Here is a 115,343-nt window from a genome sequence, read left to right on the forward strand (position 1 = left end):
GGTGTACGGCGTCCCGAAGACCCGCCTCGGGCTGCCCATGGACGTCAAGCCGACGCCCGAGCTCAAGGTCGCCCAGCGCGAGTTCTTCGCCCTGCTCTACCACCTGCTCGTCGGCCGCGACACCGGCCCGCGCCTGCCCACCTTGCTCCTCGCCGTAGGCCCCGACCAGGTCCGCAAACTCCTCACTCCCTGACCGGACCCGCCACGCGGACCGCGAACGCCCACTCACCACTTCACATTTCATAGACGTTGGCCTATCTCATCGAGTTTTCGCGACTCGGATTCGATGAGATGGGCCAACGCCGATCAGAAGGCGGAACGTCAGGGCACGCGTCACGGCTCCAGGAGGTTGGCGCGCAGGCGGGTGATGTAGGCGTCGTCGATGCCGAGGCGCTGCTCGGCGTAGCCGCGCAGCGAGCCGTGGTGCTCACGAGCCCAGGCGAGGAACAGGGTCATCACCTCGGCCGGGGCGCGACCGTAACCGGGCCAGACCGGCGGGACGCCCATCTGCGCGGTGATGTCGGCGACCAGCCCCGGCGTGGCCAGCTCGGTCAACGCGAAATCCTCGGCGATGACCTCGTCGGGCACATCCAGCAGGGTGAGCACCAGGGCGGCGAGCACGCCGGTGCGGTCCTTGCCGGAGGCGCAGTGGAACACGACGGGCGCGTCCTCGGCCTCGGCGATCACGTCGAGCGCCTGCCGCAGCTCCACCACCCCGTCCTGCGCGACCTCGGCGTACTTGCCCGCGAGGAACGGTCCGACCGCCACCTCCGGGCCCAGTTCCGCCTGCCGGTACGGCCGGTGCTCCACGCTGAGGTTGTGGTACGCCAGCCCGTCGTGCTCACGCACCCGCCCGCGCCGGGCGATCTCGAACGGGTACCGCAGGTCGATCACGGTCCCGACACCCAGTTCGAGGAACCGTGCCCAGTCCTCGTCGTCCATCTTGGACAGCGCGTCGGACCGGTAGAGCCGCCCCCAGCGCACGGCTCTCCCCTCGTGTCCGGTGTATCCGCCGAGGTCGCGAAAGTTGCGCAGGTGGGTGAACGCGATGTGTCTCTTCACGTCCGATCACCCTACTTAAATCTCTGCGGACGGACCTCTCCGTTTCGCCCGAGCGACCGAATTCACCATCTACTCAAAACGGACGTATCCCTATAGAGTCGTGGCAGCCGCGGCCGGCACCTGCACGTCATCGCCAGGAACACGTCAGGAGACGGTGATGCAAGCGTTCGTCCTGCCCGACTTCTACCTCCCCCACCCGGCACGGCTGAACCCGCACGAGCAGCACGCCCGGGACCACTCGAACGCCTGGGCCAAGCAGATGGGGATGCTCGACGCCCCCGGCCCGTCCGGCGAACCGGTGTGGGACCTGGAGAAGCTGAACAAGCACGACTACGCGCTGATGTGCGCGTACACCCATCCGGACTGCGACGAGGCGGCGCTGGACCTGGTCACCGACTGGTACGTATGGGTCTTCTTCTTCGACGACCACTTCCTCGAGTCGTTCAAGTACGACCGCGACCTCGCTGGGGCGCAGGAGTACCTGGACCGGCTGGAACTGTTCATGACCGAGCCGGGCCAGACGCCGCCGGAACCGCTCAACCCGGCCGAGGCGGGGCTGGCGGACCTGTGGGCCCGCACCATCCCGCACATGTCCGACGGGTGGCGGCGGCGCTTCGTCGCCAGCACGCACAACCTGATGGTCGAGTCGATGTGGGAGCTGGACAACATCAACCGGCACCGCATCGCCAACCCGATCGAGTACATCGAGATGCGGCGGCGGGTCGGCGGCGCGCCCTGGTCGGCGAACCTGGTCGAGTACGCCTGCGGGGCCGAGGTGCCCGACCGGCTGGCCGGCCTGCGGCCGCTGCAGGTGCTGCGGGACACCTTCGCCGACGCGGTGCACCTGCGCAACGACCTGTTCTCGTACCAGCGGGAGGTCGCCGAGGAGGGCGAGAACTCCAACGCGGTGCTGGTGCTGGAGAGGTTCCTCGACGTGCCCACCCAGCGCGCCGGCGACCTGGTCGGCGAGCTGCTCACCTCGCGCCTGCACCAGTTCGAGCACACCGCGCTGACCGAGCTGCCGGTGCTGTACGCCGAGCACGCGGTCACGCCGCCGGAGCAGCTGGCGGTGGCCCTCTACGCGAAGGGGCTGCAGGACTGGCAGGCGGGCGGGCACGAGTGGCACGCCCGGTCCAGCCGGTACACGAAGATCACGCCGCGCGCGGAGGGCCCGGCCGCGGCGCTGGCCCCGGGGCTGCCGACGCTGTTCGGGCAGTACGTCCACGTGCCGCTCGGCCGGCAGCCGGGCCACCTGCCGATCCCGGCGCTGCACATGCCGTACCGCCCGCGGACCAGCCCGCACCTGTCCCGGGCCCGGCGGCAGACGGTGGCCTGGGGCCGCGAGATGGGCATGCTCGACCCGGTGCCGGGCACGGGCGTGCACGGGCTGTGGACCGAGCAGGCGCTGGCCGGGTTCGACTTCCCGCACTGCGCCGCGATGATCCACGCCGACGCGACGCCGGAGGAGCTGGAGGTCTCGTCGAACTGGCTCACCTGGGGCACCTACGGCGACGACCTGTTCCCGGTGCAGTTCGGCCGCACCCGGGACTTCCTCGGCGCGAAGGCCGCCAACGCCAGGCTGGCGCTGTTCATGCCGCTGACCGGCGAGCCGACACCGGAGCCGCTGACCCCGCTGGAACGCGGGCTGGCGGACCTGTGGCGGCGCACCGCCGGGCCGATGGCGCCCGGCGCGCGGGCGCGCTTCCGCCAGTCGGTCGAGGACATGACCGCGTCGTGGGTATGGGAGCTGGCCAACCAGATCCAGAACCGGGTGCCCGACCCGGTGGACTACGTGGAGATGCGCCGGGCCACGTTCGGCTCGGACATGACCATGAGCCTGTGCCGGCTCGCGCACGACGGGCTGGTGCCCGACGAGGTCTACGAGAACCGGGTGATCCAGCAGCTGGAGCACGCGGCACAGGACTACTCGTGCTTCACCAACGACCTGTTCTCCTACCAGAAGGAGATCGAGTACGAGGGCGAGGTCCACAACCTGGTGTTCGTGCTCGAACGTTTCCTCGGGTGCGACCGCTTCGAGGCCCGTGACCTGGTGGCGCGTCTGATGGCCGAGCGCATGCGGCAGTTCGAGCACATCGTGTCGGTGGAGCTGCCCGCCATGTGCGACCAGCTCGGGCTGGACGAGGAGGTCAAGCGGCGGCTGACGGTGTACGCCGACCAGCTCAAGGACTGGATGTCGGGCATCCTGCGCTGGCACGAGGAGTGCGTGCGCTACTCCCCCGCCAGCATGTCGCAACGCAGCCCGGGCATGTCCGAGCACGCCCCGGCGATCCTGCCACTGCCGTCGGGGCTGGGCACCTCGGCGGTACGGGTGCTCGCGCTGCTGGGCGTGCCCGGCGCGAGCTGAGCCACCCCCTGCGCACACCCGTGGCGCCGGCTCCGGATTGCTCCGGAGCCGGCGCCACGGTGCGCTCGGCCCCACCGGCGAGCGAGTGAGCTGCGCCCGAAGCACACAATGTATCGACGTTAATAGATTGTTTCAAGCCGTCGCAGCATATCGATATCTGACAGTGTATCGATCTATGGCCACGCTTAGTGTATCGGTGGTCGTCGAAGCGTGACTATCGGCGACCGTCCCGTCCCCTAGATCGGAGGCCCCTGGTGGTCCGACTCGTCCGTGTCGCGCTCACCGCGATGCTGGTGCTCGGCGGTGCCCTGTTCGCCGCCGCACCGGCGAACGCCGCGGTGCTCGACGTGCAGTGCACCTCGCCCAGCAGCACCAACACCATCACGTTCAGCCCCCCGCTGACGCTGGTGAACCAGCCCACCGTGGTGTCGCGCACCACGAACTACAAGCCGTGCCGCGCCCCGCGCTGGCCCAACCTGGTCTCCGGGTTCGAGACCAAGACGATCACCATGCTCGACGACTGCACCATGGTGCTCGGCTCGCTGAACGTGAACTTCACGATCACCTGGAACACCGGCCAGACCACCACGGTCAACGCCATCCGCACCGCGTCGCTGTCCGGCACGAACCTGGTGGTGACCTTCAACGGCACCGTCACCGCCGGTCTGTTCCTCGGTAGCAACGTCAACCAGGTGTTCGTCGGCTCCGGGGTCGACCTGATCAACTGCCTCGCCGGGCGCGGCTCGGTGAAGAGCATCGTGTCGCGGGTGAATCTGACCATCTCGCACTGACACCCGCGCCGGGGTCGTGGCGGCCGCAGCCCGAACCGCCGCCACGGCCCCACCACGACAGCGCGGAGACGGCGCGGTGACAGGACCGCGGGTGACCGTGGGTGCCGAGCAGCAGCCCACCGACCCGCAGACCTCAGGAGAGCACCGCCATGCCGACCTTCGACACTCCCGCGCCGATCTCGGCGACGGTCGACATCATCCTCGGAGACATCCGCTTCGTCGCCGACGACCGCGCCGACACCGTGGTCCGGGTCGAGCCGATCGACCCGACCCGGCAGTTGGACGTCGACGCCGCCGAACACGTGGAGATCACTTTCACCGACGGACGGCTGCTGGTCAGGCACCCGAAGCTGCGCGCGGTGTTCACCAAGCGGCACGGCTCGGTGAAGGTGCTGGTGCGGCTGCCGACCGGATCCGACGTACGCGGTGACACCACGCAGGGTGAGTGCGTCGTGCAGGGCGTGGTCGGCTCGTGCCGCTTGAAGACCGCGATCGGAGACCTCCGGGTGGGGCAGGCCGCGGACGTGCGGTTGAAGACCACCGGCGGCAAGGTGGTCGTGGACCACGTGACCGGCCGGTCCGACGTCGACGCCAACGGCGACATCCGGATGCGCAGCATCGGCGGCGGCGCGTCGATCAGAAGTATCGGCGGCGACATCCGCGTCGGCGAGCTCGGCGGCGGCCCGGCCGACCTCTATGCCGCCATCGGCAAGGTGGAGGTCGGCGTCGCCCAGGGCATCGCCGTCCGGCTCGACGCGCGCACCTCCACCGGCCAGGTGCGCAACCAGCTGGAGGCCCCCGGGCAGCCCGACCGGGCAGTGGACGTGCGCGCCCGCTGCCACGGCGGCGACATCACCGTCCGCCGCGCCGAAGTGGGCCTCGACAGGCCCCAGCGAGCGGCCCGGCTCGCCGGCTGAGGGCGGTCGGCCGGCGGCGAGCGCGTTCCGGTCACGCGGCGAGCGTGGCCTCGGCCAGCTCGCGCCAGTCCCGCCGCTGCCCGTCGCGGACCGCCTCGGCGAACACGCTTTCGCCGAGGCGGTGACGCGTGTCCTCGATGATCCGGGCGGCGTCGGGCAACGAGCGGTCCTGCGTGCCGCGCACGCCGTCGCTCGCCGCCAGCAGGCGTACGGCCTGCTCGGGATGTCCCAGGCGCAGCGCGAGATCGGCGATCCCGATCAGCACCTGCGCCAGCATCGGCCGGTGGCCGAGCTGCACCGCGGCCTGGAACGCGTCGGCCCGGTGGGCGCGGGCCTCGTCGAGGTCGTCGACGAGGTAGCCGTGCAGGTCCCGGGTCATCACATAGAGGCCGCCCCGCTCGACGTCGAACTTCGTGCGGATCGTCGTCAGGTGTTCGCGGGCCTGGTCCGGTTCGCCGCGCCACCGGGCCAGTTGCGCCTGCGCGAACGTCAACTCGGCCAGCGTGTCCGGCCAGGTGATCCCGTCGGCGCACCGCGACGCCTGGGCCATGGCGGCCGCGCTGGCTCGTTCGTCGCCGAGCAGCCAGTACTGCTGGGCCTGCTTCAGCCGTACGCCGACGACCTCCTCGGTCGCGCCCAGCTCGGTCAGCGCCCGGACCGCCTCCTCGTAGTGCACACCGGCGCGGGTGAACTCGCCGCGCGCGGCGAGCCGATCGGCCAGGAAGACCAGCGCCGACGAGGCACCCCAACGGTCGCCCAGCGCCCGGAACTCGGCCAGCGCGATCTCGATGTCGGTGTCGACGTCGGTCTCGTCACTGCCGAGCACGAGCCGGAACCGCCCGCGGGCGAGCCTGGCCTGCGCGCGCACCCAGGGGTCGTCGGCGACGATCAGCGGCTCGAACGCGGGCAGGAAGTCGGTCGGCTCCCGCAGCATCCGCTCCAGCGGCGCGGCGAACCCGAGGATGGGATGGCGGGACCCGCTGCGCTCGGTGAACCGGTGCGCTTTCTCGATCCACTCCTGGGCCTGGTACTGATCACCGGCGGCGCCGGAGGTCACGAACAGCGTCACGATCGTGTACGCCAGCGCCCGCGCCTCGTCGGACACCTCACCGTCCAGGGCGGCCGCCGCGATGCCCAGCTCGGTGCCCTCGGCCCGGTGCCCGCTCAGGAACCAGTACCAGCCCGCGGCCCCGACCAGACGCATCGCCTCTTGGGCCCAGCCCTGCTCGATCGCCCCGCGCAGGGCCGCGCTGATGTTGTCGTGCTCGGCCTCCAGCGTGGCCAGCCAGTCCAGCTGCTCGGCCCGGCGCAGGTGCGGATCGGCCGTCTCGGCCAGCTCGGTGACGTAGGCGAGGTGTGCCCGGCGGGCCGGCTCGTCCTGCCCGGCCTCGGCGAGCCGCTGCGCCGCGTACTCCCGGATGGTGTTGAGCATCCGGTAGCGCGGCGCGCCGTCACCGTCGGAGAGCAGCAGCGACTTCTCCGTCAGCGCGGTCAGCAGGTCGAGTGCCTGCTCTCCCTCCGCGCAGACCCGCTCGGCCGCCTCCAGGCTCACCCCGCCGGAGAACACCGACAGCCGCCGCAGCAGGTCACGCTCGGCCTCGCTCAGCAGGTCCCAGCTCCAGTCCACCACCGCGCGCAGCGTCCGGTGCCGGGCCAGCGCGGTGCGGCTGCCACCGGTCAGCAGGAGGAAGCGGTCGTCGAGGCGGTCCGCGAGCTGATCCACCGACATCGTGCGCAGCCGGGCCGCGGCCAGTTCGATCGCCAGCGGCATCCCGTCCAGCGCCCGGCAGATCCGGACCATGGTCGCCAGGGTCTGCTCGTCGGAGCCGACGTTGCGGCGTACCGCCTCGGCCCGGTCCCGCAGCAGCCGCACCGCGGGCGAGGACCCGGCCTGCGCCGGGCTCGCATCCGCGGCGGGCAGCGCGAGCGGCTCGACCTGCCACAGCGCCTCGCCCGTGATGCCGAGCGGCTCCCGGCTGGTGGCCACGATCCGCAACCGCCGGCACTCCCCCAGCAGCCGGTCCGCGAACGCGGAGACCTCCTCGATCATGTGCTCGCAGTTGTCCAGCACCAGCAGCATCACGCGCTCCCGGAGCGCGGCGACGAGCCGGTCCATCGCGTCGCCACCCGGTCCCCCGCCGATGGACTGGTCACGCAGCCCGAGCGCGGTCAGCGTGGCCTGCGCCGGCTCGCTGCCCGCCCGCAGCGGGGCCAACTCCACCAGCCACGCCCCGTCCGGCAGGTCGCCGAGCATCGTCCGGGCGGTCTCCGTGGCCAGTCGCGTCTTGCCGGAACCGCCCGCCCCGGTCAAGGTGACCAGCCGGTGCCTGGCCGCCAGCGCGGCCACCTCCGCGACGTCGTCCTCCTTGCCGACGAACGTGGTCAGCTCGGCGCGCAGGTTCGTCCTGCGGTTCTCCGCCCGGCCGCCGATCTCGCCGCGCAGCAGCGCGGTGTGCAGCGCCGACAGCTCAGCCGACGGGTCCACCCCCAGCTCGTCGGCGAGCCGCTCAGCCAGCTGCTGGTACGCCGTCAGCGCCTCCGCGCCCCGGCCCGCCTGGGCGAGCGCGCGCATCAACGCCGCGACCAGGCCCTCCCGCAGCGGGTATCGCGCCACCAGGTCGGTCAGCTCGGACACCAGATCCGCACCGCCGCCGAGACGGACCTCCAGGTCCACCCGGTCCCCGAGCACGGCGAGATGGCGCTCGACCAGCCCCGAGACCGCGGCGTCGAACGTCCTGCTGCCCTGCAGGGCGATGCCGTCCATGGGCGTCCCGCGCCACAGGGCCAGCGCCGAGCGCAGCAACTCCGCCCGCTCCGGGTCGTCGGCGGCGGTGCGGGCCGCGGCGACGAGGCGCTCGAACCGGCTCACGTCCACGGCATCCGGGTCGACGGTCAGCTGGTAACCGCCGGGCTTGGCCTCGACGACCCCGTCCGGCAGCACCTTGCGCAGCCGGGAGACCAGGACCTGCAGGGCGTTCACCGCGTCGGCCGGCGGCTCCTCGCCCCAGACCCAGTCGACCAGCCGCGCACGGGCGACGATCCGGCCGGGTTCGAGCGCGAGCGCCGCCAGCAGCGCGCGCAGCCGCGCGCCGGGCACCTCCACGGCGGTCCCGTCACCGGTCTGGACTTCGAACGACCCGAGCATCCCGATACGCACCGGGCAATCTTGCCGCATTTCCGGCTGTTGATCTATGCCGCGATTTCGGACTGACGTTGCTGCCACCCGCAAATCGACGTACAGTTTCTTGTACGTACTATTTCTTGTACAGGGGGCACACATGAGAACCATGACGTACTCCGAATCCCGTGCGCGGTACGCCGAAGTGCTCACCTCGGTCGTGGAAGACCGCGAGGAGGTCGTCGTGACCCGGGCCGGGCACGAGCCGGTGGTCATCGTCTCGCTGGACGACTACCAGTCCCTCAAAGAGACCGCTTACCTGCTGCGCAGTCCCGAGAACGCACGGCGGTTGCTGTCGGCCATCGACCGGCTGGAGACCGGCGGCGGCCAGGTGCGGGATCTCGTCGAATGAAGCTGGTCTGGGACGAGAACGCGTGGGAAGACTACGTCTGGTGGCAGGCCCAGGACCGCAAGCTCCTCAGGCGCATCAACCAGCTCATCCAGGACATCGCCCGCAACGGCAACGAGGGCATCGGCAAGCCCGAACCCCTGAAACACGGCTTCCAGGGGTACTGGTCACGACGGATCAACGACGAGCACCGGCTCGTCTACAAGATCGTGGACGACGAGATCCGCATTGCACAATGCCGCTACCGCTACCAGTGACGCCCGCCCGGGGGATCACCATCAGGCAAAGAGAAACGCCCAGGTCTTTCGACCTGGGCGTTTCTTCGGTGGAGCCGAGGGGACTCGAACCCCTGACCCCCACACTGCCAGTGTGGTGCGCTACCAGCTGCGCCACGGCCCCTTGTTCCTGGTAAGTCCCCGTTTGACGTTTCCGCCGCCCGGGCACCTGCGAAATATTACACGGCCCCGCCCCCCACGCAAAAACGGGTATCCCCGCGAGTTGACCAGGCGGTGTAGGCCACACCCAACGGTCGACCATGAATGCACATTCATGATCGACCGGAGCGCCGCCGCTGGTCAGTTGAGGGAGACGTCCGGGGGGAAGTTGGCCACCGCCGCCGTCATGCCGCCCTGGCGGCGCAGCACCAGCGGCCACAGCTCCTCGGGCTGGGTGCGGAACGGATCGCTGGGCAGGGCCTCGAACACCAGCCAGGCGTTCTCCTCGATCTCCTGCTCCAACTGCCCGGCACCCCAGCCGGCATAGCCGTGGTACACGCGGACGCACTCCAGCCGCTGGCCGACCCGCGCGGGGTCACGGCTGAGGTCCACCGTGCCGATCTGACCCATGACCCGGCTGAAGCCGACGAACCCCGCCACACCGGCGCGGGCACGGGCCACGCAGATCGCGGAGTCCGTGCCGACCGGGCCGCCCTCGAAGAGCACCCCCGGCTCGCGCAGCAGCGATTCCCAGCCGGGCAGGATGTCGCCGACCAGCGCTTCGGTGGGCCGGTTCAGCACCACCCCGAGCGCCCCGTCGGCCTCGTGGGCCAGGACGAAGACGACCGTACGTTCGAAGTTCGGGTCCCGGAGCGAGGGCATGGCAACCAGCAGGTGCCCGGTCAGTGACTCCACTGCGTGCCGCCCCGTGCCCTTTCCCGCATTGTCGTGCCGCGTGGTGTGCGGCTCTCCCGACGTCATGACTGGCACCCTATCCGTCCGGAGGCGGCGCGGTCAGGGTCTCGGCACGGCTTGTGCGGCAAACTTGCCCGACTCGGTGACAAGCCCGCCGGATACCAGTATCCCTTCTGCGATCTTCTGGCCGGCCAGGGTGATGGCATCAATGAACCCGAGGACATCGTGCGGCGCACCGAGGACGCGGCGGCCCTGATCGCGCCGCGCCGGTGGCCCAACAACCTCGGGCATGTGCTCGTCGTCCCGACCGGCCACTACGAGAACCTCTACGCCATCCCCACCGACGCCTATCGCGCCGTGGGTGATCTGGTGCACGAGGTGGCTGTCGCGATCCGGGAGACCTACGGCTGCGAGGGCGTCTCCACCCGGCAGCACAACGAGCCTGCCGGCCATCAGTCGGCAGCTGCGCAGAGGTGACCGACACGGCGCGGGGACGGTGCGAACCGTCACGGGCCGCGAGGCCCGCCGGTCCGCACCGTCCCCCGACGCCGTCAGGAAGGCGTCATGTGCGACGGCGCATCGCTGTCATCCGTGGAAGGCGACGGCGCGGACCTCCTCAAGGTCAGGGGCCCGGTCGCCGTCCGCCTCGCCGACCAGTCTCACGACGGCCAGGCACCTGTGCAGCAGTTCCACGCTGGGAGCGTCGTCCGCTGCCGAGTCCGAGTCCGCCAGCATGGTGACTGCCCGGGTCACCGAGCCGATGGCCGAATACAGGTAGATTCCGGTCTCCAGCTCGGCCATCAGGTCGCGCATGACCCACCAGAGATTGCCGGCACCCGGATCCACTGGCAGGTCGAAGGGCGGCGCCTCGTCGTCGTGGCCCTCCTCGCAGACGCCTGTCAGGGCGAACCACTCCAGCTTGAGGGGACGCGCGTCGGCCCTGACATCCTCCGGTGACCCGTCGACCGCCGTGCGCAGCAGTGTCAGCGACCGGCCCGCGAGGTCGACGCTATCGGGCGTGTTCCTGCTGCCGTACGCCTCCACCAGCTCGCTGGTGATGACCCACATGGCGGCGAGGTATCTCGGGTAGGCCAGCGCCCTGAGCGCCTGTTTGACAGACAGTGACAGATCCAGGATCTGCGCCTTCATGTGTCCCCTCCCTGCTCGGAGCCGCCGAGCGCCTGCACGCTCACCGACGACGGCCGTAGTTTATGCCGGTGATCACCAGATTCCGCAGGCCGAAGCCCCTGCGGATCGCCCGGGACAGCGCCGGGATCGCCCTGCCGAGCCCTGTCTGCTTCTTGATCGTGTTCATCCGCTCGATGGTCAGGTCCTGCCCGTCCCAGTTGCCGTGGGATTCGTTGGTGACGGAGCCGGGCTTGCGCATGAACGCGCTGCCGTCCACGTTGCAGCCCTTCTTGCACGTCCGGTTGGTGGAGATGTAGCCGTTCACCCGTTTGATGACACCGCCGAGCACGGATTTTTGCTTCTCGATGTCGTTGCCGAACGCTCTCGCGGCCGCCTCGGAGTGGCCGTCCTTCGTGGTCCCAGTGCCCGAGCCGGCTTGGAAGACCGGGACGCCGATATTGCCCAGCTTCTTGGTGAGCTCCTCGTCGACGCCGTTCTTGTTGACGAATCCGACGACCCGGTAGTACTCCTGGTCACCCTCCTGGACCGTGACCAGCGAGATCATGACGTTGAAGTCACCGCGCTTGTACTCGGGCAGCTTGTTCTTGTACGTCTCGACCTCGTCCAGTGCTCTGCGGAACCAGTTGACCGACTCGCTCGCACCGATGGCGATGGTGCGGTTGAAGTACTTCTCCCTCTTGGTGACCTGGTTGACCTGCTCGTAGTTCCACTTGTAGACCACGGCGGGCGGCGGGACGCCGTCGTGGTCGATGGGCTTCAAGCCGGTGGGGTCGCTGAAGGTTGTGGGGTTGTTGTTGCTGTAGGCGAACGCGCTCCACTGCTGCGGATCGTGGAGATCCATCACCGGGTCCACGCTGATGAAGCGGCCCAGCGACGGGTCGTACTCGCGCGCTCCGATGTGCACCAGGCCGGTCGGATCCTGGTCACCGCCGATGAACGCCTTCTGGTCGGGCCAGTAGGCGGGCGCGGTGACCTCGCGGCCGGCGCCGTACGGCGTGGTCCGCCGCCAGTGGATGGTGCCCGTTGCCGCGTTGATGGTGCAGGTGGCCGTGCCGTGGTGGTCCGCGGCCTGGAACCAGACCCCGGCGCTGTCGCGGACGGCCACCGTGGCGCCGCTGAAGCCGTACGACCGGATCGCGGTCACCGTGGTCCCGTCCGAGACCACCTCGGTCCCCGGCAGGTACAGGGTGGCCTTTCGGACACCACCCGGTCCCGAGGTCCACTCCTGCTGAGCAGAGCTCCGTTGCCGCTGCCGGAACAGCGTGAACGGAGCTCTGCTCACTGGCAGGAGGGTCAGGAGACGACCCAGTTCTGGTTGGACTGGACCGGGTTGCCACAGGTCCAGATGATCATCTGGGTGCCGTTGGCGGTGCCCCAGCCGTCGGCGTCCAGGCACTTGTCCGAGTTCGGGTTGACCAGCGAGCCGTCAACAAGGACCGTTCTGACCTGCACCCACCGGGTTACATGAGAGCTGTTCGACACGCCGCCTAGAATTCCCGGGTGACTCTTACCGGCACCGTGACCCCCGACCGGCCGCTGATCGTCGTCGCGCTGCCGGAGGAGGCCGCGCATCTGGACACCACGTTCCCGGTGCTGCTGACCGGGGTGGGCAAGGTCTGCGCCACGCTCGCGGTGTCGCGCGCGCTGGCCGGGGGCGTGCTGCCCAGCGAGATCGTCAACCTGGGCACCGCCGGCGCGCTGCGGCCGGGCCTGGCCGGCCTCCATGAGATCAGCCGGGTGGTGCAGCACGACTTCGACACCGTGACGATCCGGGCGGTGACCGGCCGCGACTTCGGCGGTCCGCTGGAGCTGCCGGGCACCGGGCCGGTGCTGGCGACCGGTGACGTGTTCGTCTCCGACCCGGCGCTGCGGGCCGCACTGGCCGAGCATGCGGACCTGGTCGACATGGAGGGTTATGCCGTCGCCGCGGCAGCGGCCGCGTACGGCGTGCCGGTGCGGATGGTCAAGCAGGTCAGCGACGAGGCCGACGGCGAGGCGGTCACCGGCTGGGCGGAGTCCGTCGACCGGTGCGCGCGCCTGCTCGCGGGCTGGCTGAACGACTGGCAGAACACCGCCGGGGTGCGCTGACCCGATTCGCTCCCGGTCAGGTTTCTCCGCCGAGGTCGACGCCGTACGCCTGGTGCAGCACGTCGGCCGTGCGCTGGCGGTAGGCCGTGAGTCGCTGGGCGAGCTGTTCCTCGGCGTGCCGGTCGGCCGCGGTGGACATCACGGCGTCGAGCAGCGCGCGGCGATCGGATTCCAGCGCGCGCACGCTGTGGGTCAGCCTCGGCGCGTCCGCGATCACGTCGCCGAGCCGGCCGGAGGGGCCGAGCACCGCGTTCGACAGCTCGTCCAGTGAATCGGTGGCCATACCTCACCCCCGGACCGCAGAAACGTCCTTGCGTTCGATGGTCACGCGGGTGCGGCCCGAAGTCCATACCTTTGCCCAGGTTTGAACGGCCGTTCAGCCGGTCATTCGAGCAGGTAGCGGGTCATATGCGGCGAACGGCCCCGGTCCTGGTGGACCGGGGCCGTTCATGGGTGGAGGTGCCGGGAATCGAACCCGGGTCCATCGCCGCATTGACAGGGCTTCTCCGAGCGCAGCTCACTATGCCTCTACTCGACCCCACCGATCACATGAGCGAGACGGTGTGACGGGCCCAGTCGCGATTGATCTCGCCTCAGCAGCCCCGCGACGGGACTGAATCGGCCAGCCTACTTACTGATGCCGGTACACGGGCCGTAGGCACTCCCGGACCGACAGACTTGCTACTCGCCTCAGGCGGCGAGAGCGAAGTCGCGCTTGACGTTAGTCTTGGCGCTTATAGTTTTCCGACGACGATTATCGAGACGACGTCGGCTTCCTCGGCTCGCTTCTCCTGCCGCAACGTACGATGTCGAAACCTGTCACCCCCTGGTCGTGCGTGTACGCACGCACGGTGACGATCACCGCGTTCGTCAACAATAACGCCCGGGCCGACCAAAGTCATTCCGGTATCGGTCAACTCCCCGTGCAGGCGATCCCGTCCACGGTGCAGGCGGTGACCGCCTGGCCGAGGGCCAGCAGCGCGGGAAACCGGATGATGAAGGTCACCGATCCGCCCGCGCTCACCGTACGGGCCGCGCCGACCGGGGTCACCGTCACCTTCGTGCCCTCCTGCGTGAAGTTCACCGCCGAGGTGGACCGGTTCTCCACCGCCCGGTCGGCCGGCATGGTCAGCACGACCGTCCAGCCCTCCCGCGGGGTCGTGCCCGGGTTGCGGACCGTCACCTCGGTGTCGAAGCCGCCGAGGCCGAGCAGCGCGATCGTGCGGTAGTTCGCGGTCACCGGCGGGCCCACCGGTGTGGCGGTCGCCTCCGGGAGGGGCGTGCCTCCCGGAGACCCGGACACCCCCGGCCGCGGCGTCTCCCCGGCCACACCCGGCAGCGGGGTGCCGGAGGCGGCCGCCGCGGGATCCGTCGCGACGACACCCGGCTGCACACCCGAGCCGAGCCCGTACACCGGCTCGGTGTCGACGTCGGGCGCGCCGCCGGGGCCGCCCCCGATCACCACCGCGACCGCGGTGCTGATCAGCACTACCAGCACCACCGCGCCGGCCAGGGACAGCAGCCGCAGCCGCTTCGAACCGCCCGGGGGCGGCGGCACCCGCGCCGGTTCGAGCGGGACCGTGTCCCGCCGCCGCGGGATCGCGGTGTGCAGGTCGGCCCGCACCCCGCCCAGGTCCACCTCGCCGGAGGCGAGCCGGTCCAGGGCCGCGGGCAGCTGGTCGCCGAACATGAACTGGTACGACCGGCGCAGCTCGCGCCGCCGCTGGGTGCCGTCCACCCCGAAGAACCCCGACTGCAGCACGGTCAACCGGCAGCCCGCCTCGTTGTCCGCCAGCGACCAGGTGACCTCGGTGTGCGTGTGGTCGTCGCGCCAGTGCATGCCGAGCCGTTCCTGCGCCGCCACCTCCACGACATCCAGATCGAACGGTGTCGCGAGCCCGGCGAGGCCCGGCGGTGGGAAGGCGCGGAAGGTCTCCCCGGCATTCGGCGTGAGGTCGGTGGGCACGAACCACTCGCGCAGCAGCCGCTGCTCGGTGAGCGCCCGCCAGACTCGCGCCCGGGGATGGGAGAGATCGACATCGAGTCGCAGCTCGGTCACGGTCCGACTATAGGGTCGCCCCACGGCTCGCGGCATCCCCGGAATCGACCACGGTCATGACACGGGGTGTCCGTCACCGGACAGCGACGCCTACAGCTCCGCGCAGCTCACGCCCTCGACCTCGCAGCTTCTGGGCCGCGCCGCACCGGACGGGTCGCCGACCTGGAAGGCGAAGACGAAGTCCTGTCCGGCAGGCAGCTCGCGGTGCACGGCCTGTGGCGTGAACGTCACCCTGAGGCCGGTCTGCCGGAAGTCCATCCGGTCCCACGCGCTGGTCACCTGGGCCTTCGCGGGAAGCATGATGACGGCAGACCAGCCGTCGACCGCGGCGGTCGGGCGGATGGTGATCTCTCCGATGTAGCCGCCGCTCCAAGTTTCGAGTGTCCGGTATGAGACGGCCGGAGCCACGCCGCCGACCTCCGTGGCGCCCGGACCGTCCGGCGGGGCTGCCGCGGGCGACGGAGAGGCCCGTCGGGAGGTCGTGACCGTCCCGCTCGGCGAAGCGGCCGGGCTCGCCGGGCCGGCCGTCGGCGGGAGCGTCCTGGACTCCCCCGCCTGCACGCCCGACCAGGGGCTCCGGTCACTGCCGAGCGGGTCGGCCCCGGGATCGGGCGAGCGCAGCACCAGCGTCGCCACCGCGGTGACCGCCAGCACGGTGAGCACCATCGCGCCGGCCGCCGACAGCAGCCGCAGCCGCCGGTCCACCGGCATGTGGGACACCCGGCTCACCAGGCCCGAGGTACGCGATGTGGGGCCGTCCTGAGCGGGGAGGTCCGCGTCAGGGTCCGCCGCGAGCCGTGTGCTCGGCTCGCGGTCGGCGGCCTCGACTCCTGGGCCGCCGTCCGCCGGGGGCGGCGTACGCGGGTCGAGGATCGCCGTGGAGCGGTTTTCGGGGTCGGCTGCCGCCGAGGGGAGCTCGGCCGGATCCGGCGGCGCCGTGGGGCTGTCCGCCGTGGATCCGGCGGGCTGACGGACGTGCTGCTCCGCCGTGAGCGCGGACGTCGTGGCCGTGGGGCGGCGCGGCATGTCGGCGGCATCGTAGATGTCCACGCTGCGCCGGCGGCGGACCGGCAACGCGGCCTGCTCCTGCCGGGCCAGCAGGGCGGGCAGCCGCTGCTCGAACATCGTCGCGTACGCCCGCTGCAGTTCGGCCCGGCGCACCTGGCCGCCGATGCCGAGGAAACCGGTCTGGCTGATCCGCAGGCGGCTGCCCCCGGCGACCGTGGACAGCTCCCAGACCACGTCGGCGTGCAGCTGCTCGCCGCGCCAGCGCAGCACCAGCCGGGTCGGGCCCACCACCTCGACCACGTCCACGTCGAACGGCGCCGTGAAGCCCGGCAGATCGGTGCCGGGAAAGGCCCGATACACCCCGCCCGCCACCGGCATCAGGTCGGTCTGCAGGAACCACTCGCCGAGCAGCCGACGATCGGTCAGCGCCTGCCACACCAGCTCCACCGGATAAGGGAGCTCCACATCGAGTCGCAGCACGGTCACGCGCCGAATATTAGAGCCGGTTTCGCCCACCTGCCGCGTGCTTTAGGGCGGAGTTAAGCCATCGCTCAGCCAGCCTGGCAGGCGACGCCGTTGACCGTGCAGGTGACCGGGAAGGGGCCCGGTCCGCGCCGGCCGATGAAACCGAAGCTCAACGACGCTCCGGGAGCGAGGTCGCCGCGTTCGGGGGTGAAGACCCACGCACCGTCCTGACCGGACCGGTCGGCCTCCCAGTCCCCGTCGACGGTGGCACCCGGCGGCAGCTGGATCCGCACCGTCCAGGCCAGCGGGGTGCCGCCCGTGTTGCGCACCTGCACGGAGATGACGTAGCCGCCACCCCAGCTGTCCACGTGGTACGTCGCACTCGCGGTGCCACCGGCAGGCGGCGGCGGCGGGGCAGCGGGCGGGCTCGGCGGGCGGGGTCCGCTGCTCCCCGGAGCGGGGCTCACCGCGGGCGAGACCGTGGCCGCCGCGGAAGCGGAGGCGGTCGGCCGGACAGGCGCGGCCCCGGATGAAGCCTCGGGGCTGGGCGTCATCACGCCGAAGCCGTCGGTGAAGCCCGCTCCGGTGGCGCTCGGCCCGCCGGTGGGCAGCACCAGCGACGGCTGCGGTGTCGGCTTGGCCAGCGCCCAGGCGGCCGCGCCCGACACGAGCAGGCACATGGTCGCCACGCCGATCACCAGCGGCTGCCGCCCGGACCTTCGCGGGGAGGACCCCTCCAGCGGCGGCAGATCGCGATCCGCCAGGTCGGGCTCCGCCACGGCCGATTGCCGCACGTGAACGGCCGGGTCAGGCTCGTCGGCCACGGGCCCCGCGACGACGCGGGGCAGCATGGTGGTCTCGTCGTCCTCGTGCAGCCGATGCTTGCTCACGACCCGCGAGGCTACCGTCCCCGCGCCCGCCTCCGCGATCGGCCATCCGACCCGTGCCGTGGCAACGGATGCGCGACCTCGTCAGCCGGCCCGGATCGGACCTACCTCATGCCCTTGGCACGGCGGCCGAGCTCGCGGCTGATCTCCCGGTCGGAATCACGCTTGGCGATGTCCTGGCGCTTGTCGTACGTCTTCTTACCCCGCGCCAGCCCGATCTCGACCTTGGCCCAGCCGTCCTTGAAGTACATCGACAGCGGCACCATGGTCAGGCCGCCCTCGCGGGTCTTGGTGATCAGGTGCACGATCTCCTTCTGCTTGAGCAGCAGCTTGCGGGTGCGCCGCGGCGCGTGGTTGGTCCACGTGCCCATGGCGTACTCGGGGATGTGCAGCGCGTGCAGGTAGAGCTCGCCGTCGCGCTCCTGGCCGAACGCGTCGACCAGCGACGCCCGCCCGGCCCGCAGCGACTTCACCTCGGTGCCCATCAGGGCGATGCCCGCCTCGAACGTCTCGAGGATGGTGTAGTCGTGGTACGCCTTGCGGTTCGACGCGATGACCTTGCGCCCCTTCTCCCGCGGCATGACGGCCCTCCTCTCCTCGATCACGGCAACCCGACAATGCTACCGATCAGCAAGACCGAACCGCGATCGAGATAGCTCCTCACCCTCAACAGAGGCAGCCGGGGAGCCAGTTCAAGGGTTGGATGGGGTTGCCGTTCTGGCGGACCTCGAAGTGGAGGTGGAAGCCGGTGGAGGCGCCGGTGGTGCCGACCTTGCCGATGAGCTGGCCGCCGCGGATCTTGTCGCCGACCTTCACCAGGATCTTGGACTGGTGGGCGTAGCAGGTGGAGATGACCTTGCCACCGGTCTTGCCGTGGGTGATGCAGGTGTAGTTGCCGTACCCGCCGAGCCAGCCGGCGCTGCTGACCGTGCCGCCCGCCGCCGCGAAGATGGGCTGGCCGCCGCCCGCGGCGATGTCGACGCCGGCGTGCAACTGCCAGACGCCGTAGTACGGGTCGAAGCGGTTGCCGAAGTCACTGGACTTCCAGCCCTTCGTCGGCATGAGGAACTTCGCCCCGGGGCGCAGGATCGGCACGAGCTTGCCGTACTGCCCCTCCCAGACCCGCAGTTCGTCGGCGATGCGCTCGCTCTGCTCCTTGACCTCCTGGTAGTGCCGCTGGGCCTCGGCCTTCTCGGCCTTGGTCGTCTCGATCGCCTTCTTCTGCCGAGCGGCCAGCGTGTCCAGGTCGCGCCGGGCCTGCTCGGCATCCTGACGGGCCTTCTCGGCCGCGAGAAGCGCCGCGCGGGCGATGCGGGCCGCGTCGGCGGCCTCCCGGCGCTTCAGCTCGGCGTCGCTGGTGATCTGCTTGGCGGCTCGGCGGGCGGCGACGTAATCGTCGATCGCGTCGCGCCGGATGCGGCCGATCTGGCTGATGAAGTTGCCGCGGTCCAGGAACTCCTGCGGCCGGGTCGCGGCCATGAGCACGTTGAACTCGGTGAGGTTGGAACCGTGCAGGGTGGCCACGGCGAACCGGGCGAACCGGTCCCGGCCCTCCTGGACCTGCCGTACCGATGCCTGGTAGGCCTGGTCGGTGACGGCCCAGGCGGCGGTGGCCTGGTCGGCACGCCGCTGGGCGGACGCGGCCTTGGTCTCGGCCACCACCACGGCAGCCCGGGTCGTGGCGATGCGCTCCTGCGCGGCGGGCATCGCGGCGTTGGCCTCGGCGAGTTCCGTCGCGGCGGTGCGCGCCTTCGCCGACAGCGCCTCCAGCAGGGCCCCGGTCCTGGCCAGCTCGGCGTCGACGCGCTTCTTGTCCTTCTTCAGGTCGTCGGGGGCGGCATGTGCCGGCAGGCCGACCGCCACAGCGGTCAGCAGGACGAACACCACCTGCACCAGTCGCCAGCGCACGGGACCTCCCTCGCCTGTCCCGATTACCCTACTGCCGACATATGCCCTGATACACGGCAAAACCGACATTCAACAGGAGTGGCGCAGAAAAGGTGACGGCCCACCCCCGAAGCCGGGGGCGGGCCGTCGACGTGCGTCGCCGCGACTAGACGCGGATGTAGAAGCGCAGGGTGACCCAGGCGGTGACGGCGCTGACCACCGAGCCGATGCCCGCCAGGATCGGCAGCATCAGGTTGACGTTGCCCCAGCTCACCGGTAGCAACAGGTCGGTCAGCGCGGCCAGCTTGCCGTCGATCAGCACGATCTTGCCGACGACCAGCATCACCCAGGCCAGGATCGAGCCCAGCAGCGCCGCGAAGACCGCCTCGAGCACGAACGGCGCCTGGATGAACCAGTTCGACGCGCCGACCAGCTTCATGACAGCGACCTCACGCCGCTTGCTGTACGCGGCGACCTGGATGGTGTTGGCGACCAGCAGCAGGGCGGCCAGCCCCATGAAGCCGGCGACGACCAGCGACAGGTTCTGGATCGAGCCCAGGATGTCGAAGATCTTCTGCAGCAGCTTCTGCTGGTCGACGACCGTGTCCACGCCCGCCAGACCGGCGTAGGTGGCGTTGATCTGGTCGAACTTCTGCGGGTCCTTCAGCGCGACCCGGAACGACTCGGGCAGCTCGTCCGCGCCGATCGCGTTGACCAGGTCGGGGGCGTCACGGAACTGCTGTTTGAAGTTCTCGTACGCCATCTCCTTGGTCTCCCAGAGCACGCTCTTGACCAGGGGGTCGCTGTCGAGCTTCGACTTGATCTCGGACCGCTGCGTGTCGTCGATGGTCTTCTCCAGGTAGATGGAGACCTCGACCTGCTCGTAGTAGTGGCCCTTCATCTCGTCGACCTGCATGTACATCAGCAGGCTGGCGCCGAGCATGGAGAGCGACACGATCATCGTAATGATCATGGCGATGGTCATCGTGACGTTGCGCCACAGCCCGACCAGCATTTCAGCCAGGACATACTTCGCACGCATCGGGGGAAATCCTCCGGGGGAGACGGTCAGGTCGTCAGGGACAGGGGCTCAGGGGGTGACGGCTCAGCCGTACACACCACGGGCCTGGTCGCGGACGATCCGGCCGCCCTCGATCTCGATGACGCGGCGGCGCATCTGGTTGACGATGTTCGAGTCGTGGGTGACCATCACGACGGTCGTGCCGGTCCGGTTGATCCGGTCCAGCAGGCGCATGATCTCGATGGAGGTGTCCGGGTCGAGGTTACCGGTGGGCTCGTCGGCCAGCAGGATCAGCGGCCGGTTCACGAACGCGCGCGCCACCGCGACACGCTGCTGCTCGCCACCGGAGAGCTCGTGCGGGTAGCGGTGCTCCTTGCCGCCGAGGCCGACCAGCTCCAGCACCTCGGGCACCACGCGGCGGGCGACCGCCTTGGACTTGCCGATGACCTCGAGCGCGAACGCGACGTTCTCGTAGGCCGTCTTGTTCGGCAGCAGCCGGAAGTCCTGGAAGACACAGCCGATCGAGCGGCGGAAGCTGGGGATCTTCCACGACCGCATGGAGCTGATCTCCTTGCCGTTCACGAAGACCTTGCCCTTGTTGGGCTTGATCTCGTGCAGCATCAGCTTGACGATGCTTGATTTGCCGGAGCCGGACGGACCGATGAAGAAGACGAAGTCACCCTTCTCGATCGAGACCGACACGTCGTCCAGTGAGGGCCGGGACGCCTTCGGGTAGGTCTTAGTCACGTGCTCAAGTCGAATCACGGCGGAGAGTCTACGCGGTGTCGCCGTTTCGCCAAGCCCGCAGGGGTTGAGATGCCGGTATTGCCGTGAATGTTCCCGGAAAATTCCGTGATCTAGCCGTGATCAACTGTCACCGACAGTAGTCGGGTCACCCGCGCGGGCGAAACGCCAGCGATGTCCATACATGAAAAAACTCCGCCCGGCTGCACGGACAGCCGGGCGGAGCGAGGCTCACTCAGCCGATCAGGCAGCGGCTTCAAGCTCGTTCTGCTTGCGCCAGCGGATGCCGGCCTCGACGAAGTTGTCGATCTCGCCGTCGAAGACCGCGGTCGGGTTGCCGGTCTCGAACTCGGTGCGCAGATCCTTGACCATCTGGTACGGGTGCAGCACGTACGAGCGCATCTGGTCGCCCCAGGAGCCCGCCGCGTCGGTCTTCAGGCCCTCCATCTTGGCCCGCTCCTCCTGGCGCTTGCGCTCCAGCAGGCGGGCCTGCAGCACGCGCAGCGCCGAGGCCTTGTTCTGCAGCTGGGACTTCTCGTTCTGGCAGGTCACCACGATGCCGGTCGGGATGTGCGTGATGCGCACCGCCGAGTCGGTGGTGTTGACGCTCTGCCCGCCGGGACCGCTGGAGCGGTAGACGTCGACCTTCATCTCGTTCTCGGGGATGTCGATGTGGTCCGTCTGCTCCACCACCGGCAGCACCTCGACCCCGGCGAAGCTGGTCTGGCGGCGGCCCTGGTTGTCGAACGGGCTGATCCGGACCAGGCGGTGGGTGCCCGACTCGACCGACAGCGTGCCGTACGCGTACGGCGCCTTCACCGCGAACGTGGCCGACTTCAGCCCCGCCTCCTCGGCGTACGAGGTGTCGTAGACCTCGGTCGCGTAGCCGTGGCGCTCGGCCCAGCGCAGATACATGCGCAACAGCATCTCGGCGAAGTCCGCCGCGTCCACGCCGCCCGCGCCGGCCCGGATGGCGACCAGCGCCTCACGCGAGTCGTACTCGCCGGAGAGCAGGGTGCGCACCTCCAGCTCCTCGACCGCCTTCGCCAGGGAGGTCAGCTCGGTGCCGACCTCGGCCATGGAGGACGCGTCGTTCTCGGCCTCGGCCAGTTCCATCAGCACCGCGACGTCGTCGATCCGCCCGCGCAGCTTCGTCAGCTTGTTGATCTCACCGGTGGCGTACGCCAGCTGCGAGGTGACCTCCTGCGCCTTGGCCTGGTCGTCCCACAGGTCCGGGGCCGAGGCCGCCTCCTCGAGCCGCTCCTTGTCCCGGCGCAGCCGGTTGATGTCGAGCACGGACTCGATGTTGCGCATGGTCGCGTCAAGGTTCTTGAGCTGATCGGCGTAGTCGGCAGTCACATCCACAAGACTAGTGGCACCCGCCGCACGGTTTTCCGGGGCGCACCCGCGACTTGACAGCGGCCACGGTCGCCGACAATAGTAAATCTACTTTCCTATTACGAGGAGGGCACGTGGCACGGCTCGCCGGTTCGTCCAAGCTGCTCCGGGCCATGAACGAGAGCGCGACCATGGCGCTGCTCATCGACCGGGGCACGCTCACCCGTGGGGAGCTGCGGGAACTGACCGGGCTGTCCAAGCCGACCACCTCCGACGTGCTGCGCACGCTCACCGAGGCGGGACTGGCGGTCGTCGTGGGCCACACCAGCGGCGGGCCCGGCCCCAACGCGGAGGTGTACGCGGTCAACCCGGCCGCCGCGACGGTGCTGGCGATCTCGGTACGGGACGTGAGCGAGACGTTACACGCCCCGTTCGAGGCGGCGCTGTGCGATCTCGGCGGGGCGGTGCTCGCCCGCGCGGCGTACCCGAGCGACCCGGCCGACGGAGACCCGGTCGGCACCGTCCGGGCGATCGCCGCCGACCTGTGCGCCCGCGCCGGCCGCGACCGCGTCACCCACCTGCAGCTGGGCGTGCCCGGCTCGTACGACCCGGGGACCGGCACGATCCGGCACATCGACGTCACCGGCTGGGGCCGCCCTGGGCTGGTCACCGAGCTGGCCGCCGCGCTGGACCTGACCGTGGACGCCGACAACGACGTGAACCTGGCCGCGATCGCCGAGCGCCACCGCGGCGCGGCCGCGGGCAGCGGCAGCTTCGCCCTGCTCTGGCTCGGCGCGGGCCTGGGCTGCGCGATCGACCTCGGCACCTCGCTGCTGCGCGGGGCCACCGGCGGGGCGGGCGAGATCGGCTACGTGCCGCTCGGCCTGGCCGCTCCCGGCCAGCCCCGCGACCTGCAGAGCCTGGCCGGCGGCCCGGCCGTCGCGGCGCTGGGCGCGGCGCACGGCTTCACCGGGGCCACCGCCGAGGAGATGGTCGCCGACGCCGCCCGCGCGGACTCCGACGCCGCGGCCGCCTTCCTCGGCGCGCTGGCCGACCGCATCGCCGTCGTGCTGGCCGTGGTCGCCGCGCTGGTCGATCCGCCGCTGGTGGTGCTGGCCGGCGAGGTCGCCCAGGCCGGCGGCGCGCGGCTGCGCGACCTGGTCACCGAGGCCTTCCACCGCAACACCCCGCTGCGCACCCCGGTCGAGGTCACCGCGCTGACCGACGACGCGGTGCTGCTCGGCGCCATGGACTCGGGCCTGCGCTCGGTGCGCGAGTCCCTGGTCGACTCCCTGAACGCCCGGCCGATCCCGGCCCGCTGATTAACCCACCCCTCATAACAAGGAGCCCGTCGGAGCGGCCGCTCGGTGTACGGCCGTAGCGCAGCGTAGGCCGGACGACCGATTAAGGCCGCGGAGCGGGCTCCGCATGACTCAGTAGCGGGCTCCGCATGAACAGAGAGAGCACCACATGAAGATCGCAGTCGTGGGTGGAGGGTCCACCTACACCCCCGAGCTGGTCGACGGGTTCGCCCGGCTGGCCGGCAGCCTCGACGTCACCGAGCTGTGCCTGATCGATCCGGCCGGGCCCAGGCTGGACGTCATCGGCCCGTACGCCCGCCGCCTGATGGCCCACCACGGCCACCCCGGCACGCTGACCTGGACCACCGACCTCGACGCGGGCCTGACCGACGCTGCCGTGGTCGTCGTGCAGCTGCGCGTCGGCGGGCAGGCCGCCCGGATCAGCGACGAGACCTTCCCGCTGGAATGCGGCTGCGTCGGGCAGGAGACCACCGGCGCGGGCGGCCTGGCCAAGGCGCTGCGCACGGTGCCGGTCGTGCTGGACGTGGCCGAGCGCGCGGCCCGGCTCGCCGCGCCCGGCGCGTGGATCGTCGACTTCACCAACCCGGTCGGCATCGTCACCAGGGCCCTGCTCGACGCTGGGCACAAGGCCGTCGGCCTGTGCAACGTGGCCATCGGCTTCCAGCGCCGGTTCGCCCAGCTGCTGGGCGTCGAGCCGGGTGCGGTCACCCTGGACCACGTCGGCCTGAACCACCTCACCTGGGAGCGCGCCGCCTACGTCAACGGCGTCGACCGGCTGCCCGAGCTGCTCGCGGGGCACCTGGACGAGCTGGCCCGGCCGGTGCAACTGCCGCCGTCGCTGCTGCGGCTGCTCGGCAACGTGCCGTCGTACTATCTGCGCTACTTCTACGCCCACGACGAGGTCGTGCGCGAGGAGCGCGGCGCGCCGACGCGCGGGCAGAAGGTCGCCGAGATGGAGACCGAGCTGCTGACGATGTACGCCGACCCGGCCCTGACCACCAAACCGGACCTGCTGTCCAAGCGGGGCGGGGCGTTCTACTCCGAGGCGGCCGTCGGCCTGATCACCTCGCTGCTCACCGGCGACGGCGCGGTGCACGCCGTGAACCTGCGCAACGGCGGCCACCTGCCGTTCCTGCCCGACAACGCGGTCATCGAGGTCAGCGCCCGGGTGGACCGCGACGGCGCGACCCCGGTCCCGGCCCCGCCGGTCGGCCCCGAGCTGTCCGGCCTCATCGCCGGCGTCGCCGCGTACGAGGAGCTGGCCGTGCGCGCCGCGGTCCACGGCGGCCGCGACCGCGTCTACGCCGCGCTGCTCGCGCACCCGCTGGTCGGCCAGCACGAGTACGCCGAGGCCCTCACCCAGGGCCTGCTCGCCGCCAACGCCGACCACCTGGCGTGGGCCCGATGAGCGCCCGGACCGCCCACGTGCGCAACCAGGAGCAGGCATGAACACTCCGGAACTGTTCCTGGCCGTCGACGGCGGGAACTCCAAAACCGACGTTGTGCTCGCCGACTCGGACGGGCGGGTGCACGGCTACGTCCGCGGGCCGGGATCGTGCCCGCAGGTCATCGGCCTGGACACGGCGGTCGCGCTGCTGGACCGGTTGGTCGGCGCGGCGCTGCGGGTGGCCGAGATGCCCCCGTCCGTGCCCATCACCCGCGCCGAGGTCTACCTGTCCGGTCTCGACCTGCCGGAGGAGGTGGAGGCGGCGGCGAAGGCGGTCGCGGTGACCGGCTGGGCGGAGTCATACCGGCTGGACAACGACACGTTCGCGCTGCTGCGGGCGGGCACCGACAGCCCGGACGCGATCGCGGTGGTCTGTGGGGCGGGAATCAACTGTGTGGGGCGCAGCGCCGACGGGCGCACCGCCCGGTTCCCGGCGCTGGGTCCGATCTCCGGTGACTGGGGCGGCGGGCTGCACCTGGCCTCGCTGGCGATGTGGCATGCGGCGCGGGCCGAGGACGGTCGCGGGCCGGCCACGGCGCTGGCCGGTGCGGTGGCCGCCCACTTCGGGCAGGCCTCCGTCAACGATGTGATCACCGGCCTGCACCTGGGCAGCCTCAGCCAGGACCGCCTGATCGAGCTGAGCGAGGTGCTGTTCGCCGTCGCCGGGCAGGGTGACGAGGTCGCCCGGCGCGTGGTGGCGCGTCAGGCGACCGAGATCACTTCATTGGTGACGGTTGCCGCGGACCGGCTCGGGCTGAGGGAGGAACCGTATGCCGTGGTCCTGGGCGGTGGTGTGCTGCGCGCCCGGCACTCACTGCTGCAGGATGCCGTGGACGCGGGGGTGAAGGCCCACTCGTCGAAGGCCCGGTTGACCGTGCTCGCACAGCCACCGGTGGTGGGAGCGGGCCTTTTCGCACTGGACGCGCTCGGGGCGTCGCCGGCCGCCGCTGCCGCGTTGCGTTCCGCACTGGAGGAGGGGCGACCGCACCTCGCCCAGCGCTGAGGCGCTACTTGGCGATGGCGGTCTTCAGCCAGTTCAGCGCGGCCTTGTGGTAGGCGACGGCGAACTCCAGCCCTGCCGCGGTGAAGTCGTCGCCCTCCTTCTTGGCCTCCTTGGCCTGCTCGCGAGCCTCCGCGAGGGCCTCGGTGTGGTGCGAGTTGGCACTGTTGAGCAGCGAGTCGAACTGGTTGGTCGCGTGCGTGGATCCGAACGCGACACGCAGTGCGTACGGGTTGCGCACCAGCTCGCGGCCGGGCTCCTCGTTCAGCCAGCGGGCGAAGGCGCGCTTGCCCGACGCGGTGATCGCGTAGGGCTGGCTCGCCCGCGGGCCGGGCTTGCCGAGCTTGACGTAGCCGAGCTCGGCGAGGACCGGCAGTTCGCGGTAGACCTGGGACCGGGTCATCGACCAGTACGGGCTGAGCCGGCGCTCGGCCGCGGCCATCAGCTGGCCACCGGTCATGGGTCCATCGTGCAGCAGGCCGAGCACGGCCGCCGCAGTAGCGTTGATTCCTACCTCTGCCATGACTCAACGCTGCCACTTTCCCAGCCTTCTGTCCAGGATATCGGCCCATCCACAGTGCACATTCCCCGCCGGACAGTCCCTTTCCGACTGTCTGATCAGACAGGAATATGTCCGTTTCCTGCCTCCGAAGTCCCGCCTGACGGGATAACACAAACCGCCCGATATCTCTCCCCTCGGCGTGTCGCCCCTTTTCGCCCCCGCCCACACCCACTCGATCTTGCCCAGCCCCTCCACCATCACCCCAAACCCGACATATCCACAGCCCGGTCCACAAGATCCTTGGCGAAGATCGCCGTTTCCGGTCAGAACCTCGGCCCACACCCCACTTCCTGACCCGAAACGACGATCTCCACATCCGGCGACCGGCCCCGACCGCATCCTCAAGATCGTCCAACTTGCCCGGCAGTCGTGCGCATCTTGATCAGCTATTCGCCCAGTTGCCCGGCAAATCGGACGATCTCGGACCATGCCCGGGCCGGCGGGCGGTCAGAGCGCGGCGCGCAGGGACCAGAGGGCGGGGTAGAAACGGGTGTCCAGGCGCGAGCGCAGGTAGGGACTGCCCGCGGAGCCGCCGGTGCCGGGTTTGCTGCCGATCTGGCGCTCGGCCATCAGCACGTGCCGGGCTCGCCACAGCGACCACGCCTGGTCGTGGGCGATCAGCGCCTCGGCCAGGTCCCAGAGCGCGCCGTGCCGCTCCCGGTCGCGCGCGATGGCGACCAGGGCGGCCAGCACCTCGCCGTCGGAGCCGACCGCGAAGCCGTGCGCGGCGAGCAGCGCCAGGTAGCCGTCCCAGAGCGTCGGCTCGGCCAGCCGGCGGCGCAGCCGCTCCTGCTCGGCCGGGGACAGTCCGCGCAGCCGCTCCAGGAAGCCCGGGTCCTTGAGGCCGGAGATGAACTCGATCTCGCGGAACTGAGCGGACTGGAACCCGGAGGCGGGCGCGAGCAGCGTGCGGAAGGCGAGGAAGTCCTGCGGGGTCATCGTGTCGATGACGTCGACCTGACCGACGAGCAGCACCTCGACCGCGTGGCAGCGCTCCAGGCGCACCCGCGGCAGGTAGCTCTCCCCCGCCAGCATCCGGTCCCGGGCGTCGGCCAGCTCGTGCAGCAGCAGCTGGAACCACAGCTCGTACGCCTGGTGGATGGTGATGAACAGCAGCTCGTCGTGGGCGGCGGGGGCGGACTGGGGCACCTGCTGGGACAGCAGCTCGGGCACACGCAGGTAGGCGCCGTAGGTCAGGCGTCCACCCTGCTCCCCGAAGCTCTGCACGCAGCCACGGTACTCGGACATATATGGAAGAAGGGGCTGTATCGCCTGGATACAGCCCCTTTCCCGGTCAACGGGTCACGGACGCGGGTGGTCGGTGTCCATGTGCGGGTAGCGGTGGTCGGTCGGCGGGACGAACGTCTCCTTGATCGTCCGCGGGGACATCCAGCGGATCAGGTTGTGCCAGGAGCCCGCCTTGTCGTTGGTGCCCGAGGCCCGGCCGCCGCCGAAGGGCTGCTGGCCGACGACCGCGCCGGTCGGCTTGTCGTTGAGGTAGAAGTTGCCCGCGGCGAAGCGCAGCTCGTGCGACAGCCACTCCAGCGCCCGCCGGTCCTGCGCGAAGATCGCGCCGGTCAGCGCGTACGGGGCGACGCTCTCCATCTGCTTGACGACCGAGGCGAAGTCCGCGTCGTCGTAGACGTAGACGGCCAGGATCGGCCCGAAGTACTCGGTGGTGAACACCTCGTTGGTCGGGTCGGTGCAGACGATCACGGTCGGCTGCACGAAGTAGCCGGTGCTGTCGTCGGCTTCGCCACCCGCGATGATGTCGCAGGACTCCGACGCCTTGGCCTTCTCCAGCGCCGCGGACAGCCGGGCGAACGAGCGCTCGTCGATCACCGCGCCGCCGAAGTTGCGGAAGTCGGTCACGTCGCCGTACGTCAGCGACTCGGTGTCGGCGACGAGCTGGTCGCGCACACCGGACTCCCACAGCGAGCGCGGCACGTACGCCCGCGACGCGGCCGAGCACTTCTGGCCCTGATACTCGAACGCGCCCCGGACCATCGCGGTGACCAGCGCGGCCGGGTCGGCCGACGGGTGCGCGACGATGAAGTCCTTGCCGCCGGTCTCGCCGACGATGCGCGGGTAGGAGCGGTAGCCGGCGATGTTGTCGCCGATCTGCTTCCACAGGTGCTGGAAGACGCGGGTGGAACCGGTGAAGTGGATGCCGGCCAGGTCCGGGTCGGCCAGGGCCACCTCGGAGACGGCCAGGCCGTCGCCGGTCACCATGTTGATGACGCCCGGGGGCAGGCCCGCCTCCTCGAACAGCCGCATCAGGAAGTGCGCCGAGAACTGCTGGGTGTGCGCCGGCTTCCAGACCACCGTGTTGCCCATCAGGGCCGGGGTCGCCGGCAGGTTGCCAGCGATGGCGGTGAAGTTGAACGGGGTGACCGCGTAGACGAAGCCCTCCAGCGGGCGGTGGTCGAAGCGGTTCCACACGCCGGGCGAGGAGACCGGCTGCTCGGCCAGCAGCTTGCGGCCGAAGTGCACGTTGAAGCGCAGGAAGTCGATCAGCTCGCAGGCCGAGTCGATCTCCGCCTGCTGGACGGTCTTCGACTGGCCGAGCATGGTGGCGCCGTTGAGGGTGTCGCGCCACGGTCCGGAGAGCAGATCGGCGGCCTTCAGGAAGATCGCGGCGCGATCGTCGAAGGACATATCACGCCAAAGAGGGGCGGCTTTCTTCGCGGCCGTCACCGCCGCCACCGCATCGGCGTTGGTGGCATTGTGGGTGACTCCCAGCACATGCGAGTGCTTGTGCGGCTGGACGACGTGGATCGCGTTGCCGCCACCCATACGTTGCTGCCCGTCGATGGTCATCGTCAGTTCGAGCTGCTCCGAGGCGAGCTCCCCGAGACGTTTGTGCAGGCGGGATCGCTCAGCGCTGCCCGGTGCGTAGGTGTGCACCGGCTCGTTGTGCGGCTCGGGCACCACGGATACGGCGTCCATCGATGGCTCCTCCGGTCGGAAGGTACGGCAACGTTCTTTGCATACTTGCACGCAAAGTACCGCCACAGCCCGGCCCGGCGGCAGACATGTGATCCGTTCGACCATGACGGGGTCGGCGACCACCGGGTCGGCCGCGTTCCGGTCCTGGTCACCGGGCCCGCCCTACCGCTCCAGCCTACCCACCCCTCCGGCCTGGCTAGGCTAGGTCGCCGGAGCATGGGACCCCGCCCGTCCACGCCTGCCGTCTCGTCGGCGGGCCGGTCGGCCGGACCGGTCCCACCGGCGGCCCCGAGCCAGCCGTCCAGGCCCTTCCGACACGGGGCCGCCACGGCGAGCACCATGCCGTCGGCAGGCCCACTGTCGTCCAACAGGAGACCACGATGACCGAGCCCGCGACCGCCACGTCCACCGAGCCCCCGCGCAAGGCCGGCGCGGAGCCGCCCGCCGCGCCGACCCCGCCGCGCGCGCCGTCCACGACCGGCTGGCTGGCCTTCTCCGCCCTGGCGTGGCTCCTGGTGACGCTGCTCTTCTACCGCACCGCGTTCACCGGTGAGGCGGGCGACTGGAGCCTGGTCATGGCGGCGATCCTGCTGCCGCAGGTCATCCAGGCCAACCTGCTCGCCGGGGCGGCGGTCGGGCTGTGGTCCACGCTCGCGCTGGGCCGCCGCAAGCCGTGGGCCGAGCGCGGCGTCGGCCGCTGGGCCGTGGGCACCGCGGCCGGCCTGCTGACCGGCACGCTGGCCAGCGGTGCCGTCCTGCTGGCGTACGGCATGTCGGCGCGCGCCGTGGGTGTGGTGGCCGTCGCCGTCGGGGTGGCCGGCGCGCTCGGCGGGGCGCTGGGCGCGATCCGCCCGGCCCGCATCATGGCGGCGGGCCTGTCCGCGGCGCTGCTGGTGCTGATCTTCCTCAACGTGGTGGCGCTGTTCTCCACACCGCTGCTGAACGCGTTCGGCAGCGGCGACACCGCGGCCGAGCGCTACTCCGCGAACGGGCTGCTGGCCGGCACCACCGCGATCATCGCGGGCCTGATCGCCGGACTCGCCGCGTACTGGCGCATCCGGCGCGCAGCCGCGCGCAGCGGGGACACCGCCAAGTGGCCGGTCTACCTCGCCGCGGGCGCGGCCGCCGGGCTGCTGCTGATCGTTGCCGAGTTCTGCACCCGCCTGGGCGTCGCCCAGCTGCTGTCCCTCGCCGAGGCGGACATCTCGGCGGACAGCGAGATCCTGTCCTTCATCGCGGCCTCGCGCCTGAACACCGGACTGGTCGTGCTGTTCGTCGGCGCGCTCACCACGACCATCGCGTACGGCCGGAGCCTGCCGAAGGCCGTCCGGGACTGAGCACCCTCACCGGAGGAGCTCGTCGAGCTCCTCCGGTGCGTACCAGAGCAGGTCCAGGTCCTCGGCGGAGTCGACGGTGAACTGCGCGTCCGGGTCGCCGCCCGCGGCGCGCTCGACCACCTCGGCGGCCTCGGCCACCACCGGCTCCGCCTCGGGCTCGTCCACGTGGAACGCGGCGATCGCAGTGCGGCGCACGGCGCCGTTCAGCCGGACCGAGCTGGTGCCCAGATCCCGGCTCTCGGTGATCACCTGGCTGGCGGGCACGTCGGCGGAGACCACCACGCGTCGCCGGGGCGCGGACGGGTCGTCACGCAGCAGGCGCAGCGCGTCCTGGGCGGCCCGCATGAAGGCGACGTACTCCAGCTCCTCCTCGTCGCCCTCGGCATACCACTCGCGCAGGGCCGGGGTCACCGCGTGCGCGATCGCGCCGGGCAGCTCGTCGGCGTCACGCAACGCCGCCACCAGCTTCACCGTCGCCGGTAGGTACACCCTCACGAGATCGTTCGCCACCGTCGGATCCTTCCGTCCCCGTTCGCCTGCGCACAGTCTCGCACGGCGGCACCGGACTCCCGCGTCACACCATCCGGTGGCAAACTGAGGCAACCGAAGGAATCAGACCCCATTCAGGAGATCCCCCGACATGACCCAGCCGTTGCCCCGGTTCCTCACCTTGGAGCAGGTCGCCGAGGAGCTCAGCACCTCCACGGCGCAGATCTACGCGCTGGTCCGGCGGGGCGAGCTCCCCGCCATCCGGCTGGGCGGGCGCGGCCAGTGGCGGGTGGAGCGGTCCCGGCTGGAGGAGTTCATCGCCCAGCTGTACGACGAGGCCCAGCAGTACGTGAAGGACAACCCGCTGACCGGCGGCGAGGACTGAGGCTCAGCCCGGCTCCCACCCGCACCAAGATCGCGAGATTGGCATTGACCGATGCCTCGTGCACCGGCTACAAATGTCAAACGGAGGCAAACTCAAGCAAACTCAAGATCAGAGGTGGTGGTCCCGATGACGGCACTCGCCGTACCGGCCGGATCCGTCCGCATCCATCGCGCGCCCCCGCTCGACCCGCCGTTCGACGACGAGCTGCGCCCCACCACCTACCGGCCGGCCCGGCCCGAGCCCAGCGAGGTCATCCCGCCGGAGGCCGTCGCCGGAGCCTCGCCTGAGTGCCACACCGCGGCGCTGCGCTTCCTGAACCTGTGCCTGGAGCTGTTCAACGGCTTCCGCTCCCCCGGCCAGCTGCGCCCGCTGCTGCGCGTCACCGAGGCCAATACCCTGCTCGACGAGCTGTCCCGCAGCCTGCGCCGGCTGGCCGCGCTCCGGCAAGCCGTGCCCGCCGGCTCCCCGCGCCGCCCCGTCCGCCGCCGCCAGCTGCGCACCTGCGAGCCCCGCCCGGGAATCGCCGAGGTCGCCGCGGTGCTCAGCGACGGCCGCACCACCTGGTCGGTCGCCTACCGCCTGGAACGCGACAGCACAACCTGGCGCTGCACCGCCCTCCTGGTGCTCCTCTGACCCCGGGGCGGGCGGCTGCACCCCATCGATCCGCGCCGCCCGTTCCGGGCTCCATACGAAGAAGGACCGGCCCGAGGGCCGGTCCTTCTTCGCTGTGCCGCAGTCGGTGGGTCAGGCAGCGCCGTGGCAGCGCTTGTACTTCTTGCCCGAGCCACAGGGGCAGGGGCTGTTGCGGGAGGCCGGAGCGGCCACCGCGCCGCGGCCACCGCTGCGCGGGGACGGCTTGCGGCCGCCGTCGCCGTTGCCGCCGATGCCGAGTGCCGGAGCCTGCTGCACCTGCGGCGAACCCGCGCCCGCCGCGCCGTCGATCGTCGGCGAGGTGTACTGCACACGCTGCGGCTGCTGCCGCTGACCCAGGCCCTTGGCCCGGACCTCGACGTGCGACTCGCCGTTGGGCAGCGGCACGCCCGGCGAGGAAGGCTCGGCCGGTGCCTGCTCGACCTGGACCTCCAGGTTGAACAGGAAGCCGACGGCCTCCTCCTTGATGCCCTCCATCATCTGGGCGAACATGTCGAAGCCCTCACGCTGGTACTCGACCAGCGGGTCACGCTGGGCGTACGCCCGCAGGCCGACACCCTCCTGGAGGTAGTCCATCTCGTAGAGGTGCTCGCGCCACTTGCGGTCGATGACGGCCAGCAGCACCTGACGCTCCAGCTCGCGCATCGCCTCCGGGCCGAGCTGCTGCTCGCGGCGGTCGTACGCGTCGTGCGCGTCCTGCTTCATCCGCTCGACGAGGAACTCGTGGTCGAAGGTGGTGCGCTCGGCGCCCGTCTCCTCCTCCAGCTCCTCCAGCGTGATGGTGACCGGGTACAGCTGCTTCAGGTTGGTCCACAGCTGGTCGAGATCCCAGTCCTCGGCGTACTCCTTGCCGGTGCCGACGGTGCCGCCGGTGACGTACGCCGCGACCACGTCGTCGATCATCGAGTCGACCTGGTCGTGCAGGTCCTCGCCGTCGAGCACGCGCTTGCGCTCGGCGTAGACCACCTGGCGCTGCTTGTTCATGACCTCGTCGTACTTGAGCACGTTCTTGCGGATCTCGGCGTTCTGGGCCTCGATCTGCGTCTGCGCGCCCCGGATCTGGCGGGTCACCATCTTCGACTCGATCGGCACGTCGTCCGGGATGTTGAAGCGGTCCATGACCGCCTCGACCGCGCCGGAGCGGAACCGGCGCATCAGGTCGTCCTGCAGCGACAGGTAGAACCGCGACTCGCCCGGGTCACCCTGCCGGCCGGCGCGACCGCGCAGCTGGTTGTCGATGCGGCGGGACTCGTGCCGCTCGGTGCCCAGCACGTAGAGGCCGCCCGCGCCGGTGACCTCCTCGGCCTCGGCCGCGCAGGCCTCCTCCCAGGTGGGGAGGATCTCCTCGAGCGCCTTGTAGTAGTCGTCGCCGTGCTCCTCCTCGGTGAGCCCCCGCTGGCGCAGCTCCGCCGCGGCGAGGAACTCGGGGTTGCCGCCGAGCAGGATGTCCGTGCCACGACCGGCCATGTTGGTGGCCACCGTGACGCCGCCCTTGCGGCCCGCCTGCGCGATGATCTCCGCCTCGCGGGCGTGGTACTTCGCGTTGAGGACCGCGTGCGGGATGCCCTTGCGGCGCAGCAGCTGCGACAGGATCTCGGAGTTCTCCACCGAGACCGTGCCGACCAGCACAGGCTGGCCGGTGGCGTGGCGCTCGGCGATGTCCTCGACGACCGCCTGGAACTTCGCCTTCTCGGTCTTGTAGATGACGTCCGACTTGTCCTGCCGGACCATCGGGCGGTGCGTCGGGATGGTCACCACGCCGACGTTGTAGACCTTGTTGAACTCGCCCGCCTCGGTCTGCGCCGTGCCGGTCATGCCGGAGAGCTTCTCGTACATGCGGAAGTAGTTCTGCAGGGTGACCGTCGCCAGGGTCTGGTTCTCCTGCTTGATCTCGACGCCTTCCTTGGCCTCGATCGCCTGGTGCATGCCCTCGTTGTAGCGGCGGCCGTGCAGGATGCGGCCGGTGAACTCGTCGACGATCAGGACCTCGCCGTCGGAGACGATGTAGTCCTTGTCCCGCTTGAACAGCTCCTTGGCCTTGATGGCGTTGTTCAGGTAGCCGACCAGCGGGGTGTTCACCGACTCGTAGAGGTTGTCGATGCCCAGCCGGTCCTCGACCCGGGAGACGCCCCGCTCGGTCACCGCGATGGTGCGCTTGGACTCGTCGACCTCGTAGTCGCCTGAACCGTCCTTGCCCCGCTCCAGCCGGGCCACCACCGCGGCGAACTCGCCGTACCACCGCTGCGACTGCTCGGCCGGGCCGGAGATGATCAGCGGCGTGCGGGCCTCGTCGATGAGGATCGAGTCGACCTCGTCGACGATCGCGAAGCCGTGGCCGCGCTGCACCATGTCCGCGGCCGACCAGGCCATGTTGTCGCGCAGGTAGTCGAAGCCGAATTCGTTGTTCGTGCCGTACGTGATGTCGCAGTCGTAGGCCGCGCGGTGCTCGTCGGCCGGGCGGTTGGGCAGCACCGTCCCGACGGTCAGGCCGAGGAAGCGGTGCACGCGCCCCATCCACTCGGCGTCACGCTGGGCCAGGTAGTCGTTGACCGTGATGACGTGCACGCCCTTGCCGGCCAGCGCGTTGAGATAGGCCGGCAGGGTGGACACCAGGGTCTTGCCCTCACCGGTCTTCATCTCGGCGATGTTGCCGAAGTGCAGCGCCGCACCGCCCATGATCTGCACGTCGTAGTGCCGCTTGTGCAGCACCCGCTTGGCGGCCTCGCGCACCGTGGCGAACGCCTCGGGGAGCAGGTCGTCCAGGGTCTCCCCGTCGGCGAGACGCTCGCGGTACTGGTCGGTCAGTGCCCGCAGCTCGTCATCGCTCAGATCGACGTAGTTCTCCTCGATGGAGTTGACGGCGTCGGCGATGGCCTTGAGCCGGCGGAGCATCCGCCCCTCACCGGCACGGAGGATCTTCTCGAAAATCGACACGGGTGTTCATCGCTCCCTAGACAGTCTGCCGACCCATCGTAGGCGCATCGCACGGCGAATCGTCACCCCCGGGGAAGCGAACCGGCAGAATCGGGCAGGAAGTCACAAACCTTCGAGCCGTCGTCCGGCCGTACGGGTCGTTCGCGGGCGCCCGGAACCGGCCGCCGGGGAGACGGCCGCCACGACGTCGGCACGCCGCGCCGGCCGCCCCCGTACCCCCTGACTCCGGGCCGGGCCGCTCCGCCAACGGTGACCATGGTGGCCACACCGACGGCCGCCGCGCTGCCGCTATGCTGCCGACTGCTGCGCTCCGGCTGCCGTGATCACGTCAGTCCAGGTCAACGCCGCTCGGGCAGGTGTCGCCCGCGCCAGCCGACAGGGGGGACCGTGACCGACCGACCGCTGCGCTTCGAACTGCTGGGCCCGCTGCGGGCGTGGCACGGCAGCACGGAACTCGACCTGGGACCCGGCAAGCAGCGGGCGGTGCTGGCGATGCTGGTGCTGCACGCCAACCGGCCGGTCGCCCCCGCCGCCATCATCGACGCGGTCTGGCAGTCCGAACCGCCCGAGAACGGGCCGAACGTGGTGCAGAAGTACGTCGCGGGCCTGCGCCGTGCGCTGGACCCCGAGCACTCGCCGCGCAACCCGGGCCGCCTGATCACGCTGACCCCGGCCGGTTACGTGCTGGCGGCGGCCGAGGGCAGCCTCGACACGGACGTCTTCGCCCGGCAGGTGTCCCGCGCGCACGACCTGCGCGCCGAGCGGCGGTTGCTCGAAGCCGTCGCGGTGCTGCGCGAAGCCACGGCGCTGTGGCGGGGCGAGCCGCTGGGCGGCCTGACCGGACCGGCCTTCGACGCGGCCCGGGAGCGGCTGCTGGAGAGCCGCGCCGCCGCCCTGGAGACCATGGTCGAGCTGGAACTCGAACTGGGCCGGCACGTGGACGCGGCGACCCGGCTGGTGGAGCTGGTGGCCGAGTTCCCGCTCCGGGAAGGGCTGCGCCACCTGCTGATCCTGGCGCTCTACCGGTGCGGCCGACAGGCGGAGGCGCTGGCCGCATACCGCGACGCCCGCGCGCTGCTGGCCGAGGAGTTCGGGGTGGAACCCGGCGAGCGGCTGCAGCAGCTGCACCGGGCCATCCTGCAAGGCGATCCGGCGCTGCTGCTCCCCGCCGCCGCGCCCGCAAGCCACCCGCACGCCGCGGCGCCGGTGCCCGGCCCGCGCCCGGGGCCGCCCCCCGGTTTCCCGCCGCCCTATCCGCAGCCGATCCCGCCCGGCCACGTCGGCCCGCCGGCGAGCGGCTGGACGCCGTACGGCATGCCGCTGTGGGCGCCGTACCCCGTCCCGGTGCGCGCCCCGGACTCCGACTCGGCCGGTGCCAAGCGCATCGTGCTCTCCGTGGTGGGTGCGGCGGTGCCCCTGCTCACCTGCGGCTTCGCCGCCTTCGCGGTGATGGGATTCTTCGCCGCGTACCGGCGCAGCTGGCGGATCGGGCTGTCCGCCGCCGCCTACCTGATCCTGGCCGTGGTCGCGTGGACGTCCGGGGACCCCAACGTCGAGGAGGTCACCACCGGCGACGACGTCTCGATCATGGCGGTGCTGGTGATGTGGGTCGGCGGCGTCGCGCAGGGCCTCTTCCTCGGCCTGGACAAGCCGCGCCACCAGCCCGCGGCCGCCACGGTGCAGGCCATCGAGCTGCGGGTGCGCCGGGAGCAGGCGCGCCGGCTGCTGACCCAGCACCCCGACATCGCCCGGCGGCTGCACATCGGCCGGCCCGACCTGGCGCCCTCCTTCGACGACGGCGGCCTCGTCGACGTGAACGGCGTGCCCGCCGAGGTGCTGGCCCGCGTACCCGGGATCAGCCTGGAGCAGGCACGGCGCATCGTCGACCACCGCACGGCCACCGGCCCGCTGCTGACCGTCGACCAGCTCGTCGACCACCGGCTGCTGCCCCGGCAGCTCGTCGACGAGCAGCGGGACATGCTGGTCGCGCTGACCTGAGCGGGGAATCTCCGATGCCGGATCCCAGGACCGTATGCCAGGGTGGGGCCATGACCGACCCGTACGACAACCCCCAACCGGTCCTGCGCACCGTCACCGACAAGGGTGCCCCGCTGACGCTGCGGCCCGCCGAGCTCGGCGACACGGCCGGCGTCCTGGCCGCGTGCCTCGACGAGGAGACGCTGCGCTGGACCACCGTTCCGCTCGGCTACGACCACGACAAGGCGGTCGGTTTCGTGACCGGCTACGCCCCCGGCTGGTGGGAACGCCGGCAGGGCGCCGCGTTCGTGCTCGCGGACGCCGACGACGCCTACGTGGGCCAGATCGACCTGCGCGTCTCCGGCGACCCGCAGGTCGCCGACGTCGGCTTCCTCACCGCACCGCACGCCCGCGGCCACGGCTACATGAGCGCCGCGCTGCGCGCCGTGGCCGAGTGGGGCATCCGCGAGCTCGGCCTGGCCCGGGTGGAGTGGAAGGCATACGTCGGCAACGACGGCTCGCGCCGGGTGGCCGAGAAGGCCGGCTTCCGCTACGAGGGTCTCCAGCGCAGCGGCTGCGCCCACCGCGGTGAGCGCCGCGACGCGTGGACCGCGGCCATGGTCCGCGAGGACCTCGACGAGGAGAAGGCGTGAGCGGGCCCCGGGAGCCGTTCACGCTGGACGGCGGGACGGTGCGGTTGCGGCCCTGGCGGCTGCGCGATGCCGAGCAGCTGCGCGAGGCCTGCGACGACCCGGTGACGGCGCACTTCATGGCGCAGATGCCCGCGCCGTACACGGCGGAGGACGCGCGCTGGTGGATCACCGAGGGGTCGCCCGCGACCTGGCAGCAGGGCGAGGCGACCTGGGCGGTGGTGGACCCGGTCACCGACGAGGTGCTCGGCGGGGCCGGGCTGAGCCACCTGCAGGCCGACCGCCGCCAGGCCGAGGTCGGCTACTGGGTCGCGCCGTGGGCGCGCCGCCGGGGTGTGGCCACCGCGGTGACCCGTGCCATCACCGACTGGGCGTTCGGCACGCTGGGTATGCACCGCGTGGAGCTGCTCACGGTGCCGGCGAACGCGGCCAGCCAGCGGGTCGCGCTGGCGGCGGGCTTCACCCGCGAGGGCGTACGGCGCGGCGCCGCCACCCGCCGCGACGGCTCCCCCGGCGACTACGTGGCCTTCGTCCGGCTGGCGACCGACCCGCCCGGCCCGGTGCCGCCCGGCCTGCCCGGGTTTCCGGACGGTGAGTTGAGTGACGGGCGGGTGCGGCTGCGCCGGATCGCCCCGGCCGACGCCGAGGACTACTTCGCGCTGGCCGAGCTGCCCGAGGTGGCCCGCAGCAACGTCGGCGGCCCGACCACCCTGGACGGGGTGCGTGAGCGCTGCGCCACCGCCGAGTCGGACTGGCTGGCCGGCACCCGGGCCACCTGCGTGATCCTGGACGCCGAGAGCGGCGCGTTCGCCGGTGAGATCGGCCTGTACTACCACGAGCGCTTCCTGCAGCAGGCGATCCTCGGCTACGCGCTGCGCCCCGAGTACCGCGGCCGGGGGTTCGCCACCGCGGCGGCCCGGCTGCTCAGCGACTGGGCGATGGAGCATGCGGACGTGGTGCGCGTGGTCGCCGGGACGTTCCCCTACAACGAGGCCTCGCGGCGGGTGCTGGAGCGGGCCGGTTTCGAGCTGGAGGGCACGCTCAAAGCCCGGCTGCCGGGGCGGGACGGCACCCGCATCGACGACATCCAGTACGTGCGGATCGCCGAGAAGCACCGCTGACACGAAGATCGGCCTGTCCCATCCGGCGGACGGGACAGGCCGAGACCTGCCTATCGGCTGTTCACCAGGCCAGCGTCAGCAGCCCGTAGTCGTACGCCTTGCGGCGGTAGACGACGCACGGCCGTCCGCTGTCCTTGTCGTGGAACAGGTAGAAGTCGTGCCCGACCAGCTCCATCTGGTACAGGGCGTCGTCGACTGTCATCGGCTCACCGGAGAACTCCTTCTCCCGCACGATGTGCCACGGCTGGTCCTGGTCCTCCAGGGCGTCCATCGGTCCGCCCGCGCCGTTGGCGGAGCGCGCGAGCGTGGCGGTGGCGGTGCCGCCCATGGGGGGTTCGAACAGGGCCAGGTTCGCGGTGGCCTCGGCGACGGAGACCGGGGCGCGACGGCCGCGGTGCACCCGGCGGCGGTCGGCGGCCTTGCGCAGGCGGCGGTCGAGCCGCTCAACGGCCTCGTCGAGTGCGGAGTAGAAGTCGCTGGCGGCACCGGTGGCGCGGATCACGGGGCCGCGGGTGACACAGGTGATCTCGATGTGCTGGCAGGAATCAGCTTGGCGCGGGTTGCGCTCGTGGATTAGCTCGACGTCGAATTCAATGATCTTCTGGTCGTAACGCTCAACTTTTTGCAGCTTGTCGGCCACATGAACCCGGAAATGATCCGGAACTTCGACATTACGACCCTTGACCTCGATGTCCACGCCTGACCTCCCACGGTCTGTCCGAGTGCGGAACACCCCGGCAACTGGTGTCCGGGGCGCACTTCTGTAAGCCCCTTCCGACGCTCTCGTTCACCGCTGAGCGGTGACCTCCATCAGGTGGTTGGCTTCTGACGCTAGCCTCTTGTCAGCCACTCGTCATCCCTTGTACCAAGACTGTTTTGACGAGATTCGCCCTTTCGGTACCGCGCGTCACGGAGCCGTCACCCAGCATCGATCAAGCCATTATCCGAAGATTACGGCCATATTGCGCGGTGCGGCAGGTACCGGCGTGTCGCGGCCAGCGTCACGCACGTGTCTACGCGTACGCCCACCCCCGCGAGCAGCGACGATGCGGCGGCCAGGGTCGCCCCGGTGGTCACGATGTCGTCCAGCAGCACGGTCACGGACCCGGGCACTGCCCGCCTCGCGTCCTCCAGCGGACCACGCCGCAACGTGAACGCCCCCGACGCACCAGCCGCCCGCTCGGCCGACGACAGGTGCGCCGAATCGGCCTTCGGCAGGGCTCGCAGCGGTGCGGCCAGCTCCACGCGCCGACCCGCCTCCCGCAGCCGCTCTGCCGCGCACCGGGCCAGCGCCCGCATGTGGTCACCGTGCCGGGCACGGGCCGCCTCGGCCGTGTCGGGGACGTAGAGCAGCAGCAACGGGCGACCCGGGGCGGCCGACGCGGCGACGGCCTCGGCCAGCAGCGCGCCCAGGGGCCGGGCCAGCCGGTGCCGACCGCGCTCCTTGAACGCGAGGATCAGCTCCCGCAGCCGCCCGTCGTACGCGCCCAGCGCCACGCAGGCGGGCAGCCCCGCTGGGGCCGGATCGGGGCGGGTCGGCGCCGCGCGCAGCGACTCGACCGCACGGGCGCAGTCGGCGCAGACCTCATGGCGAAGCGCCAGCCCGGACCCGCCACACCCGGCGCAGGACGTGGGCAGCACCAGATCGGCCAGTGCCTGCCAGAGCGCCCCGACCGGCACGGCTCAGCCCTCGTAGCAGGCGGCCGATGCGACGACTTTCGGCTTGGGTTCCGGCGAACCCGACGCGGCCGGCGAGGGCGTGGCGGTGGGCTCCGGTGCCGTGGGCAGCACGAGACCCCCGCTGAGAGGCAGCAGCGTGTCGTCCTCGAACGCCTGGTTGGCCTCGCCGTTGACGTCGAGGAGCACTTTGCCCGTCCGCGCCGGCTGCCGGGCGTCCACCACGTACCCCACCAGGTTGGAGACCTCGGCCTTGACGTTGGTGGTGATGACGTCTTCCATCACGCCGTCCACGGAGACGTGGGCGAGCTGGACCTTGACGTCCGGTCCGGCGCTGGCCACGACGAGGGTGTCCTCCCGCAGGAAGCCGACGCCGCGCAGTGCGGGCAGGCTCGTGTACAGCTCGCGCGGTTCGCCGATCACGAACGACCCCAGCGCGTTCTCCTGCCGCAGCAGCGGGGCGATGTGCAGCTTGTTGCCACTCACCAGGGCGATCCGCCGGCCGTCCGGCGCGACGGCGACAGCGGTGATGGCCCCCTTCACCGAGGAACTGTCGACCTGGACCGCCTTGCGATCCCCGACCTTGACGGCCCACAGGCGACCGTTGCCGAGCACCATCACGACCTCTGCAGACCGGTCCAGCCAGAAGGGCATGCCGAGCGACGGGTTCTTCAGGTCGCCGAAATCGACCTCTTGCAGCACGCTGTCGCGACGGCCGACCCACAGCCCTTCCCGGCCCTTGGCGTCGACGCGCACGAGCGCGAACGCTGCTTCGCGTGCGGCCACACCAGCCGACTTCACCCTGTTGTTGGACTCGGCGGCCAGCGGCAGCTGGCCCTTGTCATCCGGGCTGCTGATACGCCGGAGCACACCGGTGGCACGTTCCACCGCGTACCGGCCCGGCTCCCGGATCTCGCCGGTGCCCGCAGCCCGGTTGGCCGCCAGGAAGTTGCCCGACGTCGGATAGACCCGAGACTCGACCCGCAACTCCAACTGACCCTTGGGCAGCAGCGTCCAGTAGAGCTGGGCCGCGAGCGAGTCCCGCACGTCACCCTCGGCCATGTCGGCGATACCGGCGAGGCTGACAACCGTCTTCTGGTCGTCCGTGACGATGTTGTTCAAGCGCCTGGTGCCGCCCGGCAGACCGTTGACCTTTATCGCGGGGGCGAGCCAGGGCGACGGGCCTTTCAGCAGCCAGTCGAGCAGCCGGTTGTCCCGCTGCTCCAGTGCCTTCGGCACGTAGCGCAGATCCGGCACCAGCGAGGTGCCGTCCTTGTTCCAGAAGTAGATCGGCACCTGGTCGTAGTACCGCTTCAGACCATCCCTCGACAGGAGGAGTTCGCTCGGCAGCCTGGACGGCTGGCCGGTGATGAACAGACCCAGCGAGCCGACCTGCTCCACCTTGAACGTGAGCTTCGTCTGGCCGCTGCGCGGTTCGATACGGCCGTCGACGGTGAGCACGCCGAGGTAACGGACCTTCACCTCGACGGTGTGCTCAATGGAGTTCTCCGTCGGCTCCTCGGCCCAGTCGACGAGGGTCAGTTCGCCGTCACCGCTGGGCTTCCAGTCATCGCGCAGGTTCGGAGCCAGGTAGCTGCGCACGACGTTGCTCATGATGTCCTCGTGGGAGGCGGGCAGGCCGTGATCACCGGCTGCCGACTCGAGGAAGTTCTTGACGAGCTGGCTCGGGTTCGTCACGTTGACGTCGCGCGGCCGCGGACCCGACTTCCCCGAAGGCGCCTGCCCGGGAGCCGCCGTCGGGCCGGCGCCGTCGCGCACCACGCCGCTGTCGATCCCGATGCCGCAGCCGGCGACGGCGAGCCCGGCGAATGCCGCCACCAGTACACGCGCCAGCCAGCTTCTACCCGCCGCGCGGGCTCGTCCGGTCCGCTTGCTCATATCCGCTCCTCGTCACGCCGATCGGCGGCCCCGACCCGCACGACCGGCCTGGCCCGCGTCACGCCGGCACTCCCGGCTGTTCCGCGCGCTGACGCGCCACCGCCGGCTCGACCGGGATCAGCGGCAGCGGCGAGCCCGCCAGCCGGCCCCCGGCCCGGACCGGCAGCGTGAGCCGGAACTGAGCGCCGTTGCCCGGCGCGCCCCACGCCTCCAGCCAGCCGCCGTGCAGCCGGGCGTCCTCAAGGCTGATCGACAGCCCGAGTCCCGTGCCGCCGGTCTGCCGGGCGCGGGATGGGTCGGCCCGCCAGAACCGGTTGAACACCAGCTTCTCCTCGCCCGGCTTCAGGCCCACCCCGTGGTCCCGCACGGTGATGGCGACCGCACGCGCGTCCATGCCCAGAGTGATCGTCACCGGCTGCCCCTCGCCGTGGTCAACCGCGTTGCCCACCAGGTTGCGCAGAATCCGCTCCACCCGGCGCGGGTCGATCTCGGCGATGATCGGGGGATCTGGCGAGACCAGCTCCAGGCTCACCCCGACCCGCTCGGCCACGGATTCCAGCCGCTCGGTCACCCGGCGCACGACGGTGACCAGGTCGGTCGGCTCGGAGTCCAGCATCGCGAATCCGGCGTCGAACCGGCTGATCTCCAGCAGGTCGGTGAGCAGCTCCTCGAACCGGTCCAGCTCCGCCTGCAGCAGCTCGGCGCTGCGCGCCGAGGCCGGGTCGAAGTCCTCGCGCTGGGAGTAGAGCAGGTCGGCGGCCATCCGCACGGTGGTCAGCGGGGTGCGCAGTTCGTGCGAGACGTCCGAGGTGAACCGACGCTGCAGGCGCGACATCTCCTCCAGGCGCACGATCTGGCGCTGCAGGTTGGCTGCCATCTGGTTGAACGCGTCGGCGAGCAGCGCCATCTCGTCCTCGCCCTTGACGACCATCCGCTGGTCGAGCAGGCCGGCGGACAGCCGCTGGGCGGTGCGGGCCGCCACCCGTACCGGGCTGACCGTCGCCCGGGTCACCAGTGCGGTGACCATGCCGAGCAGCAGCACCAGCGCGACGCCTACGAAGCTCACCGTCGACTGGATATCCCCGGCGACCTCGACCTCGGTGTCCACCGGAAAGAGGTAGTAGAGCTCGACCGAGCCGCCCGACAGCTTCGGCGCGGGCACCGGGGAGCCGTAGACGAGGTACGTACGGGTCCTGCCGTGTCCGGTGGCCGCATCGCCGAGATTCGCCGAGACGTACTGGTGGTAGTAGTCAGGGGTGTTCCGGACCGACTCCTTCAGCTCCTGGGTGATCACCTGGGTGAGCTTCGGGCCCTGCGGCCAGGACAGCCCCTCGCTGCCACCGGGCACGTTCGAGGTGAGCTCCTTGCTGAACTGCATCGACACCACGACGCTGCCCTGGCCGGGGCCAGCCAGGGTGCCCAGCAGTCCGGTCACCTGGCGCGGCATGTCCGGGCTCTCCGCGCTCGGAATGGTCCCGAGCTGTTCGGTCGCGTCCTGTACACCCTTGAGGAACTGGCTCTCGGCGTCCTCTTCCGCCCCGCGCAGCAGGCTCTTGGTGCTGCTGTCGGCGATCAGGTAGCCGAAGCCGCCGACCAGCACGCTGGAGCAGAGCAGGGTGATGGTGACCATGCGCAGCTGCAGCGAGCGCCGCCAGATCCGCCGGGCCTGGCGCACGCCCGGGGCCAGCCGCCGCGCCGCGGGGCGCAGCGCGGGGACCCGGGCCGTCTTCTTCACCAGCCGCTTGAGCGCGGCATTCGCCTGAGCGGCGCGTCCGGGCACGCCCGCACGCTGCCCGTCGACCCCCGCCTCGCGGGGTTCGGGCAGCTCAACAGGGGTGGGGGTGGGGGTGGTCACGGTCGGACAAGGTTAGCTGGTGCCGGCTTTGTAGCCCACGCCGCGAACGGTCAAGATGATCTCCGGGCGCTCGGGATCCGGTTCGATCTTGGCCCGGAGCCGCTGCACGTGCACGTTCACCAGGCGGGTGTCCGCGGAGTGGCGGTAGCCCCACACCTGCTCCAGCAGCACCTCGCGGGTGAACACCTGGCGCGGCTTGCGGGCCAGCGCCACCAGCAGGTCGAACTCCAGCGGGGTCAGCTTCACCTCGGCCCCGTTGCGGGTCACCGTGTGCGCCGGCACGTCGATGATGATCTGGTTGTCCGGCGGCCCGATGGTCAGCAGCTCGGGGGTGACGTCCTCGCCCCGGCGCAGCCGGGCCCGCACCCGGGCCACCAGCTCCTTGGGCTTGAACGGCTTGACCACGTAGTCGTCGGCCCCGGACTCCAGGCCCAGCACCACGTCGACGGTGTCGCTCTTGGCGGTCAGCATCACGATCGGCACGCCGGACTCGGCCCGGATGGCACGGCAGACGTCCAGCCCGCTCATGCCGGGCAGCATCAGGTCCAGCAGCACCACGTCGGGGCGCGCCTCGCGGAACGCGGCCAGGGCCCGCTCGCCGTCGGCGACGAACGCCGGCACGAACCCCTCGCTGCGCAGCACGATGCCGAGCATCTCGGCGAGCGCGGGATCGTCGTCCACCACCAGGACACGGGCCCTCATGCGGTAAACCTCGGCATCATCGGCTCGCTCATGCCGTCCAATATCCCATCCCACCCGCCGAGACACGAACCCGCTTCACCGATCTCGTCCGATCGGCCAGGGTAGGGGCCACGTATGTGGCCACGCCGTGCCAGGATGGCGGCGGCCTCCGCCACCCCCGGAACATGGTCCGTCCCCGCCGCGCTCGCGCATCGTGCGGGGACTCCCCCACGGTCCGCCGACACCCCTCGGAGCGACGATTGGAACGCGCCGCGCCCTCGGCCGCGCGCCGGCTGCCGCGTGACGAAGCGCTGCCGCTGCGCCCGCTCACCCTGGGCGAGCTGCTGGACACCGCTTCCGAGCTGGTACGCCGCCGCGCCGCAGCGCTGCTGGTGACCGCCGCGGTGCTCGCCGCGCTGGAGCAGGCGGTGCTGGTGCCCGGACGGCTGAGCCTGGACATCCGCCTCAGCGAGGGCGTACCCGATCTCAGCGGCGGCTACTGGGTGCTGCTGGCCGCCGGGGCGGGCCTGGAGGCTCTGATCATCGCCTGGCTCGGCGGGCCGGCGGGCCGGGCCGCGGTCGCCGCCGTCACCGGCAAGCCGGTCCCCCGGAGCCGGTGGCAGGACCGCCGCCGGCAGGGCACGGCGATCGCGCTGGTGGGCCTGGTCGCGGCGGTGCCGTCGGCGCTCGGGGCGTTCCTCGGCCCGGTCTGGCTGCTCGGATACCCGCTGTTCGGGCTGGCCGCGGTCGCGGTGACGATCGAGCGGCGCGGGCCGTTCGGCGCGCTCAAGCGCGGGGCCGGGCTGGCCTTCCGCGGGGGCATGCGCGGGGCCGCGGTCCGGATCATCGGCTATGCCTCCTGGCTGCTCATCCGCTTCGCCTTCTTCCTGGGCCTGCTGGCCGGGCTGGAATACCTGCCGCTGTCCGCCGAGGCCGGGGAGTGGCTGCTGGTGCCGCTGATCGTCGCGGCCAACACGCTGGCGTACGCCAGCCTGGCGGCCCTGGACGCCGCGCTGCTGATCGAGTCGCGGGTCCGGCAGGAGGGCCTCGACCTGTGGCTGACCGGAGCCGCCCGGCACCGCGAGCCCGGCCCCGAGATGCTGGCGGCACGCTGATGCGCGGGTGGAACGAACTTGTCGCGCTCTTCGACGACGTCGTCCCGTTCGGGCTGGCGGCGCCGCTGCTCCTGCTGCTCGCGGCCATCGTCGCGGTGCTGTGGTTCACCTACCCGGGCTGGCTGCCCAAACGCTGGCGGATGCGGCGGGCGAAGCGGGCCGACGAGTCGGTGTCGTACACCGAGCCGACCGGCGACCGGCCCGATCCGGACGAGGACGAGACCGGGGTGGAGGAGCTGCCCGCGCTGGCACCGGAGGTCTACCTCTCCCAGGCCGACCGCTACGCGGCCGAGGGCCGCTGGGCCGAGGCGGTGCGCGAGCGGCTGCGGGCCATGGTCCGCGAACTCGTCGACCGGGGCGTCGTCGAGCACGTGCCCGGCTGGACGGTGACCGAGCTGGCGCGCGCCGCCGGCGGGGCCCGTCCGGAACTGGGACCTGCCCTGCAGAGCGCGACGGGTGTCTTCTCCGGCATCTGGTACGCCCAGCGCCCGGCGACCGCCGCGGACGACGAGCAGATGCGGGGCCACCTGGCCACCGTGCACGAACTGGTGCGAGGTGGACGATGACGACCCGGACCCGACGCCGCCGCTGGCGGCTGGTGCTGCCGTTCCTGCCGGTCGTGGCGCTGCTCGGCTTCTCGGTGATCGCGCACGAGGTCGAGGAGCCGTCGCCGTCCGACCCGGCGTACCTGTCGCCGGTCGGCGACGGCCCGGACAGCGCGGCCGGGCTGGCCGAGCAGCTGCGTGCCCGGGGCGTGACGATCCGCCGGGTCACCGGCAGCGACGAGGCCTTCGACGCGGTGGAGGCCGCCGATGGGGACGCGACGCTGTTCGTGCCCACCCCCGGCTACCCGTACCGGGGCCAGTTGAGCAGGCTGTCCTGGCTGCCCGACCGGACCCGCGTGGTGCTGGTGGAACCGGACGACAGCGAGACCGGGCAGGCCGTCGACACGCTCGGGGCGGCCCGGCGGCGCTGGGCGACCGGCGTGACCGGCCGCGGCGCGGACTGCAGGCTGACCGACGCCGGTCCGGCCGCCGTGGTGCGGACCCGCTACGCGCGGTGGGAGGACTCGGTCGCCACGGTCGAGAGCTGCTACGACGGCGGCGTGGTCCGGGTCTTCGAGTACGGCGTCGAGTTCGTGCTCGTCGGCAGCGCCGACCCGTTCCGGGCGGTCCGGGCCGCCGAGCACGACAACACCGGGCTCGCGCTCGACCTGCTCAGTGCGAAGAGCACCCTGGTCTGGCTCGACCTGCACGAGCGGGAGGCGGTCCCGCCGACGCCGCCGAGGCCGCGAACCGAGGTGAGCCCCCGGCCGCAGACCGAGCAGCCGGAGCGGCGGGAGGGCCCGAGCCCGTTCCCCGACTGGCTGTTCTGGGTGGTGGTGACACTGCTGGCGGCGACGCTGACGATCGTCCTGGCGCGCGGCCGCCGGCTGGGCCCGCCCGTGCCGGAGGCGCTGCCCGTCGAGGTGCCCGCTGCCGAGACCGCGGCCGGGCGAGGAAGGCTCTACCGGCGGGTCAAGGCCCGTGGCCCGGCGCTGGAGACGCTGCGGGCCGCCGCCCGGCGCAGGCTGGCCGTGGCGCTGGGCCTGCCCGCCACGGCGGAATCCGGCACGCTGCTGCCCGCGCTGCAGGCGCGCACCGGCGAGCACCCGCACCGGCTCGGCGAGATCCTCTACGGGCCGCCGCCGGAGACCGACGAAGAGCTGCACACCCGCGCCGTGGAGCTGCGGGACCTGGTCGAACACGTGACCGCACGACCTGTCGAAGAAGGAGAGCACCGGTGACCGAGCCGTTGACGACCGAGCACGCCGAACCCGCCCGCGAGGCGCTCGGCCGGCTGCGCGCGGAGGTGGCCAAGGCGGTGGTCGGCCAGGACGGCGTCGTCGCCGGCCTGGTCATCGCCCTGCTGTGCCGCGGGCACGTGCTGCTGGAGGGCCCGCCCGGGGTCGCCAAGACCCTGCTGGTACGCAGCCTCGGCGCGGCCCTGGACCTGGAGATGAAGCGCATCCAGTTCACGCCCGACCTGATGCCCGGTGACGTGACCGGCTCGGTGATCTACGACCCGCGCAGCGCGGAGTTCCAGTTCCGGCCCGGCCCGGTCTTCACCAACCTGCTGCTGGCCGACGAGATCAACCGGACGCCGCCGAAGACCCAGTCCTCGCTGCTGGAGGTCATGGAGGAGCGCCAGGTCTCCGCGGACGGCGTGACCCGGGCGCTGCCCGAGCCGTTCCTGGTCGCCGCGACGCAGAACCCGATCGAGCACGAGGGCACCTACCCGCTGCCCGAGGCGCAGGTGGACCGCTTCCTGCTGAAGCTGACCGTGCCGCTGCCCGCCCGCGAGGAGGAGCTGGGGGTGCTGCGCGCCCACCACGCCGGCTTCGACCCGCGCGACCTCGGCGCGGTCGGCATCAAGGCGGTCGCCGGGCCGGCGGAGCTGGCCGCGGCCAGGGAGGCGGTCGGCCGGGTCACCGTGACCGAGCCGGTGCTGGGATACATCGTGGACGTCTGCCGGGCCACCCGGGCCACCCCGTCGGTGGAGCTGGGAGCCTCGCCCCGTGGCGCGACGTCGCTGCTGGCCACCGCGAAGGCATGGGCGTGGCTGGGCGGCCGCGACCACGTGACGCCGGACGACGTGAAGGTGATGGCCCGGCCCACGCTGCGGCACCGGCTGCGGCTGACGCCCGAGGCGGAGCTGGAGGGGGTCACCGCCGAGTCGGTCCTCGACGCCGTGCTCGCCTCCGTGCCCACCCCGCGGTAGGGCGGCGTGCCCACCGCTCGTGCCGCCCTGCTGGCCGCGCTGTGCGCGCCGGTCGTCGGCGTGCTGTCGGCGCTGTACGGCGTCGCGCCGTGGGCGCTGTCCGGCGTGCTGCTGGCGCTCGTCGCGGCAGCCGTGCTCGCCGACTGGGCGCTGGCCGCCGACCCGCGCCGGATCACCGTGCGGCGCGAGACTCCGGGGGCCGTGGTGCGGCTCGGCGAGGACGTCGCCGCCGCGCTGACGGTGGCGAACCGCAGCGGCGTCGACGCCCGGCTGCTGGTGCGCGACGCCTGGGTGCCCTCGGCCGGGGCGGCGCCGTACGCCCACCCGCTGGTCCTGGCCGCGGGCGAGGCGGCGACGCTGACCACCACGCTGACTCCCACCCGCCGCGGCGACCGCGCCGCCGAGCAGGTCGTCGTGCGCAGCCACGGCCCGCTCGGGCTGGCCGTGCGCCAGGCCGCCCACCGGCCGCCGTGGACGCTGCGGGTGCTCCCCCGGTTCACGTCCCGCAAGCACCTGCCGGAAAAGCTGGCCCGGCTGCGCACCGTGGAGGGCGCGACCGCGATCCGGGGCCGCGGCCAGGGCACCGAGTTCGACGTGCTCCGCGAGTACGTGCCCGGCGACGACGTGCGCTCGATCGACTGGCGGGCCACCGCCCGGCGGCGCGACGTCATGGTGCGCACCTGGCGGCCCGAGCGCTCGCGGCGCATCGTGTGCGTGCTGGACACCGGCCGCACCAGCGCGGTCCGGGTCGGCGACGAGCCCCGCCTCGACGCCGCCATGGACGCCGCGCTGCTGCTGGCCGCGGTGGCGCAGGAGGCCGGCGACCAGGTCGACCTCATCGCGGCCGACCACCGGGTGCGCGCGGTGGTGGCCGGTTCGCACGGCCGCGCCACCCTGCCCCGCCTCATCAACGCGGTGGCCCCGCTGCACCCCGCGATGGTGGAGACCGACTTCGAGCTGATCACCAGCGAGGTGCTGCGCCGGGAACGCAAGCGTTCGCTGGTGGTGGTGTTCACCGCGCTGGAGCCGGGGGCCCTCGGCGAAGGGCTGCTGCCGGTGCTCCCGCGGCTGGCCGCGCGGCACAAGGTGCTCATCGCCGCCGTGCACGACCCGGCCCTGAACGCGCTCGCCACCACCCCGCTGCACGGCGCGAACGAGGTCTACGCCGCAGCGGCGGGCACCCGGGCGCTGGCCGACAGGGAGAAGCTCAGCACCGCGCTGGCCAAGTACGGCGTGGAGGTGCTGGACTTCCCGGCGGACACGTTCGCCGGCCAGGTCACCGACGTCTACCTCGCCTTGAAGGCCACCGGCAGGCTCTGACCGGCGCGGTCCGGGCCGTCGACGGCGAGCACGAGGTCGGCGCGCTCGGCGCGGCGGCCCAGCACGAAGACGTACGCCAGGAACAGGCTCCACACCAGCACACCGATCGCGTCCCGCACGATCAGTGGCAGGAACGACGGCGTCACGAACGCCTCCAGCAGGCCCGCCACGGCGAGCACGCCGACCAGGCCGACCGCGCCGGTGATGCCCTGCCGCGCGGCCGCGGCCAGCGACTGCCCCCGGGTCAGCAGCGGTCCGGGCACCACCCAGGCCCAGCCGACCCGCAAACCGACCCCGGCCGACACGAAGATCGCGGTCAGCTCCAGCAGGCCGTGCGGGGCGATCAGGCCGAAGAAGACGTCGCCGCGGCCGTTGCCGATCATCAGTCCGGCGACCATGCCGATGCTCAGCGCGTTCTGCCACAGGATGAACGCCACCGGCAGCAGCAGCACCCCGGCGGCCAGGCACTGCGCGGCGATCCAGGCGTTGTTGGTCCACACCAGCAGGCCGAAGTTCGGTGCGAAGTTCTCGCTGTAGTAGCTCTCGAAGTCGTGGTTCACCAGGCTGTCGATGTCCGCCTCGGACATGCCGAAGGCCCTCGGCAGGGTCGGGTCACCGATCACCCAGGCCGCCACCGCCGCCGCCACCAGCAGGAAGCACACCGCGGAAGCGATCCACCAGCGGCGGGCCTGGTAGAAGGCGAGCGGCAGGTCGTGGGCCAGGAACCGGGGCACCCGCCGCCAGTCCACCGGCTGCGCCCCGGTGATCGCCGCGCGGGCCGACAGCACCAGCCGGGACAGTTCGGCCACCAGCGCCGGATCCGGCGTGCGGCTGCGCACCACGGACAGGTGGGTGGCGACCCGCTGGTACAGCAGCACCATCTCGTCGGCCTCGGCCGCGGTGGGTTTGCGCCGACGGCTCAGCACCTCCAGGCGCCGCCACTCGCCGCGGTGCTCGGCCACGTACGCGTCCAGGTCCACCCGTTCGTCCTCTCCCCGGTCGTCCGCCGTGCAGCCTAGCGGGGGCAGTCGCGGCGCGCGGGCCTGTGATTCACTGTGCCGATGCGGCAGGGGCAGGACACGGTGGAGAGCACGGCGGGGCTGGTCAGCGGCGAGGCCGTACACCTGGAGGTCCGGCTTGCCCGCGCGGGTTCGCGGGTGCCCGCCCTGATGATCGACATCATGGCGCAGGCCGTCCTGTTCTTCGGGCTGGCGATCGCGCTGGTGGCCTTCTTCGGCCTCACCGGGCTCGCCGACGCGGCCAGCATGAACGCGTCTTACATCATCGCCCTGGTTTTGACGGCCGTGGGCTACCCCACCCTGCTGCTGGTGCTGACCCGGGGCCGGTCGCTGGGCAAGCTCGCGATGGGCCTGCGGGTGGTGCGCGACGACGGCGGCCCGATCACGCTGCGCCAGTCCTTCACCCGCGCGCTGGTCGGGGCGACCCTGGAGTGGCCCGGCATGCTGCTGATCGTGAACTGGGCGGTGAGCCTGGTGGTGCTGACCGGCTCGCCACGTGGCAAGCGCCTGGCCGACGTGGTCGCGGGCACCATCGTCATCCACGACCGCACCCCGGAGGGCTGGGGCTGGATCCCGACGACCCCGCCGCCGCTGGCCCGCTGGGCGTCGACCCTCGACCTGACCGGCCTCGACGACGAACTGGCGCTCGCGGCCCGGCACTTCCTGGCCCGCAGCCGCGGGCTGAGCGAGCCGTACCGCACCCGGCTCGGGCACGCCCTGGCCACCGAGATCGCCGCCTGCGTCACGCCCGGTCCCCCAGCGGACACCCCCGGCTGGGCCTATCTCGCGGCCGTGATCGGCGAGCGGCACAGCCGCGCGGCCCGCCGCCTGGCCCGCGACCGCGCCAGCCACGCCATGCTGTGGCCGGAGCTGTTCGCACCCGTGCCCACCCCGGTGCCCGCCGCCGTCCCCGGCGGAACCCCGCCCGGTGGCTCCACGCCGCTCATCCCCGGCCAGCCGACCGGCTCTGCGGCCGACCCGCGATCACTGCGCCCGGCCGCCCCGGCCTGACCGGGGTCGGACCCACGGACGCTCGCCGGCCGGTCGCCCCGGCCTGATGGGCGGGTCTGTCGAGACCACCCGACGGCACGTCCACCGACGGGCGAGGGTAGCCGGGTCCTCGGTTACATCTTTTTTGATGTGGCCACATCGAAAAAGATGTAACCCCTCGCCGCGATACCTTGCTGTGCCCGGTGCCTGCCCGCCGCCGCGGGCAGGTCAGGCGAAAAGCGCCCGGCCCCAGTGGTCGCCGTCGCCGGTGACGCCGGGCGGGCAGGCCCACAGGCCGCTGGAGACGTGCCGGATGTACTCGTTGAGGATGTCGGCGCGGGCCAGGCTGCGCTGCACAGGCACGAACTGCTTGCGCGGGTCGCGCTGGTACGCGATGAAGAACAGCCCCGCGTCCAGGCGGCCCAGCCCGTCGGAGCCGTCCACGAAGTTGTAACCGCGCCGCAGCAGGTGGGCCCCGCTGTTGAAGTCGGGGTGGGCCAGCCGGATGTGGGCTTCCTTCGCGATGACCGGTTCGCCGTCGGCGCCCTTGGCCGCGAAGTCCGGCTCGTCGAACTCCTTGGCCTGCCCGAGCGGCGCGCCCTCGCCCTTGTCCCGGCCGAAGATCGCCTCCTGCTCGGCCAGCGGGGTGCGGTCCCAGGTCTCGACGGTCATCCGGATACGCCGGGTGACCAGGTAGGAGCCGCCCGCCATCCACGCCGCGCCGTCCTCGGCCCGCGCCCACAGCTGCTCGCGCAGCAGCTCGGTGTCCTCCAGCTTCATGTTGCGGGTGCCGTCCTTGAAGCCCATCAGGTTGCGGGCGGTGGCCTGCTCACGCGACGTGCTGGAGGTGCGCCCGAACCCGAGCTGGGAGTAGCGGATGGAGACCACGCCGAAGCCGATCCGGGCCAGGTTGCGGATCGCGTGCACCGCCACCTGCGGGTCGTTGGCGCAGGCCTGTACGCACAGGTCGCCGTCGCTGATCTCGGGGCGCAGCGCGTCGCCCGGGAAGTGCGGCAGCGGCTCCAGCGCGGCGGGCATCCGGTCGGCGATGCCGAACCGGTCGGCGCCCGCCGCGTCGCGGAACAGGCTGCGGCCGAAGCCGATGGTGAGGGTCAGCCCGCTGGCCGGCAGCCCGAGGGCCTCGCCGGTGTCGTCCGGCGGGGCCTCGGCCTGGCCGCCGACCGCGCCGAGCAGGCCCGCGTCGCGGCCCTGGGTCATGCGCGCCGCCGCGGCGGTCCACTCGCGCAGCATCTCGGCCAGCTTCGCGCGGTCCTTCGTGATCACGTCGAACGCGGCGAAGTACAGCCGGTCCTGCGCGGGCGTGACGATGCCCGCCTGGTGCTCGCCGTAGAACGGCACCGCGTCGCCCGGCGACGCCGCTGCGGGCGACCGGTCGTCACCCATCATCGCGGCACCCACGGCCGCCGCACCGGCCACACCCGCGATGCCGACTCCGGCCGCGGTCAGGGCCACCCGTCGCGAAACCATCTGCTCCACCTCTTCCGGGATCCGGCGCCGGTCCGGGAGCTGTAGGAGCTCCCGGACCGGCGGACGGGTGACTACTTGGCGACGACCGCGGCGACCTTGCTGATCGGCTCGGCGAGCGCGTTGATCACGTCGCTGAGCTCCTTCAGCTCGGCCTGGCTGAGCTGGTTGTGCAGCTTCCAGCCGTCACCGGCGCGGTGCTTGCCCAGCGCGGTGTCCACGTTGGCGAACGCGGTGTCCAGGGCGGTGACCAGCTCCGGGGCGCGCTCCTCCAGGGTCGGGCGCAGCGCCTGCACGGCGGCCTTGGAGCCCTCGACGTTGGCGGCGAAGTCCCACAGGTCGGTGTGCGAGTAGCGGTCCTCCTCGCCGGTGATCTTGCCGGAGGCGACCTCGTCCAGCAGCTCCTTCGCGCCGTTTGCCAGCTGCAGCGGGGACAGCTTCTCCGCGTTGGCCTTGGCCACGATCTCCTTCACGTCGACCAGCAGCTGGTCGGCGATCGGGCCGGACTTGGAGATGTCCTTCTTCTCCCACAGGTCCTGCTCCAGGCGGTGGAAGCCGGTGAAGGCCATGCCTTCCTCGATCACCTCGGCCCGGCCGTCGATCTTCGGGTCCAGGTCGCCGAAGATCTCGGCCACCGGCTCGATGCGCTCCCAGTAGGTGCGCGCGATCGGGAACAGCGCCTTGGCCTTCTCGGCGTCCCCGGCCTTGATCGCGGCGACGAACTCCTCGGTCTTGGGCAGCAGCGCTGCGGTCTGGCTCTGGATGTAGCGCTGGTAGTTCGCGGTGGCCTCGGCGAGCTTGGCGTCGGCGGTCAGCGGCGCGGCCGAACCGGTGACCTTGAACGCGCCCCGGATGCCCTTGCCGATCATGCCCGGCTTGCAGGCGGTCTCGTACGTGCCGGCGGTCAGCTCGACCTTCAGCTCGCGGGTCAGCCCGGGGGCGATGTTCTCGACCTCGCCCATCACCCGGTCGCCGGCCGCGTACACGTAGAACTCGGTGACCTTGGCGCCGCCGTTGGCGATGGTGAAGGTGACCGTGCCGGCGGCGGTCTCGGCCCGGCCGACCTCGCAGGTCGAGTCGGTCGCCTTGACCGCGATCGGGCCGGTGGTGTCACCGGGGGCGGCCGGCTCGGGGTCGGTGGTGCAGGCGGACATGCCCAGGCCGAGCACGGCGGTCGCCGTGAGCACGGAGAGCTTGCGCATGGGTGGCTCCTGTGTTTCGAGGGTGGTTTCAGCGGTCGCCGCCGGTGGCGACCGGCGCGGGGGCGGGAGCAGGGGCGGCCGGCGGCGTCGCCGGACGGTGCGGCAGCAGGAAGAGCACGAGCACCGGCACCGCGTACGCGACCCAGGCGATGGTCTCCAGCACGGTCGGCGCGGGGGTGAAGTTCAACGTGCCGCGCAGCAGCTCCGCATACCAGGTCGTCGGCGGCAGCGCCGCGGAGATGTCGAACGCGAGGGTGTTCAGACCGGGCAGCACCCCCGCTTCGAGCAGGTCGTGCACGCCGTACTTGAGGATGCCCGCGGCGACCAGCACCAGCAGCACCCCGGTCCAGGTGAAGAACTTCGTCAGGTTGATCTTCAGGGCGCTGCGGTACATCAGGAAGCCCAGCGCGATCGAGGTGGCGATGCCGGTCAGGACCGCGACCACCGACCAGGTCGAGGTGGCGCCCTGCACGGTCGCGAAGAAGATGAGCGAGGTCTCCAGGCCTTCGCGCGCTACGGCGAGGAAGGCGGTGACGACCACGGCGAGCGGCCCGAGCGCGATGGCGGCGTCGAGCTTGGCGCGCAGCTCACCCGAGATGGAGCGGGCGGCCCGGCGCATCCAGAAAATCATCCACGTGACGAACACCACGGCGAGGATCGAGGTGACCGCCTCGAACAGCTCCTGCCGCTCGAACTCCAGGTGCGCACTGGTGTACTGCAGCACCGCCGCGAAGCCCACGGACAGCGCCGCGGCCACGGCCACGCCGAGCCAGACGAAGCGCAGCCGGTCCCGGCGATCGGTCTTGACCAGGAAAGCCACCAGGATGGTGACGACGAGCGTCGCCTCCAGGCCTTCCCGCAGCCCGATCAGGAACGTGGGGAGGAAGACGTTGGCATCCATGGCACCACCTCAGTTGATAGACCAGCCTTGCCTTACTAAGGCGAGGCGTACCTTAGCGTAGGTGTCCATCAGCTGAGAAGTCGATCCCCGTCGTTTCATTGGAGCGGGTCCAGAACATGGAAAAGGGCGCCCCAGCGGGACGCCCTTTTCTGGAGTACCGATATCAGTACCGGTAGTGGTCCGCCTTGTAGGGACCCTCGACAGCCACGCCGAGGTACTCGGCCTGCGACTTGGTCAGCTCGGTCAGCCGGACGCCGAGGGCGTCCAGGTGCAGCCGGGCCACCTTCTCGTCGAGCTGCTTGGACAGCGTGTAGACGCCCACCGGGTACTGGTCGAGCTTGGTGAACAGCTCGATCTGCGCGATGACCTGGTTGGTGAAGCTGTTGCTCATCACGAACGACGGGTGGCCGGTGGCGTTGCCCAGGTTCAGCAGCCGGCCCTCGGACAGCACGATGATCGAGTGGCCGTCGGCGAAGCGCCACTCGTCGACCTGCGGCTTGATGTTGATCCGCTCGACACCGGAGATCTTGCCCAGCCCGGCCATGTCGATCTCGTTGTCGAAGTGGCCGATGTTGCCCACGATGGCCTGGTGCTTCATCCGGCTCATCTGCTCGCCGGTGATGACGTCCTTGCAGCCGGTCGCGGTGATGAAGATGTCCGCGGTGGCGACCACGTCCTCCATGGTGGCGACCTGGTAGCCGTCCATCGCGGCCTGCAGCGCGCAGATCGGGTCGATCTCGGTGACGATGACCCGGGCGCCCTGGCCGCGCAGCGACTCGGCGCAGCCCTTGCCCACGTCGCCGTAGCCGGCCACGACCGCGACCTTGCCGCCGATCAGCACGTCGGTGGCCCGGTTGATGCCGTCGATGAGCGAGTGGCGGCAACCGTACTTGTTGTCGAACTTGCTCTTGGTGACCGAGTCGTTGACGTTGATCGCCGGAAAGAGCAGCGAGCCGGTCTGCTGCATCTCGTAGAGGCGGTGCACGCCGGTGGTGGTCTCCTCGGTGACGCCCTTGATGCCGGCCGCGATGGTGGTCCAGCGCTTGGCGTCCTCGACCAGCGAGCGCTGCAGCACGCCGAGGATGATCGCGTACTCCTCGGAGTCGGCGGTCTCGGGCGAGGGCACCGCGCCGGCCGCCTCGAACTCGACGCCCTTGTGCACGAGCAGGGTGGCGTCACCGCCGTCGTCGAGGATCATGTTCGGGCCCTCGCCACCGGGCCACTGCAGGATCTGCTCGGTGCACCACCAGTACTCCTCCAGCGTCTCGCCCTTCCAGGCGAAGACCGGCACACCGGCCGGCGCGTCGGGGGAGCCCTCGGGGCCGACCGCGATCGCGGCGGCGGCGTGGTCCTGGGTGGAGAAGATGTTGCAGCTGGCCCAGCGCACCTCGGCGCCCAGCGCGACCAGCGTCTCGATCAGCACCGCGGTCTGCACGGTCATGTGCAGCGAACCGGCGATGCGTGCCCCCGCCAGCGGCTGGGCGGCGGCGTACTCACGGCGGACCGCCATCAGGCCGGGCATCTCGTGCTCGGCGAGCTGGATCTCCTTGCGGCCGAACGCCGCGAGGGACAGATCGGCGACCTTGAAGTCGCCGGGGGCAAGGGTGCGGGCCATAGATGAACTCCCAATCGGTCGGCTGACCAGTGCGAGGTACAGCCTACTTCTCCCCGTCCCAGGGACCGAGAACCGGCCGGGACGGTGCGTCGGTCCGGGGCCATACGTGTGGCCCGGTCTCCGGACGGACCCTCCGCCTCGAAGACCGGGCCACACTCCCCCCGGTTTGGTTCCCCCGCGCGTGGCTCGGACTGAAATGATCCCGATAACGCTGCGTGAGTAAAAGGCTACACTCCGCACTTCCACTGTCAAGCAGAACCCTCAAGTCGCGCGCGTCGCCGTGTCGCGCCGGTCCCCGGGTACGCGAAAAGGCCTGCCCGGCTGAGAAATGGGGTTCATTTTCAACCAGGCAGGCCAACGTCTGTTGTGGAGCAGGAGGGCCCTCAGAGCGACCCCAGGAACACCTCTCCGGTGCCCGAAAAGATCATCTTTCCGCCGGCCGCGGCCCCGAACGCGGCCTCGCCGCCGCTCAGCGGCACCGAGCCCGAGCCGTCGGCGACGGTCACCGCCCCCGCCATGCACAGCGCGGTACGCGGACCCGCCGGGTCGAGCGCCGCCTCACCGCCGGCCACGCGGATGCGGTGCAGCCGGAAGTCCTCCACCGGCACCGACCAGGTGTCCACGCCCGGCGCGACCGGCTCCGGATCGCGCACCGGTGCGTACAGCGGCTCGAAACGCAGCACCCGCAGCAGCTCCGGCACGTTCACGTGCTTGGGGGTCAGCCCGCCGCGCAGCACGTTGTCGCTGGCCGCCATGATCTCGACCCCGGCCCCGCGCAGGTAGCCGTGCAGGTTGCCGGCGGGCATCCAGATGCCCTGCCCCGGAGCCAGCACCACGTGGTTGAGCAGCAGCGCGACCAGCACCCCGACGTCGCCGGGGTAGTCGTGGGCCAGCAGCCGCACCAGGCCCCGCGGACCGCCGCCGGCCGGCCCGTCGGGCAGGTCGCCGGACGCCGCCACCGCCTGGTCGACCAGGTCCGCGCGAGCGGCCGCGGGCCAGCTCAGCAGCGCCCGCACCGCCTCCCGCAGGTCGCCCACGGCCAGCGCGCCGACCACCGGCTTGAGCGCCATGACGCCGAGCGCGTCGACCAGGTCCGCCGACTCGGCCGCGGGCCGGAACCCGCAGAGCGCCTCGAACTCGGTGTACGCCACGAGCAGCTCGGGCTTGTGGTTGCCGTCGACGTAACTGCGGTGGGCGGCCCCGCGCGGCACGCCGGCCGCGTCCTCGGCCGCGTAGCCGTCGGCCGCCTGCCGCGCGTCGGGGTGCGCCTGCAGCGACAGCGAGCGCTCCGCCGCCAGCAGCTTGAGCAGGTACGGCAGGCGTACGCCGAAGCGGTCGAGCGCGTCGGCGCCGAGCAGGTCGCCCGGCGCCGACGCGATCACGTCGACCAGCGGAACGTCGTCCACCAGGGAGGAGCAGTCGGGATGTGCGCCGACCCACAGCTCGGCCTCGGGGCCCTCGCTGGGCACGGGCCGGCCCTGCACCCGCGCGATCACGTCGCGCGAGCCCCACGCGTAGGGCCGGATGCGGTTGTGGAGTCGGCGCACGCTCAGCCCTTCTGGTGGTAGATGTCCGGTTCGATGTAGATCAGCTTGGCGATCGGCACCGCCTCGCGGATCCTCCGCTCGGTGGCGTCGATGCCCCTGGCCACGTCGTCGGCCGTCTCGTCGTGCTTGACGGCGATCTTCGCGGCGACCAGCAGCTCCTCCGGGCCGAGGTGCATGGTGCGCATGTGGATCAGGCGCTCCACCTCGGGCCCGCTCTCGATCGCCGAGGCGATCGCCTTGACGTGCTCGTCGGTGGCCGACTCGCCGAGCAGCAGGCTCTTGGTCTCGATCGCCAGCACCACGGCGATGACGACGAGCAGGAGACCGATCATCATAGTGCCGAGGGCGTCCCACAGGCCGTTACCGGTGATCAGGGTCATGGACACGCCGAACAGGGCGAAGATCAGACCCACCAGCGCGCCGAGGTCCTCCAGCAGGATCACCGGCAGCTCCGGCGCCTTGGCCCGCCGGATGAACTCCTTCCAGGAGGCGTTGCCGCGCACCGCGTTGGACTCGACGATCGCGGTGCGGAAGGAGAACGACTCCAGGATGATCGCGACGATCAGCACCGTGACCGGCAGCCACTGCCAGCTGGTGATCGCGCCCTTGTTCTCGCTGTGGATGGCCTCGTGGTACTTGTGGTACGCCTCATACAGCGCGAACAGGCCACCCACGCTGAACAGGACGATCGACACGATGAACGCGTAGATGTACCGCTCCCGGCCGAAGCCGAACGGGTGCAGCGGGGTCGCCTGGCGCTGGGCCCGGCGGCCGCCGAACAGCAGCAGCACCTGGTTGCCCGAGTCGGCGACCGAGTGGATCGCCTCCGCCAGCATCGACGACGACCCGGACAGGGCCCACGCGATGAACTTCGTGATCGCGATTCCCACGTTCGCCAGCAGCGCGGCGACGATCGCCTTGGTGCCGCCGCCCGCGCTCATGCTCGTGTCCCGGTGATGTAGTTGTTGAGCTTGCCTCGCTCGCTCACTTGCGCAACTGCTCCTTCAGCTCCGTGACGGCCGGCACCGCCATCGGATCCAGGCCATGCCCGAGGCCGAGGTAGACCGAGGCGAAGTCCGTCGCCGCGACCAGTGAGGCGAACCGCTCCAGCGCCGATCCGCCTTCGGCGGTGAGCACGTCCACCTCGATCCCGCGCCTCGCCGCGATGTCCTGCACCACCTCGGCTCGCCGGTCCGTCGTCTGCGCCGCACTGTTCTCGTCGGCGAGCCCACCGTCGCACAGCAGCACCACCCGCAGACGAGGGGGGTCGGCCGTCACGTCGTCGAGCTCGGGATCAGCGAAGATGTCCCGCTCCAACGCGGCCAGCGCGCCGAACACACCGTCGAGCAGACCCACCCGGCCGCGTCCGGCCTCGCCGAGCGCGTCGGTGACGACCGGGTAGCGGGCGTTGGCGGAGAGCATGTCGCCGTACCGGACCGCGGCCACGGCGGCCAGCGGCGAGTCGCCCCAGATGACCGGCACCGAGCCGGCCATGTTCAGGGCCAGGGTCTTGGAGAGGTTGACGAACGTCTCGGCGGTCGGCCGGCAGCGGTCGGCGTCCTGGTCCAGACGCACCGCCGTCTCGGCGAGGTCCGCCTCGTTGACCTTGACCAGGCCCAGCGCGCGTGCGGTGAGCAGCACCGGCACGGTCAGGCCCCACAGGTTGGCCCGCGCCGCGCCGCGCCGCGGCACCGGGATGAACGGGGCGCGATAGCGCTCGGCCACCGACTGCAGCGGCGAACCCGGCGCGCCGATGGCGACCAGCCGCGCGCCGCGACGGCCCGCCACCTCGGCCACGGCCAGCGCCTCGGGCGAGCGGCCCGACGCCGACACGGCGATCACCACGTCGGCCGCGCCGATCCAGCCCGGCACCTCCACGCTGCGGTGGGTCAGCACCGGCACGAGGCAGCGCGGCCCCGCGATCGTCGTCAGGATGTCACCGGTGCGCGCGGCCGTGCCCGCGCCGACCACCACGACCGCCCGCGGCCGGCCCTCGTCGGCCAGGTGGCTCAGGTCGGTCTCGGCCGTCAGCGTGGTGGCCTCGCGCACCTGCGCGCCGGCCGACGCGATCGCCCTGAGCATGCCGCCCGGGTCGCGCGCGGCCAGCGCCGGTGCGTTGTCCAGCAGGGCCTCGTCGAAGAAGCGGTTGCCGCGCACACCCGCGGCGCCGTCGATCGGGCCGCTCATCACTCACCCGCCGGGGCGGTGAGCACCTCGTCGAGCAGCAGCACCGGCAGCCCGTCCCGCACCGGGTAGACCCGGCTGCAGGAGGTGCAGGTCAGCGTCTGCGCCGCGGCGTCGTGGGTCAGCGGCGCATGATCCTCCGCCGGGCAGGCGAGGACTTCGAGCAGTTGCGGGGCGAGCGACACGTAAGGCTCCTTCAGATCGCCGGCTGAGCTCCGAACGCGGCGCACCGCGACGCGCCATGGGCGCGTCGCGTGCTCACCACGTTCCGCGAAGCAGCCTACCCACGGACCAGCTTCAGCACCTCGTCGCGCAGCTCCGACATCCGCTCCGGCGTCGCCGCCTCGACGTTGAGCCGCAGCAGCGGCTCGGTGTTGGAGGCGCGCAGGTTGACCCAGCTGCCGTCGGCGAAGGTCACGGTCAGGCCGTCCAGCTCGTCCTGCTTCTCCCCGGCGAAGTGCGCGCGCACCTGCGCCAGTTTCGCGCCCTGGTCCGCCACCACCGAGTTGATCTCACCCGAGGCGGTGTACCGCTCGAACTGCGCGCCCAGCTCCGACAGCGGTCCGGACTGCTCGCCCAGCGCGGCCAGCACGTGCATCGCGGCCAGCATGCCGGTGTCGGCGCCCCAGAAGTCGCGGAAGTAGTAGTGCGCCGAGTGCTCGCCACCGAAGACCGCGCCGGTGGTCGCCATCTCCGCCTTGATGAAGGAGTGGCCCACCCGCGTACGGACCGGGGTGCCGCCGTGCTCGCGCACGATCTCCGGCACCGCCGCCGAGGTGATCAGGTTGTGGATGATCGTGGACCCGGGGTGCTTGGCCAGCTCCCGCGTCGCGACCAGCGCCGTCACCGCCGACGGGGAGACCGGCGCGCCGTCGGCGTCGACCACGAAGCAGCGGTCGGCGTCGCCGTCGAAGGCCAGGCCCAGGTCCGCCCCGTGCTCGCGCACCGCGGCCTGCAGGTCCACCAGGTTGGCCGGCTCCAGCGGGTTGGCCTCGTGGTTCGGGAACGAGCCGTCCAGCTCGAAGTACAGCGGCACGATCTCCAGCGGCAGCGGGTCGAGCACCGCGTCGCCCAGCACCGCGGGCACGGTGTACCCGCCCATGCCGTTGCCCGCGTCGACGACCACCTTCAGCGGCCGGATCCCGCGCAGGTCAACCAGCAGGCGCAGGTGCGCCGCGTAGTCGGCCAGCATCTCGCGCGTCTCGATCTCGCCCGCGGGAGCGGGCATCTCGGCCCGCGTGTCCAGCAGCTCCTGCGCCCGCTCGCGGATCGCGGCCAGGCCGCTGGCCTGCCCGACCGGCTTGGCCCCGGCGAAGCACAGCTTGATGCCGTTGTACTGGGCCGGGTTGTGGCTCGCCGTGAACATGGCCCCGGGCAGGTCGAGGATGCCGGACGCGTAGTAGAGCAGGTCGGTCGAGCCGAGACCCGCGTTGATCACGTTGATCCCCTCGGCGCGTACGCCGTCGGTGAAGGCCTTGACCAGCGACGGCCCGGAGTCGCGCATGTCGTGCGCGACCACGACGGTCCCGCGGTCCTCCCCCAGCGCCCGCAGCGTCTGCGCGAACGCCCGGCCCAGCGCACCGGCCACCGGCTCGTTCAGCTGGTCCGGCACGGTGCCGCGAACGTCGTACGCCTTGACGATCTGGGACAGGTCAGACACAACATCTCCTTAAGCCTCAGCTATCTGCTTCACCCTAACCACTGCACGTTACGTACCCCGTCCGGGCGCGCGCGTACACCGCGTGAACACTGCGCCCCGCCCGCCCAGGATCGACGGACTTGCCTGGCACCCGTGCGTATCTTGAACAACGATTCGACCAGGTGCCTGGCAAGTCCAACGATCAACGACGGCGACGCGCCCCGGGGCCGAGGCCTCCGGGGCGCGTTTCGCGATCACTGTCGGTTGTGGCGTGATCGTCAGAGTTGCAGCCCGGTGAGGACGAGGACGCGGGGGTCGGTGTAGTCGTCCATGGCGCTGCGCAGGCCCTCGCGGCCGGTGCCGGAGCCCTTCACGCCGCCGTACGGCATCTGGTCGGCGCGGAACGACGGCACATCCCCGACGATCACGCCCCCGACCTGCAACGTCGCGTGCGCCGTGAACGCCGTCTGCACGTTGCCGGTGAAGACGCCCGCCTGCAGGCCGAACGCCGAGTCGTTGACGGCCGCGAACGCGGCCTCGTCGGAGTCCACCGTGGAGACGACCAGCACCGGTCCGAACACCTCGTCGCAGGCGACCTTCGCGTCGGCGGGCACGTCGGCCAGCACCGTGGGCGCGTATGTCGAGCCGTCACGCGTGCCCCCGGTCAGCACCGTCGCACCGGCGGCGACGGCCTCGTCCACCCAGCTCTGCACCCGCTCCGCCGCCGCCTCGCTGATCATCGGCCCGACCTGGGTGTCGGCTGCGGCCGGGTCACCGGTCTTGAGCCCCCGCACCGCCTCGACCAGCTTCGGCACGAACGCCGCAGCCTGGTCCCGGTGCACGATCACCCGTTGCACCGCGATGCAGCTCTGCCCGGCCTGGTAGTTGCTGAACAGGGCGATGCGCTGGGCCGCCCAGGCCAGGTCGGCGTAGTCGCCGCAGACCACCGCGGCGGCGTTGCCGCCCAGCTCCAGCGTCACGTGCTTGTGCGGCACCGCGGCCTGGATCTGCGCGCCGACCGGCCCGGACCCGGTGAACGAGACCACGGGCAGCCGCGGGTCGGCGACCAGGGCGGCGGCGCGCTCGTTGGGCACCGGCACCACCGAGAACATGCCCGCGGGCAGGTCGGTCTCGGCCAGCAGCTCGCCGAGCAGCAGCGCGGACAGCGGGGTGGCCGGGGCGGGCTTGACGATGATCGGCGCGCCGACCGCGATGGCCGGGGCGACCTTGTGCGCGACCAGGTTCAGCGGGAAGTTGAACGGGCTGATGCCCAGCACCGGGCCCTTGGGGAAGCGCCGTACGACGGCCATGCGCCCGGCCGCGGCGGGGTCGGTGTCCAGCCGCATCAGCTCGCCGGAGAAGCGGCGCGCCTCCTCGGCGGCCCACCGGAACGTGGAGACCGCGCGGCCGAGTTCGGCCTTGGCCCACATGAGCGGTTTGCCGTTTTCGGCGCTGATGAGCGCGGCGACCTCGTCGCCCCGTTCGGCCAGCCGGCGGCTCACGTGGTCGAGCGCGGCGGCCCGTGCCGCGGCGGGCAGCCGGGCCGCGTCCGGCGCGACCTTCGCCGCGGCCGCTACCGCGTTTTCCACCTGCTCAGGCGTAGCGTTGGCGGTCTGACCGACCACGCGCCCGTCGTAGGGATTGCGTACATCAACGAGATCATCACTGGTCTCCGGGGAACCGGCGATCCAGTACGGGGTCCGATCGGCCATACGCCCACCCTAACGCACGGAAACAGTTGCTCAAGACCCTTGCTCGACACGGATTTCGTCGCGAGGATAGCTCTATGCCACCGATGACAGAGAAACTTGCCAACTTCATCAACGGAAAGTACGTAGCTCCCGTCGACGGCGGCTACGCCGACCTCATCGACCCGTGCACCGGGGAAGTTCTCGCCCAGACGCCGGTCTCCGGCAAGCAGGACGTCGAGGACGCCGTGGCCGCGGCGGCCGCCGCGTTCGAGACCTGGCGCGACACCACACCCAGCGAGCGCCAGAAGGCCCTGCTGAAGATCGCGGACGCGGTCGAGGCGCGCGCCGCCGAGCTGGTCGCCCTGGAGAGCCGCAACACCGGCAAGCCGCTGCACCTGACCGCGAGCGAGGAGCTGCCGCCCGCGATCGACCAGATCCGCTTCTTCGCCGGTGCCGCCCGGCTGCTGGAGGGCCGCGCGGCCGGCGAGTACATGGCGAACATGACCAGCTACGTGCGCCGCGAGCCGATCGGCGTCTGCGCGCAGGTCACGCCCTGGAACTATCCGCTGATGATGGCGGTGTGGAAGTTCGCGCCGGCGATCGCCGCGGGCAACACCGTGGTCCTCAAGCCGTCGGACACCACCCCGATGTCGACCCTGCTGCTGGCCGAGATCGCGGCCGAGTTCCTGCCGCCGGGCGTGCTCAACGTGGTCTGCGGCGACCGCGACACCGGCCGCGCCCTGGTCGCGCACCCGACCCCGGCCATGGTCTCCATCACCGGCTCCACCCGGGCCGGGTCCGAGGTCGCCGCGTCGGCCGCGCCCGCGCTCAAGCGCACCCACCTGGAGCTGGGCGGCAAGGCCCCGGTGCTGGTGTTCGACGACGCCGACGTCGCCGCGGCCGCCGAGGGCATCGCGATCGCCGGGTTCTTCAACGCGGGCCAGGACTGCACCGCGGCCACCCGGGTGCTGGTCACCGAGGGGGCGTACGACGCGTTCGTCGAAGCCCTCACCGAGCAGGCCCGCAGCCTCAAGACCGGTGCCGCCGACGACGAGGACGTGCTCTACGGCCCGCTCAACAACGCCAACCAGCTCGCCAAGGTCGCCGGCTTCATCGAGCGGCTGCCCGCGCACGCCCGGGTCACCACCGGCGGCGAGCGCGTCGGCGAGCGCGGCTACTTCTTCGCGCCGACCGTCGTCGCGGACCTGATCCAGGGCGACGAGATCGTCACCGACGAGGTGTTCGGGCCGGTCATCACGGTGCAGAAGGTCGCCGACGAGGCGGAGGCGCTGCGTTACGCCAACGACTGCCGGTACGGGCTGGCCTCCAGCGTGTGGACCGCCGACCACGGGCGGGCGATGCGGCTGAGCAGGCGCCTCGACTTCGGCTGCGTGTGGATCAACACTCACATCCCGCTGGTCGCCGAGATGCCGCACGGCGGCTTCAAGCAGTCCGGCTACGGCAAGGACCTGTCCGCGTACGGCCTGGAGGACTACACCCGGGTCAAGCACGTCATGCACAACATCGGAGAATGATCTTGAGCACGTCCTCTGAGATCCACGCGCGCCGCGTGGGCGCGGTGGCCCGTGGCGTCGGCTCGGTGCTGCCCTCCTACGTGGACCACGCGAGCGGCGGCACGCTGACCGACGTCGACGGGCGGGAGTGGATCGACTTCGCGGCCGGCATCGCCGTCACCAACGTCGGCAACAGCGCCCCCGCGGTCGTCGCCGCGGTGCGCGAGCAGGTCGAACGCTTCACTCACACCTGCTTCATGGTGACGCCGTACGAGTCGTACGTGTCGGTGTGCGAGCAGCTCAACGAGCTGACACCGGGTGACTTCGAGAAGCGCTCGGCGCTGTTCAACTCCGGCGCGGAGGCCGTCGAGAACGCCGTGAAGATCGCCCGGTACGCCACCGGGCGGTCCGCGGTGATCGTGTTCGAGCACGGCTACCACGGCCGGACGAACCTGACCATGGCGCTGACCGCGAAGAACATGCCGTACAAGCACGGGTTCGGGCCGTTCGCGCCGGAGGTCTACCGGGCGCCGATGTCGTACCCGCTGCGCGACGGCCTCACCGGCGAGCAGGCCGCCGCCCGCGCCACCGACATGATCACGACGCAGGTCGGGGCGCAGAACGTGGCCGCGATCGTCATCGAGCCGATCCAGGGCGAGGGCGGCTTCGTGGTGCCCGCGCCCGGGTTCCTGCCCGCCCTGGCGTCCTGGGCCTCGGCGAACGGGGCGCTGTATGTCGCCGACGAGATCCAGACCGGCTTCTGCCGTACCGGCGACTGGTTCGCCTCCACGCACGAGCGGGTCGTCCCGGATCTGATCACCACGGCCAAGGGCATCGCGGGCGGCCTGCCCCTCGCGGCGGTCACCGGCCGGGCGGAGATCATGGACGCGGTGCACGTCGGCGGCCTCGGCGGCACGTACGGCGGCAACCCGCTCGCCTGCGCCGCCGCCCTGGCCTCCATCCAGACCATGCGCGACCTGGACCTCACCACGACGGCCCGCCGCATCGGCACCGTGCTCACCGACCGCCTGTCCACCCTGGCCGACAAGTACCCGCAGATCGCCGAGGTCCGCGGCCGCGGCGCGATGATCGCCATCGAACTCGTCAAACCCGGCACCCTCGACCCCGACCCGGTCCTCACCGGCGCGGTCAACAAGGCCTGCCACGCCGCCGGCCTGCTCACCCTGACCTGCGGCACCTGGGGCAACGTCTTCCGTTTCCTCCCGCCCCTGGTCATCTCCGACGAAGACCTCGACCGCGGCCTCACCATCCTCGACCAGGCCTTCGCCACCACCACCTGAGCACAAGGAAGGGCACCTTCTTCTACGCGGAGCGTTAAGAAGGTGCCCTTCCTTCTAAAAGGGCCAGGTGGACGACTCGCCGGACTCGATGAGGCCGATCATCGCGAAGGCGGCGTCGGTGATGCCGCCGAAGGTGTGGCGCTTGGCGACGGACGGGGTGTGGCCGAGGCGGTAGCCCGCGAGGTTCCAGGTGTAGACGGGGACCTTGGCGGGCACGGCCGCTGCCACGTCGGCGCTGCCGTGCCAGTGGGCCTGCTCGTCGGTGAGGATCAGGACCCGGTCGTGGCCCGCGTGGTGCTTGCGGACCGCGTGCTCGGTCTCGGTGCCGCCGCCGAAGAACCAGCCGCCTTCCTTGAACCGCTGCACGGCCTTGAGCACCGACTCGCCCGGGCGCAGGTCGAACAGCTTGGTGTCGTCGGAGAACGACACCACCGTCGCGTCGGCTGCCCGTGCCGCCACCGCCAGGCCGAACATGGTCGCCGCGTCCCAGCAGCGCAGCGAGCCGTCGCGACTGAACGGGCTGTCCATCGAGCCCGAGGTGTCGATCAGGATCAGCGTGCGGCCGCCGAGCCGGGGCACGTTGCCCAGCGCGAACTGCAGCGCCTTCTCCAGCGGGTACGCCCAGCGCAGGCTCGGCGCCGCGTTGTACGCCGACAGGAAGCGCATCGGCAGCACCCGCGACCGGTCAACCTCGTCCGGGTCGGACAGCTTCGCCGCCACCAGAGCCGCGACCTCGTCGCTCACCCCGGCCTGGTCGAAGTTGCGCAGGTTGCGCAGCAGCGCCAGGTAGCCCATCGACGGGATCATCGCGGACCACGCCGCGGCGTCCAGCGGCCCCTGCCGCCAGCCCGCGAGCGCCTCCCACGTCATGCCCGCCGCGGCCAGCGCCTGCGGGTCGAGCACGGCGGCCCGCTGCTCGACCGGCAGTGCCATCAACTCCTCCCGGGCGCGCAGCACCCGCAGCGCCTCCGGGACCGGGTTGCCCCGCTGGTGGCGGCGGTCCAGCGCGTGCTGGAACAACTCGCCCTGCGCCGCGTCGCGCGGGCTCGGGTGGGTCAGCTCCAGCACGTCCGCGAAACGCAGCGCACGGCCGTCCGAGTCGTACTTGAGCAGGCTGCGCTCGTGGTAGAGCCGCACCGCCGCGTCGGCGATCCCTCGCTTGACCGGCTTGGGCAGCGCCCGGCCGTGCACCGACAGCCAGTACGCCAGCGCCTCGCCGGGCTCGTCGGCCCGCTGCAGCGCGGCGTCCACCACCGCGCGCGAACCCGGGATGCCAGCAGCGACCTGGGCCTTCGCGCCCTCCAGCGCGGCCACCACCGAGGCGCTGCGCAGGTTGGCCCCGAGCCGCAGCCACGGCACGAACCGCGCGAACCACTCCGGGTCCGCCACGGCGACCTTCGCCACCAGCTCACGGAACCGGACGTCGCGGTCGCCCGCGCTCTCGTAAAAGGTCTGCTCGCCGACCATGTTGGACACGGCCAGCAGGAACAGCTCCAGCTTCGGCTCGCGGGCGAACCCGGGCGCGCCCTCGGCGGTCACCCCGGCCGGACGCTTCACCAGCGTCGACAGGTTGAACTTGGCCATGATGTCCCCTCCCCCAGGGGTTTTCGGGCGCGCGAAACCCATCCGGGGGTACGGGAGGGGAGACGCGCCTCCCGAGATCGAAGCGGCCACGGACGGAGATCGGCTTGCGCCGTCTTCATTTGCAGTGAAGTAGCCGTGGCCCGCGCACCGGGAGGTGCGGAGATCAATGTAGGCGCGGTCCGCCGTGGCAGGCAAAGGGTTTGCCGGCGTGGAAGTCCGTGCCATCGTGGTCGTCATGTCGGGCATCCGGATCTGGTTGGCCGCCACCGTCGACGCCGCGAAATTGGCCCAGCACGCCGCAGGCGAGGTGCTCGGCGTCGACCCCGCACAGCTCGAGATCGGTCGCGAGCCGTCCGGCCGGCCCTACGTGGTCGGCGCTGTCGGCCTGCACCTGGCCGTCAGCCACACCCCGGACCTGGCGGCCGTGGCCGTCACCGATCTCGGCCCGCTGGGCGTGGACGTCGAGCCGGTCCGCCCCCTGCCCGCAGCCGAGCTGGCCCGGCGCTGGTTCTCCACGCCGGAGGCGGACTGGGTCGCCCGCCACCCTGACGACTTTCTGCTGCTGTGGACCGCGAAGGAGGCCGTCGGCAAGGCTCTCGGCATCGGGCTGCGCGGTGGCGGCCTGCGCCGGCCCATGCCCCTGCCCCCCACCGCGACGCTGACGGCGACAGTGCCGGGCCTGCCCACCATGGCCGTCGCCGCCTGGCGCCACCAGGAAACGGTGCTCGGCCTCGCGTGCGACACGGTCACGGCGCTCGGCGTCTCCGTCTCGGTCACCCGCCGGGAAGGGGAAGGAACGCGGCACGCCCGAGATCGAGTCGGTGACGGCGTGGTGGTCCCGTCGCCGGGACCTGGTGCTCTGGCCACTGAGCTACCGCCGTCCTGACGGGCGGCGGGCGGGATTCGAACCCGCGACCTCCCCGTTAAAAGCGGAGTAGCCGTTACCTGCGCACCGGGCGTGCCGTGTTCGTCTCCCGAGATCGAGGTCGGCGGCGGCGTAGCCATTGCTCTGCCGACTGAGCTACCGGACCCGAAGGCCTGGGCGGGGCTCGAACCCGCGACCCATGGAGGAAGAAGTATCCGCTGCCTGCGCACCGGGAGACGTAGGTCCAACCTAGATCCAGCCGTGCGCCGCGGCAACGGATTTCCGACCGGAGGACGCATCCCCTCGGCATTTCACATCATCTTTGATGTGCCCACATCAAAGATGATGTGAACCCACACAGACAAGCACTCTCCCCCGGCGTCACGTCCGCTCGGGTATATCCCGACTCATCTCGAAGATATACCCGAGCGGACGTGGGACAACGCGTCAGGCGGCGATCTGCTCGCGGGCCGCCTGGGTCACTGCTCGAAAGGGCTGCTGGTCACGCATGCCCCAGGGCGAGCCGTACGCGGTCAGCAGGTCCAGGAACGGCACCGGGTCGAGCGCCTCGGGGCCGAGCACCCCGGCGCCCTTCCACACGCCCTGCGCCAGCAGCTCCAGCGCGACGACGGGGTTCACCGCGGTCTGCCACACCACCGCCTGGTGGCCGTACTCGCGCATGGACCATTCGTTGTCGACGACGTGGTACAGGTACATCTCCTTGGCCCGGCCGTCGAGGCCCTTGCCTTTGACCCAGGTGCCGGCGCAGGTCTTGCCCTTCATCCGGGAGCCCAGCGTGGCGGGGTCGGGCAGCTGCGCGGCGAGGACGTCGCGCGGCGAGACCATGACCGTCGACTTGCCGCCGCCGATGGCGACCGGCCTGGTGGAGTCGAGGCCGAGCTTGTGCACGGTCTTCAGGATCTCGATGAACTCGGTGCCGAGGCCGTACTTGAAGGTGACCCGCTTCGCGTCGACCCAGCGCGGGATGAGCAGCACCTCCTCGTGCTCCACGTTGACGCACTCGACCGGGCCGATGCCCTCGGGGAAGTCGAACACCTCGGGCTCGCTGAACGGGGCCGTGGTGAACCAGCCGCGCTCGCGTTCCCAGATGATCGGCGGGTTGAGGCACTCCTCGATGGTGGTCCAGATGGAGAACGACGGGGCGAAGTCGAAGCCCTCGACGGTGATGTTGGAGCCGTCCCGCACGCCGATCTCGTCGATCTCGGAGAACAGGTGGTCGGCGGCGTACCGGGCGAAGATGTCGGACAGGCCGGGCTCGACGCCGATGCCGACGAGCGCGAGCCGGTCGGCCGCCTCCCAGGCGACGGCCTTGCCGAACTGCTCCTCGCCGAGCATCACGCCGGTCTTGGCGTACGGGTCGGTCGGGTGCGGGTGGGACAGCGACATGGCCATGTCGAGGTAGTCCGCACCCGCCGCGTACGCCCCGTCGAAGATCGGCATGACGAAGCGGGGGTCCACCGCGTTGAGCACGTGCGTGATCTCGTGTTCGCGGCACAGTTCGGCGACGTCGGCGGCGCGGGAGGCATCGAGCCGCGCCGCGACGAACCGGTCGTCCAGTCCGGAGACGGCCCGTTGGGCGCGCTCCAGGGAGTAGTCGGCGACCACCATGAGCTGGAAGAAGTCACGGCGAGCGGCGATGGCGGCTGCTGCACTGCCGACGCCACCAGCGCCGACCAGCAGGATACGCATAAAAGTCCCTTCAACATCGTGGCGACGAATGCCACGAAACGACTTGATTCAGGTGTGTTTCCCACCGGTGGGTCGGCGGGACAGGTGGGTCAGGAGTCGAAGCCGAGCCCGGCGTGGTCCAGCGTGCGCAGCCACAGGTTGCGCCGGCCCTGGTGCTCGTCGGCGCGCGCCAGCGACCAGCGGGTCAGCTGGATGCCGAGCGAGCGCAGCGGCTCCGGCGGCAGCGGCCAGGGCTTGGACCGTACGAAGTCCAGCCTGGTGCGCTCCGTGGACGCCCCTTCGAGGTGGTCGAGCATCACCTGCGCGCCGAAACGCGTCGCGCCGACGCCCAGTCCGGTGTAGCCGGCCGCGTAGGCCAGCCTGCCGCCGAAGGCGGTGCCGAAGAAGGCGCAGAAGCGGGTGCAGGTGTCGATCACCCCGCCCCAGCTGTGGGTGAACCGAAGTCCCTCCAGCTGCGGGAACGTGGTGAAGAAGTGCTCGGCCAGCCGGGTGAAGGTGTCCTGGCGCTGTTCGAGGGTCGGCGCGATCCGGTTGCCGAAGTGGTAGATCGCGTCGTAGCCGCCGAACAGGATCCGGTTGTCCGCGGTGAGCCGGTAGTAGTGGAACTGGTTCGCCGAATCGCCCAGCCCCTGCCGGTTACGCCAGCCCAGGTCACCGAGCTGGGTCGCGGTCAGCGGCTCGGTCATCAGGGCGTAGTCGTACACCGGGATCAGGTAGCGCTTGAGCTTGCGCACGAGCGGTCCGAAGGCGCTGGTCGCCAGCGCGACCCGGGCCGCCCGCACCTCGCCGTGCGGGGTGCGCAGCAGCAGGCCGTCGCGCCCGCTGCTCACCCCGAGCACCGGGGTGCCCTCGTAGATGCGCACGCCCAGGGTCAGGCACGCCTGCCGCAGGCCCCAGGCCAGCTTCGCCGGGTCGACCATGGCCACCCGGTCGCGGTCCCACCAGCCGCCCAGGTACGTGGGCGAGTCGACCTCGGCCCGCACCTGCTCGGCGTCGAACACCTCGGCGCGGTAACCCATGGACCGGGTCAGCTCCGCCGACTCGTGCAGCCAGTCCAGCTGGTACGCGGAGGTGGCCACCTCCAGCTCACCGGTGCGCTCGAAGTCGCAGTCGATGCCGTACCTGGCCAGCGTGTCCTCGATCTGGTCGAGGTTCTCCCGGCCGAGCCGTTCCAGCTCGGTGATCTCGTCCGGGAAGCGGTCCACCCCGTTGGCGAGCCCGTGCGTGAGGCTCGCGGAGCAGAATCCGCCGTTGCGTCCGGAGGCGGCGTGGCCGCACACCCCCGATTCGAGCACCACCACGTCGGTCGACGGGTCGCGCTCCTTGGCCAGCAGCGCCGTCCACAGGCCGCTGTAGCCGCCCCCGATGACTGCCAGCTGCGCGGTGGTCGCGCTGGTCAGCGGGGGCACGGGTGCCGGCCGGGAGGGCCGGTCCGTCCAGTACGGCGTCGGCGACGTGTCTGACAGCGCCGACGCCCACAGTTTTGATCCTTTGGCCCGCATGAGCCGATCTCCTCCTTCTACTACCGGGAAGCCGGTTTGCGGCTTCATTTCCCTATAAATCCCTAGACAAACGAAATGTCCAGGAATGCCAAACGACCGCCGAGCGGCTCCCACGATTAGGCGTGGGGCCGGTCGGCGGCCGTCAGGAGATCTAGGACGTCGCGGCGCGGCGGGCGGAGCGGCGACGGGTGCGCAGCTGGCCCGCGATGACGAACGCGAACGAGATCAGGAACATCGCGGTGGCGATGGCGTTGACCTGCGGCGGGATCCCGCGCAGGTTGGAACCCCAGATGAACATGGGGAAGGTGGTGTAGTCGCTGGTGCCGGTGACGAAGTTGGTGATGATGAAGTCGTCGAAGCTCAGCGAGAACGCCAGCAGGGCGGCGGCCACGATGCCGGGTAGCACGAGCGGCAGGATGACCAGACGGAACGCCTGCCACGGCGTCGCGTACAGGTCCATCGCCGCCTCCTGCAGCCTCGGATCAAGCCCGGCCAGCCGTGCCTTCACGGTGACCACCACGAACGATATGCAGAACATGACATGCGCGATGAGGATCGTCAAGAAGCCCATCGGAATCTGCAGCCCTATGAACAGGGTCAACAACGACGTTCCCATGACGATTTCCGGGGTGGCCATCGGCAGGAAGATCAGCGTGTTGGTGCTGCCCCGGCCGATGAACCGGTAGCGAACCAGGGCAAACGAGATCAAAGTACCCAGGATGGTCGCGATCACGGTCGCCGACAGGCCCACGTAGATGCTGCGCATCAGCGAGTCGCAGATGCCGGCCGCACCGCAGATGTCGGTCCAGTTGTTCCAGGTGAACTGGAACGTCTCCAGGTCCAGCACGTACGTCGTGTTGCGGCTGGCGGGCTGGTTGAACGACAGCAGCATGACCACGGCGATCGGCACGAACAGGTAGGCCAGCAGCACGAACCCGAGCAGCAGCACCCACTTCTCGGCGAGCCAGCGCCAGAACCCGTGCATCAGACCACCTCCTCGGTGCCCGCGGTGCTGACGTAGATCGTCACCAGCACCAGGATCGTCGCCATGAGCATCACCGACAGCGCGGACGCGATCGGGTAGTCGTTGACGATCAGGAAGCGCGACTGGATCACGCTGCCGATCATCTGCGTGTTCGGCCCGCCCAGCAGCTGCGCGTTCACGTAGTCACCGGCGGCCGGGATGAAGGTGAGCAGGGTGCCCGCGATGACGCCCGGCATGGACAGCGGCAGTGTCACGCGGAAGAAGCTGCGCACCGGCCCGTGGTAGAGGTCGCGCGCGGCCTCCAGCAGCCGTACGTCCAGCTTGTCGAGGCTGGCGTACAGCGGCAGCACCATGAACGGCAGGAAGTTGTAGACCAGGCCCGCGATCACCGCGAACTCGGTCGCCAGCAGCCGCCCGTCCGGTCCGAGCAGGTGCGCCCACTTCAGGAAGTCGACCACCGGCCCGCTGTCGGACAGGATCGCCTTCCACGAGTACGTGCGCACCAGGTAGCTGGTGAAGAACGGCGCGATCACGCCGACCAGCATCAGGCTCTTCCAGCGCCCGCCCTTGATCGCGATGGCGTACGCCAGCGGGTAGCCGAGCAGCACGCAGACCACCGTGGTGATCAGCGCGTACCAGAGCGAGCGCAGGAACTGGACGTGGAACATCTCCCACGCGTCGGCATAGTTCGAGAAGGCCCAGGCGAACGTGTAGCCGGTCTCCACCGAGCCGCTCGGGTCCCACAGGCTCGCCATGACCAGCTGGAACACCGGGTAGACGAAGAACACCGCGAGCCAGAGCAGACCGGGGGCCAGCAGGGCGTACGGGATCCACTTGCGCCGCCGCATCCCGGCCGGGGGTTCGACCGGGATCTCGGTGGCGGCGGCGGGGGTGCCCGACGCCGTGGGCAGCAGGGCGGCCACGTCAGCTCCCCACGAGGAACGAGTGGGCGGGCGACCAGTGCACCGCCACCTCGGTCCCGGGCAGCGCCGGGTTCGCGATGCCGGAGTTGGGCACGAACACCGTCAGCTCGCTGCCCCACGGGGCGCGGACCAGGTACTGCGTGGAGACGCCGGTGAAGGACGCGTCGGTGACGACGCCCCGCACCGCCGCGTGGCCCGAGGGCACCGTGTCCAGGCCGTCGGCCAGGTGCAGCTTCTCCGGGCGTACGCCCAGCAGAGCCGTGCCCGACGTGACCCGGCACCGGCCCGCCGGCACCGCCAGCCGGTTGCCGTGCGCGTCGACCGTGACGTGGCCGTTGACCTGGCCGGTGACCTCCGCCTTGATCAGATTGGACTGGCCGAGGAAGTTGGCCACGAACGCCGACGCCGGGAACTCGTACATCTCGGCCGGCGCGCCCAGCTGCTCGATCCGCCCCGCCTGCATCACCGCGACCGTGTCGGCCATGGTCATGGCCTCCTCCTGGTCGTGCGTGACGTGCACGAAGGTGATGCCGACCTCGGTCTGGATGCGCTTGAGCTCGATCTGCATCTGGCGGCGCAGCTTGAGGTCGAGCGCGCCGAGCGGCTCGTCGAGCAGCAGCACCTCGGGCTGGTTGACCAGGGCCCGGGCCAGCGCCACCCGCTGCTGCTGCCCGCCGGACAGCTGCGCCGGGCGGCGCGACCCGTACTGGCCCAGCTGGACCAGGTCGAGCATCTCGGCGACCTTGCGGCGGGTCTCCGCCCGGTTCTCGCCCTTGCGGCGCAGGCCGAACGCCACGTTGTCCTCGACGCTCATGTGCGGGAACAGCGCGTAGCTCTGGAACACCGTGTTGACCGGCCGCTTGTACGGGCGCATCCGGGTGATGTCCAGCCCGCCGAGCGTGATCCGCCCGGCGTTCGGCTCCTCCAGTCCGGCGACCATGCGCAGCGTGGTGGTCTTGCCGCAGCCCGACGCCCCGAGCAGCGCGAAGAACGAGCCGTCCGGGATGGTCAGGGTGAGGTCGTCGACGGCGGTGAACCCGCCGAACGTCTTGGTGACGTTCTCGATGCAGAGGTCCTGGTCGGTCAACCTGTCACGCCCCGATCGCTGCCTGGAACTTGCCCTGGTACTCCTTCTCCTCAGCCTCGGTCAGCGGCTTGAAGATCTTGATCTTCGACTGCATCGCGGCGTCGGGGAAGATGAGCGGGTTCTGCGCGAGGTCGGGGTCAATCTTGACCATCTCCTCCTGCGCGCCCGCCACCGGGCAGACGTAGTTCACGAACGCGGCCAGCTCGGCGGCCACCTTCGGATCGTAGTAGTAGTCGATCAACGCCATCGCGTTCGCCGCGTGCGGCGAGGTGATCGGGATCAGCATGTTGTCCGACCAGAGCATCATGCCCTCGTCCGGCGTCACCAGCTTGATCTTGTCGTTCTCGAACCCGAGCTGGATGACGTCGCCGGACCACGCGATACAGGCGGCGATGTCGCCCTTGGCCAGGTCCTGCACGTAGTCGTTGCCGGTGAAGCGGCGGATCTGGCCCGAGGCCACGGCGGCCTTCAGCTTCTCCAGCGCCGCGTCGAAGTCGGCGGTGGTGAAGTTGCCCGGGTCCTTGCCGATCGACAGGAGCATGAAGCCCATCGTGTCGTGCATCTCGGTGAGGCAGGTGACCTTGCCCTTGAGGTCGGGGCGGGTCAGCAGCTCGTCGACCGTGCGCACCTCCTTGGTCACCGCGGTGTTCACGCCGATGCCGGTCAGGCCCGACTGCCACGGCGCGGCGTACTCCATGTTCGGGTCGAACTGGCGGCTGCGCAGGGACGGGGCCAGGTTCTTGCTGAACGTGGCGACCTTGTCTGCGTTGAACTTGGCCGCGAAGCCGTTGCGGATGAACGTCGCCGCCATCCAGTCGGTGAACACCACGATGTCCCGGTCGATCGGCTGGCACGCGGCGAGCTGCGTGCGGATCTTGCCGTAGAACTCGTTGTTGTCGTTGATGTCGGCGGTGTAGGTGACGTCGATGCCGGTCTTGGCCTTGAAGGCGACCAGCGTCGGGTGGACCTCGGGGTTCTTCTCGTCCTCGTCCATGTAGGCGGGCCAGTTGGAGAAGGCGATCTTGCGTTCGGTGGCCGACACGTCGGCGACGGTGCAGAGCGGGCCGGCCGACGGGCCGGCGTTGCCGTTGTTGGTGCCCTTGGTGCCGCAGGCGGCGAGCGCACCGCCGGCCACCGCGAACGCCCCTCCGGCGAGAGCCCCGCGCAACACGGTTCGGCGCGACGGCATGGCCGCCAGCACTGCCTGAGCCTGCGGGGAGAGTGGTATGCGACGAGCCATCGAACGTTCCTTCACTGCCAGAGGGGTGTACAGGCGCAGATATCACTTACTGACTGAAGACGGTGCGGTGCCACGGCTTCGCGGCGACCGCGGTGATGTCGTACATGACGTGCTTGATCTGGGTGTACTCGTCGAACGAGTACGTGGACATGTCCTTTCCGAAGCCGGAGCGACGGTAACCCCCGTGCGGCATCTCGCTGATGATCGGGATGTGGTCGTTGACCCACACACATCCGGCGCGCAACTCACGCGTGCCCCGCAGCGACCGGTGCACGTCGCGCGTCCACACGCTCGCCGCCAAGCCGTACGGCGTGTCGTTGGCCAGCGCCACACCCTCATCATCGGCGTCGAACGGCAGCACGACCAGCACCGGGCCGAAGACCTCCTGCTGGACGATCTCGCTGTCCTGCGCGGCGTCGACGACCAGGGTGGGCGCGTAGTAGGCGCCGTGCGCCAGACCCTCGGGCACCCGGCCGCCCGCCACGATCTTGGCACCCGCCGCGCGGGCCCGGTCGACGAACCCCGCCACCCGGTCGCGCTGGGCAAGGCTGATCAGCGGGCCGATGTCGGTCGCCGGGTCCAGCGGGTCCCCGGCGCGGACGCCCTCGAACAGCTCGGCGACCCGGGCCACGAACCGGTCGTACAGCGGGCGCTGCACGTACGCGCGGGTCGCGGCGGTGCAGTCCTGCCCCGAGTTGATCAGCGAGCCGGCCACCGCGCCCTGCGCCGCGGCCTCCACGTCCGCGTCGTCGAACACCAGGAACGGGGCCTTGCCGCCCAGCTCCAGGTGCACTCGCTTGACCGCGCCCGCGGCGGTCGCGCCGATGCCCCGGCCCACCGCCGTCGAGCCGGTGAAGCTGACCATGTCCACCTCGGGGTGGGCGACCAGCGCCGCCCCCGCCACCGGGCCGCGCCCGGTGACCACGTTGACGACCCCGGCCGGGATGCCCGCGTCCAGGCAGGCCCGCGCGAACATCACGCTGGTCAGCGGGGTCAGCTCGGCGGGCTTGAGCACGATGGTGTTGCCCGCCGCGACGGCGGGCAGGATCTTCCAGGCCGCCATCTGCAGCGGGTAGTTCCACGGCGAGATCGAGCCGACCACGCCGATCGCCTCACGGCGCACGTAGCTGGTGTGGTCGGCGGAGTACTCCCCCGCCGCCTTGCCTTGCAGGTCGCGGGCCGCTCCGGCGAAGAAGGCGGTGTTGTCGATGGTCCCCGGCACGTCGAACTCTGTAGCCAGGCGCACCGGTTTGCCGGTCTGCGCCACCTCCGCGGCCACGAAATCCGCGGCCCGCTCGCTCAGCAGCCCGGCCAGGCGGTGCAGCGCGCCCGAGCGTTCGCCGGGCGTCGCGCCCGACCAGCCCGGGAAAGCCGCCCGCGCGGCCGCGACGGCGGCGTCCACATCTTCCTGACCAGCGAGTCCGTACTCGGCGACGGTGCTACCGTCGGCGGGGTTGACCACGGTGAACCGCTCACCCGACGTCCCATCGGCGAAACGCTCACCGATGACATTCGGCGAAAAGCCGTTCATATCGCCTCCCACTGTCAGATGGTTAACAACCCGTGGCGCGACGATCGTGACATGACGTGCGCCACATGACAAGGGATTCCGTGGCGAATCTGGGGTGCGACTACGAATTCCGGCAGCCAACATCGCGAGTTGATGACGTTTCCGTTACAAGCCTGCCCGCCAAGTGCCGGAATCGTCTGCCTCGTAGCGATACGATGCCCGGGCCGGATCATCTCCCTCGCGATCCCCCTCTGCGTACGCCCCAGGAGGCCTCATTGCCGACGCCCGCCGACTCCGCCGCATCGCGCGCTGTCATCCGCCGACACCCTCAACTCAACCACGCCAACCACGCGCTCCTCGACGACATCGCGAAGCAGATCATCGAGCAGTTGCAGGAGGACGGCCGCAGACCGTACGCGACCATCGGCCGCGCGGTCGGCTTGAGCGAGGCGGCCGTTAGACAACGGGTACAGCGGCTCATCGACGCGGGCGTCATGCAGATCGTGGCGGTCACCGACCCGCTCCAGCTGGGGCTGGGCCGCCAGGCGATGATCGGCGTGAAGACCACGGGCGACCTGGACGGCATCGCCGACCGGATCTCCGAGATCGAGGAGGTCGACTACGTGGTGATCACCGCCGGGTCGTACGACCTGCTGCTGGAGGCGGTCTGCCGCAACGACGACCACCTGCTGGAGATCCTGCACGAGGTGCGCGCCGTGGACGGCGTGATCGGCGCCGAGGTCTTCGTCTACCTCAAACTCCGCAAGCAGACGTACTCCTGGGGCACCGCCTGACCCCGGCTTCACCCGCACGCAGTCCCGCCCGGACGGTCATCCAGGCGGGACTGCGTGCTTGGGCGCCGGAAGGCGTCAGACGCCCATGACGGCGGAGAACTTCGCCTGGTAATCCTTCTCCTCGGCCTCGCCGAGCGGGGCGAACGCCTTGACGCCGGCGAGCATGGCGTCGTCGGGGAAGATCAGCTTGTTCTCGGCCAGCTCAGGGTCGATCTTGACCATCTCGTCCTGCGCGCCGGCGACGGGGCAGACGTAATTGACCCACGCGGCCAGTTCGGCGGCGACCTTCGGGTCGTAGTAGTGGTCGAGCAGCGACATCGCGTTGCTCGCGTGCGTCGCGGTCACCGGGATCACGGCCGCGTCGGACCAGATCAGCAGGCCTTCCTCCGGCGACACAAACTTGATCTTTTCGTCGTTGAGGCCCAGCTGCAGGGCGTCGCCGGACCAGGCGATCGCCGCGGCGACGTCGCCCTTGGCCAGGTCCTGGACGTACTCGTTGCCGGTGAAGCGGCGGATCTGCCCGGACTCGACGGCCTTGCGCAGCTTCTCCAGCGCGGCGTCGAAGTCCTCGGGCGTGAACGCCGCCGGGTTCTTGCCGAGCGACGCGATGAGCAGGCCCATCGTGTCCGGCATCTCCATCGGCACGCTGACCTTGCCCTTGAGGTCGGGGCGGGTGAGCAGCTCGTCGACGGTGCGCACCTCCTTGGCGACGCGGGTGTTGACCGCGAAGCCGGTGAGCCCGGACTGCCACGGCACCGCGAAGCGCAGCTCCTGGTCGTACGGGCGGGCCTTGAGCGAGGGCAGCAGGTTGCGCCGGTAGTTCGGCGTCTTGGCCGGGTCCAGCTCCTGCGCGAAGCCGTTGCGGATGAACTTGTTGACCATCCAGTCGGAGAACACCACGATGTCGCGGTCGATGCTCTGGCAGGCCGCGAGCTGCGCACGGATCTTGCCGTAGTACTCGTTGTTGTCGTTGATGTCCTCGGTGTAGGACACGTCGACGCCGGTGCGCGCCTTGAAGGCGGCCAGCGTCGGGTGGCGCTTCTCGTCGTTGGAGTCGACGTCCAGGTATTGCACCCAGTTGCCGAACGACACCTTGCGCTCGCTCGCCGAGACGTCGGTGGCCTTGCACGCGGGCCGGGTCGACGCCCCCGCCTGGGGAGCCATACCGCTGGGGCTGCACGCGGCCATGACCCCACCGGTCGCGGCGAGCGCGCCGCCGGCCAGGGCGCCGCGCAGCACGCGCCGGCGCGATGGGGTCGCGGTGGTGGCCGCGAGCAGGGCGCGGGCCGGAGCCGACAGAGGACGAGCGCGCAATCTAGGCACCTCTCGCTGGGCAGGCTGAGAGCCTGGAGGGGTAAAGGGGTGACCCGCAATTGTGCCGAAATCGACCCGCCACCTGCCCGCTGAGGTGCGGCAGCTCACAAACCGCCCGTTACCGCCCAACGATGTCGGCCCGGTTGCCGACGCACTACGAAATCCGTAGCCGTCGTGCGAAAATACTACGGAGAGGGTTGCTGCATCTCGACTACGTGTGCGATAACCGTAGGCAACGCCGCAACGTACCGATGAGTGAGGCCTCACGATGGGCAAGGAAACCGACCACCTCTGGATGCACTTCACCCGCATGGGCGCGTACCGCGAGGGCAGCGTGCCGACGATCGTCCGCGGCGAGGGCACGTACGTCTGGGACAGCAACGGCAAGCGCTACCTCGACGGCCTCGCCGGCCTGTTCACCGTCAACGCGGGCCACGGCCGCGCCGAACTGGCCGACGCCGCCGCCAAGCAGGCGCACGAGCTGGCCTACTTCCCGCTCTGGTCTTACGCCCACCCGAAGGCCATCGAACTCGCCGACCGCATCGCCGAGCTGACCCCCGGCGACCTGAACCGCGTCTTCTTCACCACCGGCGGCTCCGAGGCCGTGGAGAGCGCGTGGAAGCTCGCCCGCTCCTACTTCAAGAAGGTCGGCCAGCCGCTGCGCCACAAGGTCGTCAGCCGCTACCTCGCCTACCACGGCACCTCGATGGGCGCCCTGTCCATCACCGGCGTGCCCGCGTTCCGGGCCGAGTTCGAGCCGCTGGTGCCCGGCGGCATCAAGGTGCCGAACACGAACTTCTACCGCGCCCCCGAGCACGGCGACGACTACGAGGCGTTCGGCGTGTGGGCGGCCGACGAGATCGCCCGCGCGATCGAGCGCGAAGGCCCGGAGACCGTCGCCGCGGTGTTCCTGGAGCCGGTGCAGAACGCGGGCGGCTGCTTCCCCGCCCCGCCCGGCTACTTCCAGCGGGTACGCGAGATCTGCGACCGCTACGGCGTGCTGCTCGTGTCCGACGAGGTCATCTGCTCCTGGGGCCGGCTCGGCGAGTACTTCGGCGCCCAGTACTACGGCTACCAGCCCGACATCATCACCACCGCCAAGGGCATGACCTCGGGATACTCCCCGCTCGGCGCGATGATCGCCAGTGACCGGCTGATCGAGCCGTTCCTGGCCGACGGGCAGATGTTCGCCCACGGCATCACGTTCGGCGGGCACCCGGTCAGCTGCGCGGTCGCACTGGCCAACCTGGACGTGTTCGAGCGCGAGGGCCTGGTCGGGCACGTGCGGGAGAACGCGCCCGCGTTCCGGGCCACCCTGGAGAAGCTGTACGACCTGCCGATCGTCGGCGACGTGCGCGGCGAGGGCTACTTCTACGGGATCGAACTGGTCAAGGACAAGACGACCCGGGAGACGTTCAACGCCGAGGAGTCCGAGCGGCTGATCCGCGGCTTCCTGTCCACGGCGCTGTTCGAGGCGGGGCTGTACTGCCGCGCCGACGACCGGGGCGACCCGGTCATCCAGCTCTCCCCCGCGCTGACCGCCACCCAGCAGCAGTTCGACGAGATGGAGCAGATCCTGCGGGATGTGCTGACCCGGGCCTCGTCACTGCTGTGACGTCCCTGTGGTTCGACACCGCGGGCGGGGCCGTCGCGCCCCGCCCGCCCCTGCCCGGCGACCTCGACGTCGACGTGGCGATCGTGGGCGCGGGCTACACCGGCCTGTGGACGGCGTACTACCTGCGCCAGGCCGATCCCGGACTGCGGATCGCGATCGTGGAGGCCGAGCAGGCCGGGTTCGGGGCGTCGGGCCGCAACGGCGGCTGGTGCTCCGGGCTGCTGCCCACTCCCCTGCCGAAGCTGGAGAAGCTGCATGGGCGCGGCGCGGCCATCGCGTTCCAGCAGGCGATGATCGACACCGTCGACGAGGTCGGCCGGGCCGCCGCCGCCGAGGGCATCGACTGCCACTGGGACAAGGGCGGAACGCTGGGGCTGGCCCGGTCCGCGGCGCAGTGGCGCGGGGCTCGGGCCGAGGCGGAGCTGGCCGCGTCGTACGGGTTCGAGCTGCGGCTGCTCGACCGGGCCGAGGCGCTCGACCGGTGCGGCGCGACCGCGGTGCACGGGGCCACCTGGTCCCCGCACTGCGCGGCGGTGCACCCGCTGCGGCTGGCCCGCGGGCTGGCGTTGGCCGTCGAGCGACTCGGCGTCGCGATCTACGAGCGGACCCGGGTGCTGGAGATCATGCCGGGCGCGGGGCGCACCGCGGTCGGCGGGCACCGTGCCGCGGTGCGCACCGACCACGGCACGGTGCGAGCCGACACGGTCGTCCGGGCCACCGAGGGCTACACGGCGAGCCTGCCCGGTCACCGGCGTGCCGTGGTGCCGATCTACTCGCTGATGGTCGCCACCGAGCCGCTGCCGAAGTCCTTCTGGGACGAGGCGGGACTGGACCGGCGGGAGACCTTCACCGATCACCGCCGCCTGGTCATCTACGGCCAGCGCACCGCCGACGACCGGCTCGCCTTCGGCGGGCGCGGCGCGCCGTACCACTACGGCTCGGCGATACGCCCGCCCTTCGACAACGAGCCCTCGGTGCACCTCGCACTCCGGAACACCCTGGTCGAGCTGTTCCCGGCCCTGGGCGACGCGAAGATCACCCACGCCTGGGGCGGGCCGCTGGGCATCACCCGGGACTGGCACCCCTCGGTCGGCCTCGACCGGTCCACCGGCCTGGCCTGGGCGGGCGGCTACGTCGGCGACGGCGTCGCCGCCACCAACCTCGCCGGCCGCACTCTCGCCGACCTGATCACCGGCACCGAGTCCTCGCTGACCGTCCTGCCCTGGGTCAACCACCGCTCACCGCGCTGGGAGCCCGAACCCCTCCGCTGGCTCGGCATCAACACCGCCCTGCGCGCCGTCGTCGCCCTCGACCGGTTTGAAGGAAGGGCACCTTCTTAACGCTCCGCGTCATAGAAGGTGCCCTTGCCAACGCTCCGCCCGTCGCCCTGCTGCGCATGATCGCTGTTTCGGGTCAGAATCTGCGGTCTGACCTCACCTTTTGACCCAAAACAGCGATCATGGCGGCAAAGCCGAACCCGCCATCGCGGGCATCCAGCGCCGCCACGCCGTGGACGTCGGTCTCGCGCCGGCGCTTGCTCGCGGTTACGCCGACGAACGGCCTGCCAGCACCCCTTCCGACGTTAAGAAGGTGCCCTTCCTCTACGGATAGCGATGGGAAGGTGCCCTTCCTTCGCCGCTCAGGACGGGGGGATGACGCGGAGGTGGCCGCGGCGGCCGGGGGTGGGCGGGGCGTTGTGGGGCGGTTCGGGGGCGGGCTGGCGGGGGGCGGGGCGGGCTGCCTCGCGGACCGCTTCGGCCAGGGCCACCAGGTCGTCGGTGGTGGGCGGCGGGGGCTCGAACTCGCCGTCGTGGCGGACGAGGTCCCAGCCACGGGGGGCCGTCAGGCTCAGGGCGTGGGGTTCGCACAGGTCGTACGTGTGCGGCTCCTGGTACGCGGCGAGTGGGCCGACCACCGCCGTGGACTCCGCATAGACATAGGTCAGCGTTGCAACCGCCTGCCGGGGGCAGCCGTTACGGGAGCAACGCCGTGGAGACCTCACGGCGTGTGACGTTAGCGCCCCGCCGCGCACCGGCACGCCGGTTGCGCCGCGACACGCCGAGGGAAGGATCACGGCCCCGTACCGGGTACCGGCACTGGCGCTCGGGGATACATTTGCCGGGTGACCAGTCCCGCCCGCCGCCGCCCCACCGCCGCCCGCCGCCGACGCGACCGCCACGGCAGGGGTATGCGCGGTCGGCTGGTGCCGGCCAGCGTGCCCCTGGCCCGGACGAAGGCCGAGGTCTTCGACGAGCTGGTGCTGGACACGGTGGAGTCGCTCGAGGCGCGCTTCGCGACCGAGCTGGCCGGGGTGGAGTTCGCGGTCGAGGACGTGCCGCCGGACCTCAACGTCTACGACTCGGACGTGCTGGAGGACGGGCGGGTGCCGCTGGCGCGGCTGCTGCCGGGACGGCCGGGACGGCACGGGGTGCCGCCGCGGATCGTGGTCTACCGGCGTCCGCTGGAGTTCCGGGCCTCAGATCGGGACGACCTGGGCGAGCTGGTGCGGGACGTGATCGTGGAGCAGGTCGCCAACCTGCTGGGCCTGAACCCGGACGATCTCGCGTAGCCGACGCGGCTCCGGGCCTGCCTGAGGCGCCCGCCGGAGCGGCCGTGGTGCTTGTCGGAGCGCTGCCGGACCGCCCCCACGGGCCGGCAGCGCTCGAAAGTCTCAGATCGCGCGGCGCTTGAGCTTGCGCCGCTCGCGCTCGGACAGTCCGCCCCAGATGCCGAAGCGCTCGTCGTGCGACAGCGCGTACTCCAGGCACTCGGACTTGACCTCGCAGCGCGAGCAGATGCGCTTGGCCTCGCGGGTAGAACCACCCTTCTCGGGGAAGAACGCCTCCGGGTCAGTCTGGGAGCACAGTGCGTGCTCCTGCCACTCGGGCGCGTTGCCCAGCAGATCCGCCACGACGGGGCGACCGTCCATCTCCGCTGCCTCCTTATTGCGCGCCGGTCACGACCGGCGCAACCCCCCACCTGGAGAGCGTTGGTCCACATAGGCGGTTTTGTGGATGCCGCTACCTCCAGCCCCACGCAAAATTACACGCGTGTCCTACGTGCACCGTCAAGCTGACTCTGGTACACGCCCGGCAGGGCCGTTCGGTTCGGCATTTCACCGTCCCGCCACTGCCCTATCGATTCAGACCCGAAACCGGTGACGGCATGTCGGGCGTGTCGTGGCGAAATTCTGCTGGCGTGTCGGGCTTGACGGCAGGGTGCTGACGACCTTCGGACAGGAGTGAGCTGCTAGCGCACGTAACTTGTGGTGCGCTGGCGGGCGGGCCGACCGGCGGCCGCGGCGATGGCGTGCAGCTGTTCCACCGTACGGGCCGAGCCGTGCGCCGATCCGGCCATCCGGGAAATCGTCTCCTCCATAAGAGTGCCCCCGAGGTCGTTGCAGCCGCCGTCGAGCATGGCCACGGTGCCCTCGTCGCCCAGCTTCACCCAGGAGCACTGGATGTTGGGGATGCGCCCGTGCAGCAGCAGCCGGGCCATCGCGTGCACCACCCGGTTCTCGCGCCAGGTCGCCCCCGCGCGCGAGATGCCGGCCAGGTAGATCGGGGCGTTGGTGTGCACGAACGGCAGCGCCACGAACTCGGTGAAGCCGCCGGTGCGGTCCTGCAGCCCCGCCAGCACCCGGAAGTGGCCCAGCCAGTGCTTCGGATGGTCGACGTGGCCGTACATCATCGTGGAGCTGGATCGGATGCCCAGCCGGTGCGCCGTCTCGACGGTCTCCACCCAGGCCGAGGTGGGCAGCTTGCCCTTGGTCAGCACCCAGCGCACCTCGTCGTCGAGGATCTCCGCGGCGGTGCCCGGGATGGTGTCCAGGCCCGCGTCCCGCAGCCGGGTCAGCCAGTCCGCCACGGACACGCCCGCCTTGGCGGCCGCGGTGACGATCTCCATCGGCGAGAAGGCGTGCACGTGCATGCCGGGCACCCGCTCCTTCACCGCGCGCACCAGGTCCGGGTACACCGAGACGGGCAGCTGCGGGTCGATGCCACCCTGCACGCAGATCTCGGTCGCGCCGTCGCGCCAGGCCTCCTCGGCCCGGTCGGCGACCTGCTCGACACTCAGCCGGTACGCGTCGGCGTCCCGTTCACGCTGCGCGAACGCGCAGAACCGGCAGCCCACATAACACACGTTCGAAAAGTTGATGTTCCGGTTGACCACATAGGTGACGTCGTCGCCGACCGTGTCCCGGCGTACGTCGTCGGCGATGCCGCACAGCTCGTCCAGCGCCGCCCCGTCGGCGTGCAGCAGGGCCAGCGCCGCCTCCTCGTGCACCGGCTCCAGCAGCGCCGCCGGGTTCTCCCGGGCGATCCGCAGCCCCGCCGCGAGCGCCCCCACGCTGACCGCGGGGCCCACGCCGGCGGCCGCCGCCTCACCGACCGCGTTCCAGTCGCCGTACACCGTGTCGAAATCACCGCGCCGGTCGCCGGTGCGCCCCTCGGCGTCGATCTCGCGGTGCAGGTCGACGCGGCCGACCCCGCCCTCGACCTCGGGCTCCTGCCACGGGCGGCCGGTCACCGGCGCGTCCGCGACGGCCATGCCGTGCTCGTCGGCCAGGGCTCGCACGTGCGGGTGCAGCCGCGGGTCGAGCCACCGCTCGGCGCCGCGCACGTAGTTCGGATACACCGTGAGCCGCTCGCGCAACTCGAACCCTGCGGCGGCGGTCAGCGCGGCCAACTCGTCCAGGTGCGGCCAGGGCCGCTCCGGGTTCACGTGGTCGGGCGTCAGCGGCGACACCCCGCCCCAGTCGTCGATCCCGGCCTTGACCAGCAAATCGAACGAGGCGTCGCTCTGCTTGCCGGTCGGCTCTGACGAGCCGATCAGGTTCGGCGGGGCCTGGATGCGCATGCCCGGCCCCATCAGCAGCCGCGTCACCGCGACCGTGGCGGCCAGGTCCAGCACCGACGCGTCGGGAGTGGAGCGCATCGCCGTGTCCGGCTTGGCCCGGAAGTTCTGCACGATGATCTCCTGCAGGTGCCCGTACTCCCGGGCGCTGCGGCGCATCTCGAAGATCGCGTCGACCCGCTCGGCGTGCGTCTCCCCGATGCCGATCAGGATGCCCGTGGTGAACGGCACCCCGACCCGGCCCGCGTCGGCGAGCACCCGCAGCCGCACCGCCGGCTCCTTGTCCGGCGAGCCGTAGTGCGGACCGCCCGGCTCCGACCACAGCCGCGTCGCGGTCGTCTCCAGCATCATGCCCATGCTCGGCGCCACCGGCCGCAGCCGCTGCAGATCCGCCCAGCTCATGACGCCCGGGTTCAGGTGCGGCAGCAGGCCGGTCTCCTCCAGCACCGCGATCGCCACCGACCGCAGGTAGTCGATCGTGGACGCGTACCCCCGCTCGGTCAGCCACTGCTGCGCCGCCGGCCACCGCTCCTCCGGCCGGTCACCCAGCGTGAACAGCGCCTCCTTGCAACCCAGCGCCGCGCCCTGCCGGGCGATCGCCAGCACCTCGTCCCGGTCCAGGTAGGCCGCGGGCAGCCGGTGCGGCACCGTCGCGAACGTGCAGTAGTGGCACCGGTCACGGCACAGCCGCGTCAGCGGGATGAACACCTTCTTCGAGTACGTGATCACGCCCGGCCGGCCGGCGTCGCGCAACCCCGCGTCGCGTACCCCCGAAGCCAGCGCCAGCAGCTCGTCGAACGCCGCCCCCGAGGCACTGAGCAGCGCAGTAGCCTCCGCGGCGTCCAATGCCTTCCCCGCCGCCGCACGCTTGAGCGCACGGCTGATCTCCGCGGAACCGACCACCGGCTGGGCAACGACCTCGCTGGACATGGAGGCCAGCCTACGACCCTGGCCCCGTCGGCCTCCCGCGGTGCGGGAGGATGTCGCCATGCGGATCGTGGTGCTGGCAGGTGGCATCGGCGGCGCGCGTTTCCTCGCCGGAGTGCGGGCCCACGCCCGCGCCACCGGCGACGAGGTGACCGCCGTCGTCAACGTGGGCGACGACGTGTGGATGCACGGGCTGCGCATCACCCCCGACCTCGACTCCGTCATGTACACCCTCGGCGGCGGCATCGACCCCGAACGCGGCTGGGGCCGCGCGGGCGAGACCTGGACCGTCAAGGAGGAGCTGGCCAAGTACGGTGCCGAGCCCACCTGGTTCGGCCTCGGCGACCGCGACATCGCCACCCACCTGGTCCGCACCCGCATGCTCAACGCCGGCTACCCGCTGTCCGCCGTCGTCGCCGCGCTCTGCGACCGCTGGCAGCCCGGCATCACGCTGCTGCCCGCCACCGACGACCGGCTCGAAACCCACGTCGTGGTCGCGGCCGAGGACGGCAGCGGCGACCAGGCGATCCACTTCCAGGAATGGTGGGTACGCCACCGCGCCGCGCTGCCCGCCAAGCAGTTCCGCTTCGTCGGAGCCGACACCGCCAAACCCGCCGCGGGCGTGCTGGACGCGCTCCAGGCCGCCGACATCGTGCTGCTCGCCCCCAGCAACCCCGTCGTGTCCATCGCGCCCGTGCTGGCCGTCAGCGCCCTGCGCGACGCCCTCGTCAGCGGCTCCGCCCCCGTCGTCGGCGTCTCCCCCATCATCGGCGGCAGCCCCGTACGCGGCATGGCCGACAAATGCCTGTCCGCCGTGGACGTCGAATGCTCCGCCCAGGGCGTCGGCCGCCTGCTCGGCGCCCGCACCGCCGGTGGCGTGCTCGACGGCTGGCTCGTCGACACCGCCGACGCCGCCACCGACGTCCCCGGCGTACGTGTGCGCGCCGTGCCCCTGTGGATGACCGACGACGACGCCACCGCCGCCATGGTTCGCGCAGCGCTGGAGTTGGGCGGCGTCGCGTGAACGAGCACACTGGTCACGGCAGCGAGCGCAACGAGGTGGCGGCATGATCGACGGTTTCAGCGTGCACCCGGTCCGGGGCATCCCGGACGTGCAGCCCGGTGACGATCTGGCCAAGCTCATCGTCGGCGCGGCCCCGTGGCTCGCCGACGGGGACATCCTCGTCGTCACCAGCAAGATCGTGTCGAAGTCGGAGGGTTCGCTGGCCTCGGTGCCCGTCGGGGGGCCAGAGCGGGAGGCGGCGCGGGAGCAGGTGCTGCGGTCGCAGACCGCCCGGGCGGTGGCCACGCGGGGGCATACGCGGATCGTGCAGACGCATCACGGGTTCGTGATGGCGTCCGCCGGGATCGACAACTCCAACGTCGACCGGTCCCAGCTCGTGCTGCTACCGGTCGACCCGGACGCGTCCGCGCGGGCGCTGCGTGAGGCGCTGCGGGAGCGGTACGGGCTCGACGTGGCTGTGATCGTCAGCGACACCATGGGGCGGCCTTGGCGTAACGGGCTGACGGATGTCGCCCTGGGGTGTGCGGGGATCGAGCCGCTGCGGGACCACCGTGGGGAGACGGATCCGTACGGCAACGAGCTGCAGATCACGCAGATGGCGGTCGTGGACGAGTTGGCGGCGGCTGCGGAGCTCGTGAAGGGGAAGGTGGATCGGGTGCCGGTCGCGGTCGTACGCGGGCTGCTCACGTCCACGCGGGACAGCAGCGGGGTGGTACCGACGCTGGTGCGGGATGCGGAGCACGACCTGTTCTCGCTCGGTACCGCGGAGGCGCGGGAGCAAGGGCGGGCGGAGGCGCTCGGCCAGGGCTGATCCACAGGCGCTCGTTGAGTTATCCACAGGTCGGCCGGTAAGGGCTGTGCTCAGCGTGGTCAATCCGTTACCCTGCCCGCAGACGTGACTCCGGCGGGTGTGGATCGATCGGTACCGGAGACGTCCCCATTGCGCGCTTCTTTGGGGAGGGAAGCATGCCTGAACAACGTGTACCGGGGAGGCTAACCGTCGACCTCGCTGGTCTACGGGAGGTCCGTACCGACCTGCGCCGAGACACCGACGAAGCCCTACGCCCAGGCCTGACTACCGCACGGCGCCAGCTGGGTTATGGAGTTCGATTCTGCCTGGCCCTGGACTGCGCCGAGGGACGAGCCGCGCGGGCCTCAGTAGGTCAAGTACTGGCTCAGCATCGCGTAAATGCGGAGTACCAACTTCGGGTAGCCGAGGGCCTCGCCCTTGCGCTTGAACGGATCGTCGAAAACTACTCTGACGCAGACATGCGGGCCGCTGCACGCATCACTGAGGTTGAGTCCGAACTCAGTAGAGCGATCGCCCAGCTGGAGAAGGTCGAGCATGACAATCAGAGTCCGCCAACGTCACAGCGCGGGATGCTCCGATGAATACCGGGCCCACGGGAATGCTGCGTCAGGATGGCGGCTATACCGCGACGTCCCAGGACGCGTTGACGAGATGGCCCACTCAAGGTCGCACGAACTGGGTGGCAGTGGACCCTCCGCGCGTCTGGGACATGCTTCGCCACGAAGACGATGAACTCGGCTGGGAGCAAGTTAAAGGCCTTAGGGCGATGGCCAGCCTACTGATGGCACAAGCTGACAAGCTAACCCGGCAACGCGATTCGCTCGCCCAAATGTGGCCGGCCGATCAAAGCCAAGCAGCCGCGATGGCGCTCAGACGACTCGACATCTTGATCGCAAGCATGCGCCAGGACAGTGAGGACGCGATCCAGAACGCCTTGGCAATTGATGGCATCATGGCGGCCACTGCCAAGGCGAAGCGCGAGGTTCACAAGATCGTCCAGGCGTGGGAGTTGACAACCAACGAGGGCGGACCCGAGTGGTGGGACCGTGAGGCGACGCGGCTCAGCTACCTAACCGAGCAAACCATGGATGCCACTGAGCGCGCAATCCGCGAACACAGGTCACAAATAGTTAGCCCTACACCACAAACAGTCCAAACGTCCTCAGGCATAGGAACGCCCCCGCCCCCGCCCCCGCCCCCGCCCCCGCCCCCGCCAGCAGCGAACACCACCACTCTTGATCGCAACGTAGGCCCGCCACGTCCTCGCTCGTTAATCGTTCCGCCATCGGTTCCTGGTCGCCCACCGTTGATCGAGCCTCTGCCGTCGGATAATGGCCCAAATCTCGAAGGCTATACCCCACCAGTGCCCGCATTGCCTGGCCAACCAGTTTCCATGTTGCCCATTTCGCCCGGAAGCCCGTACGCACCTTATGGCGGCGCATACGTTTTACCCGGTCCTGGGATTGGAAAAAATGGCTATGTCGTGGCGCTTCCTCCCGCTGGCTCTGGTGCAGCGGCAACGGTGTACACGCCTCCTCGCACAAGTTCAGCAGCCATGCCAGGAATGATGCCAATGCCGATGGGACCGGCCCAGACACCCCGAAGCGGAGATGGACCTTACCGGCGTACTGCTAACACACGCTGGGAGATTGCACACGGAGTGTCACCCGTGATTCAGCCGGGCCATTCGACTGGAATGCCTGAGCCTTCCCCAGAGGAGACAGAAGAGACGTTCCGTCAGTGGTTCACTAAATCTGCCATGCCATGGCGACTAGACAGCAAGCCGACGACGCAAGCACCTACAGTCACCATCCGTCGAGGAGTTCCCCGGCCGTGAATCTCCGCATCCGCCTTGCACACCTCGCGGCAGTAGCGCTGGCGTCAGTGTTAATAAATCCACTACCTTCAGTCGCCTCTACCGACGACGTGTCCGATGGTCAGTGGTTTCATGAACTTCTCCGAACGGACGAAGCCCATAAAACCTCGGACGGGGCTGGCATCAAGGTCGCAGTCATCGATACAGGTGTCGATGCCACACACCCTGACTTAATCGGCTCAGTTCTCCCCGGTGCGGACTTCAGTCCTGAGGGACCGGGCGAGGGAATCGTGGACAAGGACGGGCACGGCACGGGCATGGCAAGCCTCATCGTCGGCCATGGACGAGTGGCTGGCATCGCCCCAGGGGCAAAGGTGGTCCCGATCCGACAGTCAGTTCACGGTCGCGGCGCCACAGCTGACATAGCTAGGTCAATTGAATGGGCCGTCGCACATGGCGACATCCACATAATCTCCATTTCGCTGGTCGATGGTTTCGATGATCCAGCAGTCAGAAAGGCCGTTAACGCAGCGCTTGACGCCGACATCATTGTCGTCGCGGGCGTCGGCAATGACCCCCAACAACCAGTTGGCTATCCAGCTGCCATTCCCGGAGTTGTGGCAGTCTCGGGAGTCGACAGAAACGGCCAGAACTCCAAAGCTTCAGCCATGGGTTCGGCTGTTGTCATCTCCGCACCCAGCGACGGCATCACAAGCGCTGGCTTGGGACACTTATGGCAGGCAGGTACCGGTACATCCGCAGCGACGGCGATTGTCGCTGGAGCCGCAACGCTAGTGAGGGCGGCCCACCCCGAACTTTCTGCCGCTGAGGTTGTTCATCGACTGACGGCTACAGCGACCGACAAGGGTCCACCGGGCCGAGATTCTGCTTATGGCCACGGCTTACTGAACCTCGTCGCCGCACTGACGGCCGACGTTGCGACCACCGGCCCCGACGCGCCGTCCTCAGCTGAACACGCGCCCACAACACCAAACCCAGTTAACCGCACAGCCTTGGCGATAATCGTGGGCACGGTAGCGGCGCTCGGGGCACTAGTCCTACTCATCCTTAGGTCACGACGGCGTCGGTGAGCGGCCAGCGAGCATCGCGTAGCCGAGGGGAGTGAGAGTGTGCAGAACCGTGTTCCGGTCGCGGAGGCTGTGCACCAACCCGGCCTCGCGCAGCACCGCCACGTGCTGGCTCGCCGCCGCCGGCGACACGTCGAGCCGCCGCGCAAGCTCCGTCGTCGTACTCCCATCAGCCAGCAACTCCACCACCGCCGCCCGCGTACGCCCCAGCAACGCCGCCAACGCCTCCTGACTGCGTACGACCGCCGCCCGCGCCTCGTGATGCACCGAGTACACCAGCACCGGCGGCAGCTCCGGGTCGAACAAACACACCGGCTTGCTGGGCGTCTTGAAGTACGACGGAACCAGCTGCAGCCCACGCCCTTCCAGGTAAACGTCCCGATTCGACGGATACTCCGAGATCTCCAGCACGCTGCCGTCGAACCGCACCGTCGGGTGCAGCGTGTTCAGCAGCCCTTCGGTACCCGATTCGAGCATCGTCCGGGCCCGCAGCCCCCGATCCGCGTCGACGGCGGTCCGCACCCGGTCCCACATCGGCGCGATGGCCGTCTCGTGATACCGGCTGATGGCCGTGCCAAGCTCGCCGAGCGCCCGGGTCGCTCCCCCGCCGACGTCATCGATGCTGCCGGACAGCGAGCCCTGCGCGTCGCCCAAGGCGTTGATCTCCTTGCGCAGCCGGTCCTTGGGCGTGGACAGCACGGCTTCGAGGCCGGGCGCGAAGCCGGCGGCGGCCTCGGGCGGGGTGAGGAAGTCGGGGAAGTACCCGACCGGCGGGTTCAGGGCGAGCAGCAGCCCGACCTGGTCGCGCAGTTCCCCGCCCGGCTTCAGGCCGGTGATCATGCGGTTTTTCCAGCCGCCCAGCAGCGGATCGGTGCCGCGGTACCGCAGCAGGTGGATGCTGAGCGCGAGTTCCCACATCGGGTCCGGCGTCGACGAGATCCGCGTTCGGACCAGGTCGGCGCTGGTGAAGTGGATACGCAGCATGGGCTCTCCGGGCTAGGGGTCGGCGCTGACTCTACCGGCCGAGATGACCTGGGTCTTTAAGTCACAACCGAAAGACGTAGACCCTTCGCCATTCGGTGGATGATCCTTGGCGCAGCCTGGGGAACCGAGGCGGCACCTCTGACGAGGAGCGAACTCGGCCGTACGGGGGCGTACGGGGCGATGCGGTAGCGGCTGGTCGGTTTGCCGGGGGGCAAGCCGATCGGCCGCTCCGTACGCGGGGCGAGGCTACGGAACCCCAGTTCAAAGCCACAGCGCGATGCGGTGATCCTCATCGGCCACATAGAGCGGAGCGCCCTCGCGTTCGCTGATGCCTTCGACGTGGTGCAGCGGTGCCAGGTCGGCGACCAGGGTCGGGGCGATCAGCGCCGGGCCGGTGCCGTCGGGCAGCCGGAAGCGCAGGTGCCGGCAGGTGGCGTCGCGGGCGTCGGGGTGCTGCTCCAGCAGGATGGAACCCTTGTCGAGGGCGTCGATGGAGCCGACGACGATGTCGTAGGCCCCGTCCTCGCGGGCCGAGAGGGCCCGTACGCCGAGCGGCCCCTGGGCGATGCCGGTGAGCGCGTACACCCCGGTCACGCCGAGGGTTTCCGCGCCGCTGAACAGGCCGGGCACACCGGAGAGCTCGACCAGGATCGGCTCGCCCGCCGCGGTGACCGGCCAGCGGAGGCCGGCCAGCAGCGTGCCGCGGGCGGTGAAGGCCGCGCCCTCGATGTTGACCGGGTGGTCGCCGGGGGCGAGCTGGCTGGTCCAGCGTTTGCCTTTGGCGTTGCCGCGACGAACGGCCTCGGTCACGAAGCCCGCGTGCACGACGTCCCGGACCGGCTCGGGGGCGGCCGGGTGCCCGGTGGCGGCCAGCGCGGCGAGCGCGTCGTTGACGGCGCGGTGCAGGGCGAACCGGTGTCTGATGATCTGGAGCTGCGGCCTGGCCGACTCGCGGAAGCGGGCGACGAAGGCCCGTTTGGGCTGGAGCGGGCCGGCCTTGGAGCCGAAGTGCGAGCCGAGCACGTACACCCAGCCGTCGAGGCGGGCCAGCGCCTCCGCGTCCTCGGTGCGTCCCTCGTGCTCGCCCGCCGTCGCTTTGACGTGCTCGGCCCGCCAGTCGCCGTCGTGCTGCTCCACGAGCAGCGCCAGGCATTCCTCGGCCGGGCCCTCGTCGAGGACGGTCCAGTAGGCCCGGCGGGCGCCGAGTTCGGCGAGAAGACCTTCGTCGTGTACGGGTAGCAGGTCGCTCGCCTCGTTGCCCGCCGCGGACAGCTCCACCAGTCGCATGGAGATCAGCGTAGGCAGTCGAGGCGAGCCGCGTCCCGGGTCAGATGCGGCTGTCGCCGCGCTCCTTGAGCTCGTCGACCAGCTTCTTGACGTCCTGGGCCCGGTCGCGCGGGCAGACCAGCACCGCGTCCGGGGTGTCGACCACGATCACGTCGCGCATGCCGAGCGCGGCGACGAGCCGGCCCGACTGCGGCACGACGACGGTGCCGGTGGAGTCGTGCAGGAGCACCTCGGGCTTGCCGCCGTCGAGGGTGGCGCTGTCGCCGACGATCACGTTGCCGGCGTCGTCGGCGGGCAGCACGTCACCGAGGGTGTGGAAGTCGCCGACGTCGTTCCAGCCGAAGTCGCCGGGCACGGTCGCGACGAGCCCGGCCGCGGCGGCGCCTTCCATGACCGCGTAGTCGACGGAGATCTTGGGCAGGGTCGGCCAGATCTCGCCGAGCACGCGGTCGCGGTCGGCGGTGTCCCACGCGGCCGCGATCCGGATCAGGCCGTCGTGCAGCTCGGGCTGCTGGCGGTGCAGCTCCTTGAGGAAGATGTCGACCCGCCAGACGAACATGCTGGCGTTCCACAGGTAGCGGCCGGAGCGCACGTACTCGGTCGCGACGTCCAGGGACGGCTTCTCCTTGAACTCGTCGACGGTGCGGATCGGGCCGTCGACGGTCTTGCCGCACTGGAGATAGCCGTACCCGGTCTCGGGGTGGGTGGGGGTGATGCCGACGGTCATCAGCAGGCCGCGGCGGGCGCCGGCCTCGGCGTCGCGCAGCACCTCGACGAACCGGGCCCCGTCGCGGACCAGGTGGTCGGCGGCGAACGAGCCCATCACGGCCTCGGGGTCGCGCTGGGCGATGACCGCGGCGGCCAGGCCGATGGCGGCGCAGGAGTCGCGCGGGCTGGGCTCGATGAGGATGTTGGAGTCGGGCAGATCGGGCAGCTGCCGCGCGATCCCGGGCGCGTGGGCGACCCCGGTCACGACGTACGTGTCGCCGAGCGCGGCCACCGGGGCGAGCCGGGCCACGGTCGCCTGGATGAGCGTCTCGGCGGTGCCCGTCAGGGGGTGCAGGAACTTCGGGTTCGTGGCGCGCGACAGCGGCCAGAGACGGGTTCCACTTCCACCTGCGGGAATGACGGCGTGCAGCATCCGCCCATTCTGCCTGACGAGTGTGAACGCGAGCTGCACCCCGCCCGCGACACCAGCCGCGTTCGCCTGCTAGTGGGCGGGGTGCGGGCAGCTCAGCGCGGGTGCCGCATCGAGCGCTGCCAGGCGGTGACGTGCGCGTCGGCGCTGGAGCTCCAGCTGAACTCCTTGGCCCGGGCCAGGCCCGCCGCGGCCAGCGCGGACCGGCGCGCCTCGTCGTCGAGCAGGCTGGCGAGGTCCTTGGCGATGTGGTCGGCGTCCTGGCCGGTGTAGGCGACGGCGTCGCCGCCGACCTCCGGCAACGACAGCCGGGGCGTGGTCAGCACCGGCGCTCCGCAGGCCATCGCCTCCAGGATCGGCAGACCGAAGCCCTCCCCGTGGCTCGGGTACGCGCACAGCACCGCGCCGCCGAGGAAGCCGGGCAGGTCGGCGTACCGCAGATAACCGGGGCGCAGCAGCCGCAGGTGTGCGGGCACCTCCGCGGCCACCCGGTCGATCTCGTCGTCGTGGCCCTGGCCGCCGGCCAGCACCAGGGCGGGCGGGTCGACCCGGTCGCGCACCGCCGCGATCCAGCCCCGGACCAGGTTCGGGACGTTCTTGCGGGGCTCCTTCGCGCCCAGGAACGCGATGTAACTCTGGTCGCCGAGGCCCAGCCGGGACCGCACCCGGGCTTTCTCCTCCTCGCCGGGCACGTGGAAGGCCGTGTGGTCGACGCCGTGGTAGGCCACGTCGATGCTGGTCGGGTCGGCGTCGAGCAGCCGGATCAGCTCGTCGCGGGTCGCCTTGCTGGGCACGATGACCCGCTCGGCGCGGCGCAGCGACGTCTTGATCGCGGAGCGGAAGAAGGTGCCGCGCGACTTCTCGTAGTGCTCCGGCTCGGTGAAGAAGGTCGCGTCGTGCACCGTCACCGTGACCGGGCAGCTGGCCCGCAGTGGGCAGGTGTAGAACGGCGAGTGCAGCACCTGCGCGCCGACCTGCTGGGCGAGCAGCGGCAGGCCGGTCTGCTCCCAGGCGAGCCGGGCCGGGCGGTGCGCCACCGCGGCGGGCGCGGCGACGACCTGCGCGTGCGGGAGGGTGCGGGCGTAGCGCTCCTGGTCGGTGCGCTGGGAGACCACGACCAGGTCGATGTCGGAATGGTCGGCGAGGGCGCCGAGCAGGCCGTCGAGGTACCTACCCACGCCGCCGCGGTCAGCGGGGACGCTGGTGGCGTCGACAAGCACCCGGGGAGAGCGAGCGATCGTCACGGTGAACACTCCTTGTGGGGGTGTGCAGCGCAGCCCAGCCGACCGCCGCTCTGCGGTTGTGAGACTGTGCGCTGTTTCACAGCAGTCACGCTTCAGACTACGCCCGACATGCCCCATGGCAAGGTCCACGACGCGGCAGTGTCGGTAGCCTGACCACGTGTCCACTATCGGTCAGCTTTTCGCCGCGACGGTCGCCGCCGATCCGGCAAAACCGCTTCTCACCTGGTACGACGACGCGACGGGCGAGCGCACCGAGCTCTCCGGCGCGACCCTGGCCAACTGGGTGGCCAAGACGGCGAACCTGCTCGTCGACGGGTGCGGCCTCGGCCCGGGCAGTGTCGCGTCGATCTCGCTGCCGCCGCACTGGCAGACCGCCTCGATCATGCTGGCCTGCTGGACGGCCGGGCTGGCCGTGTCGCACAGCGCGGACGTGCCGGCCGACGTCGCCTTCGTCGAGCCCGAGGCCGCACCAACCGCGCCCGACACGTACGCGGTGAGCCTTCACCCGTTCGCGCTACCGCTGCGCGGGCTCCCGCCGGGCGTGTCGGACTGGGTCAGCTCGGCCCGCGCCCACGGCGACTTCTACGGCGGCCCCGCCGCCGACCCCGGCGCGCCGTCGCTGGTCGGCCTGCCGGGCGGCGGCGGCTCGATCACGCACGCCGAGCTGGCTGAGCGCTCGCTGGCCCGCGCCAAGGAGCTGGAGATCGCCAAGGGCGACCGGGTGCTGATCGACATCGGGGCGCATCCGCGCCCCCTGGACTGGCTGACCGCCCCGATCGCCGCCGGGGCGTCACTGGTCCTGTCGTACCGCACCGCCCCCGGCATCCTCGACTCCCGCACCGCAACGGAGCACGCCCGCCTCATCCCCTGATCAGAGCGTGGTCGGCGTTAACAAGGGCACCTTCTACAACGCATAGCGTTGTGAAGGTGCCCTTGCTTTCAGCGGGACTTGGCGAGGTGTTCGAAGGCGAGGAGGGACTCGGGGTTGGCCAGCGCGCCCTTGGCGGCGGCGGACTCGACCGGGGTGCCGGTGAGGATGCGCTTGACCGGGACTTCGAGCTTCTTGCCGGACAGGGTGCGGGGCACGGCCGCGACCTGGTGGATCACGTCGGGGATGTGGCGGGGCGAGAGGGCGGTGCGCAGCTCGCGGGCGATCTTGGATTTGAGCGCGTCGTCGAGTTCGAGGCCGGGCTGGAGCACCACGAACAGGAGCAGCTCGCCCGCGCCGCCCTCGTCGTCCTCCAGGTGCACGACGACCGAGTCGGCGACCTCGCTCATGCCCTCGACGACCGAGTAGAACTCGGCGGTGCCGAGGCGTACGCCGCCGCGGTTCAGGGTCGCGTCGGAGCGGCCGGTGATCACGCACGTGCCGCGGTCGGTGACGGTGATCCAGTCGCCGTGCCGCCAGACGCCCGGGAACACGTCGAAGTAGGCCTCGCGGTAGCGGGAGCCGTCGTTGTCGCCCCAGAAGCCGACCGGCATGCTCGGCATAGGCGCGCTGATGACCAGCTCGCCGAGGGCGTTGTCGAGCGGCTTGCCGGTCGGGTCGTACGCCTCGACCTTCGCCCCGAGCGCACGGGCCGCGATCTCGCCGGAGTAGACCGGGTTGAGCGGGGTGCCGCCGACGAAGCCGGTGCACACGTCGGTGCCGCCGGACAGCGAGATCAGCAGCAGGTCGGGCTTGACGTTCTCGTACACCCAGACGTAGCCCTCGGGCGGCAGCGGCGCGCCCGTCGAGCCCAGCCCGCGCAGCTTCGACAGGTCCGCGATCTCCCGCGGCACGATGCCCTCCTTGCGGCAGGCCAGCAGGTATGGCGCGGAGGTGCCGAAGTAGGTCATGCCCGCCTGCTCGGCCAGGCGCCACAGCGCGCCCAGGTCGGGTGCGGCCGGGTTGCCGTCGAACAGCACGATCGCCGCGCCCACGGCCGGGCCGGAGACCAGGTAGTTCCACATCATCCAGCCGGTGGTGGAGAACCAGAAGTAGCGGTCGCCCGGCCCCAGGTCGTGGTGCAGGGCGAGCATCTTCAGGTGCTCCAGCAGGATGCCGCCGTGGCCGTGCACGATCGGCTTGGGCAGGCCGGTGGTGCCGGAGGAGTAGAGGACGTACAGCGGCTGGGCGAACGGGACGGGCGTGAACTCCAGCGGCTCGTCGGTGTCGGCGGCCAGCTCGCCGAGACCCACCACACCCTGGGTGTACGGCAGCAGCACGGTGTGCGCCAGCGACGGCAGCGCCGCCTGGATGGCCGCGACCTCGCCCTGCCGGTCGATGAGCTTCACGCCGTACTTGTAGCCGTCGACGGCGACCAGGACCTTCGGGGAGATCTGCTGCCAGCGGTCGGTGACGCTGCGGGTGCCGAACTCGGGCGCGCACGACGAGAAGATCGCGCCGAGGCTCGCCGTGGCCAGCATCAGCACCACGGTCTCCGGGATGTTCGGCAGGTACGCCGCCACCCGGTCGCCCTCGCCGACGCCGAGCCGGCGCAGCCCGGCCCGCGCCCGGCGGACCTGCTCGCGCAGCTGCGCGGCGGTGAGGATGACCGGTTCGCGGGTCTGCGAGTAGCCCAGCACGACCGGCTCGTCGTCGCCGATGCCGGGCATGCGCAGCACGTGCTCGGCGTAGTTCAGCGTCGCGCCGGGGAACCACTCCGCGCCCGGCATGGTGGCGTCGGGCAACACATCCGTCGGCTGGTCATGGGCGATGACGTCGAAGTAGTCCCAGATCGAGGACCAGAAACCGGCCAGGTCGGTGGTGCTCCAGCGCCAGAGTTCGTCGTACGTGCCGAAGGTCAGCCCGCGCTCGCGCTCCAGCCAGCCCAGGTAGTCGCCGATGCGGGAGTGCTGCCTGATGTCGGCCGGTGGGGTCCACAGCGCTTCGGTCATCATGATCCTCTCCCGCGATACCTCGTCGTGCCGCTAGTGGCCCGTCCCGGCGGCCCGCCTGGACGGCGGTCCCCCGAGGACTTCCCACCAGCGTCCGCTCCTGGCATCCTGCCGCATGGCACGACGGATCATTCTCCGACCTGGCACGCGGTGCCCGCGCTGGGTCGGGGCACATCGCGGCCCGGCCGGGAGTGGGCCGGGCCGACACCCCGTCAGGCGCCGTCGGCGCGGTGGCGGTCGATGGCCTGGCGGCGGGCGAGGCGGTGCTCGCGGCGGATCTCGGCCTCGTGCCAGCGGCGGACGTCGTCGGGGCTCTCCGGAACGACCTGCGGCACGTGCCGGGGGTTGCCGTCGGCGTCGACCCCGACGAACACCAGGTACGCCGTGGCGACGTTGACCGGCTCGCGGTCGGCCTCGTTCCAGCGTTCGGCGAACACCGTCACGCCGATCTCCAGCGAGGTCTTGCCGGTCCAGTTGACCTGCGCCTTGGCGTGCACCAGGTCGCCGACCTTGACCGGCACCATGAGCGTGATCTCGTCGATGGCGACGGTCACCGCGTTGAACCCGCAGTGCCGGGCCGCGGCGGCGCCCGCCGCGTCGTCCACGAACTTCATGATCACGCCACCGTGCACGGTGCCGTAGAGGTTGACGTCCTGGTTCGTCATGATGCGGCTCAGCGTGACCCGCGAGAACGCGGTCGGTCGGCCGGGCGGCGGAGTGTCGATCACGCCGTTCACCGTACGCCCCTCCTCCGAACGGTTGACGAACGGCAGGATTTCCGTAAGGTAGCGCCACATGCGTCATGTATGGAGCCTTCTCGCCGGAATTGTGATCACGCCCCTGGCCTGGTTCGCCGTCGCCTACGGACAGGCCGTCATGTTCGACGCCGCGCAGATCGGCGGCACCCGTCCGCTGTGGCTGGGGCTGGCGCTGTTCGCCGCCGTCGGCCTGCTGCTCGGCCTGATCGGAAGCCTGCGGGTGTCGCCCGCGGGACCGCTGTTCGTGGCCGTGGGCTACCTCGGCATGACCGGGTTGCTCATCGCGCGGCCCGAGACCGCCAAGCAGGCACTTCCCGACCTGGTGCAGGTCGGTGGCACCCTGGTCGTCCCGCTCAGCCCGGTGTCCACCGGCGTGCTGGGGCTGATCGGCGCGATGCTGCTGATCGCCGTGGCGAGCCTGCAGCGCTGGCGCGGCTGGCCGCGCCCGGACGCGGCGACCGAGCCGACCTGGCCGGAGATGCTCGCCCCGACCGCGGCCGACCGCGACGAGAACACGCTGGCAGACCGGGACACCTTCAACGGATTCGCGGACTTGCGGACCCCGGCAGCGATGAGCGGCGTCGATGCGCCATCCTGGAGCGCGCCAACCAAGGTCTGACCCCGGAGGCATGGATGCGCCACATTGGATCGTTTCTGCTCGCGCTCGTGTTCGCCCCAGCGATCTTTCTGCTGACCGGCACCGGGCTCAGCGCCTTCCAGACCATGTGGGTCAACGGCGGAGCGCCGTCCGCGGTCCTCGACGCCGCCGTCGCCGCGGGCGCCCTGCTGCTGGCGAGCGTCCTCTACGCGATCCTCACCATGGTGCGGCTGTCGCCGGTCGGCCCGTTCCTGGCCGGGCTGGGCATGCTGGGCATGAGCGTGTGGGCGGCGGGCTGGCAGCAGTCCTATGCCGCCACGTTCGCGATGCTCGACGTGCACATGGGCGGCGCGGTCGGCCAGTCCGGCCTGGGCCTGGTGCTGTCGGTGCCGCTGCTGGCCACGGTGGTCAGCCCGCGCCGCTGGCGCAAGCACGAGCGGCTTGCCGACGAGACCGTGGCACTGGCGGCGTACCCGCTGCAGCAGGGCCGCCCGGCCGTGCCCGCGGACCAGACCCGTGCCTTCACCAGCGTGCCCGGCGAGACCGGGTACACCGGCCTGCCGGACGTGCCGCCGCCGTCGCTGCACTACCCGCGCGCCACGCCGCAGGGCATCCCGACGGTGAACGTGCCGCCCGCACCTGCCGCACCGGTCACCGCGCCCGCGAAGGCGGCTCCGGCCAAGACTCCCAAGGCTCCTAAGGCCACGCCGCCCGCCGAGGCCCCGCCGCTGCCGCGCCGCACCCCCTCCGCCGAGTCGGCCGTCGCCGCCGCCGCGGCCACCCCGCCGACGCCCCCGGCTCAGGCCGTGACCCAGCCGACGCCGCCGGCCGCTCCTCCCGTTCCGCCGCAGCGTTCGGCCCCGTCGCAGGCGGCCACGCCGCCGGCCACGCAGACCCCGGCTCCGCCGCCGCTGCCGGAGGAGTCGACGGTCATGCTGACCCCGCCCGCCGACCAGCAGACCATCAAGCTGGAGAAGGACTGACAGATCCCGAACGGGCCCACGACCTGAGGTCGTGGGCCCGTTTTTTTGGGTCAGGCGGGCAGGGTCGCCAGCGCGCGGTAGATGCGCTTGTCGGAGACCGGGTACGGGGTGCCCAGGGACTGGGCGAAGTAGCTGACCCGCAGCTCCTCGATCATCCAGCGGACCTCGGCCAGGGTGTCCCAGCCGGGCGCGCCGGGCCGGATCGACGCCCGCGCGTCGGTGTACTCCTGCTGCACGTCCTCGAGCAGCAGCAGCCGCTCCCGGTCGCGCTGCGGGGACTCGGGCAGCTTGGCCAGCCGCTGCTCGATCGCGCGCAGGTAGCGCACCAGGTCGGGCAGTCGGCGCAGCCCGGTGGCGGCCACGAATCCGGGGTAGACCAGCCCGGTGAGCTGGGCCCGGATGTCGGCCACCGACCGCACCAGCAGCACATTGGTGATCGACTTGAGTTGCCGGTCGATGTCGTAGGACAGCGACAGGATCGGCTCCAGCTGCTGCAGGATGGCGTACATCGTGTCGGGCATGTCGGCCCGCGCCTTGCCGACCAGGGCGGCGAACGCGTCGGCGTCCCACGCCGGGCCGCCCGCCTCGATGATCACCTTGTCGACGGCGGTGGTGACGACGTCCTCCAGCAGCTTCGCGACGCTGCCGTGCGGGTTGCGGCTCAGCGCCAGCTTCGCCTGGTTGGACAACCGTCCCTGGAGCGACTTGAGCGGCGGCGGGGCACCGAGCAGCACCAGCCGCCGGGTGCCGCGCCACATCGCGGTCCACTGCTCGCCGGGGCTGTCGAACACGCCGACGCCCACGCTGTCGCCCTCGTCGACCAGCGCCGGGTAGCCCTTGACCGCGTAGCCGCCGCGCTGCCGTTCCACGATCTTCGCCAGCGGCCCGATGGTCCAGGCCCGCAGGCCGTGCTGCTCCATGTCGTCGGCCGCCGCGGCGACCGCGGCCTGCGCCTTGTCCCGCAGCCTGCGCTTGAGTTCGGCCAGGTCCTTGCCTTCGGCGAGCGTCTTGCCCTGCTCGTCCTCGACCCGGAAGGTCATCCGCAGGTGGTCGGGTATCTTGTCCGGCTCCCAGGCCTCGCGGGCGACCACGACGCCGGTCATCGCGCGCAACTGCCGTTCCAGCAGGGCGAGCAGCGGCTGCCCGTCGGGCTTCTGCCCGGCGAGCGCCTCCTTGACGTAGTCGGGCACGGGCACGAAGTTGCGCCGGATCGCCTTGGGCAGCGAGCGCACCAGCGCGACGGCCAACTCCTCGCGTACGCCGGGGATCTGCCAGTCGAACCCGGCCGGGGTGATCTGGTTGAGCAGCGGCAGCGGGATGTGCACGGTCACGCCGTCGGCGTTCGCGCCGGGCTCGAACTGGTAGGTCAGCGGCAGCTCGAACTCGCCCTGCCGCCACACGTCGGGGTAGTCGTCCTCGTCGACGCCGCCCGCGGCCTCGTTGACCAGCATCGACTTCTCGAAGCTGAGCAGGTCGGGGGTCTGGTGCCGGGCTTTCTTCCACCAGCTGTCGAAGTGGCGGCCGGAGACGACGTCGGCGGGCAGCCGCTCGTCGTAGAAGTCGAACAGGGTGCCGTCGTCGACCAGGATGTCGCGTCGGCGTACCCGGTGCTCCAGTTCCTCCACCTCGGCGAGCAGGTCGCGGTTGGCGTGGAAGAACTCGTGGTGGGTCTCCCAGTCGCCGTCGACCAGGGCGTGCCGGATGAACAGCTCCCGGGACAGCGCCGGGTCGATGCGCCCGAAGTTGACTTTGCGCTTGGCGACGACGGGGATGCCGTAGAGCGTCACCTTCTCGTACGCCAGCACCGCGGCCTGCTTCTTCTCCCAGTGCGGCTCGCTGTACTGCCGCTTGACCAGGTGCTCGGCCAGGCTCTCGGCCCACTCGGGCTCGATCTTCGCGGCGATGCGGCCCCACAGCCGCGACGTCTCGACCAGCTCGGCGGCCATGACCCACTTGGGCGACTTCTTGAACAGCGACGAGCCCGGGAACAGCGAGAACCGCGCGTTGCGGGCGCCGATGAAGTCGCGCTTCTCCGGGTCGTGCATGCCGATGTGCGACAGCAGGCCGGACAGCAGCGACTGGTGCAGGCGCTGCGCGTCGGCGGGCACCGTGTTGAGCGTGAAGCCCATGCCCTTGACCACCTGGCGCAGCTGCGACTCCAGGTCCTGCCACTCGCGGATGCGCAGGTAGTGCAGGAAGTCGGTCTTGCACGTGCGCCGGAACTGGTTCGAGGACAGCTCCTGCTGCTGCTCTTTGATCCAGTTCCAGAGGTTGAGGAACGCGACGAAGTCGCTGTCCTTGTCGGCGAACCGGGCGTGCTTCTCCCCCGCGGCCTGCTGCTTGTCGGCGGGGCGCTCGCGCGGGTCCTGGATGGACAGCGCCGCCGTGATGATCAGCACCTCGCGTAGGCAGCCGTTGCGGTCGGCTTCGAGGACCATGCGGCCCAGGCGCGGGTCGACCGGCAGCTGCGCCAGCTTGCGGCCGAGCGGGGTGAGCTTGCCGGGCTCGCCGCGCACCGGGGCCTCCAGCGCGCCCAGCTCGTGCAGCAGGTCCAGGCCGTCGGCGATGTTGCGGCGGTCCGGCGGGTCGATGAACGGGAACGCGGCGATGTCGCCCAGCCCCAGTGAGATCATCTGCAGGATGACCGAGGCCAGGTTGGTACGCAGGATCTCCGGCTCGGTGAACTCCGGCCGCCCGATGAAGTCCGCCTCGTCGTACAGGCGGATCGCGATGCCGTCCGAGGTGCGCCCGCAACGGCCCTTGCGCTGGTTGGCCGAGGCCTGCGAGACCGCCTCGATGGGCAGCCGCTGCACCTTGAGCCGGTTGCTGTAGCGGGAGATGCGGGCCGTGCCCGGGTCGACCACGTACTTGATGCCCGGCACGGTCAGCGACGTCTCGGCGACGTTCGTGGCGAGCACGATGCGCCGCCCGGTGTGCGGCTGGAAGACCTTGTGCTGCTCGGCGGTGGACAGCCGGGCGTACAGCGGCAGGATCTCGGTGTGCCGCAGGTTGCGCTTGCGCAGCATGTCGGCGGTGTCGCGGATCTCCCGCTCGCCGCTGAGGAACACCAGCACGTCGCCCGGGGCCTCGCCGGCCAGCTCGTCGACGGCGTCGGAGATGGCCTGGATCTGGTCGCGCTCGTCGTCGTTGTCGTCCTCGTCGCCCTCGACGACGAGCGGGCGGTAGCGCACCTCGACCGGGTACGTGCGGCCGGACACCTCGACGATCGGGGCGGGCTTCGGCTCGCCGCCGACGACCGCGGTCGAGAAGTGGGCCGCGAAGCGCTCCGGGTCGATGGTCGCCGAGGTGATGATCACCTTGAGGTCGGGGCGCTTCGGGAGCAGCTGCTTGAGGTAGCCGAGGATGAAGTCGATGTTGAGGCTGCGCTCGTGCGCCTCATCGATGATCAGCGTGTCGTACATCGCGAGCGAGCGGTCGTGCTGGATCTCGGCCAGCAGGATGCCGTCGGTCATCAACTTGACCATCGTCTGGTCGCCGACGTGGTCGGTGAACCGGACCTTCCAGCCGACGACGCCGCCCAGCGGGGTCTGCAGCTCCTCGGCGATGCGCTCGGCGACCGTACGGGCGGCCAGCCGGCGCGGCTGGGTATGGCCGATCAGCCCGCGTACGCCGCGGCCCAGTTCGAGGCAGATCTTCGGGATCTGGGTGGTCTTGCCGGAGCCCGTCTCACCCGCGACGATCACGACCTGGTGATCGCGGATCGCGTCGGCGATGTCGTCGCGCTTCTGGCTGACCGGCAGCTCGTCGGGGTAGGTGACCGCGGGCACCCCGGCGGCCCGCAGGGCGAGCTTCTCCTCGGCGGCGACGACGGCCGAGGTGATCTGCGCCATAGCGGCGTCGAGGGCGTCGCCCGGCTTCATCCGGCGTACGCCGTCGAGGCGCCGGCCGAGCCTGCGGCGATCCTGCGCCATCAGCTCGTCGACGCGTTTGCGCAGCTCGGTGAGCTGGCTGGGGTTACGGGGCGGCCTGTTGCGGAGCGGCGCGGACTCGGACTGCGATGTCATGACGGGCCCCAGGATATGCCGCCGACCTCCCCTGCCGACCAGCGGTTTTCACGCCGGGCTCCCCGCCACCCTCGATGATCATCCGACTTGCCAGGCACCCGGGCGTATCTTGACCGCGCTTTCGCATGGGTGCCGGGCAAATCCGACGATCTTGCGGGCGTGGCCGGCGTCCCCGCCGCGGGCGCCGGCCACGAGGTGCGCTACTTCAGGACCGGGTTCAGCGCGTTGATGAGCGCGTTGTCGTCGGAGTCCTGGCTGAGCTCCCACGCCATCGCGCCGCGCAGGCCGAGCAGCTTGATCAGCGCGGTGCGCTCGGCGAGCGACTTCGGGTCGGTGTACACGATCGTGGTCGGCGCGGTGACGGTGCCGGTGGCGAGCACGTGGTCCGCCGCCGGGTTCCACAGGTACGGCTCCCCGGCGAAGGGGTTCCACTTGCGGGTCCAGCCGTTGCCCGCGGTGCCCGAGGGGCTCAGGATGCCCGACACGTCGACCAGGTCGTGGTACGACGGCTGCGGCTTGGAGTCCCAGACAAGCGAGTCGGGGTTCATGCCGGTGTTGTCGAACGCCTGGTAGAGCCCGTCGGCGTTGCGGATGTACTGCACGCCGTAGAAGGGCACGCCGACGACGATCTTGCTGGCGGGCACCCCCTGGGCGAGGTAGTAGCCCACCGTGCCGACGGTGTTCCAGGTCCAGTCGTCGGCGTTCGGGTCGCGCGGGTCCCGGGTGAACAGCGTGCTCGGGCCCGCCACGGAGCCGCCGGGCACGTTGTAGTCGTAGGTCATGATGTTGACCCAGTCCATGTACTTCGAGAACTCGCGCAGCTCGTAGTACTTGGTGGAGCTCTTGGCCGCGGGCAGCGCCGCGGTCAGCAGGTAGTGCTTGCCGTCGGCCTTGCCCTGCAGGTCGAGCTGGCGGCGGAACTCCTTGGCCAGCAGCGTCGCGTTGTGCCGGTCCTCCGGGCCGTAGTCGACGTTGCTGTCGGCCTTGGCCGTCGGGTACTCCCAGTCCAGGTCGATGCCGTCGAAGATGCCCTTCGCGACGCCGATGCCGCCCGCGTCCTCGGGCCAGCCGCCGGTCGGCAGGTTGCCCTTGATGAACGTGTCGATGCAGGCCGTCACGAACGCCTGGCGGCGCTCGGGGGTCTTCGCGACGCTGGAGAACCAGGTCGACTTCGTCCAGCCGCCCAGCGAGATCTCGATCTTCAGGTGCGGGTTGGCGGCCTTGAGCTTGCGCAGCTGGTTGAAGTTGCCGTAGACGTTCTGGCCGGGGTAGGTGTCGGCGACACCGTCCACGGTGTTCTCCGGACCCCAGTAGACCTGCTGGTAGTCGGCCCACGGGTCGAGCACGTCGCAGCCCACGGCCCCGGTGGCCTGGTTGAACGTCGGCACGCCGAAGGCGTACTGGATGACGTTCAGCTTGTCGGCGGGGATGTCCTTGACGAAGTAACCCCGTCCGTAGACGGACCAGTTGGTGAAGTAGGCGGAGATCACCTTCTTCGGCGCGTCCGGCTTGGGGGCGCCACCGGCGGAGGCCGGCGCGGCCAGGAAGCCGGCGCCCAGGGCCAGGGCGACCGCCCCGGCGATGCCCGGGCGGAGCAGAGTTCTGAGCATATGCACTCCCATCGTTCGTCCATGCGAACTTTCACGCGGGAGCGCGTTTCAGTCAAGAGACCTAACAGTTAGATTTCCTAAGCATCACAGGAGATCCGGCGTCCCATGAGCGTCCTCGATGGACCTACCTGCATCGATCAGCCGCGGGATCGGGTGCCGGTCGCCTCCGCGGACACCGCCGCCCGGCGAGGGCGCACCGGCTCGTCCCGAGGATCGGGCTCCTCCGGCTCCGGCGAATGGCGGGCCCGGTTCTCGACCGCGACGAGCGAGTCCTCGCCGACGAAGTACGACGGCCGGGCCTGGACGCCCTGGTAGATCCGGCCCACGTACTCCCCCAGCAGGCCGAGGCAGATGAGCTGGCAGGCGCCGAGGAACAGCACCACCAGGGAAAGGGAGGTCCAGCCGGGCACGACGGTGCCCTGGAAGTACGCCACGAGCACCTTCGCCGCGGCGACGACGCAGGCCAGCGCGCCGAACACGCCCAGCCAGATGCCCAGCCGCAGCGGGGCCGCGGTGAAGCTGATGATGCTGTCGACGGTCAGATTGATCATCTTGCCGAGCGGGTACTTGCTGCTCCCCGCCGCCCGCTTCTCCCTGGTGTAGACCACCTGCCCGCTGGGGAAACCCAGCCACGGCACCAGCAGGCGGTAGACCGGGGCCTGCTCGGGCAGCTCGCGCAGCGCGTCCACCATGGCACGGCTGAGCAGCCGGAAGTCACCCGCGCCCAGCGGCATCCGGTTGCCGACGATGCGGCGCATCAGCCGGTAGTAGAGGTTCGCCGTGCCGCGCTTGAACAGGGTGTCGCTGGCCCGGTCGCCGCGCACGCCGTAGACGATGTCCAGCTCCTGCGACTGCGCGAGGTGCAGCATCTCGGTGATGGTCTCGGGCGGGTCCTGCAGGTCGGCGTCGATGGTGACCACGTAGTCGCCGCGCGAGCGGTGCAGGCCCGCGGTGAGCGCGGCCTGGTGCCCGCTGTTGCGGCGCAGCCGGACCAGCCGCAGCTCAGGCCACTTCGCCCGGATCAGGGTCACGATGGCGGCGGTGGCGTCGCGGCTGCCGTCATCGACGGCCACGACTTCGTAGGCTTGGCCCAGCCCGTCGAGCACGGGCCGCAACCGGCTCACGAGCAGGGGCAGGACCGCCTCCTCGTTGTACATCGGGATGACGACGGACAGTCTCGGCACGGCCATGGGAGAACGATAACCACCGAAGTGCCGAACGCCCGAGACCCCGCAGGAACGATCTCAGATGGAGAAATCGGGATTGTTCCTGATCACCGAGAAGGTCGCGCCCTGCGGGTCCTTGAGGATGGCGAACCGCCCGGCGGCCGAGTCCTCGGGCGGCATCACCTTGGTCGCGCCGAGTTCCAGGGCTTTGGCGTACGCAGCGTCGCAGTCGTCGACGGCGAAGTACACCGACCAGTGCGACGGCATCGGGCCCCACGCGGCGTCGATCGGCAGCGCCCCGGCCACCGGCCGCCCCTCGGCCTCCAGCAGCGTGTACGTCATGCCCTCGGCCATCGACACGTCGCGCATGCCCACCCCGAAGACCTCCCGGTAGAACACCTTGGCGGCGTCGACGTCGGAGGTCATCAGCTCGTTCCAGGTGACGCTGCCCGGCTCGTCGGCCAGCTCGAACCCGGCGAACGTCAGCGGCTGCCACACGGAGAAGAAGGCGCCCTCGGGGTCGGTGAAGACCGCCATCCGCCCCTGGCCCATCACGTCCATCGGCGGCACGACGACGGTGCCGCCGTGCTCGGCGACCTTCGCCATGATGTCGTCGGCGTCGTTCGCGGCGAAGTAGGTGGTCCACGCGCTGCCCCGGGCCACGTCGGTGGCGGGGCCCAGCCCGGCGACCAGCTTGCCGTCCTTGCGGAACATCCGGTAGCCGCCGGCGTCGGGGCCGAGGTCCTCGTCGGTCCAGCCGAACAGGCGCCCGTAGAAGGCCACCGAGCCGTCGACGTCGGTGCTGCCCAGGTCGACCCAGCTCGGGGTGCCCTGCTCATACTCTGCCGCCATGCCGACATCCTTACTCCGCGCGCGGAGGCAGACCCGGGCATCGCCGAAATTCCGCCCGAAGGAGCGGCGGCGGACTTCGGCAACCGGCAGCCCGCCCGCGGTCGCTCCTGAAAGACTGACCAAGGCGTGCCGCGTAGCCATAGAGGCGGCATATCTGCTGGTCACAAGCCTGTGCCCGCTTCCGCCGGCGCGGCCGGAACGAGAGGAACCTCGATGCCCACCAAGTCGCCCGCCAAGTCCGCGACGCGCGGCAGCCAGCCCATGCTGCATCAGAAGGGCACGCAGATCCAGGAGTTCGGCACCGTACGCCAGCTCCCGGTGGGCCTGTCCCACGACGCCCGGATGTACTCGTGCGAGCGGCTCAACCAGTGCCTCGCCGACTCGCAGATCCTCTACAGCCTCTACAAGAAGCACCACTGGCTGATGCGCGGCCCGACGTTCTACCAGCTGCACCTGCTGCTCGACAAGCACGCGGGCGAGCAGCTGGAACTCATCGACACCATCGCCGAGCGGGTGCAGACCCTGGGCGGCGTGGCGATCGGCGACCCGCGCCACGTCGCGGAGATCACCGTCATCCCGCGCCCGCCGGACGGCGTCGAGGAGGTGCCCGCGATGATCTCCCGCCTGCTGGAGGCGCACGAGGCCATCCTGGTCGCCGCGCACGACGCCGCCAAACGCGCCGACGAGATGGGCGACGACGGCACCAACGACCTGCTCGTCTCCGACGTCATCCGCACCGGCGAACTGCAGGCCTGGTTCCTCGCCGAGCACCTGGTGGACACCCCGCTCGTCGAGTCCTGACCGAGCCCCCGGCCCGCCCGCCCCACCATGATCGCTCGACTTGCCAGGCACATGGGCGAACGAGTGCTCAAGATACGCACAGGTGCCTGGCAAGTCCGGTGATCTTGCGGCGGGTCAGGTCGCGATGTAGGTGGTCGCGGGGCCCAGGTCGGGCTCTTCCCGCACCTCGACGGAGCGGGCTGCGGGCTCGGCGTCGAGTTCCAGGACGATGATCTCGTTGTCGCCCTCGCGCAGCAGCGGCCACGGGACGTACAGGGTGACCTGCGGGCCTCGCTCCCAGTAGCGGCCCAGGTTGAAGCCGTTGACCCAGACGTAGCCCTTGTGCCAGCCGGGCAGCGCGAGGAAGCCGTCGCGTTTCTCGTCGACGCGCAGGACACCGCGGTGGAACACCGGCCCGGCCGCGCCGGTCTCCCGCCCCCACGGCAGCACCGAGACATCGTCGAGCGGCACCGGGTCGATCTCGTACCCGTGCACGAGCTGCTGGCCGTGGAAGACCCCGCCGACGATGCCCTTGCGCTCGCCCACCAGCGGGCCGTAATTGACCCGCCCCATCGCCTCCACGACGAGCGTCACGTCCACCGAGCTGTCGGCGATCTCCAGCGGCAGCGCGAGGGGGCCGTTGCGGTCGAGCACGGCGGCGGGCGAGCCGTCGACCAGCACCAGCGCCCGATCGTGCAGGCCCTTCACCCGCAGTTGATGACCGGTCCGCGGCCCGGGGACGCGGGCCCGGTAGACGGCGAGCCCGTACGCCTGGCCGAGTTCCTCCAGCGTCCTCGGGACGGCGCTGTGCACGGTGCCCGTGGACAGCACGTCCAGGCAGTCCAGCAGCGACAGGCGCTCGGTCAGCTCGACCCGGCCCGCGGGCAGGGTCTTGGGCTGCTCGGACGGCGGGTCGGGCAACTCCGCCCCGCGCCCGAGAACCTCCCGGAACGCCCAGTACTTCGGCGTCAGCGCCCCGTGCTCGCTCAGCGGGGCGTCGTAGTCGTAGGACGTCACGTCGGGCAGGTACACGTCGTCGAGGTGTTCGCCGACCGCGTTGGCCCCGGCCAGGAAGCCGAAGTTGGTGCCGCCGTGGGCCATGTAGAGGTTGACCGACGCGCCCGCGTCCACCATCTCGGCCAGCGTGGCCGCCGCCTCCGCCGCGGGCCGCACGTGGTGGTCCTTGCCGTGGTGGTCGAACCAGCCGTTCCAGTACTCCATGCAGAACGACGGCCAGCGGCGCAGCGCGGCCATCTCGGCGAAGCGCTCCGCCGGGCGGCTGCCGAAGTTGGCGGTGGCGTAGACGTCGTCGAGCGTGCCGCCGGTGACCATCAGGTCGGTCGGGCCGTCGGAGGTGAACAGTGGCACCTCGACGCCCCGGGCGCGCAGTCCGTCGGCGAGGTGGCGCAGGTAGCGCAGGTCCGAGCCGTACGAGCCGTACTCGTTCTCGACCTGGACCATCAGCACGTTGCCGCCCCGGGTCACCTGGTGCTCGACCAGGTGCGGGACGAGCCGGTCGAAGAACCGGTCGACCGGCTCCAGGAACCGCGGGTCGTGGCAGCGCAGCGGGATCTCCTCGGCGGCCCGCAGCCAGGCGGGCAGTCCCCCGTTGTCCCACTCCGCGCAGATGTACGGCCCCGGCCGCACGATGGCGTACAGGCCCGCCGCCGCGGCCTCGGCCAGGAAGCGCCCCAGGTCGATCCGGCCGCCGAAGTCGAACTCACCCGGCCGGGGCTCGTGCAGGTTCCACGGCACGTAGGTCTCGATCGTGTTCAGACCCATCGCGCGCAGCTTGCGCAGCCGGTCGCCCCACTGCTCGGGCAGCACCCGGAAGTAATGGATCGCCCCGGAGAGCACCTGGAACGGCTTTCCGTCGAGCTCGACCGCGTCCGGCGTGACACTGAAGACTGGCATGGCCGGGGAGTCTAGACCAATGGAAAGCGTTTTCACCAGTCTCTGTCAGGGAGGGACTGGTGTTCTGCCAGATCCCTCAGTAATCGGTTTCCGCAGCGATCCCGTCAAGCAGACGGATCGCCTCGTCGGCGGCGGCCGCGTCGACCAGGATCTGGTAGCGGTCGGCCTGCATCGCCGACACCGAGGAGAAGTCGCGGCGGCCGCCGGTGAGCGCGTGCCCGGCCAGGCCGAACAGGCCGCCCGCGACCGCGCCGAACCCCGCGCCGTACAGCACGAGCAGCAGCAGCGAGATCAGCGGCGTGACCCAGTTGAAGAAGCCGAAGAGCCAGGCGAACAGCATGCCCAGCAGGGCTCCGCTCACCGCGCCGTTCGCCGCCGCGCGCCACATCGTCATCCGGCCGGTGACCTGCTCGACCAGGCTGAGTCCGCGACCGGCGATCGCGGTGCGCTCGACCGGGAACCCGTTGTCCGACAGGTGATCGACGGCCCGCTCCGCCTCGGCGTAGGTGTCGTAGGTCGCGACGACGACCTGCCCCACGGCGCGGCTGTCCGCGGCCCATTCGGTCTGTGTCATGGGAGCCTTCCTCTGCACGGCTGACGTTGCCAGGCGGGTACCCGTCGCGCGGCCTCGCCAACCGTCACCGTCCGCCCTGGACGTTTCGCCCTCAGCGGACGGCGGGCCGGGTGCCGGGGGCGAAGCGGAACTGCATCGCCTCCATCAGCGAGCGGCGGCGCGTGTTGTGGAAGGCGGCGACGCGCCAGCCGTCGGGTTCGCGTACCAGCGTGTAGGTCTGGATCTTCGACGGCGCGGGGCGGCGGTCCCCCTTGTAGGTGTCGCCGCGGCCGACCACCACGGCGGTGTCGGGGCCGAGGAACGTGGTGGAGATCGTCTCCCCGGCCAGCCGGGTGCCCCTGGTGAACGCGCGGAACAGGGCACGGTGGCTCTCGGTGATGTCTTCCCGCCCCCGGTACACGGTGCCGACGAAGGTCACGTAGCTGGCGTCGGCGGTGAAGGCACGGCCGTACGCGTCGGCGTCGGCGTTCTCCCAGGCGTGCGCGATCGAGGCCAGCAACTGCTCGATCGCCGCCAGATCGGCGGTGCGGTCGGGATGGTTCACGTGTTCCTCCCTGGTCGGCCGGGCCTAGCATGGGCTCCGGATACACAGAAGTTGCATGTATGCAATATCTGCACTCATGCAGAGATTACCGCAGAGGGAGCCGCCACGCCATGTCCGCCGCCACGCCGCCCGCCGGGATGCCGCCGGGAGCGCACGAGACGTTCCGGCGCTACCTCGACGCGATGACCGCGCACGCCCAGGCCGCGGCCGACGCCGCGGGCATGCACCCGACCGACTGGGCCGCGCTGAGCACGCTCAACCTCGCCGGCCGGCTGACCTCGGGCGAGCTGGCCGAGCGCACCGGCCTCACCACGGGCGCGACCACCCGGCTCATCGACCGGCTGGAGCGGGCCGGGCACGTGCGCCGCGTCGCCGACCCCGCCGACCGCCGCCGGGTGCTGGTCGAACCCGTGCCGAAACTGGACGTCGACACCATCGTGGGCCCGGCCCGGCAGCGGCTCGGCGAGGTCTTCCAGGGATACCGGCCCGAGGAGCTGGGCGTGCTGTTCAACTACTTCGGGCGTGCCGCAGACGCGCTGCTGGCGGCCACCCGCGAGGTCCGCGCCGGCACCGCGGGCCGCCCCCGGCCGGTCGACCCGCCCGCCACGCCGAAGCGCTGAGGCACCCGCCGCACGAAGCCGGGACGCGGCAGGACCGTGCCGCTCACCCGGTCGCCGGGCCGCGGTCCGCGAACTCG

The 115,343-nt window shown here is 70.9% G+C and carries 99 protein-coding genes, 1 tRNA gene, 1 other RNA gene and 2 pseudogenes (2 of these 103 only partly in view); 38 read left to right on the forward strand and 65 right to left on the reverse strand.

Annotated features, from left to right (window positions below):
* Positions 1–193, forward strand: partial view of a lysine--tRNA ligase gene (gene lysS / locus AB0B35_RS03035; RefSeq protein ID WP_361039969.1) — the 3' end only. 1,532 nt of this gene lie to the left of the window's left edge; 193 of the gene's 1,725 nt are visible here — the last part of the coding sequence; its start codon lies beyond the left edge, outside the window; it ends in the stop codon at positions 191–193.
* A gap of 140 nt (positions 194–333) precedes the next feature.
* Here the strand turns inward: lysS and AB0B35_RS03040 are convergent, their stop codons facing one another.
* Positions 334–1,062 (reverse strand): tyrosine-protein phosphatase, encoded by a 729-nt coding sequence (locus tag AB0B35_RS03040; protein WP_361039971.1) that lies wholly within the window; start codon positions 1,060–1,062, stop codon positions 334–336.
* Positions 1,063–1,219: 157 nt separating this feature from the next.
* On the opposite strand from AB0B35_RS03040, the gene AB0B35_RS03045 reads away from it, so the two are divergent.
* From AB0B35_RS03045 to AB0B35_RS03055, 3 genes are all read left to right on the forward strand, one after another.
* A complete protein-coding gene (locus tag AB0B35_RS03045; protein ID WP_361039974.1) occupies positions 1,220–3,427 on the forward strand; it encodes a germacradienol/geosmin synthase in 2,208 nt (735 codons plus the stop codon).
* A gap of 254 nt (positions 3,428–3,681) precedes the next feature.
* Positions 3,682–4,218 carry a hypothetical protein gene (locus tag AB0B35_RS03050; protein ID WP_361039977.1) on the forward strand — a complete coding sequence of 179 codons (537 nt, stop codon included), beginning with the start codon at positions 3,682–3,684 and terminating at the stop codon, positions 4,216–4,218.
* 149 nt (positions 4,219–4,367) lie between these two features.
* The gene (locus AB0B35_RS03055) at positions 4,368–5,135 is read left to right on the forward strand and encodes a DUF4097 family beta strand repeat-containing protein (protein WP_361039980.1); all 768 of its coding nucleotides are present in this window, start codon (positions 4,368–4,370) and stop codon (positions 5,133–5,135) included.
* A 31-nt stretch (positions 5,136–5,166) separates the two neighbouring features.
* Here the strand turns inward: AB0B35_RS03055 and AB0B35_RS03060 are convergent, their stop codons facing one another.
* The gene (locus tag AB0B35_RS03060; RefSeq protein WP_361039982.1) at positions 5,167–8,292 is read right to left on the reverse strand and encodes a BTAD domain-containing putative transcriptional regulator; all 3,126 of its coding nucleotides are present in this window, start codon (positions 8,290–8,292) and stop codon (positions 5,167–5,169) included.
* 121 nt (positions 8,293–8,413) lie between these two features.
* Between AB0B35_RS03060 and AB0B35_RS03065 the strand changes: the two genes are divergently transcribed.
* Both AB0B35_RS03065 and AB0B35_RS03070 read left to right on the forward strand, forming a co-directional pair.
* Positions 8,414–8,665, forward strand: coding sequence for a type II toxin-antitoxin system prevent-host-death family antitoxin (locus AB0B35_RS03065; protein ID WP_361039985.1), 252 nt, complete (start codon positions 8,414–8,416; stop codon positions 8,663–8,665).
* Entirely contained in the window at positions 8,662–8,919 is a 258-nt protein-coding gene (locus tag AB0B35_RS03070; RefSeq protein ID WP_361039988.1) for a Txe/YoeB family addiction module toxin, read from the forward strand. The genes AB0B35_RS03065 and AB0B35_RS03070 overlap by 4 nt, the downstream gene beginning before the upstream one ends.
* A gap of 69 nt (positions 8,920–8,988) precedes the next feature.
* On the opposite strand, the gene AB0B35_RS03075 is transcribed toward AB0B35_RS03070, so the two are convergent.
* Together AB0B35_RS03075 and AB0B35_RS03080 are read right to left on the reverse strand one after the other, a co-directional pair.
* Positions 8,989–9,061 (reverse strand) — tRNA-Ala (locus AB0B35_RS03075).
* A 176-nt stretch (positions 9,062–9,237) separates the two neighbouring features.
* Entirely contained in the window at positions 9,238–9,792 is a 555-nt protein-coding gene (locus AB0B35_RS03080) for a YqgE/AlgH family protein (protein WP_360522363.1), read from the reverse strand.
* 117 nt (positions 9,793–9,909) lie between these two features.
* On the opposite strand from AB0B35_RS03080, the gene AB0B35_RS03085 reads away from it, so the two are divergent.
* Entirely contained in the window at positions 9,910–10,269 is a 360-nt protein-coding gene (locus AB0B35_RS03085; protein ID WP_361039991.1) for an HIT domain-containing protein, read from the forward strand.
* A gap of 108 nt (positions 10,270–10,377) precedes the next feature.
* Here the strand turns inward: AB0B35_RS03085 and AB0B35_RS03090 are convergent, their stop codons facing one another.
* From AB0B35_RS03090 to AB0B35_RS03100, 3 genes are read right to left on the reverse strand one after another with little or no spacing between them, the layout of a single operon-like run.
* Positions 10,378–10,941 carry a hypothetical protein gene (locus AB0B35_RS03090; RefSeq protein ID WP_361039993.1) on the reverse strand — a complete coding sequence of 188 codons (564 nt, stop codon included), beginning with the start codon at positions 10,939–10,941 and terminating at the stop codon, positions 10,378–10,380.
* A 40-nt stretch (positions 10,942–10,981) separates the two neighbouring features.
* The gene (locus AB0B35_RS03095) at positions 10,982–12,223 is read right to left on the reverse strand and encodes an RHS repeat-associated core domain-containing protein (RefSeq protein ID WP_361039996.1); all 1,242 of its coding nucleotides are present in this window, start codon (positions 12,221–12,223) and stop codon (positions 10,982–10,984) included.
* A gap of 11 nt (positions 12,224–12,234) precedes the next feature.
* Positions 12,235–12,393 (reverse strand): ricin-type beta-trefoil lectin domain protein, encoded by a 159-nt coding sequence (locus tag AB0B35_RS03100; protein ID WP_361039999.1) that lies wholly within the window; start codon positions 12,391–12,393, stop codon positions 12,235–12,237.
* A 48-nt stretch (positions 12,394–12,441) separates the two neighbouring features.
* Between AB0B35_RS03100 and AB0B35_RS03105 the strand changes: the two genes are divergently transcribed.
* The gene (locus AB0B35_RS03105) at positions 12,442–13,029 is read left to right on the forward strand and encodes a nucleosidase (RefSeq protein ID WP_361040002.1); all 588 of its coding nucleotides are present in this window, start codon (positions 12,442–12,444) and stop codon (positions 13,027–13,029) included.
* Between the two features lie 16 nt (positions 13,030–13,045).
* On the opposite strand, the gene AB0B35_RS03110 is transcribed toward AB0B35_RS03105, so the two are convergent.
* The 10 genes from AB0B35_RS03110 to prfB form a co-directional block, all read right to left on the reverse strand.
* Complete coding sequence (locus tag AB0B35_RS03110) at positions 13,046–13,312, reverse strand: hypothetical protein (RefSeq protein ID WP_361040004.1); 267 nt, start codon at positions 13,310–13,312, stop codon at positions 13,046–13,048.
* Between the two features lie 168 nt (positions 13,313–13,480).
* Positions 13,481–13,856: a transfer-messenger RNA gene (ssrA, locus tag AB0B35_RS03115) on the reverse strand.
* Positions 13,857–13,942: 86 nt separating this feature from the next.
* Positions 13,943–15,088 carry an SRPBCC domain-containing protein gene (locus AB0B35_RS03120; protein WP_361040007.1) on the reverse strand — a complete coding sequence of 382 codons (1,146 nt, stop codon included), beginning with the start codon at positions 15,086–15,088 and terminating at the stop codon, positions 13,943–13,945.
* Between the two features lie 90 nt (positions 15,089–15,178).
* A complete protein-coding gene (locus AB0B35_RS03125) occupies positions 15,179–16,582 on the reverse strand; it encodes an SRPBCC domain-containing protein (protein ID WP_361040010.1) in 1,404 nt (467 codons plus the stop codon).
* A gap of 65 nt (positions 16,583–16,647) precedes the next feature.
* The gene (locus AB0B35_RS03130) at positions 16,648–17,451 is read right to left on the reverse strand and encodes a cellulose binding domain-containing protein (RefSeq protein ID WP_361040013.1); all 804 of its coding nucleotides are present in this window, start codon (positions 17,449–17,451) and stop codon (positions 16,648–16,650) included.
* A 101-nt stretch (positions 17,452–17,552) separates the two neighbouring features.
* Entirely contained in the window at positions 17,553–18,029 is a 477-nt protein-coding gene (gene smpB, locus AB0B35_RS03135; protein ID WP_203689265.1) for an SsrA-binding protein SmpB, read from the reverse strand.
* Positions 18,030–18,114: 85 nt separating this feature from the next.
* Entirely contained in the window at positions 18,115–19,356 is a 1,242-nt protein-coding gene (locus AB0B35_RS03140; RefSeq protein WP_361040016.1) for a M23 family metallopeptidase, read from the reverse strand.
* A gap of 145 nt (positions 19,357–19,501) precedes the next feature.
* Positions 19,502–20,377, reverse strand: a complete 876-nt coding sequence (gene ftsX / locus AB0B35_RS03145; RefSeq protein ID WP_360522340.1) for a permease-like cell division protein FtsX — start codon at positions 20,375–20,377, stop codon at positions 19,502–19,504.
* Between the two features lie 63 nt (positions 20,378–20,440).
* Positions 20,441–21,121: a cell division ATP-binding protein FtsE gene (gene ftsE / locus AB0B35_RS03150; protein WP_203689272.1), complete on the reverse strand. Its 681-nt coding sequence runs from the start codon at positions 21,119–21,121 to the stop codon at positions 20,441–20,443.
* A gap of 222 nt (positions 21,122–21,343) precedes the next feature.
* Positions 21,344–22,459: a peptide chain release factor 2 gene (gene prfB / locus AB0B35_RS03155; RefSeq protein WP_361040019.1), complete on the reverse strand. Its 1,116-nt coding sequence runs from the start codon at positions 22,457–22,459 to the stop codon at positions 21,344–21,346.
* 113 nt (positions 22,460–22,572) lie between these two features.
* Here prfB and AB0B35_RS03160 point away from each other — a divergent pair, with 113 nt between their 5' ends.
* From AB0B35_RS03160 to AB0B35_RS03170, 3 genes are all read left to right on the forward strand, one after another.
* Positions 22,573–23,760 carry an ROK family protein gene (locus AB0B35_RS03160; RefSeq protein ID WP_361040021.1) on the forward strand — a complete coding sequence of 396 codons (1,188 nt, stop codon included), beginning with the start codon at positions 22,573–22,575 and terminating at the stop codon, positions 23,758–23,760.
* A gap of 148 nt (positions 23,761–23,908) precedes the next feature.
* Positions 23,909–25,168, forward strand: a complete 1,260-nt coding sequence (locus AB0B35_RS03165; RefSeq protein ID WP_361040024.1) for a 6-phospho-beta-glucosidase — start codon at positions 23,909–23,911, stop codon at positions 25,166–25,168.
* Positions 25,169–25,205: 37 nt separating this feature from the next.
* The gene (locus tag AB0B35_RS03170; protein ID WP_361040026.1) at positions 25,206–26,210 is read left to right on the forward strand and encodes a BadF/BadG/BcrA/BcrD ATPase family protein; all 1,005 of its coding nucleotides are present in this window, start codon (positions 25,206–25,208) and stop codon (positions 26,208–26,210) included.
* A gap of 4 nt (positions 26,211–26,214) precedes the next feature.
* On the opposite strand, the gene AB0B35_RS03175 is transcribed toward AB0B35_RS03170, so the two are convergent.
* The 3 genes from AB0B35_RS03175 to pruA form a co-directional block, all read right to left on the reverse strand.
* The gene (locus tag AB0B35_RS03175; RefSeq protein ID WP_120316849.1) at positions 26,215–26,730 is read right to left on the reverse strand and encodes a PadR family transcriptional regulator; all 516 of its coding nucleotides are present in this window, start codon (positions 26,728–26,730) and stop codon (positions 26,215–26,217) included.
* Between the two features lie 486 nt (positions 26,731–27,216).
* Entirely contained in the window at positions 27,217–28,017 is an 801-nt protein-coding gene (locus tag AB0B35_RS03180; RefSeq protein WP_361040028.1) for a tryptophan 2,3-dioxygenase family protein, read from the reverse strand.
* A gap of 54 nt (positions 28,018–28,071) precedes the next feature.
* Positions 28,072–29,718 carry an L-glutamate gamma-semialdehyde dehydrogenase gene (gene pruA, locus AB0B35_RS03185; protein ID WP_360522322.1) on the reverse strand — a complete coding sequence of 549 codons (1,647 nt, stop codon included), beginning with the start codon at positions 29,716–29,718 and terminating at the stop codon, positions 28,072–28,074.
* Positions 29,719–30,098: 380 nt separating this feature from the next.
* On the opposite strand from pruA, the gene AB0B35_RS03190 reads away from it, so the two are divergent.
* Entirely contained in the window at positions 30,099–31,055 is a 957-nt protein-coding gene (locus tag AB0B35_RS03190; RefSeq protein ID WP_361040030.1) for a hypothetical protein, read from the forward strand.
* A gap of 6 nt (positions 31,056–31,061) precedes the next feature.
* On the opposite strand, the gene AB0B35_RS03195 is transcribed toward AB0B35_RS03190, so the two are convergent.
* The gene (locus AB0B35_RS03195; RefSeq protein WP_361040033.1) at positions 31,062–31,565 is read right to left on the reverse strand and encodes a hypothetical protein; all 504 of its coding nucleotides are present in this window, start codon (positions 31,563–31,565) and stop codon (positions 31,062–31,064) included.
* Between the two features lie 130 nt (positions 31,566–31,695).
* Here AB0B35_RS03195 and AB0B35_RS03200 point away from each other — a divergent pair, with 130 nt between their 5' ends.
* Positions 31,696–31,929: a helix-turn-helix domain-containing protein gene (locus AB0B35_RS03200; protein ID WP_203689285.1), complete on the forward strand. Its 234-nt coding sequence runs from the start codon at positions 31,696–31,698 to the stop codon at positions 31,927–31,929.
* A gap of 126 nt (positions 31,930–32,055) precedes the next feature.
* Positions 32,056–32,562, forward strand: a complete 507-nt coding sequence (locus AB0B35_RS03205; RefSeq protein WP_361040036.1) for an Rv3235 family protein — start codon at positions 32,056–32,058, stop codon at positions 32,560–32,562.
* A gap of 111 nt (positions 32,563–32,673) precedes the next feature.
* Here the strand turns inward: AB0B35_RS03205 and secA are convergent, their stop codons facing one another.
* The gene (gene secA, locus AB0B35_RS03210; protein WP_361040039.1) at positions 32,674–35,514 is read right to left on the reverse strand and encodes a preprotein translocase subunit SecA; all 2,841 of its coding nucleotides are present in this window, start codon (positions 35,512–35,514) and stop codon (positions 32,674–32,676) included.
* 387 nt (positions 35,515–35,901) lie between these two features.
* Here secA and AB0B35_RS03215 point away from each other — a divergent pair, with 387 nt between their 5' ends.
* Genes AB0B35_RS03215 through AB0B35_RS03225 form a run of 3 tightly spaced genes read left to right on the forward strand, consistent with a single transcriptional unit; the run spans position 35,902 to position 39,262 of the window.
* The gene (locus AB0B35_RS03215) at positions 35,902–37,512 is read left to right on the forward strand and encodes a BTAD domain-containing putative transcriptional regulator (protein WP_361040042.1); all 1,611 of its coding nucleotides are present in this window, start codon (positions 35,902–35,904) and stop codon (positions 37,510–37,512) included.
* Between the two features lie 50 nt (positions 37,513–37,562).
* Complete coding sequence (locus AB0B35_RS03220) at positions 37,563–38,144, forward strand: GNAT family N-acetyltransferase (RefSeq protein WP_361040046.1); 582 nt, start codon at positions 37,563–37,565, stop codon at positions 38,142–38,144.
* Complete coding sequence (locus tag AB0B35_RS03225) at positions 38,141–39,262, forward strand: GNAT family N-acetyltransferase (RefSeq protein ID WP_361040050.1); 1,122 nt, start codon at positions 38,141–38,143, stop codon at positions 39,260–39,262. Before AB0B35_RS03220 ends, AB0B35_RS03225 begins: the two co-directional genes overlap by 4 nt.
* Before the next feature lie 61 nt (positions 39,263–39,323).
* Here the strand turns inward: AB0B35_RS03225 and raiA are convergent, their stop codons facing one another.
* The 5 genes and pseudogenes from raiA to mtrA form a co-directional block, all read right to left on the reverse strand.
* Positions 39,324–39,959 carry a ribosome-associated translation inhibitor RaiA gene (raiA, locus tag AB0B35_RS03230; RefSeq protein ID WP_120316859.1) on the reverse strand — a complete coding sequence of 212 codons (636 nt, stop codon included), beginning with the start codon at positions 39,957–39,959 and terminating at the stop codon, positions 39,324–39,326.
* Positions 39,960–40,213: 254 nt separating this feature from the next.
* Positions 40,214–40,942, reverse strand: coding sequence for a phosphoribosyltransferase family protein (locus tag AB0B35_RS03235; RefSeq protein WP_361040052.1), 729 nt, complete (start codon positions 40,940–40,942; stop codon positions 40,214–40,216).
* 3 nt (positions 40,943–40,945) lie between these two features.
* A complete protein-coding gene (locus AB0B35_RS03240) occupies positions 40,946–42,838 on the reverse strand; it encodes an LpqB family beta-propeller domain-containing protein (RefSeq protein WP_360522291.1) in 1,893 nt (630 codons plus the stop codon).
* Positions 42,839–42,944: 106 nt separating this feature from the next.
* A pseudogene (gene mtrB / locus AB0B35_RS03245) lies at positions 42,945–44,546 on the reverse strand (MtrAB system histidine kinase MtrB); the annotation flags it as partial.
* Between the two features lie 159 nt (positions 44,547–44,705).
* A complete protein-coding gene (mtrA, locus tag AB0B35_RS03250; RefSeq protein WP_120316862.1) occupies positions 44,706–45,395 on the reverse strand; it encodes an MtrAB system response regulator MtrA in 690 nt (229 codons plus the stop codon).
* A gap of 239 nt (positions 45,396–45,634) precedes the next feature.
* Here mtrA and AB0B35_RS03255 point away from each other — a divergent pair, with 239 nt between their 5' ends.
* From AB0B35_RS03255 to AB0B35_RS03275, 5 genes are read left to right on the forward strand one after another with little or no spacing between them, the layout of a single operon-like run.
* A complete protein-coding gene (locus AB0B35_RS03255) occupies positions 45,635–46,489 on the forward strand; it encodes a hypothetical protein (protein ID WP_361040054.1) in 855 nt (284 codons plus the stop codon).
* Entirely contained in the window at positions 46,489–47,055 is a 567-nt protein-coding gene (locus AB0B35_RS03260) for a DUF4129 domain-containing protein (protein ID WP_361040056.1), read from the forward strand. Before AB0B35_RS03255 ends, AB0B35_RS03260 begins: the two co-directional genes overlap by 1 nt.
* Positions 47,052–48,275 (forward strand): DUF4350 domain-containing protein, encoded by a 1,224-nt coding sequence (locus AB0B35_RS03265; RefSeq protein ID WP_361040058.1) that lies wholly within the window; start codon positions 47,052–47,054, stop codon positions 48,273–48,275. The genes AB0B35_RS03260 and AB0B35_RS03265 overlap by 4 nt, the downstream gene beginning before the upstream one ends.
* Positions 48,272–49,249, forward strand: a complete 978-nt coding sequence (locus AB0B35_RS03270) for a MoxR family ATPase (RefSeq protein WP_361040061.1) — start codon at positions 48,272–48,274, stop codon at positions 49,247–49,249. The genes AB0B35_RS03265 and AB0B35_RS03270 overlap by 4 nt, the downstream gene beginning before the upstream one ends.
* Positions 49,250–49,255: 6 nt before the next feature.
* Entirely contained in the window at positions 49,256–50,569 is a 1,314-nt protein-coding gene (locus AB0B35_RS03275; RefSeq protein WP_361040064.1) for a DUF58 domain-containing protein, read from the forward strand.
* Here AB0B35_RS03275 and AB0B35_RS03280 read toward each other — a convergent pair.
* On the reverse strand, positions 50,536–51,549 hold the full coding sequence (locus AB0B35_RS03280) for a stage II sporulation protein M (protein WP_361040066.1): 1,014 nt from the start codon (positions 51,547–51,549) through the stop codon (positions 50,536–50,538). The genes AB0B35_RS03275 and AB0B35_RS03280 overlap by 34 nt on opposite strands.
* A gap of 81 nt (positions 51,550–51,630) precedes the next feature.
* Between AB0B35_RS03280 and AB0B35_RS03285 the strand changes: the two genes are divergently transcribed.
* The gene (locus AB0B35_RS03285) at positions 51,631–52,599 is read left to right on the forward strand and encodes an RDD family protein (protein ID WP_361040068.1); all 969 of its coding nucleotides are present in this window, start codon (positions 51,631–51,633) and stop codon (positions 52,597–52,599) included.
* A gap of 207 nt (positions 52,600–52,806) precedes the next feature.
* On the opposite strand, the gene efeB is transcribed toward AB0B35_RS03285, so the two are convergent.
* The 10 genes from efeB to AB0B35_RS03335 form a co-directional block, all read right to left on the reverse strand.
* Positions 52,807–54,066: an iron uptake transporter deferrochelatase/peroxidase subunit gene (gene efeB / locus AB0B35_RS03290; protein WP_361040070.1), complete on the reverse strand. Its 1,260-nt coding sequence runs from the start codon at positions 54,064–54,066 to the stop codon at positions 52,807–52,809.
* 71 nt (positions 54,067–54,137) lie between these two features.
* Positions 54,138–55,265, reverse strand: coding sequence for an iron uptake system protein EfeO (efeO, locus tag AB0B35_RS03295; RefSeq protein WP_361040072.1), 1,128 nt, complete (start codon positions 55,263–55,265; stop codon positions 54,138–54,140).
* A 28-nt stretch (positions 55,266–55,293) separates the two neighbouring features.
* On the reverse strand, positions 55,294–56,166 hold the full coding sequence (gene efeU, locus AB0B35_RS03300; RefSeq protein WP_361040074.1) for an iron uptake transporter permease EfeU: 873 nt from the start codon (positions 56,164–56,166) through the stop codon (positions 55,294–55,296).
* 163 nt (positions 56,167–56,329) lie between these two features.
* On the reverse strand, positions 56,330–57,781 hold the full coding sequence (gene ahcY, locus AB0B35_RS03305) for an adenosylhomocysteinase (protein ID WP_361040076.1): 1,452 nt from the start codon (positions 57,779–57,781) through the stop codon (positions 56,330–56,332).
* Positions 57,782–58,164: 383 nt separating this feature from the next.
* Entirely contained in the window at positions 58,165–59,328 is a 1,164-nt protein-coding gene (gene manA / locus AB0B35_RS03310; protein WP_361040078.1) for a mannose-6-phosphate isomerase, class I, read from the reverse strand.
* Positions 59,329–59,330: 2 nt separating this feature from the next.
* Complete coding sequence (locus tag AB0B35_RS03315; RefSeq protein WP_361040080.1) at positions 59,331–60,269, reverse strand: cation diffusion facilitator family transporter; 939 nt, start codon at positions 60,267–60,269, stop codon at positions 59,331–59,333.
* Between the two features lie 43 nt (positions 60,270–60,312).
* Positions 60,313–61,515 (reverse strand): SIS domain-containing protein, encoded by a 1,203-nt coding sequence (locus tag AB0B35_RS03320; RefSeq protein ID WP_361040082.1) that lies wholly within the window; start codon positions 61,513–61,515, stop codon positions 60,313–60,315.
* Positions 61,515–61,697, reverse strand: a complete 183-nt coding sequence (locus AB0B35_RS03325; protein WP_203689343.1) for a Trm112 family protein — start codon at positions 61,695–61,697, stop codon at positions 61,515–61,517. Before AB0B35_RS03325 ends, AB0B35_RS03320 begins: the two co-directional genes overlap by 1 nt.
* Positions 61,698–61,792: 95 nt before the next feature.
* Positions 61,793–63,172: a phosphomannomutase/phosphoglucomutase gene (locus tag AB0B35_RS03330; RefSeq protein WP_361040084.1), complete on the reverse strand. Its 1,380-nt coding sequence runs from the start codon at positions 63,170–63,172 to the stop codon at positions 61,793–61,795.
* A 257-nt stretch (positions 63,173–63,429) separates the two neighbouring features.
* Positions 63,430–64,863, reverse strand: a complete 1,434-nt coding sequence (locus AB0B35_RS03335) for an aldehyde dehydrogenase family protein (protein WP_361040087.1) — start codon at positions 64,861–64,863, stop codon at positions 63,430–63,432.
* A gap of 83 nt (positions 64,864–64,946) precedes the next feature.
* Here AB0B35_RS03335 and AB0B35_RS03340 point away from each other — a divergent pair, with 83 nt between their 5' ends.
* Complete coding sequence (locus tag AB0B35_RS03340) at positions 64,947–66,377, forward strand: gamma-aminobutyraldehyde dehydrogenase (RefSeq protein WP_361040090.1); 1,431 nt, start codon at positions 64,947–64,949, stop codon at positions 66,375–66,377.
* Positions 66,378–66,379: 2 nt separating this feature from the next.
* On the forward strand, positions 66,380–67,657 hold the full coding sequence (gabT, locus tag AB0B35_RS03345) for a 4-aminobutyrate--2-oxoglutarate transaminase (protein ID WP_361040092.1): 1,278 nt from the start codon (positions 66,380–66,382) through the stop codon (positions 67,655–67,657).
* A gap of 54 nt (positions 67,658–67,711) precedes the next feature.
* Here gabT and AB0B35_RS03350 read toward each other — a convergent pair whose 3' ends face one another.
* On the reverse strand, positions 67,712–69,241 hold the full coding sequence (locus AB0B35_RS03350) for a TROVE domain-containing protein (protein ID WP_361040094.1): 1,530 nt from the start codon (positions 69,239–69,241) through the stop codon (positions 67,712–67,714).
* Positions 69,242–69,449: 208 nt separating this feature from the next.
* On the opposite strand from AB0B35_RS03350, the gene AB0B35_RS03355 reads away from it, so the two are divergent.
* Positions 69,450–70,127, forward strand: a complete 678-nt coding sequence (locus AB0B35_RS03355; protein WP_361040096.1) for a 4'-phosphopantetheinyl transferase superfamily protein — start codon at positions 69,450–69,452, stop codon at positions 70,125–70,127.
* 426 nt (positions 70,128–70,553) lie between these two features.
* On the opposite strand, the gene AB0B35_RS03360 is transcribed toward AB0B35_RS03355, so the two are convergent.
* The 7 genes from AB0B35_RS03360 to AB0B35_RS03390 all read right to left on the reverse strand — a co-directional run bounded on the left by AB0B35_RS03360 (position 70,554) and on the right by AB0B35_RS03390 (position 79,084).
* Complete coding sequence (locus AB0B35_RS03360) at positions 70,554–71,816, reverse strand: saccharopine dehydrogenase C-terminal domain-containing protein (protein WP_361040099.1); 1,263 nt, start codon at positions 71,814–71,816, stop codon at positions 70,554–70,556.
* A gap of 89 nt (positions 71,817–71,905) precedes the next feature.
* Positions 71,906–73,318: an FAD-dependent oxidoreductase gene (locus AB0B35_RS03365; protein WP_203689414.1), complete on the reverse strand. Its 1,413-nt coding sequence runs from the start codon at positions 73,316–73,318 to the stop codon at positions 71,906–71,908.
* Positions 73,319–73,469: 151 nt separating this feature from the next.
* Positions 73,470–74,303 carry an ABC transporter permease gene (locus AB0B35_RS03370; RefSeq protein ID WP_361040102.1) on the reverse strand — a complete coding sequence of 278 codons (834 nt, stop codon included), beginning with the start codon at positions 74,301–74,303 and terminating at the stop codon, positions 73,470–73,472.
* The gene (locus AB0B35_RS03375) at positions 74,303–75,226 is read right to left on the reverse strand and encodes an ABC transporter permease (protein ID WP_360522211.1); all 924 of its coding nucleotides are present in this window, start codon (positions 75,224–75,226) and stop codon (positions 74,303–74,305) included. Before AB0B35_RS03375 ends, AB0B35_RS03370 begins: the two co-directional genes overlap by 1 nt.
* Position 75,227: 1 nt before the next feature.
* The gene (locus AB0B35_RS03380) at positions 75,228–76,313 is read right to left on the reverse strand and encodes an ABC transporter ATP-binding protein (protein ID WP_361040105.1); all 1,086 of its coding nucleotides are present in this window, start codon (positions 76,311–76,313) and stop codon (positions 75,228–75,230) included.
* Between the two features lie 4 nt (positions 76,314–76,317).
* A complete protein-coding gene (locus AB0B35_RS03385; RefSeq protein WP_361040108.1) occupies positions 76,318–77,553 on the reverse strand; it encodes a spermidine/putrescine ABC transporter substrate-binding protein in 1,236 nt (411 codons plus the stop codon).
* Between the two features lie 46 nt (positions 77,554–77,599).
* The gene (locus AB0B35_RS03390; RefSeq protein WP_361040111.1) at positions 77,600–79,084 is read right to left on the reverse strand and encodes a gamma-aminobutyraldehyde dehydrogenase; all 1,485 of its coding nucleotides are present in this window, start codon (positions 79,082–79,084) and stop codon (positions 77,600–77,602) included.
* Positions 79,085–79,377: 293 nt separating this feature from the next.
* Between AB0B35_RS03390 and AB0B35_RS03395 the strand changes: the two genes are divergently transcribed.
* The gene (locus AB0B35_RS03395) at positions 79,378–79,857 is read left to right on the forward strand and encodes an Lrp/AsnC family transcriptional regulator (protein WP_360522928.1); all 480 of its coding nucleotides are present in this window, start codon (positions 79,378–79,380) and stop codon (positions 79,855–79,857) included.
* A gap of 75 nt (positions 79,858–79,932) precedes the next feature.
* Here AB0B35_RS03395 and AB0B35_RS03400 read toward each other — a convergent pair whose 3' ends face one another.
* The gene (locus tag AB0B35_RS03400) at positions 79,933–81,171 is read right to left on the reverse strand and encodes a spermidine/putrescine ABC transporter substrate-binding protein (protein WP_361040114.1); all 1,239 of its coding nucleotides are present in this window, start codon (positions 81,169–81,171) and stop codon (positions 79,933–79,935) included.
* A gap of 268 nt (positions 81,172–81,439) precedes the next feature.
* On the opposite strand from AB0B35_RS03400, the gene AB0B35_RS03405 reads away from it, so the two are divergent.
* On the forward strand, positions 81,440–82,786 hold the full coding sequence (locus AB0B35_RS03405; protein ID WP_361040117.1) for an aspartate aminotransferase family protein: 1,347 nt from the start codon (positions 81,440–81,442) through the stop codon (positions 82,784–82,786).
* Positions 82,783–84,126 carry an FAD-dependent oxidoreductase gene (locus tag AB0B35_RS03410; RefSeq protein WP_361040120.1) on the forward strand — a complete coding sequence of 448 codons (1,344 nt, stop codon included), beginning with the start codon at positions 82,783–82,785 and terminating at the stop codon, positions 84,124–84,126. Before AB0B35_RS03405 ends, AB0B35_RS03410 begins: the two co-directional genes overlap by 4 nt.
* A 299-nt stretch (positions 84,127–84,425) precedes the next feature.
* Here the strand turns inward: AB0B35_RS03410 and AB0B35_RS03415 are convergent, their stop codons facing one another.
* The gene (locus AB0B35_RS03415) at positions 84,426–84,788 is read right to left on the reverse strand and encodes a DUF3499 domain-containing protein (RefSeq protein WP_361040123.1); all 363 of its coding nucleotides are present in this window, start codon (positions 84,786–84,788) and stop codon (positions 84,426–84,428) included.
* Between the two features lie 186 nt (positions 84,789–84,974).
* On the opposite strand from AB0B35_RS03415, the gene AB0B35_RS03420 reads away from it, so the two are divergent.
* A complete protein-coding gene (locus AB0B35_RS03420; protein ID WP_230686544.1) occupies positions 84,975–85,355 on the forward strand; it encodes a metallopeptidase family protein in 381 nt (126 codons plus the stop codon).
* Between the two features lie 102 nt (positions 85,356–85,457).
* On the opposite strand, the gene AB0B35_RS03425 is transcribed toward AB0B35_RS03420, so the two are convergent.
* The gene (locus tag AB0B35_RS03425; protein ID WP_120316911.1) at positions 85,458–85,715 is read right to left on the reverse strand and encodes a WhiB family transcriptional regulator; all 258 of its coding nucleotides are present in this window, start codon (positions 85,713–85,715) and stop codon (positions 85,458–85,460) included.
* A gap of 320 nt (positions 85,716–86,035) precedes the next feature.
* Positions 86,036–88,573 (reverse strand): bifunctional FO biosynthesis protein CofGH, encoded by a 2,538-nt coding sequence (locus AB0B35_RS03430; protein ID WP_361040126.1) that lies wholly within the window; start codon positions 88,571–88,573, stop codon positions 86,036–86,038.
* 58 nt (positions 88,574–88,631) lie between these two features.
* Between AB0B35_RS03430 and cofD the strand changes: the two genes are divergently transcribed.
* Entirely contained in the window at positions 88,632–89,594 is a 963-nt protein-coding gene (gene cofD, locus AB0B35_RS03435) for a 2-phospho-L-lactate transferase (protein ID WP_361040129.1), read from the forward strand.
* A gap of 43 nt (positions 89,595–89,637) precedes the next feature.
* Positions 89,638–90,369: pseudogene (locus AB0B35_RS03440) on the forward strand (coenzyme F420-0:L-glutamate ligase); the annotation flags it as partial.
* Between the two features lie 380 nt (positions 90,370–90,749).
* On the opposite strand, the gene AB0B35_RS03445 reads toward AB0B35_RS03440, so the two are convergent.
* On the reverse strand, positions 90,750–90,941 hold the full coding sequence (locus tag AB0B35_RS03445; protein WP_361040132.1) for a hypothetical protein: 192 nt from the start codon (positions 90,939–90,941) through the stop codon (positions 90,750–90,752).
* A 1,297-nt stretch (positions 90,942–92,238) separates the two neighbouring features.
* Between AB0B35_RS03445 and AB0B35_RS03450 the strand changes: the two genes are divergently transcribed.
* Positions 92,239–93,312, forward strand: a complete 1,074-nt coding sequence (locus AB0B35_RS03450; RefSeq protein ID WP_361040135.1) for a S8 family serine peptidase — start codon at positions 92,239–92,241, stop codon at positions 93,310–93,312.
* Here the strand turns inward: AB0B35_RS03450 and AB0B35_RS03455 are convergent.
* From AB0B35_RS03455 to AB0B35_RS03470, 4 genes are all read right to left on the reverse strand, one after another.
* The gene (locus AB0B35_RS03455) at positions 93,295–94,293 is read right to left on the reverse strand and encodes a winged helix-turn-helix domain-containing protein (RefSeq protein WP_361040138.1); all 999 of its coding nucleotides are present in this window, start codon (positions 94,291–94,293) and stop codon (positions 93,295–93,297) included. The two genes, AB0B35_RS03450 and AB0B35_RS03455, sit on opposite strands and share 18 nt — an antisense overlap.
* Before the next feature lie 261 nt (positions 94,294–94,554).
* A complete protein-coding gene (locus AB0B35_RS03460) occupies positions 94,555–95,586 on the reverse strand; it encodes a hypothetical protein (protein WP_360522925.1) in 1,032 nt (343 codons plus the stop codon).
* Between the two features lie 34 nt (positions 95,587–95,620).
* On the reverse strand, positions 95,621–96,721 hold the full coding sequence (locus AB0B35_RS03465) for a mannose-1-phosphate guanylyltransferase (RefSeq protein WP_361040139.1): 1,101 nt from the start codon (positions 96,719–96,721) through the stop codon (positions 95,621–95,623).
* Positions 96,722–96,813: 92 nt separating this feature from the next.
* On the reverse strand, positions 96,814–97,962 hold the full coding sequence (locus AB0B35_RS03470; protein ID WP_361040141.1) for a glycosyltransferase family 1 protein: 1,149 nt from the start codon (positions 97,960–97,962) through the stop codon (positions 96,814–96,816).
* A gap of 157 nt (positions 97,963–98,119) precedes the next feature.
* On the opposite strand from AB0B35_RS03470, the gene AB0B35_RS03475 reads away from it, so the two are divergent.
* Entirely contained in the window at positions 98,120–98,833 is a 714-nt protein-coding gene (locus AB0B35_RS03475; protein ID WP_361040144.1) for a TIGR03089 family protein, read from the forward strand.
* Between the two features lie 68 nt (positions 98,834–98,901).
* Here the strand turns inward: AB0B35_RS03475 and AB0B35_RS03480 are convergent, their stop codons facing one another.
* Positions 98,902–100,842, reverse strand: coding sequence for an acetoacetate--CoA ligase (locus AB0B35_RS03480; protein WP_361040146.1), 1,941 nt, complete (start codon positions 100,840–100,842; stop codon positions 98,902–98,904).
* Between the two features lie 212 nt (positions 100,843–101,054).
* Positions 101,055–101,507 (reverse strand): hotdog domain-containing protein, encoded by a 453-nt coding sequence (locus AB0B35_RS03485; RefSeq protein WP_360522919.1) that lies wholly within the window; start codon positions 101,505–101,507, stop codon positions 101,055–101,057.
* A 130-nt stretch (positions 101,508–101,637) separates the two neighbouring features.
* Here AB0B35_RS03485 and AB0B35_RS03490 point away from each other — a divergent pair, with 130 nt between their 5' ends.
* Both AB0B35_RS03490 and AB0B35_RS03495 read left to right on the forward strand, forming a co-directional pair.
* Positions 101,638–102,219: a hypothetical protein gene (locus tag AB0B35_RS03490; protein ID WP_361040149.1), complete on the forward strand. Its 582-nt coding sequence runs from the start codon at positions 101,638–101,640 to the stop codon at positions 102,217–102,219.
* 14 nt (positions 102,220–102,233) lie between these two features.
* Positions 102,234–103,181: a hypothetical protein gene (locus tag AB0B35_RS03495; protein WP_361040151.1), complete on the forward strand. Its 948-nt coding sequence runs from the start codon at positions 102,234–102,236 to the stop codon at positions 103,179–103,181.
* Positions 103,182–103,231: 50 nt separating this feature from the next.
* On the opposite strand, the gene hrpA is transcribed toward AB0B35_RS03495, so the two are convergent.
* The 4 genes from hrpA to AB0B35_RS03515 form a co-directional block, all read right to left on the reverse strand.
* A complete protein-coding gene (gene hrpA / locus AB0B35_RS03500) occupies positions 103,232–107,206 on the reverse strand; it encodes an ATP-dependent RNA helicase HrpA (protein ID WP_361040154.1) in 3,975 nt (1,324 codons plus the stop codon).
* Between the two features lie 200 nt (positions 107,207–107,406).
* A complete protein-coding gene (locus AB0B35_RS03505) occupies positions 107,407–108,816 on the reverse strand; it encodes a glycoside hydrolase family 18 protein (protein WP_361040157.1) in 1,410 nt (469 codons plus the stop codon).
* A 137-nt stretch (positions 108,817–108,953) separates the two neighbouring features.
* The gene (locus tag AB0B35_RS03510; protein ID WP_361040159.1) at positions 108,954–110,006 is read right to left on the reverse strand and encodes a glycosyltransferase family 2 protein; all 1,053 of its coding nucleotides are present in this window, start codon (positions 110,004–110,006) and stop codon (positions 108,954–108,956) included.
* Between the two features lie 54 nt (positions 110,007–110,060).
* Positions 110,061–110,834, reverse strand: coding sequence for a VOC family protein (locus AB0B35_RS03515; RefSeq protein WP_361040161.1), 774 nt, complete (start codon positions 110,832–110,834; stop codon positions 110,061–110,063).
* 213 nt (positions 110,835–111,047) lie between these two features.
* Between AB0B35_RS03515 and AB0B35_RS03520 the strand changes: the two genes are divergently transcribed.
* Positions 111,048–111,635: a DNA starvation/stationary phase protection protein gene (locus AB0B35_RS03520; RefSeq protein ID WP_361040164.1), complete on the forward strand. Its 588-nt coding sequence runs from the start codon at positions 111,048–111,050 to the stop codon at positions 111,633–111,635.
* Positions 111,636–111,749: 114 nt separating this feature from the next.
* Here AB0B35_RS03520 and AB0B35_RS03525 read toward each other — a convergent pair whose 3' ends face one another.
* From AB0B35_RS03525 to AB0B35_RS03535, 3 genes are all read right to left on the reverse strand, one after another.
* On the reverse strand, positions 111,750–113,528 hold the full coding sequence (locus tag AB0B35_RS03525) for a beta-galactosidase family protein (protein WP_361040167.1): 1,779 nt from the start codon (positions 113,526–113,528) through the stop codon (positions 111,750–111,752).
* A gap of 76 nt (positions 113,529–113,604) precedes the next feature.
* Positions 113,605–114,102 carry a general stress protein gene (locus tag AB0B35_RS03530; protein ID WP_361040169.1) on the reverse strand — a complete coding sequence of 166 codons (498 nt, stop codon included), beginning with the start codon at positions 114,100–114,102 and terminating at the stop codon, positions 113,605–113,607.
* Positions 114,103–114,193: 91 nt separating this feature from the next.
* Positions 114,194–114,646 carry an SgcJ/EcaC family oxidoreductase gene (locus tag AB0B35_RS03535; RefSeq protein ID WP_361040172.1) on the reverse strand — a complete coding sequence of 151 codons (453 nt, stop codon included), beginning with the start codon at positions 114,644–114,646 and terminating at the stop codon, positions 114,194–114,196.
* Between the two features lie 110 nt (positions 114,647–114,756).
* On the opposite strand from AB0B35_RS03535, the gene AB0B35_RS03540 reads away from it, so the two are divergent.
* Positions 114,757–115,266, forward strand: coding sequence for a MarR family transcriptional regulator (locus AB0B35_RS03540; RefSeq protein ID WP_361040175.1), 510 nt, complete (start codon positions 114,757–114,759; stop codon positions 115,264–115,266).
* Between the two features lie 43 nt (positions 115,267–115,309).
* Here AB0B35_RS03540 and AB0B35_RS03545 read toward each other — a convergent pair whose 3' ends face one another.
* Positions 115,310–115,343, reverse strand: partial view of a hypothetical protein gene (locus AB0B35_RS03545; RefSeq protein WP_361040178.1) — the final stretch only. The gene runs 656 nt beyond the window's last position; only the last 34 of its 690 coding nucleotides appear in the window; the start codon falls outside the window, past its right edge; it ends in the stop codon at positions 115,310–115,312.

The organism is Catellatospora sp. NPDC049133 (genome assembly GCF_040648455.1).
Classification (GTDB): domain Bacteria; phylum Actinomycetota; class Actinomycetes; order Mycobacteriales; family Micromonosporaceae; genus Catellatospora; species Catellatospora aurea.

Bases quoted from the DNA above. Each gene is read 5' to 3' on its own strand.
- AB0B35_RS03045 (WP_361039974.1), top strand. From the start codon at position 1,220: ATGCAAGCGTTCGTCCTGCCCGACTTCTACCTCCCCCACCCGGCACGG.
- AB0B35_RS03055 (WP_361039980.1), top strand. From the start codon at position 4,368: ATGCCGACCTTCGACACTCCCGCGCCGATCTCGGCGACGGTCGACATC.
- AB0B35_RS03065 (WP_361039985.1), top strand. From the start codon at position 8,414: ATGAGAACCATGACGTACTCCGAATCCCGTGCGCGGTACGCCGAAGTG.
- AB0B35_RS03070 (WP_361039988.1), top strand. From the start codon at position 8,662: ATGAAGCTGGTCTGGGACGAGAACGCGTGGGAAGACTACGTCTGGTGG.
- AB0B35_RS03090 (WP_361039993.1), bottom strand. From the start codon at position 10,941: ATGAAGGCGCAGATCCTGGATCTGTCACTGTCTGTCAAACAGGCGCTC.
- AB0B35_RS03110 (WP_361040004.1), bottom strand. From the start codon at position 13,312: ATGGCCACCGATTCACTGGACGAGCTGTCGAACGCGGTGCTCGGCCCC.
- smpB (WP_203689265.1), bottom strand. From the start codon at position 18,029: ATGCCGCGGGAGAAGGGGCGCAAGGTCATCGCGTCGAACCGCAAGGCG.
- ftsX (WP_360522340.1), bottom strand. From the start codon at position 20,377: ATGCGTGCGAAGTATGTCCTGGCTGAAATGCTGGTCGGGCTGTGGCGC.
- AB0B35_RS03165 (WP_361040024.1), top strand. From the start codon at position 23,909: ATGAAGATCGCAGTCGTGGGTGGAGGGTCCACCTACACCCCCGAGCTG.
- AB0B35_RS03170 (WP_361040026.1), top strand. From the start codon at position 25,206: ATGAACACTCCGGAACTGTTCCTGGCCGTCGACGGCGGGAACTCCAAA.
- AB0B35_RS03175 (WP_120316849.1), bottom strand. From the start codon at position 26,730: ATGGCAGAGGTAGGAATCAACGCTACTGCGGCGGCCGTGCTCGGCCTG.
- AB0B35_RS03180 (WP_361040028.1), bottom strand. From the start codon at position 28,017: ATGTCCGAGTACCGTGGCTGCGTGCAGAGCTTCGGGGAGCAGGGTGGA.
- pruA (WP_360522322.1), bottom strand. From the start codon at position 29,718: ATGGACGCCGTATCCGTGGTGCCCGAGCCGCACAACGAGCCGGTGCAC.
- AB0B35_RS03190 (WP_361040030.1), top strand. From the start codon at position 30,099: ATGACCGAGCCCGCGACCGCCACGTCCACCGAGCCCCCGCGCAAGGCC.
- AB0B35_RS03200 (WP_203689285.1), top strand. From the start codon at position 31,696: ATGACCCAGCCGTTGCCCCGGTTCCTCACCTTGGAGCAGGTCGCCGAG.
- AB0B35_RS03205 (WP_361040036.1), top strand. From the start codon at position 32,056: ATGACGGCACTCGCCGTACCGGCCGGATCCGTCCGCATCCATCGCGCG.
- AB0B35_RS03220 (WP_361040046.1), top strand. From the start codon at position 37,563: ATGACCGACCCGTACGACAACCCCCAACCGGTCCTGCGCACCGTCACC.
- AB0B35_RS03240 (WP_360522291.1), bottom strand. From the start codon at position 42,838: ATGAGCAAGCGGACCGGACGAGCCCGCGCGGCGGGTAGAAGCTGGCTG.
- mtrA (WP_120316862.1), bottom strand. From the start codon at position 45,395: ATGAGGGCCCGTGTCCTGGTGGTGGACGACGATCCCGCGCTCGCCGAG.
- AB0B35_RS03260 (WP_361040056.1), top strand. From the start codon at position 46,489: ATGCGCGGGTGGAACGAACTTGTCGCGCTCTTCGACGACGTCGTCCCG.
- AB0B35_RS03265 (WP_361040058.1), top strand. From the start codon at position 47,052: ATGACGACCCGGACCCGACGCCGCCGCTGGCGGCTGGTGCTGCCGTTC.
- AB0B35_RS03285 (WP_361040068.1), top strand. From the start codon at position 51,631: ATGCGGCAGGGGCAGGACACGGTGGAGAGCACGGCGGGGCTGGTCAGC.
- efeB (WP_361040070.1), bottom strand. From the start codon at position 54,066: ATGGTTTCGCGACGGGTGGCCCTGACCGCGGCCGGAGTCGGCATCGCG.
- efeO (WP_361040072.1), bottom strand. From the start codon at position 55,265: ATGCGCAAGCTCTCCGTGCTCACGGCGACCGCCGTGCTCGGCCTGGGC.
- efeU (WP_361040074.1), bottom strand. From the start codon at position 56,166: ATGGATGCCAACGTCTTCCTCCCCACGTTCCTGATCGGGCTGCGGGAA.
- ahcY (WP_361040076.1), bottom strand. From the start codon at position 57,781: ATGGCCCGCACCCTTGCCCCCGGCGACTTCAAGGTCGCCGATCTGTCC.
- AB0B35_RS03315 (WP_361040080.1), bottom strand. From the start codon at position 60,269: ATGAGCGCGGGCGGCGGCACCAAGGCGATCGTCGCCGCGCTGCTGGCG.
- AB0B35_RS03320 (WP_361040082.1), bottom strand. From the start codon at position 61,515: ATGAGCGGCCCGATCGACGGCGCCGCGGGTGTGCGCGGCAACCGCTTC.
- AB0B35_RS03335 (WP_361040087.1), bottom strand. From the start codon at position 64,863: ATGGCCGATCGGACCCCGTACTGGATCGCCGGTTCCCCGGAGACCAGT.
- AB0B35_RS03340 (WP_361040090.1), top strand. From the start codon at position 64,947: ATGACAGAGAAACTTGCCAACTTCATCAACGGAAAGTACGTAGCTCCC.
- AB0B35_RS03350 (WP_361040094.1), bottom strand. From the start codon at position 69,241: ATGGCCAAGTTCAACCTGTCGACGCTGGTGAAGCGTCCGGCCGGGGTG.
- AB0B35_RS03360 (WP_361040099.1), bottom strand. From the start codon at position 71,816: ATGCGTATCCTGCTGGTCGGCGCTGGTGGCGTCGGCAGTGCAGCAGCC.
- AB0B35_RS03365 (WP_203689414.1), bottom strand. From the start codon at position 73,318: ATGCGGGCCAAAGGATCAAAACTGTGGGCGTCGGCGCTGTCAGACACG.
- AB0B35_RS03370 (WP_361040102.1), bottom strand. From the start codon at position 74,303: ATGCACGGGTTCTGGCGCTGGCTCGCCGAGAAGTGGGTGCTGCTGCTC.
- AB0B35_RS03385 (WP_361040108.1), bottom strand. From the start codon at position 77,553: ATGGCTCGTCGCATACCACTCTCCCCGCAGGCTCAGGCAGTGCTGGCG.
- AB0B35_RS03390 (WP_361040111.1), bottom strand. From the start codon at position 79,084: ATGAACGGCTTTTCGCCGAATGTCATCGGTGAGCGTTTCGCCGATGGG.
- AB0B35_RS03405 (WP_361040117.1), top strand. From the start codon at position 81,440: ATGGGCAAGGAAACCGACCACCTCTGGATGCACTTCACCCGCATGGGC.
- AB0B35_RS03420 (WP_230686544.1), top strand. From the start codon at position 84,975: ATGCGCGGTCGGCTGGTGCCGGCCAGCGTGCCCCTGGCCCGGACGAAG.
- AB0B35_RS03425 (WP_120316911.1), bottom strand. From the start codon at position 85,715: ATGGACGGTCGCCCCGTCGTGGCGGATCTGCTGGGCAACGCGCCCGAG.
- AB0B35_RS03430 (WP_361040126.1), bottom strand. From the start codon at position 88,573: ATGTCCAGCGAGGTCGTTGCCCAGCCGGTGGTCGGTTCCGCGGAGATC.
- cofD (WP_361040129.1), top strand. From the start codon at position 88,632: ATGCGGATCGTGGTGCTGGCAGGTGGCATCGGCGGCGCGCGTTTCCTC.
- AB0B35_RS03445 (WP_361040132.1), bottom strand. From the start codon at position 90,941: ATGCTCGACCTTCTCCAGCTGGGCGATCGCTCTACTGAGTTCGGACTC.
- AB0B35_RS03455 (WP_361040138.1), bottom strand. From the start codon at position 94,293: ATGCTGCGTATCCACTTCACCAGCGCCGACCTGGTCCGAACGCGGATC.
- AB0B35_RS03465 (WP_361040139.1), bottom strand. From the start codon at position 96,721: ATGCTGCACGCCGTCATTCCCGCAGGTGGAAGTGGAACCCGTCTCTGG.
- AB0B35_RS03480 (WP_361040146.1), bottom strand. From the start codon at position 100,842: ATGACCGAAGCGCTGTGGACCCCACCGGCCGACATCAGGCAGCACTCC.
- AB0B35_RS03485 (WP_360522919.1), bottom strand. From the start codon at position 101,507: ATGACGAACCAGGACGTCAACCTCTACGGCACCGTGCACGGTGGCGTG.
- AB0B35_RS03490 (WP_361040149.1), top strand. From the start codon at position 101,638: ATGCGTCATGTATGGAGCCTTCTCGCCGGAATTGTGATCACGCCCCTG.
- AB0B35_RS03495 (WP_361040151.1), top strand. From the start codon at position 102,234: ATGCGCCACATTGGATCGTTTCTGCTCGCGCTCGTGTTCGCCCCAGCG.
- hrpA (WP_361040154.1), bottom strand. From the start codon at position 107,206: ATGACATCGCAGTCCGAGTCCGCGCCGCTCCGCAACAGGCCGCCCCGT.
- AB0B35_RS03505 (WP_361040157.1), bottom strand. From the start codon at position 108,816: ATGCTCAGAACTCTGCTCCGCCCGGGCATCGCCGGGGCGGTCGCCCTG.
- AB0B35_RS03510 (WP_361040159.1), bottom strand. From the start codon at position 110,006: ATGGCCGTGCCGAGACTGTCCGTCGTCATCCCGATGTACAACGAGGAG.
- AB0B35_RS03515 (WP_361040161.1), bottom strand. From the start codon at position 110,834: ATGGCGGCAGAGTATGAGCAGGGCACCCCGAGCTGGGTCGACCTGGGC.
- AB0B35_RS03520 (WP_361040164.1), top strand. From the start codon at position 111,048: ATGCCCACCAAGTCGCCCGCCAAGTCCGCGACGCGCGGCAGCCAGCCC.
- AB0B35_RS03525 (WP_361040167.1), bottom strand. From the start codon at position 113,528: ATGCCAGTCTTCAGTGTCACGCCGGACGCGGTCGAGCTCGACGGAAAG.
- AB0B35_RS03530 (WP_361040169.1), bottom strand. From the start codon at position 114,102: ATGACACAGACCGAATGGGCCGCGGACAGCCGCGCCGTGGGGCAGGTC.
- AB0B35_RS03540 (WP_361040175.1), top strand. From the start codon at position 114,757: ATGTCCGCCGCCACGCCGCCCGCCGGGATGCCGCCGGGAGCGCACGAG.